The organism is Aeromonas piscicola (genome assembly GCF_000820005.1).
GTDB lineage: Bacteria > Pseudomonadota > Gammaproteobacteria > Enterobacterales > Aeromonadaceae > Aeromonas > Aeromonas piscicola.
On sequence record NZ_CDBL01000007.1, the window covers coordinates 1 to 113,759 of the forward strand.

Below are 113,759 nucleotides of genomic sequence, written 5' to 3' on the forward strand. Positions count from 1 at the left end.
GGCCAGCGCCAGTGCGGGGGCAAAGTGCTGGCGATAGAAGCTCACCAGCAGATCCTTGGCCGCCGGGGGCAGGCCGCCGGACAGCGACACCGGGCCGAACAGATAGCGGTAGTGGGGATAGCGGGCCAGGTAGGCACCTATGCCGAACCAGAGGTAATCCAGCCCCCGCTTGCCCCAGTAGGCAGGCTGGATGAAGCTGCGACCCAGCTCGATGGCTAGCTCCAGCTGGGGCAGCAGCTTCTCCTCGAAACCGAACAGGGTATGGCTGTAGAGGCCAGCCAGTCCCTTGCTCGCTATCAGCTCGGCCACGGGGGCGAAGCGGTAGGCACCTATGATCTCGAGCCGTGCCGGATCCCACAGGATCAGGTGGTGGTAGTCATCGTCGAAGGCGTCGAGATCCCGCCGCTTGCCAGAACCTTCCCCCACGGCGCGAAAGGCGATCTCCCGCAGCCGTCCCAGCTCGCGCAGGATCACCGAGTGGCTCAACTCATGGCGCCGGTAGAGATAGATCCCCTGACCGTCCGGGGTCTGGCCGAGGGCCTCGCAGGCCTCGATGGCCTGTTTGAGCTGACGGCGCTCCTCCGGCAGAGCGATGGGCGCCTCGGTCGCGAGTTTGCCCCGTTTTCCCTTGCCGATCCGGTAGAGATGACTGCGCACCAGTTGCGCCGCCGTCTTGGCGGGGAGTCCGGCCAGGCTGGCCGGCGGAATGCGCGCCCCTATGGTGACCGCAATGCACCCGCCCTGCTGGCGAAACAGCTGCTTGACCAGCAAGAGGCCCGCCCAGGTGTTGTTGAGCCAGGCGGCGAGATAGAAGCCCAGACCGTTGTGCCCGCCCAGGTGAATGGGCACCAGCGGGGTGCGGGTACGCTGTGCCAGTTTGATGAAGCCTCCCTGCCAGGGGCCATCCTTCACCCCCTTGGGGCCGAGGCGCGACACTTCGCCGGCGGGGAAGATAATCAGAGCTCCCTCCTTGGCCAGATGCTCACTCATCGCCAGTATGGCGCGCCTCTCCGTCTTGCCCCCCAGGTTGTCCACCGGCAGCAGCAAGGGACGCAGCGGCGTCAGCTGGGCCAGCAACTGGTTGGCCACTATTTTGACGTCCGGCCGGATGCGACCGAGCAGGCGCAGCAGGGCCAGCCCGTCCAGCGAGCCTATGGGGTGATTGGCGACGATAATGACCCGGCCCGAGGTTGGTATGTGCTCCAGCTGTGTCTCGCTCACCCGGTAGTCAAAATCGAGCTGTTGCAGCGCCTGTTCGACAAAGTCGAGTCCGCGCAGATGGGGGTAGCGGCCGGCAAAGTGCTGGAAGGCCTCTTCGTGCAGCAGCCAGCGCAGGCCCTTGCCGAGCAGGGTGCGCAGCGGCGTCTTGTCCGAGAGGTGGGGCAGGTGTCGTAGCAGCAGGGTATCGACGCTGAACATGGGCAAAGCTCCGGTGAACCTTTGCCCCAGCATGTGCGGTTTCTGTTCCCGCCGTGTGGCAGCGGTATGACGGTTTGATGGCAGGGGCAGGGAATGGCCGTGTTCTGTTCCCTTCCTTGATGTCAGCGGGATGATTGCATGCCAGGATGTCAGCGGGATGATTGCATGCCAGCAAAGGGGGGAGCCAGCTAGCCGGCTCCCCCCTTTGTGGTCATGGTCGAGATGGCTACCCGCTTAACCGCGCCAGGCAGAGGTCAGCCGCACCAGCTCCACCAGGGTGGCGACCGCTTTCTCCATGGATTGCAGCGGGATGAACTCGTGCTTGCCGTGGAAGTTGTGGCCACCGGTAAAGAGGTTGGGGCAGGGCAGGCCCATGAAGGAGAGGCGGGCGCCATCCGTGCCACCGCGGATCGGTTTGATCTTGGGCACCACGTCGGCGGCCAGCATGGCGGCCCTGGCCAGCTCGACTATGTGCATGTGCGGCTCTATCTGGCTGCGCATGTTGCGATAGCTGTCGGTCAGGGTGAGCTCGATGCGTGCCTTGGGGGCATCCAGTTGCAAAGAGGCGACCCGCTCCTTGAGCTGGGCCTTGCGGGCGGCGAAGGCGTCATCATCAAAGTCGCGGATGATGTAGTGCAGGGTGCTCTCCTCCACTGTGCCGCTCATCTGGGCCAGGTGGAAGAAGCCCTCGTAGCCGTCAGTCGCCTCCGGGGTCTGCTCGGGGGGCATGGCGGCATGGAAGCGGGCGGCCAGGGTCTGGCTGTTGATCATGCTGCCCTTGGCGGTGCCTGGGTGCACGTTGTTGCCGACAAACCGCACGGTGGCGCTGGCGGCGTTGAAGTTTTCATACTCCAGCTCGCCCAGTTCACCGCCATCGACGGTATAAGCCCATTTGGCAGGGAATCTGTCCAGGGGGAACAGATCGGCGCCGCGGCCTATCTCCTCGTCCTGGGTGAGGCCTACCCAGACGTCGCCACGGGGGATCTCGGGGTGGGCCTGCAGGTGGGCGATGGCGCTGAGGATCTCGGCGATGCCCGCCTTGTCGTCGGCGCCCAGCAGCGTGGTGCCATCCGTGGTGATGAGATCCTGGCCCAGGTAGTTTTTCAGGCAGCGATACTGGCGAATGGCCAGCACCTCGTCCCCCTTGCCCAGACAGATGTCCCCTCCCTGATAGTTCTCGATGATCTGGGGCACCACCTGCTCGGCCTCGTAGTCGGCGGTATCCATGTGGGCGATAAGGCCGATGGCGGGGGCATCCGGCTGGTTGCCCGGCAGGCAGGCGGTGAGGTAGCCGTGCTCGTCCAGGATGACCTGGGTCAGCCCCATCTGCTGCATCTCACCTTGCAGGGCGCGGGCGAAGATCAGCTGCCCCTCGCTGCTGGGACAGACGGAATTGGTCGCATCGGAGCGGGTATGAAAAGTCACGTAACGCAGAAAACGCTCAAGCAGGGTATCCATTGGCAAGCCTCAAACCTGTGGTGAAGGGCCATTGTGGCCAATCTTGCCGGGGCGCTTATTGCGTCAGCGCAGTTTTTGTCACATTTTTTGGCGAAGATGTGGCGTTAAGGGTGTAAGGTAGAGCATGCGGTGGCTACTGATATTCTACGCAGAATAAAATAACGCAGAATAGGCATTTTTAAGCGTGTTGTTATGATGCCCTATCAGGTGTGCGGCGTTGTGCCACAAGGGTTCTGCCCGAGGGGGCCAATCCCGCGCTATTTTCAGGGGAAAAAATGGCCTGCGGACGAGCCTCTGCATCCCAGAGCCAGCCTCGTCGGCAGCAAGATTTGATCGCCTTATTAAAAGCAGTTTTTGAACACTATTTTTTATTGTCACCGCTGGCGGTAAGTGTGTAAACTCCGCGCCGATCCAAGGGTAACCCTGAAGCAGGCAGAGGCCGCCAGAAACCTGAAAGATCATACGCCTATAGGGCGAGGCACGCAGAAACGACAGACACTGCTGGGGTATGGTTTCTTTAATACCGGTTAGGCTCCGGTATCAGGGAGAACAACGGACACTCATTATCCATCTGACCGAGTGAGCCAATGGCTCATCATCTTCCCTTGTCATGGGCGGTCACTGGTGTTGGGTTGGGCTGTGGTCGTGGTCGTCTATCAACACGCTTGCGTGCTGGCGCCTTCGCTTTCTTCTTTGAAACCTCCCCTGTCATCGTGATGCGGCCGAATGATGAACTGACGGCGTGGCTGATGTCGTCTGTCATCAAAGTACCGCGGCGCTGTTTGCACAGCACCGCATACCGTTGAGCTTGATGTAAAGCCACCAGCCCCACATCAAGACTCGTTACTTCCCAAAATCCACCAGGCAGCCACAGGCTTGCCGCGATGTGCAAAGAGATGGTCTGGATGTGACAGAGAGTCACGGTCGAGGTCAAGCGGCCCTGCGCCGCAGGCTCAGACAGATGACTTTCCAGACTCCAGCAGGCAGTTTTGGCTCGCCATGCTTTGCACTAGATGGTCTGGATGTGATTGAGGGTAACGAAGGCGGCCACCGGCCGCTCATTTGCGAGGCATAGCCCATGACTAACTGGTCCAGCAAGGACTCCTTGAAGGTCTACAACGTTCCCTACTGGGGTGCGGGTTTTTTCAATATCAATGACGCCGGTCATGTGACCGTCGCCCCCGACAAGTCACGCCCTGACGCACACATCGTCATCTCTGATGCCATCGAACAGTTGCGTCAGTCCGGGCTGACCACCCCCGTGTTGCTGCGCTTCCCCGAGATCCTCAAGAGTCGGGTCGATGCGCTGTTCAACGCCTTTGGTCAGGCCATCGAGAAGTCAGGCTATGAAGGGGACTACCTGTGCGTTTACCCGATCAAGGTAAACCAGCAGCGTCGTGTCATCGAGACCATCAGCCAGTCCTACAGCGACAAGCCCCGGCTTGGCCTGGAAGCTGGTTCCAAACCGGAACTGCTGGCCGTGCTGTCCCATCACCATGAGCAAGGCTCGGTGATCGTCTGCAACGGTTACAAAGACCGCGAATATATCCGCCACGCCCTGTTGGGCAACCTGATGGGCCACAAGGTCTATATCGTGGTGGAAAAACCCTCCGAGCTGGAAATGGTGCTGGACGAGTCAGCTCGCCTCAACATCAAGCCCAACATAGGGGTGCGTGCCAAGCTTGCCTCCACCGGTTCCGGCATGTGGGAATCGAGCGGCGGATCCATGTCCAAATTCGGCCTCTCAGCCTCCCAGATCCTGGCGCTGGTCGAGCGTCTGCGCAGCGTCGGCAAGCTGGATTGCCTGCAACTTCTGCACTTCCATCTGGGCTCCCAGATCGCCAACATCCGTGACATTCAGGGCGGTATTCGCGAGTGCGGCCGCTTCTATTCCGAGTTGCGTCGTCTGGGTGTGCCCATCGACGTGGTCGACGTCGGCGGCGGTTTGGGTGTGGATTATGAGGGCACCCGTTCTCAGAGCCACTGTTCCGCCAACTACAGCCTCTCCGAGTACGCCAACAACGTGGTGTGGGGCATCGGCGATGTGTGCCGCGAGTTTAATCTGCCGCACCCGACCATCATCAGCGAGTCTGGCCGTGCCCTGACCGCTCACCACGCCGTGCTGGTCACCAATCTGATTGGTGCCGAAGGGGTGGAGATGAGCGACATCAGCGCGCCGGACGAAGATGCCCCCACCATTTTGCAGAACATGTGGAAAGGCTGGCTGGATCTGCGCAGCGAAGATCCCTCCCTGCTGGAGATCTTCCACGACTCGGTGGCGGATCTGGGCGACGTGAACACCCAGTACACCATGGGTCTGCTCAACCTGGAGCAACGCGCCTGGGCCGAGATGCTGCACCAGAACACCTGTCTGGCGCTCAAGGAGCTGCTCAACCCGGTCAACCGCAACCACCGTGCGCTGGCTGACGAGCTCTCCGAGAAACTGGCCGACAAGTGCTTTGCCAACTTCTCCCTGTTCCAGTCCCTGCCGGATGCCTGGGGTATCGGCCAGGTGTTCCCCGTGATGCCGCTGACCGGGCTCGATCGTCCGCTCAGCCGTCGCGGCATCCTGATGGACATCACCTGCGACTCGGACGGTCAGGTGGAGCACTACGTCGACGGTCTGGGTGTCGAGAGCACGCTGCCGATGCCGGAGTACGCCGAGAACGAAGTGTGCCACGTCGGCTTCTTCCTGGTCGGTGCCTATCAGGAGATCCTGGGGGATCTGCACAACCTGTTCGGTGACACCCACTGCGCGGAAGTGTGGCTCGATGACGAAGGCAAGATGGACATTCGCAACGTGGTGCGCGGCGATACCGTCGATCAGCTGCTGCGTTACGTCAACATAGACCCCTCCGTCATTCGCGAGAACTATCAGCGCATCGTCTCCCACCCGGCGCTGGACGACGCAACCCGCAAGGCCCTGCTCGACGAGCTGGAGCTGGGTCTGCAAGGCTACGCCTATCTGGAAGACGAATAAGCCTCTGGCTTGTTCGCCCCGTCGGTGGAAACAAAAAGACGGGAATGAAAAAACGGCGCCTTCGGGCGCCGTTTTTGTTGATGGCCTTGCCATCCTCGTGCGGCGCGCGCAGAGGCGGGGCTGCCATCGTCATTTGAGTAGTGGATGTTTTCAGGGCGTGGCTTGAGGCCCGGATCCGGCAGATATCGGCCTTAGTCCGCCTCTTCTCTTGATCTGCATCAAGCCTGCCGCAGGCGGGTTATTTTACGGTCAGGAGTGATGTTGGTGGTATGTAACAAAAGGATGTGAATATGGAACTTGAAAGGGACCCGAGATGCTATACCGACGTCTGTATCGACGGTAAGTGGTATCACTATGACCACTGCAGCACGCAAGTTTACATGCTGATGGGGGGCGCGGCACCGAGACTGGAGCTGGCCTATGAGCCCAGCAGCGAGGAGGAGCTGATCGCCATGCTCCAGCAACTGGCCCGCTTCTGAGCCGGGCTGTCTGATGGCCATCGGGCAATGCGCCGCGATGGCCACCTTCTGTTTCTTTCCCGTCAGCCGTTCGTCTTGCGGCCAAACAGTTTCTTGCCCATCTCCATCAGGGCGCTCGCCGCGGCGTAGCTGCTGTCTGACTTGCCAACCTCATCGGCCACGTAGAGGAAGTTGGATCTGTACTTCTCCACCGCCTCTTCCCGGCTGTGCGCATCGATAAAATCCTCTTCCACCTCGAATCCCTGCGCCAGCAGCGCCTCTCTCTCAATCAGAAAGGTGGGGGAGGCCATGTCGACAAAGGTGTACTGCTGCCGGTTGGATGCCGGGACGGTAAAAAACTGGTATCTGGCCATTGGTAAATCCTTGCCTGAACGGGTGATAAATGATGCGACCTTCTGCTTGCCGAACGGTTCTTATGGCCATCTCATCAAGGCACGAAAAAGTAACGTTCGAGTCTTTTTTGTCGTTCGAGCTTATCCGGTCCCACTGGGGGACACAACGGGCACATACGCCCTTTTTACCAGACAATGTCATGGCGCTGCATGGGCAGCACCGCAAAAAAACCAGCCTCATCAGGAGGCTGGCGGCAGGGGCATCGAACGAGCCATTAACCGGCGTCAGAGCGCGAAGCTCTGCACCATGGTGCGCATCTGCTCGGTGAGCCGGTGGATCTGGCGGGCGGCATCGCGGGCGGCGTTGGCCACCTGCAGCGCCTCGTCGCTGCCATCCGAGATGCGCACCACGTTGCGCTCTATCTCGTTGACCACTGCCCCCTGCTGCTCGATGGCGCTGGCGATGACGGAGTTGGTATCGACCATGCGATCCACCTTCTCGGTGATGGCGCCAAAGGCCTGTTTCGCCTCCCGGGCCAGACCGACCCCTTCCTGCGCCTCATGGCTGGCCGATGACATGGCGCTGACCGAGGCGCGGGCGCCGGACTGCAGCTGCTCTATCATCTGCTGGATCTCGACGGTCGCCCCCTGGGTGCGGTTGGCAAGGGAGCGCACCTCGTCGGCCACCACCGCAAAGCCGCGTCCCTGCTCGCCGGCGCGCGCTGCCTCGATGGCGGCGTTGAGGGCCAGCAGGTTGGTCTGCTCGGCGATGCCGCGGATCACGCTGATGACGCCACCGATCTGGCTGCACCTTTGTTCCAGCTGGCCGATGGCGTCGGCGGTACGCAGCACCTCGCGGTTGATGTGGTCGATGGCCGCTATGGTGCGCTCGACCACGGCCTCGCCCTGGCCGACCACGGTTTGCGCCTCCTGGGTCATGCGGGCGGCCTGCAGGGCGTTGCCCGCCATGTCGTGGGAGGTGGCGGCCAGCTCCTTGATGGCGGTGGCGACCTGGTGGGTCTCCCCTTGCTGATCGGAAATCACCTCCTGGGAGCGGCAGGTACGCGCCTCTATGTCGGTGGCGCTCTCCACCACGGTGACGCCATTGTCCCGCACCCGCAGCATCAGGGTGCGCAGCGTCGCCAGCGTCACGTTGTAATCGCGACTGATGTCAGCCAACTCATCCTGGCCGACGATCTCGATCTGCTGGCTGAGATCCTGGGCATTGACCCGGGCAGCTATCTCCCGCACCCGGCCCACGGTGCCGCGCAGGGAGAGGTAGGCGCCGATCATCAGATAGAGATAGAGCAGCAGTATGGCGGTCAGCGGCGCCGTCACCCACCAGAAGTGGCGCTGGTTGGCGGCCAGCCGCTGATGCAGATCCGCCTCCAGCCGCTTGCGCACCTGGCCAGCCAGTGCCGTGATGGCGGTGTCCATGCCATCCCCTAGCGCCAGCACCTCTTTGGTCGAGAGCTGTACCAGCTGATCCTTCATCATCTTGTTTTCCAGGGTATTGACTCCCTGGCGCACCTGCTGCAACAGGGCGTCGGTCTGCTGGCCCAGCTCGGTGCGGTAGACGGGAGCTATCTGGTAGAGCAGGGTCAGGTCGGCCTCCAGCTCCTGCAGAGTGGCGCTGATGAGATCGAGGCGAAAGCGCAGGCCGCTGTAGCCTTCGGCCTGAAACAGGCCAAAGTCGGCTATGGTGGCGGCCCTGTCCCGCACCTGAGCCAGCAGATCGCGCAATTGGGGCAGCCGCTCGCTGGCCAGGATCACCATGTAGTAGGTGCCGAGCGCCGGATCCTGGATCAGGCTGCTGGCGGCCGTGGTGCTCTTGTAGAGGTGGCGCACCTCGGTCAGCAGCTTGTCGTGGCGCAGGTTGCTCTGCTCTACCTCCAGGGTGAGCGCCTCGTGCTGCAGGCTTGACCAGCCTTGCGCCAGGGCGTCGAAGGCGGGGTTGCTCTGTTTGGTGTCGACGAAGGCGGCAAGGCTCGCCTCCACCGCCCGGGCCGCCGCCTTGACCTCCTCCTCGGTGGCCGGGGCCTGCTCATAGGCGTGGCGGGTGACCAGATTGCGATGGGTCAGCAGCGCCTGCTCGATGGCAGGGACCGGGGCCAGCTTGACCACGCCCGCCAGCTCCTTGCGGGCCAGATTGTTGTCATCCTGCAATCGCCCCAGCAGGTTGGTCATGCTGTAGGCCAGCGGCAACAGCATCAGGCAGGACCAGAGCAGGAATTTGTATTTGAAGGAGAGCTGATTGCCCAGCCGGATGGCCGGGGTGAAAATCCATTTCATGTGAAGCCTCGATACCCGAAGTGGCGGGTGTGCACCGCGATGGCAGGATATTACCCCTAGCCGGCGAGGTCCGGTGAGACTGGGGTGCAAGTTGTGATCCCCTTGGCTTTTTCGGGGCAGGGTGGGGCTGTATGAGTCAGACAAACGGGCCACCCAGAGGGTGGCCCGTTATTGGTTGAACAGAAGGCCACGCGGCCCGGTTGGCAGCGGGTCAGTTGAACGCCAGGAAGGGCGAGACGCAGAGCAGCAGGCCGGTGACGATGATGATGTAGAGGGAGGCGCCCTTGTACTTGTGCAGCGCCGGCACCTGATAGACCAGATAGGCCGGGATCAGGCAACCCACCATGCCGAAGATGGGACTGCAGATGGAGGTGAAACTCAGCACGGGGGCGTTGAGCACGATGGCCCCCCAGGAGAGCAGCACGGTGAACAGCATGATGCCGCGACCCACCAGCCCCTTGTTGATGCGATCTTCCGGCATCATCCGGCGCAGCAGGTTCATCGCCAGCCCCTGGCAGGCTTCACGAAAGCCCAGGTAGACGCCGAAGTAGGCGGTCATCACGGCGAAGATGTTGAGGGTCAGGCTCAAGAGCTTGAGGGTCTGGCCCGGCATGCCTTGTGCCACCATGGCCAGCGCCGAGATGTTCTCTTCGGAGGCCTTGACCGCCTGCTCGTGGCCCATGGCCAGGGTGAAGGAGACGGCGTAGAAGAAGACCACCACGAACAGGATGCCGAAGGCGATGTTCATGGCGCGCATCGCCTTGAAGCGGGCCACTTCCAGCGACTTCTCTCGCGAGCGGTAGGAGATCACCATGGGGCTCAGGCTCTGGATGAAGAGGATGGAGGTGAGGGTGAAGGGCAGCATGATGATGGCGTCTTTCATCCAGTCGCCGGCCGCCGGCATGGCGGTGATGTTGGCCGCGTCCCACTTGTCGACCATCATGAGGCCGAGCACGGCCACCACGCTGATTTTGGTCAGCACCATGAAGGTGGAGATCTTGAACAGCAGGTTCTCGCCGCGCGACGCCAGCGCCACCAGGCCGCAGATCAGCACCAGGCCGTAGAAGGGGTTCTCGGAGAGCAGTTGCTGGGTTACCCCGAAGCTTTGCAGGAAGGAGGCGCTGTCATTGGTGATGGCGGTGGAGTAGACGAACACCCAGATCACCAGCATCACGAAGTAGAGAGCGCCGAGCAGCATGCCCCAGTTCTTGCCAAGGTAGCCGGTGATGACGCTGGGGTAATCCTTGCATTCGGGCGAGGTGGCCAGGGTATTGATGAAGAGGCGCTGGAACATGTACATGGCCGGGTAGCCGATCACCGCCGACAGCAGGAAGACCCACAAGCCCATCAGCCCCACCTGCACCGGCAAAAAGACGATCCCCGCGCCTATGGCCATGCCGATGCTCATGATGATCCAGCCCCAGTCGGTGCTGTCAAAACGAACTGCTTCTTTCCATTCCAGCGTGCCCATGGCGGGCCGGGTGAGTGTCGTGCTGTGAGCGTCCATGGTTGACCTTGTTGTTATGTGAGTGATTGTTGGCGCAAATATAGTTGAATAAAAAACCCTAAACAATGGCAGGTTTCTCTCATCGGCTCAAATCGGAATGGCGCTCACAGTTTGTGTTAATGCGGCGTTATCGCGCTAATCTGGTTTTAAATGTATAAAATAGTTGAACGAATGGCTTTAAAAGCAAATAATGTTGCATGAAACAAATTGCAAAAATGCAATATTATTTGAATAAAAGTGGAGGCCATATGAAAACCATCATCACATCAGCCGCAGCACCCGATGCCATCGGTCCCTACAGCCATGGCACCGCCTATGGCGACCTCATCTTTACCTCTGGCCAGTTGCCGGTGTGCAAGCAGCAGGGCGGCGTGGTGGAGGGGGGGATCGCAGCCCAGACCCGCCAATCGCTGGAAAACCTGAGATCCGTGCTGGAAGCGGCCGGTGGCAGCCTGGATACCGTGCTCAAGACCACCTGTTATCTGGCGGAGATCAGCGATTTTGCCCAGTTCAATGCCGTCTACAAAGATTATTTCCAGAAAGATTGCCCGGCTCGCAGCTGCTTTGCAGTGAAGGATCTGCCGATGGGCGTCAAGGTTGAAATCGAAGCGATCGCCCACATCGCCCGTTAATGCTGATAAAAAGGTCCCCGCAATGAAGCAAGCATGGCAGCAGTATCTGCAGATTATTCAACAGGTTGTCAAACCGGCGCTGGGCTGTACCGAGCCCATCGCCGCCGCTTATGCCGCCGCCGTCGCCGCTCGGCAGCTGGGCTGTGAAGTCCGGCGTATCGACGTGTTGGTATCGGATAATCTCTACAAGAACTCCATGGGGGTCTATGTGCCCGGCACCGGCAAGATAGGGCTGGCCATCGCCGCGGCAGCCGGCGCCATCGGCGGCAAGGCCGATGCCGGACTGGAGGTGCTGGCCGCCATCACCCCGGCGCAGGTTGCCCGTGCCCAGACCCTGATCGATGCCGGTGGCGTCCAGGTCAGCCGCACCGAGGCGCCCGAGTTTATCTACTGCCGCGTGAGTGTGTTCGGCGCTGATGAGAAGGGGGAGGAGCACAGCGCCGACGTGACCCTGTGCGGCGGCCATACCCGCATCGTCGAGCAGCGCCGCGACGGCGAGGTGACCTTCGCCGCCGATCAGAGCCAGCTCGGGGCCACAGGCGCCATCTGTGACGGCGTCGACATCAGCATCGCCGCCATCCATGAGTTCGCTACCCAGGTGGAATTTGAGCAGATCCGCTTCATCCTCCAGGCCTCCGAGCTCAACGGCAAGCTCTCCGACGAAGGGATGAATCACCCCTATGGCCTGGAGATAGGTCGCACCATGCAAAAGAGCATCAGCGCCGGCTTCATCGGTGAGGACGTGATGAATCGCATAGTGATGCGCACCGCCGCCGCCTCCGACGCCCGCATGGGGGGCGCCAGCCTGCCGGCCATGAGCAACTTTGGCAGCGGCAACCAGGGCATAGCCGCCACCATCCCCGTGGTGGTGATCGCCGAGCGTTACGGCGCCAGCGAGGAGCAGCTGGCGCGGGCCCTCATCATGAGCCACCTGGGGGCCATCTACATCAAGTCTCACTATCCGCCCTTGTCGGCGTTCTGTGGCAACACGGTCACCAGCGCGGCGGCCGCCATGGCCATGGTCTATCTGGCGGGCGGCAGCCTGGCGCAATCTTGTCACGCCATCCAGAACGTGCTGAGCGATAGCGCCGGCATGGTATGTGACGGGGCGAAAGCCTCCTGCGCCATGAAGGTGAGCACCTCCTCCGGCGCGGCCGTGCGCGGCTTCCTGATGGCCATCAACAGCCATTCGGTGTCGGGGCAGGGGATCGTCTCGCACGATGTCGAGCAAACTATCAAAAATATCGGGCAGATGGTAAAAGACGGCATGTCTGCCACAGACACCACCATTATCGACATCATGTCTGCTTGATCACGCGACCTGGCTGCTGCCGGTGACGGGCAGCAGCACTACCATGAAGGCCCCCATGAAACTGCAAGAGTTGACCCCGACTGACTTCGAGATCCTCAAGGCGATGGAGATCATAGTGGACGGCATCGCCGCCATGTATGGCCAGCACACAGAGGTGCTGCTGCACAGTCTGGATGTGCGCAATCCGGCCATCATCAAGATTGCCAACGGCCATATCACGGGCCGCAGTGTCGGGGCCCCCATCACCAACCTGGCGATGATGAAGCTCAAGAGCGGGCAGGATATCTCCAGCCCCTACATGACCAAGTGCGCCACCGGCAAGACGTTGCGCTCCCTCACCACCGTCATTCGCAATGGCGAGGGACAGGCCATAGGGCTGCTCTGCATCAACACCGACATGGATGCTCCGCTGCAATCCGTGCTGCGCACCATGATGCCCGAGTGCATGCAGCACCATGAAGCGAGCGGCACGCCGGAAGTGTTCGCCCGCAACATAGACGAGGCCCTCAACAGCACCATAGACACAGTCAGTGCCGAGGTGCGTGGCAACGATGCCGTGCCGCCGTCCCAGAAGACCCGGGTCATCGTCAACCAGCTGCATGATCTGGGGATCTTCGAGCTCAAAGACAGTGCCCAGATAGCCGCCCGCCAGCTCGATATCTCGGTGCACTCCATCTACCGCTATCTGCGGGAAATCAAGAAAGGCTGAGCCCGCCCAGCCTGAACGTCGTGGCAGGAACCGGGTCAGCCCTGACCCGTTTGCCTGCCCCTTGCTGCCAGCTGAGTCTCCATCGCCCCGCTCATCTGTTATCATCTGCCCTTTCGTCTATCTCAACTTGCTGGAGAAATCATGCCTCGCACCCTCTATCTGCTGCGCCACGGCCAAACCCGCTACAACGCCGAGCTGAGGCTGCAGGGGCGCTGCAACTCGGACTTGACCGCCAAGGGGGAGGCGCAAGCCGCCGCCATGGGCGCTCGCTTGCGTGACCTGCTGGATGACGCCGCACGCTGGACACTCTATGCCAGCCCGCTCGGTCGTGCCCGGCAGACGGCGTACGTGGTGTGTCAGCAGTTGGGGCTCGATGGCGAGGGCATCGTCTGGGACGAGCGGCTGGTGGAGCTGGACATGGGGAAGTGGGAGAGCCATCGGGTGTCCGAGCTGCTGGCGGCCCACCCCGAGCTCGACCTCGAGCAGCCCGACTGGTATCTGCAGGCCCCTGGCGGTGAAGATTTTCAAGGCATACAGCGCCGGGCCCAGGCGTGGCTGCAGGATGAGCGCATTGCCGAGCGTGCCATCGTGGTCTCCCACGGCCTGTTCGGCGCCATGCTGCGCGGTGTCTATGCCGATCTGGACTACACCACCACCTGGTCACAAGAGCTGCCGCAGGATGCTTTCTTCAAACTCAGCGGCGGCCGCATCGAGCGGGTCCCCTGCTGACCCCGACCAAAACGGCTCGCCATTGGCGAGCCGTTTTTTTTAACAGGAGTTAGCCAACCGCCAACTTTGCTGCTTCTTTCCACATGAAGGGGGGCATCGGAGTAGTCAACCGCCATTTGATGTTCATCGGTTGGCTGCCGCTATAGGAGATGTACTCCACCTCACCAAAGTTCACAAAGCCAAGGGTACGGCCAAATTCATCTTTGCTCTGCTCACGGACGAACAAAAACAAACGCTTACCTTCTGCTCTGTGCTGAATGTAACTCAGACCCTTGCCCCGCTCAGGACGAGCGCTGTTTTGGCTCTGCCAATGGAACAGTGACTCGTTAATGGCGTAGTCGTGATAACGGGTGGTGGGGGAGAAGTGCTGCTCCGTTTTATTCAAAGTTACGAACAGCAACTCGATATTTTGCTCTGCAATGACATACACCCCCTCGCGAGCCGTGGGTTGTTGCGCGAAGGTGGTTGCGCCAAAGCCAACCAGCACCTGCTCTCTGGCATAGCGAGCATGCAGTTGCAGCGGATTGCCGGGAAGGTCTGGCATAGCTAGTTGTTCGTGTTGCACCCGGTTGATCAGCATGGGCAACAGATCTGCCAGCTCGGCCCTTAACTCTGGTTGATTGAGTTGTTTCAGGCTGTGCGCCAAGGAGTTAAAGCCTGCGTTGGGGCCGCTCTGTTGCCAGAAGTCGTAGTGGCACATCAACGCCATCCGTTCATCGTGCTCGGCCGTTAAGGTAAAGGCGTTTTCCACCAAGGTTTGTAAGAAGTTCAAGTAATGAAGCGCATCGCAGCCCAATAGCCGGGTTTTGATGGCCCGTGTGTAGAGGGTAGATAACTTCTCATCGCTCATTTCAGAAACGGTATGGTTGCGGGCCTGTTTGACCAAGGAGCTCCAATTGCCGCGCTTGTAGATCTCCTCAAGGCTGATGTGAGGGTAAAACTTCAAAAAGTTCGCCAGCGTCAGCGGTAAATCACAGTCCTGTGAGAAACGGCGGATCAGGCCCATGAGTCGCGAGGTATTGAGGGTCGCCTTTTTGATATTGCTCAGAATTAACTCTTGGGTCTGTTTTGAAAGCTCGATGCGACAGCCCAAGGGAGCATGAGGGAAGCCCTGTTTGATTTCGTGGCTGATCGCCTTATTGGTTTTACCCACCAGTGCCTGGAATTTCTGGGCAAAGTCATACTCAGCGCGAGCATTGCCAACAAAATCCAACACGGTACAGCACTCTTTATCGCTCGCCAGCCGCAGGCCCCGCCCTAATTGTTGCAAGAAGATGGTGAGGCTTTCCGTCGGTCGTAAAAACAGCAAGGTATCGACTTCTGGGATATCGACCCCTTCGTTGAAGATATCCACCACGCAGAGAATACTGATAACGCCGGTACGCAAATCTTGTTGTTTGCTATGCCGCTCGTCTCGGTTATCGCTGGTGAGGATGTCAGCCTTGATGCCCTTCAATAAAAATGCCTTGCACATAAAATCAGCATGTTCACGGCTCACACAAAATGCCAACGCTTTGATCTTGGTAATATCGGTGACGATCTCATAGAGGCTCTGGACTATTTTCTGTACCCGCTGCTGATTGTGGGTGTAGATATTGGTGAGTTCACTAATGTCATAGCGGCCATTTTTCCACGCGACTTGGCGTAAGTCCGTATCATCATCGATGCCAAAATATTGGAATGGACAGAGATGGCGACGATTGATGGCCTCTGGCAAGCGGATTTCTGCTGCGATGACACCACAAAAGTCAGCGAGAATATCACCGCCATCATGGCGCTCTGGCGTTGCGGTCAATCCCAATAGAATGTGAGGATCAAAGGCGGCGAGCAGACCACGATAACTGGCCGCCGCAATATGATGAACCTCATCAATGACGATGTAATCGAAATAGTCTGGGCTAAGACGCAACGTAGCCAGTTGGTTATTCAAGGATTGTACTGAGGCAAACAGTTGATGGTAGTGGGTTGGCACGGCGCCACCGACCAAGAGTTCACCAAAATTGGATTGCTTTAGTACGCCGCGGTAAGAGGCCAAGGCTTGGCGCAAGATCTCCTCTTTATGGGCGACAAACAGAAACTTGGCGTTGGGTTTGGTTTTCAGAAAACGAGCAAAATCAAAGGCGGAGATGAGGGTTTTTCCCGTGCCGGTGGCCGCAACCACCAAGTTACGAAAGCGCTGGTGCAAGGAGCGCTCCATGGCCAATTGCTCAAGGATCTCCTGTTGATGGGGAAACGGCGTGATATCAAAGAAATAGGCAGGACTATTTTTGTCGCCATCACCACGAGCCTCTTGCAGCGCATGCTGTAATTTTGTACGGCTTTCGAGCTTGCCATCAAACAGCTCAAAATCATCGGACTCCCAATAGGTTTCAAAGGTACTCAGGGATTTCTCGATAATATGAGGGATCTCTTGCGAGGTGATTTTTAGGTTCCACTCCAAGCCATTGGTGAGGGCAGAATGAGAGAGGTTGGATGAACCTATATAGCCGGTATGAAAGCCGGTATTTCGACAAAAGAGATAGCTCTTTGCATGCAACCGTTCGCGCTGGGTGTTATAGCTGAGTTTGACTTCGGTATTGGGCAGGCTGGCTAAAAATTCGACCGCTTTGGCATCGGTTGCCCCCATATAAGAGGTTGTAATTACTTTTAATTGGCGGCCGCTGCGGGTGAACTCCTCCAGCTCATGACGGAAAATACGGATACCTGCCCATTTGATAAATGAGACCAGCCAGCAGATGCTATCTGCCGATAATATTTCTCGTTTAATCTCTGACTCCATCGACAAACCCGCATTGCTGCCGCAGAACAGTTCACTTTGCGTTAGACCTGTCAGAGGAAAAATATCTTCGGCATATTGCTTTAAATTGGCGGAGATGGGGTTATCCAACTGGTAGAGCGCCGTCAGGATTTTCCCCTGACTATCGATGAGGTTCTCGCCAATAAAGTCTGGGTCTTGCGTGCGATCTTTTAGCCAAAGCAATAACTGGTTGGCCAGTTCAATTTGCCGTTGCAGCTGATCCTCTCCAGTGACCGAACCCACCGCATATTCCAAAACACGACTCAGAAATCTGGATAACCAGACAGCTGCTTCGGCAGGTTCAAGCTGGCGTTCCCCTACGTAAAAGTGCTCGCGGTCGAGTCGAGATGTCAGCAGTTGAGTAATGAGTTGTTCATAAATACCGCATTGTTGCATCGCACACTGGCCTTGAACGTTGTACATGAGGGTGGCGAGAAGAGTATCATTTTTTCCAACCAAATCAGTAAGCTGTTGTCGCCTGTTACTCGTTTGAAAATCGCTCCGGTTTTCCGTGATACAGCTCGGCAGTGGCAACCACAGGGAGGTGGTGATGGATCCGGTTTCTTATCTTTTTTCGGCCTATCTCAATCTGGTGCAGCAGCAGGTATCGGATATTTATGGCACCGAGCCCAAGTCGCTGGTGGTGGAGTATGAGGGGGATCAGATCCCCTTTGTCTTCCAGTTCTGGCAGCTTCAGCCGAAAAGCGTCTGCCGCAGCTACGAGCAGGATGCGCGACGCTTTAGCCAGTGCACCGTCAAGGCGGCTGCCCTGTTTGGCAGGCTGTGTGACGAGTAATTGGCAGCAACCTCAGTATCGCGCTATGTACTGTGCGGCGGATTTATCTGACAACATACTCACTTGGCCTGTCTGTGCGTGCCACGACACACATCTGCTCCTCCTTGCCGGGTTGCCCACGGTTGTGGAAAGCGTCGGGCATTCATGGGCATATGCCGGTCACATCAGCCACATCCACAACCAGGAGATAACCATGATCAGCCACATCGACCATCTGGTATTGACGGTGAGCGACATAGAGCGGGCCGTCGCGTTTTACAGTTCGGTGCTCAATATGGAGGCCATCACCTTTGGTGCGGGGCGCCGGGCGCTGCGTTTTGGCAACCAGAAGATCAATCTGCAATTGCCGGGGCAGGAGCCGCGCAACCGGGCGCAGGTGGGGGCGGGGGATCTTTGCCTCATCACCCGTTGGCCGCTGACACAGGTCATCGCCCAGCTTGCCAGCCACGGGGTGGCGATAGTCGAAGGGCCCGTCACCAAGAGCGGCGCCTGCGGGCCCATCGAGTCGGTCTACTGTCTGGATCCGGATCAGAACCTAGTCGAGATCAGCCGCTATCCCTGATGGCGTGGCCTGAAATCTTCCGGGGAAATGATGAGGGCCCTGCCATGGCTTGGACCCGTCAGACCCTATCGTAATCAGCCGCCTCTGGAGGAGTGATGACGCCCCTCGGCTGACGACTCGCGCTTTACTGCCTGCCGACCGCCCTAAAAGGGCGAGTCCGGCGTATCCGCTTCATCCAAAAACGCGTCTATGTCGGCCCGATAGTCGGCATCGCTGCGATCGTTGCCGACCTGTGCCGGCTGCCCCATGGCCGCCGACGGGGGCTGGGTTGGCGCCACCAGCGTCTCCATCACCCGCGCCTGCAGATAGGGATAGAAGGGGTTGGAAGAGGTGCGGGTGAGGGATCCGGGATTGACGATCAGCACCCCGCGCTCCCCGCGCAGAGCCAGGCCGCCCAGGTTGATGCCGTACTGGTTGATCTGCTCGGGGCGGGGCGCCATGCCATAGAGGGGATCGTCCATGGGGAAGGGCAGGGCCACGTGGGAGAGGGAGTAGATCTCCTTGGGATAGTCGATGCCAAGGGGCAGGATCTGCTGTGGCCCGCCGCCCGCGGCCAGGGTGCTGGCCTGGGTCTGTGGACGAGATGTCGCCTCGTTGCCCACCACCGTCAGCCGATAGGGCTGGGGCTGGCTCGGCAGCAGGTGACTCAGGGCCAGCTCGGAGGCGCTGTTCATCAGAGGGCCGAAGACAGAGCCGCGATTGATGTCGAACAGCACCAGCTCACTGCCGTTGGCCGGCAGGAAGTGGTAGAGATCGGCGATGATGGAGCGGGTGCTGACCGTGTAGTCCATCACCGACTGGAAGGTGAGGGCCGGGGGGAATACCGCCAGCTCGCCACTGGCCGCCAGCTGGCGCACCTGCTGCTGGATGGCGTGGGTCAGCCGGTAGGATTGGCGTGCCCCGTTAACCGGGAAGGAGTTGTATTTGAACGGATTGAACTCCGGCATGATGCCGAGCCAGGCCGCGTTGGCAAAGGCGGGCAGCAGGGCGGGCACCGCCTTCAGGCCGGCGAAGCGGGCAAAGCGGGTCACCCCTATCATGGGGGAGATGAGCACCAGCCGATCCGGCCTCGCCAATGTGCCCGTCTTGTCTTCCAGCGCATCCAGCGCGTATTTCACCGCCAGCGCGCCGCCGTTGGAAAAGCCCACCAGATGCAGCGGCAACTTGCCCGGGGCCAGCACTCTGGCCTCGCGCACCGCCAGTCGGGTAGCCGCCAGCCAGGTTTCCCACTCCATCTTGACCAGCCCGGCGGGCACTGTGCCGTGGCCGGGAATACGCAGGCCCAGGGCGATGAAGCCCTGCTCGCGATAGCGCTGGGCCAGGTGACGAAGGCTGTAGGGGGAGTCGGTCAGGCCGTGCAGGAACACGGCCACCCCCTTCACCTCGCCATCCGGGCGCAGCAGGTAGGATCGGTTCCAGTTATCGCGAAAATGGGCGGGATTGATGGGGGCATCCTGAAAGTAACGATTGCCCGCCAGCTGTTGCTCCGGCGGCGTCTTGGCAACCACCTCCCGCTCCACCAGACTGAACAACTGCTGCTCGCGGGTCAGATAGGCTTGCCAGTCACTGCTATCGAGCTCCTCGGCACTGAGTTCGGGTGGTACAAAGGTATGCCACAGTTGCAGCGGTGCCGCCTGCCAGGCGAGGTAGGCGATCACCCCCCAGCCGAGCAGCAGCGCCAGCAACAGGGTCAGCAGAGAGCGGCGAAGGAGGCGACGGGTACGAGCCAGCATGAAACTGTCCTTGGCGATTGAAGAGGGGGCCGGCCCCGGTAGGGCTGCCGGGATGAGCGCTGCGATTTGAATGCCGAAATATGGCCTAAAGCCTAATAGAAACAAGGTGATAAGTACAGGTTGAGGAAGGGGGGGAGACTATGAAAAACGCGGCAGCCCCTGGGCTGCCGCGTGGTGTGTTGAGCCTGGTCGCAGAATCTTGCTAGCAGACCCCCTGCGCCAGCATGGCATCGGCCACCTTGACGAAGCCGGCGATGTTGGCGCCGCTCTCGTAGTTCACATGGCCCTGCTCCTCTTCACCGTAACGCACACAGGTAGCGTGGATGCTGGTCATGATCTCCTTGAGGCGGGCATCCACCTCCTCCCGTGTCCAGGAGAGGCGCTGGGCATTTTGGCTCATCTCCAGCCCAGAAGTGGCGACGCCCCCTGCATTGGCCGCCTTGCCTGGGGCAAACAGCACCCGGGCCTCGTGGAATACCTTGATGGCGGCGGCGCAGCTCGGCATGTTGGCGCCCTCGGCCACCAGCTGTACGCCGTTGGCCACCAGTTGTCTGGCGTCCTCTTCCCCTAATTCGTTCTGGGTGGCGCAGGGCAGGGCAATCTGGGTGGGCAGGTGCCAGGGCGTGCGGCCACTGAAAAACTCCAGCCCCAGTTCGTGGGCATAATCAGCAACCCGCTTGCGCTGCTCGTTCTTGAGCGCCATCAGCCTGGCCAGCTTGTCGGGGGTGAAGCCATCCGGATCATGGACTGTGCCACCCGAGTCGGAGGCAGTGATCACCTTGGCACCCAGCGCCATCGCCTTCTCGATGGCGTATTGGGCCACGTTGCCCGAGCCCGATACCGACACCGTCATGCCCGCCAGCGACTGATCGCGATGGGCCAGCATGGCCTGGGCGAAATAGAGCAGGCCGTAGCCGGTGGCCTCGGGGCGAATGAGGCTGCCCCCAAACGAGAGCCCCTTGCCGGTGAAGACGCACTCGGCGCTGTTGGTGAGCTTCTTCATCATGCCTGCCATATAGCTCACCTCGCGCCCGCCCACCCCGATATCGCCGGCGGGCACATCGGTGTTGGCCCCCAGATGACGGTAGAGCTCCAGCATCAGCGCCTGACAGAAGCGCATCACCTCCCCCTCGCTCTTGCCCTTGGGATCAAAATCGCTGCCGCCCTTGCCGCCGCCCATGGGCAGGGTAGTGAGGGCGTTCTTGAAGGTCTGCTCGAAGGCGAGGAATTTGAGCACAGAGAGATCCACAGAGGGATGAAAACGCATGCCCCCCTTGAAGGGGCCGATAGCCGAGCTGTGCTGGATGCGATAGCCGCGATTGACCTGCACCCGGCCCTGGTCATCGACCCAGCTTATCCGAAACTGGATCAGTCGCTCCGGCTCCACCAGCCGCTCCAGCAGGCCGTGCTGCAAGTAGCGGGGGTGACGTTCCACATAGGGCCAGATGGAGGCGACCACCTCGCTCACCGCCTGAATAAACTCCGGTTGATGGGGGTTGCGGCTGGCCACCTGGGCCAGAAAATCCGCCTGGGATAGGGAATGACTCATCTGTAACTCCTGTAGTGAATGATGAAATTGGCCTCTTGCCAGAGAAAAGCGCATGCCGTGCATCCAAATTTATGATTTGTATTGGGGATGAATGCGGACAAAAATTCTATTTTGTACCGAGTTTGCCAACGATTGTTGGCTTAACCGCCGAAAACGACAGAATGCCGACAGGACCATGGCAAGATAATTTGCGCAGATTTGAATCTTTTTATGCGTTTTTATTTAATAAATAGCAAGGTGCTTCTTTATTGGATGTGGCGTGATGGCAAGCGGGTTGCATATTGTGTGAATGTTCCATGCCCGTGACGAGCGCCGTTTTTCTGTCCGGCCTGCGACCGTATTTTGTGTTTTTTTCTCAGCCCTCTGGATCCTGACCCCATCGTCTGGTCTGCGTTATCAGGAAATGGGCTTGTGATATGAGGTGGTGAGAGTGGGATCCAGGCACACAGGACCGGAGTGGGTGACAAGTATCCGGCGTGCTGGACGGGGCAATATGCTACTGTATCGGCGTTTTTTGATGGTTAAGCTGGCCTTGGCCTTTTTGAAGATGGAATGGTATGCAGAACTTTGACGTAGTGAACCGGCTGATGCAGCAGACAGCCTCCCCGGCGATGCCGGCACCGGCAACCGTGCAACTGGATGGGGCTATCAGCCTGTGGCAGGTGACCCATGCTGGCTAATGAATCCATGCGCCTGAACAAGTACATCAGCGAGAGCGGCATCTGCTCGCGCCGCGAGGCCGACCGCTTCATCGAGCAGGGCCAGGTCTTTATCAACGGCAAGCGGGCCGGGATCGGCGATCAGGTGTTTGCCGGGGATCTGGTCAAGGTCAATGGTCAGGTGATCGAGGCGCGGGAAGCCGACAGCCTGGTCTTTATCGTGCTCAACAAGCCGGTGGGCATAGTCTCCACCACGGAGGCGGGCGAGAAAGACAATATCGTCGATTTCGTCAACCACAGTACCCGCGTCTTCCCCATAGGGCGGCTCGACAAGGACTCCCAGGGGCTCATCTTCCTGACCAACCACGGCGATCTGGTCAACAAGATACTGCGGGCGGGCAACGATCACGAGAAAGAGTACCTGGTGACCGTCGACAAGCCGGTGACCGACGAGTTTGTGCGCGGGATGGCGGCTGGTGTGCCTATCCTCGGCGCCGTCACCAAGAAGTGCAAGGTGAAGAAAGAAGCGCCCTTCGTGTTTCGCATCACCCTGGTGCAGGGGCTGAATCGCCAGATCCGCCGTATGTGTGAGCACTTCGGTTTTGAAGTGACCAAGCTCGAGCGCATTCGCATCATGAACGTCAGCCTCAAGGGGTTGCCGGTGGGCGAGTGGCGCGATCTGACCGACGATGAGCTTATCGAGCTGTTCAAGCTGATTGAGGACTCCTCCTCCGAAGTGAAACCGGCCAAAGGCGACAAGCCGAAGGTGGCCAAAGCTGCAGTTGCCCAAACCGGCAAAGCGGCGCAAGGCAAGAAGCCGCGCCGGGATGATGACCACGAGATTGGCGGTCGCCCCAATGTGCCGGGCCCGGAGGCCTTCGAGAAGAAGAGCCCGGTGGGCAAGGGGGCTGTTGGCAAAGGTGGCGCAGGAAAAGCCGCCGCAGGCAAAGGCAGTGCTGGTAAAGGGGCGCCCAACAAGGGCGGCAAGCCGGCTGCAGCCAAACCGCGCGCCGGTCAGTCCGGCCGCCAGAAGAAGGGGCGCTGAGGCGCAACCCTGAGCTGCGTCAGCCTCCCCTTGTTATCCCCAAAAACACCGGCCTCAGGCCGGTGTTTTTGTATCTGCATACAGGGATTACAGCTCGTCGCGGGGTGTGGTGACGTAATCAGGCAGTGTGCTGATTGCGCGTTCTTCCTGTGACACAGTGGCAGGATCAAGGTTTCCACCCACGTTGCGCGGATCCGTCGGTATGGTGGAGGGGATCACCACCGCCTGCTCCGCCAGGCGCCACCCCAATATGGTTTCGAGGCGTCCACCTTCTTCTTCCGGCCCTGTGATGGCGTTCAGTTGCAGCGGCAAGGGGTGCCCAATCAGGCGACTGACCTCATCAACGGCATCAGGAGACGCCAGTGTCAATGGAGTGGCATAGAGACGGGGCAGGGCGGTACGGGGAACATAGACCCGTAACAGGACGCCATTGCGGATCCGTCCCCGCGCATCTGCGTCCTGATCCTGGGCGTAGCCATAGGCGAGGGCAGGATCCCCAGCGACATAGAAGCCTTGCCAGGGGGCTATCGAGGCTTGATCGCGCTCGTGAACACCTTCAAACACTATGCTGTGGGCCGCTTCGATAAAGGTGCCGTGATAGCCGACAAAGGCATAGCCACTGTCAATCAACTGTTGATGGGCCTGGCTCAGACGCGCCATCGACCAATGTTGAGTGCCGGCTGTTGTAAAGCGGACGCTCTCTCCCTCACCCAGGAAGCTGGCACCATTCGGATAATCTCGCTCTTGCAGGGCATTGGCACTGTCGGCTGGTGCAATGCAATTGAGGTCTGCGGCCGGGCAGGTGAGATTGACCACATCGGCGCTTGCTGCTTGCTCCGGGGTATTGTCAGCACCCTGTCGGGTAAAGGCATCACTCTGGGCGGCGGCCATGCTCAAGGCCAGTCGAGCTTGGGCCGGGTTTTCACGAATGGCTTGTGCCAGCTGCCCTTGGGGTGTTGAACCCTCCTCGGGAGTGGTGCGGCTCAGCGCCTGGGCAATCACGGAATCAATCTGGGACCATGGCAAGCGTGTCAGAAGATAGAGGGTGATCAGATTGTGGACCGGGTAGCCACATTGGCTCAGTTCTTCCCAGCCTCTGGGTTGACGACTACGCGCCAACGTTTCGAGCGGAATGGCACACACCTGATGGGTGGTCAGGGCAGCCAGGCTGTCCGCCTTGGCAAAATGGAGGCGATGGCTGATGGCGGTAGGAACAATATGGGTGTCGTGAGAGGCGGGCGCACCGGCCAATACCCGATAAACCTTGCCTTCCCAGGTATCACCCAGATTACAGCTGCGCTGAGATAGATAGTTGTAAACGGCATCCAGCGGGTCCAGCAGGCACAGCACCTTGCCGGTATGCCACTCGCTCCAGCGCTTTTGGCGACTGTGATGGGTCGGCGCGGCCACGAAGCCGACTCCCGCAGCGCTGAGGGTGAGCGTCCGATTGATCTCGTTGTTTTCAACATGTTTGACATAGAGTGTCGAGTTTTTTGCCATGTTGCGCAGCAGAGCGTCACTGACTTCGATGCTGTAGATGGGGGAGATGTGGCTGATGTCGGAACCTGCATCCAGCTCATGGAAGAAGACCTTGATGCTGGCGGGCGCTTCATCCCCGACGGGCACCAGCCAGTGTAGAGACCAGTTGCCTTTCCCTTGTCTGTGGTAGCTGTAACTGCGTGGTTCCTTGCCTGCGGTGGCGCTGGTTAGCGTGATGTTCGAGCCATTGCTGCGCAGGGTCAGGGCATTGTCGATGGCGAGCTTGAGGCTGTTGCTCCCTTCACCCAGCACCATGGAGTAGTGCAATACGCCCTGTTCTGCTTGTTCATCAAGCAAGGTGGAGAGATCGAGTTGGCTGGATCTGACACCTTGACCAAGGTCCAGGTTGCAGCGGGTTGCACACTCCTGCCACAGATTGAATGACTCTTCAGCCATGGCCGGTGAGATGACACCGCCTAACATGGCCAAGCCACTGAGTAGAGAAGCCCATTTTGCATTTTTCCGCATGTTTTTACCTTCTGGTGATATCAGGGCCACTGGTATGTGGCGTTGTCTTCCTTGATAAATACGACATCATCCCTGCCAGACGAAATGAGAGTTATGCTCGCCTGAGCCTCTCACCATAACGGACCATAAGGCCGGGGCAACCCTCCATATGGAGTCACTTAATGTGTTTAAAATCAATGTGATATGAAATCATCTATTGATGATTCACACAGCTGGCAGTGGTGAAGGGCATGATGGGCAACTGCTTTGCCAATGAAGAAACGGGCAGGCTGGGCACATCCTCGGTCGGGGTGAGGATGTGCTGACGCAGGAGGATCAATTGACGGTGACGGGTTTGGGTACCGGCTTGGCCAGCCGCATCACCCGGGGGTAGTGGCGCGGATCCAGGCGCAGTACCAGCAGGCTCATCAGCACCAGGCCTCCCAGCTGCCACTGCCAGGCGGTGGCGAAGTCGCCGCTCAGGTGATGGAGGCGGGCGGCCACCCAGGGGCCGGTCGCCGCCAGCATAAAGCCGAACCCCTGCATCAGGGCGCTGAGGGTGCCGGCGCGGCGCGGGTCAGGCAGGTGATCCAGCGCTATCACCATGATGAGGGAGAAGCTGCCGCCAAGCCCGGCGCCGCACAGCATGCACCAGAGGATGGGGGCGGCTTGTGGGGCGAGCCAGAGGCCGCCAAAACCCGCCAGCTGCATGACAATCGCCAACCCCATCCAGGGGCGACGATCTGTGTTGCGTGCCGCCAGCAGGGGCAGGCCGAGGCCGCTGGCGGTCTGGGCCAGTGCCAGCCAGGCCACCAGCTCGCCTCCCTGCTGGGCGCTCCACCCTTGCGCCATGTAGGCGGGTGCCAGCCATGCGACGACTATGCCGTAGCCGCTGTTGATGATGCCAAAGCAGCCGATCAGCAGCCAGCTGCGGGGCAGGGCGATCAGCCGCTGCTCGCCGTGGGGAATAGCCACCACGGCGGCGCTTGGCAGGCGGACTTTCCACGCCAGCCAGACCATGGCCAGCAGCACCGGCAGGCTCCACAGGGCGAGCGCCCGCGACCAGTCGAGGCTTGCCGCCACTCGCGGGGTGAGGCTGGCCCCCAGCGCTCCGCCCCCCATCATGCAGGCCGAGAAGATCCCCATCACCAGTGGCACCTTGTGGGCGAAGCGCTGCTTGATAAGGCCGGGTAGCACCCCTTGCACCAGCGCCGAGCCGAGGCCACAAAGCGCCGCGCTGGCGATCAGCAGGGCGCCGCTCTGGGCATCGAAGCGCATGGCGTTTCCCATCCCCAGCAGCAAGAGGGCCGCCCCCAGCAGTTGGCTTGGGCCCGTGAGACGGCGCAGGCCAGGGGTGATCAGCACGCCGACGCCGATAAGCCAGAGCGGCAGCAGGGTGAGCCAGGCCAGGGTATCCATGTCCAGCGCCAGCGCGTCGGCAATGTCGCGGCTCAAGGGGCCTATGGCGGTGAGAAAGGGGCGCAGGTTGAGGCCAATCAGGATCACCAGCACCAGCAGGGCCAGCGCCTGCTTGCCATCGGCGTGCAGGCCCTTACTCATGAGTCGGCTCCGACTGCGGCTTGGGAACCTCATCGCCATAGAGGCAGGCGGCGCTGATGGGGCTTGGCAGCTTGATGAGGGGCAGGGGCGGCGGGTTGAGGGGCAGTCGCAGCTTGTCATAGCTCGATGTGCTGTCAAAGCCGAAGGGGGCCGCATCATGGTTATCAAAGGCGTAATAGACGGCGCGAATGCCGTTCATCACCAGCGCGCTCAGGCACATGGGGCAGGGGTGACCGCTGGCGTAGACGATGGCCCCCGCCAGCGGCCCAGATTGGCTGGCCTGGCGCAGGGCTTCCAGCTCCGCATGGCGGGTGGGGTCACCCTCCAGATGCATGGCATTGACGGCGCTTGCCACCAGTCGGTCATTTTGCACCAACAGGGCCGCGAAGGGGCGACCTCCTCGCTGCCGATTCTGCAGGGCCAGTTGCAGCGCCTGCTCCAGCCACTCCTGATGGCTGGGGTTAACGGTCAGCGACTGGATCAGGCGAGAGCCAGCGGGGTCGACAAGGGGATGGGACATGAGAGGGACCTTGAGCCAATGAGGGGAGCAGACCAGCCTAGTGGTGCCATCAATCATTTGGAAATTAAATGATAGAATGACATCAAGTGGTTTTGTAAATGGAGTGCCCCATGCTGGATCCCCTGTTGCTGCGCAGCTTCGTCGCCATCATAGACACCGGCAGCTTCACCCGTGCCGGTGAGCGGGTGCACCTGACCCAGTCCACCATCAGCCAGCAGATACGGCGCCTCGAGCAGCAGCTCGGCTGCCCGCTGCTGGACAGAAGTGGCCGTCAGGTGGTGACCACGGCGGAGGGGGAAAAGCTGTTGGGGCTGGCCCGCCGCATTCTGGCGCTGCTGGCAGAAGCCGAGGCACAGGTGACAGAAGCGAGCCTGCAATTGAGCCTGGGGGTGCCGGAGGATTTCGCCGCCGGCGCCATTGCCCCAGTGCTGGCCGCATTTGCCCGCCAATATCCACAGGTGCGGCTGGAGGTACAAAGTGGCCTCAGCCACGGGATCTGGCAGCGCTTCGAGGCCGGTGAGCTGGATCTGGCGCTGGTCAAGCAGGGCCGGGGGCGAGGAGCACCACTCGCCAGCTGGCGTGAACCTCTGGCCTGGGTCGACAGCCGCGACTGGCCTGCCTGTGATCGCGATCCCCTGCCGCTGGTGGTGTTCCCAAGTGAAGGGCTCTATCGACGGCAGATCACCGAGGCGCTCGATGGGCTGGGGCGGCGTTGGCGCATCGCCTATGTCAGTGCCAGCCTCGCCAGCTTGCAGGGGGCGGTGAGCGCCGGGATCGGGGTCAGTCTGCTGCCAACACGCCTGCTGCAGCCGGATCAGGTGGTCCTTTCGCACTGGCCCAGGATCAATCCGGTCGAGCTGGCCCTGCACCTGGGGGCGGAGCGGGGCGAACCCCTGGCCCGCCTCAGCGAGGCCCTGATCGCCCTGTGCGACCAGGTGATGGGGCCTGCCTGAATGGGTCTGGCGCGTTGTTGAGAGGGCCGCCTCAGGCCATGGCCTGGCGCGGCACAACGGCGAGCCAGAGTTCCACTTCGCCGCTGCCGGTGTGGGGGTCATATTCGGCGCCATAGCGCTCGAAGTCGGGCTGGTGGGCAGACTGGTAACCCGATTGCGCCAGCCAGTCCAGTGCCTGCTGCCAAGTGTACGGCATGGTCGAGACATGACCCTGATGCAGGAAGACGGCATAGGTCTGGGGCTGGATGCGCATCCGCCCCAGCGTCTTGGGCAGCACCTCCAGCGCGGCGACTTCCACCGCACACATATATTCGCATTGCGTGGCGGTCACGCCGCAAATGACGCCATAGGCATGCTCCCCCAGCTGGCCCGGCAGCGGACCTAGGGCGCTGAAGTCACGCCATTGGCCACCGAAGTCGGCGTGCGCGAAGGCATGGTGGCGGCGCAGGCCGCCAAACAGCATGGGGCGGCCGGTTTCGAAACGGATAGGGCCTGTCATGGCACCTCCTGTGCAGGGTGGGGCGGCAGCGCTGCCGCGTTCAGTGATCCTTGCCTTCTTTGAGCTTGCGTTGATAGTCCTCGGATACGATGGCCAGCGCCGCCAGGGCCAGCGCCGGGTCGATCCGGTTGGTTTCCAGCAGCTCGATGAGATCCACCGCCAGCTTGACCTCGGGCGGGGCAGTTTCCAGTGACATGACAGACTCCGTAATGGGGAAAACGCCATTATACAGAGCCGCACCCGGATAGGGATCGGCCCTGTGTAACGGGCGATGCCCGGCTCAGAGGTGCTGACGCATCTCCTTGTCTATCTCCTCGCGCAGGGCCATCAGCTTCTTGGCGTATTGTTGCAACTGCCGATCGGCGGCCGAGACAGGTTGCCACTGGGGCACCGGGGTCGGTGTGCCCGTCTCGTCCATGGCCACGAAGATGATGATGCAATGGGTGGTCTTGTGGCGCTCCCGGCTGGCCGGGTGACGGCTGTAGACATCCACCGCCAGGTGCATGCTGGTGGTGCCTGTGTGGATCACCTGGGCGTGCACCTCCACCAGCTGGCCTATCTGGATGGGGCGCAGGAAGCGGATCCCCCCCACGTAGACGGTGACCGCATAGCCGCTGCACCAGCCGGCGGCGCAGGCGTAACCCGCCTGATCGATCCACTTCATCACCATGCCGCCGTGCACCTTGCCGCCGAAGTTCACGTCGGCGGGTTCGGCCAGAAACTGCAGGGTCAGCTCGCGAGGTGGGGTCATGTTTTCTCCTGGGGCCGGGTTCATTGGCGGTAGCTCTTGCGATAGGCGTCGGCCTGCAGACCGGGGGCATCCAGTTTGGCCTGCTGGGCTTCCCTGTCTTCTACCGCGGCCAGCAGGCTGGCCGAGAGGCTGCAACCGGGCAGCCGTATGGCAATTTTCATGGTTTGTCTCCTGAAGGGGGGCGTCCCGCTATGACCAGGGCTATGCCCCCAGAATGCCCAGTGATGACAATAACAACCGCAGTGACCAGGACTCATCCAACCAGATGAGACCGGCCAGCGCCGCGAGCAGGGGTACCAGCAATTGCACGCTGGCGGCCAGGGTGCGCCCCAGTCTCCCTGGCGAGGCGACGGGTGACGTGCCCGGCACAGCAGGAACAACACCAGGGTGCCACTGGTCAGCCGCAGCAAGGTGAACAGGGCCGGATCCATCCGCTCTTCAAACAGGGCCAGACGGCAGAGCACGGAGTTGGCGGCGAACGCCGTCAGGGTCAGCAGCAACAGGCGCGGCAGTGGCATCCATTCACCTTGAGTTCAGTGGGCGCGGCCCAGCATGGAAAATCACGCAAAGAGGAGGTCTTATGAAACAGATGCTGGAGCAATTAATGGGCGCTGGCAAGGGCTGGCTCAACGACGGTGGTGACAGCCGCAAGTCGCAGATGAAGGGCATGGCGCAGGGCGGTCTGGCTGCCGGTGCCATGGCCTTGCTGCTGGGCAACAAGAAGGTGCGCAAGTATGGCGGCAAGGTGGCAGCGGTAGGCGGGGCGGCGGCCCTCGGTGGCCTCGCCTACAAGCTCTATCAGGATTGGCAGGCCCAGCAGAGCGGGGCCGCGCAACCCACCCAGCCCCTCGATACCCTGCAGGGTCAGGCGCTGGATGCCCGCGCCACCCTGCTGGTGCGCGCCATGGTGGCGGCGGCGCGGGCTGACGGCCATATCGATGATGCCGAGCGCCAGAAGATCCAGCAGTACCTGACCGAGCAGGGCCAAAGCGATGCGGCGCGCTGGATTGACGCCGAGCTGGCACGTCCCCTCGATCCGCAGGCGTTGGCCTGGGATGTGACCGACATGGAGCAGGCCACCGAGGTCTACCTTGCCTCTCTGCTCGCCATCGACGTGGATCACTTCATGGAGCGCGGCTATCTGGATGAGCTGGCACGGGCCTTGAAACTCGATGACAACCTCAAGGGGAGTATCGAGCGGCAGGTGGCCCAGTTGGGATCCCCGAGCTGACGCCTGGGTAGCAGGAATGACCATAACGCCCCGTCACGGGGCGTTGTTGTTGCCAGCTGCGAGGCTCACACTCGGCCATCACTGGATACGATTGACCCTTTTTTTTGCCGCTGACTCCCACTATGATGGCCCCTTCGCTCATCCCAAAGAGGATGGACGTGTCCACCTGTTAGCCAACGCCAGAGCAAGGAGCACATGTTGGAGATACGCAAGGCAACCGAGCAGGACATCGACGCCATCCTCGAGCTGAACCGGCAGATAGGAGAGATCCACTATGAGCACTATCCCGAGGTGTTCTGCCCGCCTTCGCCAGAGGAGCGGGCATTCTTGCTCACTGCCATCGCCGCCGAAGGGCGACTGTTTTGCGTTGCCGAGCTGGATGGCGCTGTGGTGGGGTTTCTGACCGCGCGCATCGACATCAACGAGAGCATCCCGTTTCTCAGCAAGCAACCCATCTGCCGCATCGGCTCAGTGGTGGTCGATGAGGGGCACCGCTCGCAAGGTATCGGCAGGGCGCTGATTGCTCACTGCGACCACTGGGCCAAGGCTCACGATGCCCACCAGATCCGGCTGGAGGTGATGGCCTTCAACGAGCACGCCAAGGCGCTTTATGAAACATTAGGGTTCAAGGTGCAGTCACAGATCATGGCCAGGTAAGTCGCGTTATCTCCCACACAAAGGCCCATTACGGGCCTTTGTTGTTTGCTTTTTCTGGTGAGTCATTTTCTGCCAGGCTCTGGTTATACGTTGCCGATATTGAGTGGCAGAATAATATCTAACTGTGCTGGTTTTAATGAACAAATGAAATTGTAATACAGGGTTGGAACATTTCGTAACAATTTATGTAGTTGTAAAGGAGTGTAATTCGACTCTTTACTTGTGGCAGGTGTGATCATGCGTTTAAAATGCACTGCGCATATCGTAGGCGCTGCTAACTAAAATCAACCACTGTGCAAGATAATATTGGCTAGTTACCTTTATGCTTTTCTTGTCAGAAACCGGATTGGTTTTACTTCTGTATTGTTTGTTCTTTTATTGGGAGATTGAGATGAAGATTTCTATTATCGCGACAGCATTGGTACTGGCTGGTTCAGGTTTCGCTGCAAACGCCTCAACGGTTGGGGACATCGCCGTATATGCAACAGAAAAATCGCAAGGCTCAATATCGATAGGAACCAAAGATGCTTACACAAAAACCTTTGAAATTGCTTTGGCAAAGCTATCTGGCAATGACATCGACTTATCAAAAACTTGCTTGAAAGCATACGCCAAGAATAATCAGGAGTTCAAGTTAGACACCGTTGATGAAGCCCTGGTTTCAGGTGTTCTGAAAAAGGGTGATATGGTAAAAGGGATTGCAGTATTTGCTGATAATAATGATGCTGTCCTTAACGCTGCACTGGTAAAAATATCTGATAACTGTCATTAAACTTCACCCTCAACTTATGATGTTGGAATGCCAGTCGCATACGCGACTGGTTGGGAAGATTAAATCGTGATTAAGGTTTATGCCGTTTTTTATACGCATACGTTAAGCGCATTTTCCAAATATTTCATATGCCACGGAAAATGACGCTTATTCATACGAAGAGCTTTGCTTAAGTGTTGCGTCGATAAGCCCGGCCAGTTTGATCAGGGCGGCCTCCAGCTGCGGACTCCAGGGATGTGAGCTGTTGAGGCGCAGGCAGTGGTTGTGCATCCCCTGGCTGGAGAAGAGCGCGCCCGGTGCCAGCGAGAAGCCGCAGGTGAGCGCCCGGGCGTGCAGGGCCCGGCTGTCGAGGCGGGCGTCAAACTCCAGCCAGAGGAAGTGACCGCCATCGGGGGCGCTGATACGCACCTCGTCCGGGAAGAGGCGCAGCAGGGCCGCCCGCATCTGCTGCTGGCGCTGGGCCAGGGTGTGGCGCAGGCGACGAAAATGGGCATCTACCCCGCCCTGGCGCAACATCTCGGCCAGTGCCAGCTGGCTTGGCACATTGGTCGACAGGGTCGACATCAGTTGCAGCCGCTGGATGCGCTCGGCATGGGGCCCCGCCACCACCCAGCCGACCCGAAAACCTGGCGCCAGGCACTTTGAAAACGAGCTGCAGAGCAGGCTTTGCCCCCGCGTATCCCAATACTTGATGGGCTTGGGGCGTTCGCGGCCAAAGTAAACCTCCGCATAGACGTCGTCCTCCACCAGCGCGACGTCGTGTGTATTGAGCAACAGCATCAGCTCGCGCTTGTGCTCATCTGGCATGGTGTGGCCGAGCGGGTGCTGCACATTGCCCATCAGCCAGCACGCCTTGATGGGGCGCTCGGCCAGCGCCTCGGCCAGCAGCGCCAGATCGATACCCACCCCGGGGATCACCGGGATCTCCACCGCTTTCAATTTCAGCCGCTCTATGGCCTGCAGGGCGCCGTAGAAGGTGGGCGTTTCCACTACCACCCAGTCCCCCGGCTCGGTCAGCACCTGCAGGCTGAGGGAGAGCGCCTCCATGGCCCCTGTGGTGATGATGATCTCCTGCGGGTCGACCGCCAGCCCGTCGCTGGCGTAACGCTGGGCGATGGCGCGGCGCAGCGCCTCGTTGCCGGGGGGAAGGTCCGCCACCGTACTGAAGGGATCGAGTTTGCGCATGCAGCTGGCCAGTGCCCGCCCGAGCTGGGGATGAGGGAACAGGGTCGGATCGGCCACCGACATGCCAAGGGGCACCAATTCCCGCGACTTGCTCGCCTGCAGTACCTCGAACACCAGGTCGTTGATGTCCACCGAGCCGCTGTAGTGGGTCTGTTGCGGCGCATAGTGCTGCAGGTGGGAAGGGGCGGCCTTGACGTAGTAGCCGGACTGGGGGCGGGCGAGGATCCGCCCCTGGCTCTCCAGCAGCTGATAGGCCTGCAGCACCGTCATGGGGCTGAGCCCGTGGGTCTTGCAGCTCTGGCGAATGGAGGGGATGCGCTCCCCCGGTTGCCAGATACCGGTATCTATCTGGTGTTGCAGGCGGTCGGCCAGCTGGCGGTAGAGGGACATGGGATAACACAACTGTTATAGGTGTAATTCACTATAACTGCATCTGTTATAGGTGTCATGCTCCGTGGTGTACTTGTCTCGCACAAAACGTGCAAGACAAATACAACAAAAGAGAGTGACGCATGATCAATCCGGATGACGTGGTCAGCCTGTCGCGCCTGCAATTTGGCGCCACGGCCATGTTCCACTTCCTGTTTGTGCCCCTCACGCTGGGGCTGTCCTGGATCCTGGTGATCGCAGAGTCGGCCTATGTGATGACCGGCAAGGTGATCTATCAGGACATCACCCGCTTCTGGGGCAAGCTGTTTGGCATCAACTTCGTCATGGGGGTGACCACAGGCATTACCCTGGAGTTCCAGTTCGGTACCAACTGGGCCTATTACTCCCAGTATGTGGGGGACATCTTCGGTACCCCGCTGGCGGTGGAGGGGCTGATGGCCTTCTTCCTCGAGTCGACCCTGGTCGGGCTCTTCTTCTTCGGCTGGGACAAGCTCTCCCGCGGTCAGCACCTGCTGGTGACCATGCTGGTGGCGCTCGGCTCCAACCTCTCCGCGCTCTGGATCCTGATCGGCAACGGCTGGATGCAGAACCCGGTCGGCGCCGAGTTCAATCTGGTGACCCAGCGCATGGAGCTGGTGGATATCGCCGCCGTGCTGCTCAACCCGGTGGCCCAGGTCAAGTTCGTCCACACTGTGGCGGCGGGCTATGTGGCCGCCTCCCTGTTCGTGATGGGGGTGAGCAGCTGGTATCTGCTGCGCCGCATGGAGGTGCGCTTCGCCCTGCGATCCTTCGCCATCGCCTCCGGCTTCGGACTGGCCGCCATTCTCTCGGTCATCGTGCTGGGGGACGAGTCGGGCTACCGCACCGGCGAGGTGCAGAAGGTCAAGCTCGCCGCCATCGAGGCGGAGTGGGAGACGGAACCCGCGCCTGCGTCATTCACCCTGTTCGGCTTCCCGGATCAGGGCGCCGAGACCACCCATGCCGCGGTCAAGATCCCGTATCTGATGGGGATCATCGCCACCCGTTCTCTCGATGAGGCGGTGACCGGCATCAAGGATCTCAAGGTGCAGCACGAGGCGCGCATCCGTAGCGGCATGGTGGCGGCCGGGGCGCTCGAGCAGATCCGCGCGGGCAACGACTCGGCCGAAAACCGCGCGCTGTTCGATCGGCACGGCCAGGATCTCGGCTACGGGCTGCTGCTCACCCCCTATGCCAGCGACATCGCCAAGGCCGGTGAGGCCGAGATAGCAAAAGCGGTGGAGGACTCGGTGCCGCAGGTAGCGCCGCTGTTCTGGGGCTTTCGCATCATGGTCGGGCTGGGGATGCTGATGCTGGGGCTGTTCGTGGCAGGCTTCGTCCAGCTCTGTCGTAACCGGCTGCTCGGGTCACCCAGGCTGTTGAAGGCGCTGTTGTGGAGCATTCCGCTGCCCTGGATAGCCATCGAAGCGGGCTGGTTCGTGGCCGAGTTCGGTCGTCAGCCCTGGACCATCAGCGACGTGCTGCCGGTATCGGCCTCGGTCTCTTTGCTGCAGCCGGGCCAGCTCTGGTTCAGCCTCATCGCCATCTGCCTCATCTACTCCTGCCTGCTGGTGGTGGAGCTGTTCCTGCTGCGCCACGTGATCCGCCAGGGGCCCGCCATTCTTCATACTGGCCGCTACCGCGGTGAACAACCCGAACTTGCGAGGATCGCCTGATGGACTACGCAACCCTGAAACTCATCTGGTGGGGGCTGGTGCTCTTCATGATGGTCGGCTTTATCGTGATGGATGGCTTCGATCTGGGCATCGCCATGCTGCTGCCGGTGGTCTCGAAAGATGATGAAGACCGGCGACTGGTGATCAACAGTGTGGGGCCGGTATGGGAGGGCAATCAGGTGTGGCTGATTGCCGGGGCTGGTGCCCTGTTCGCCGCCTGGCCGCTGGTCTATGCCGCCGCCTTCTCTGCGCTCTATGTGCCCTTCATGTTCCTGCTGTTTGGCCTCTTCTTGCGTCCGGTCGGCTTTGACTATCGCAGCAAGCTGGCCGACCCGGTGTGGCGCCGCTGGTGGGACAGAGCCCTGGTGGCCGGTGGCCTGGTGCCGACCCTGGTGCTCGCCGCCGCCATCGCGCTGGTGATGCAGGGGCTGCCGTTTCGCTTCGACAGTGCACTGCGCCTGCACTATGGCCCGTTTGACTGGCATTGGGGTTGGTTCGCCAGCGTGGTGGCGACCGGGGTGAGCCTGCTGTTGCTGCATGGTGCCAGCTTCCTGCAAGCCAAGGTGGAGGGGACTCCTGCGCTGCGTGCCCGTGGTCTCGCCATCCTGCTGGCCCCCCTGGTGACCCTCTGCTACCTGCTGGCCGGCTGGCATCTGCTGGACTTGCCCGGCTATCAGCTGACCGGCCTGGCAGGTCAGCCCTTTGATCCCAATGCGGCCATCAGTCCGCTGATGAAGGGGGTGATCCCCCAGTCCAGCGGTTGGCTTGGCAACTACTTCGACTACCCGCTGCTGTGGCTGGTGCCACTTGTCGGGGCACTGGCGCCGCTGGCAAGCGGCATCGCCGCCTGGCTGGAGAAGGGGCGGCTGGCGCTGCTGGCGAGCGGCCTGGCCTGCGCCGCCATGCTCTGCTCGGTGGCCATCGCCCTGTTCCCCTTCGTGCTGCCCTCGTCGCTGGATGCAGGCAGCAGCCTGACCCTGTGGGATGGCACCTCCAGCTACAAGACCCTGGCGATCATGTTCGGCATCGTGCTGGTGCTGATGCCCATCAACCTCGGCTACACCGGCTGGGTCTACCGGGTGGTACGCGGCAAGCTCGACCGCGCCCGCATCAAGCGCGACAGCCATCAACTCTACTGACTTCAAGGGAGCCGCTATGTGGTACTTCACCTGGATTTTGGGCCTGGGTTTCGCCCTGCTGCTCGGCCTGTGCAACCTGCTCTGGCTGGAAGCGCGCTGGGAAGCCGATGAACGGGACGACAATCCGCCCCACCTCTGACCCGTCGGCTGGGGGATGCACCCAGGTGCAGCGCCCCGGCCAACCTCTCTTGTCATACAACCGACAGGTAATCCGTTATGAAACAGACATTTAAAGCGGTGGCGCTGGCCATCGGCTGCGCGCTCGCCGCCGCCCAGGCGAATGCCGAACCGGTACAACTGACCCCGCTGGACAAAGCCTTCACCCTGCAGGTGCTCGGCAGTGGCGGCCCCATCTCCGACGATCTGCGCGCCTCCTCCAGCGAGGTGATCTGGTGGAAGGGTAAATCCCGCATCCTGATCGATGCCGGTGGCGGCGTCTACCTGCGCTTCGGCCAGGCGGGCGCCAAGCTCGAAGAGGTCGATTTTATCGGCATCACCCACTTTCACACCGACCATGTGACCGACTTGCCCGCCCTGCTCAAGGGGGCCTATTTCTTCGAGCGCAGCGATCCGCTGGATCTGGCGGGGCCGCAAGCCGGCTCGGCCTTCCCCAGCATGAGCGGCTACTTTGATGCCCTCTTCAACAAGGACAAGGGCGCCTATGCCTACCTGAGCGGCTTCAAGGATGGCACCGATGGCCTCTTCCCCATCACCTTGCACGATGTGCCCTACCAGACACCCAAGCCCCACACTGTCTATCAGCAGGATGGGCTGACCATCACCGCGCTCGGCATCCCCCACGGTGACGTGCCCTGTCTGGCCTATCGCATCGAGAGTGCCGAGGGGACCATCGTCATCTCGGCGGATCAGAACGGCAGCAACCCGGCCTTTGTACCGTTTGCCAAGGGGGCCGACATTCTGGTGATGCCGCTCGCCATCCACGAAGCGGCCGACCCTGTCTCCGCCTCGCTCCATGCCAAGCCCTCTGTAGTGGCCAAGATTGCCGCCGAGGTGAACCCCAAGCTGCTGGTGCTGAACCACTGGATGGGGGTCGGCCTCAATCACAAGAAAGAGGCGATGGCCATCGTCAAGCAGCAGTTCCACGGCCAGATTGTGGCCGCCCGCGATCTCTCCAGCTACCCCGTTTCATCCGTCAAGGAGTCCGCTCATGAGTAACTCAAATAGCAACAAAACCACCGGCAAACTGACCCTTTCCATTGCCATGACCAGCCTGATTTCCCTGACCCCGGGACTGGCGCTGGCGGCCACCCCGAGCGATGCACCGGTGAAAGCCGCCCCCAGCGAACAGCACGGCGGCAAGTGTGCGGCGGGCAAGTGCGGCACCGAGAAACGCTTCGAAAAGCAGGCTTTAGACAGCGATCCGCAAGGTCGGCTGGTACGCGCCCGCGATGGGAAGTGTGGCGTGGCGGGAGAGGGGATTGATGGCGACACATCCAGTGCCAGCAAGGGCAGCAAGATGACGGAGGGGGTATGCGGCCAATAAGCTCCCGCAGTCGGGGCATAGGGCTGCGTCAGGAGCATCTGGATGCGCTCTGCTCCGGCCCCATCCGCCCCGGCATCGACTTTCTCGAGCTGGCGCCGGAGAACTGGATGGCCATCGGCGGCGCCAAGCGGGCGCAGCTGCATCAGCTGGCCGAGCGTTACCCGCTGGTGGCCCATGGGCTCAGCCTCTCGCTCGGCGATTGTCAGCCCCTCAATCGCACTTTGCTTGGCCAGATCCGCACCTTTCTGGATGAGTTCGGCATCGAGATCTATAGCGAGCATCTGAGCTTTTCCCGCGACCAGCAGGGCTATCTCTACGAGCTCTTACCGGTGCCGCGCCAGTGGGAGAACATTCCTTATCTGGCCGCGCGGATCGAGCAGGTGCAGGAGGCGCTGGCCCGCCCGCTGGTGCTGGAGAATATCTCCTACTACCACGGCTATGAGCACGAGATGCCGGAGGAGGATTTTCTCGCCGAGCTGGTGGCACGCAGCGGTTGCGAGCTGCTGCTCGATATCAACAACGTTTTTGTGAACAGCCGCAATCATGGCTACTGCCCCAAGCGGATGATCGCCGGATTGCCGGGCAGTGCGATCCGCTACTTCCATATCGCCGGTCATCTGGAAGAGGCGGACGGCACCTTGCTGGATACCCACGGCAAACCGGTCTGCGAGGAGGTGGTGGCGCTGGCCCGTTATACGGTGCAGACCCACGGCCTGCGCCCCCTGCTGCTGGAGCGGGATCACCATCTGCCACCGCTGGCAGAGCTGGAGGCCGAGCTGGCGCGGGTGCACGGCGCCTGTTGCGAGGCGAGCGACAGTCAGGTGCGGGAGGTGCGTTATGGATAGGCGGTTATCACTGATCACGATGCCCAAAGTGGCCCCACAGCGGATGCAGCAGCAGACCGCCTGGCTGGCGAGCCGGGTGCGGTTGCCGCAGGATGGTATCGCCAGCCAGTATGCCCGCAGCGTGCGCGTCAATGTGGAGTCTGTGCTGGAGAGCGCGTTTCCGCTCACCCACGGCCACTGGGCGCCGGTGGACAGATGGCAGCTGGTGGAGGGCTTTGTCGCCCACCACGGCGCTTGCGCCCCCGAGTTTCACCATATTGCCACCGAGTTTGTCCGCTATGTGCAGCATCGCCACGGCGAGGGCTCCCTCAACTGGCCAAAGCAGCGGCTGGCGCTGCTGGAGTATGAGTGGGCCTGCCTGTGTGTCGAGATTGACGAAGGGGTGGTGCCGCAAGTTGTGTGGGGGGAGGAGGTGACGGCGGAGAGTTCGTTTGTGCTCAATCCCACCCTGCAATTACTTGCACTCCCCTTTGCCATCAGCCGCAGCGGCGTGGTGCCGACCCGGCAGGGCAACCACTTCTATGCCCTGTTTCGCAGCCCGGATCATCAGGTGGTGACCCAGCGGTTGCGCGAATGGGATGTGGCCCTGATCCAGCTGTTGCAACAGCAGCCGGGGATCGCCCGAGCAGCGTTCCAGCAACAGGTGCAACAGGTTCGCAGCGACTTTGATCTGACCGAGTGGGCGCGCCATTTTCACCGGCTGGGTCTGCTGACGCTGCCCGTCGGCGAGCGCCAGCCCGGTGCCCCCTTGCCCTCATTTAGCAAACACCAAGGAGAATTCCCATGAACAACACCCTGATCCAGTGGTACGAGCGGGCGGTAGCCCAGTGCAAGCGGCTCGATTTTCTGGCCCTGCTGGCCATTCGCCTCTATCTCATTCCGGTCATCTATGTGGGGGCCCACTCCAAGGTGGTGGGCTTTGCCGGCACCGCCGCCTGGTTTGGCGCACCGGTCTCGGAAGGGGGGCTCAACCTGCCATTCCCGACCCTGCTCGCCTTTCTGGCGGCGGGCACCGAGGTGCTGGGCTGCATCTGCATCGCCCTTGGCCTTTTTACCCGCATTATGGCCATTCCCACTATCTTTCTGATGAGCGTGGCGAGTGCCATGGTGCACTGGAAGCACGGCTGGGACGCCATCGCCACCGGCAGCATGGAGGCCACCTTGCGCCTCAACGGCTTTATCGAGTGGCTGGCTGCCAACTTCCCCGGTCGCTACAACTACATCACCGAGCTGGGAGACCCCGTGATGCTCAATAACGGGATGGAGTTTGCCGCCACCTACTTCGTGATGTTGCTGGTGCTGCTGGTGTACGGCGGCGGTCGCTACGTCAGCCTCGACTACTGGCTCACGCGGGCGGTGAACCGAGGGGCGGTTCGCCCGCAGGCGGCATAACGACAAGCAAAAATAACAGAGCGTGAAAAAAACGAGCGGCATGGGCCGCTCGTTTTTATTGGGCGAAGAGAAGGGGCCGGTGGCTGATCTGTGCCCTCAATACTGGGGGCAGGCCAGCGCCAGTCTGGCTTCGCGCCGCTCGCTGACATGGGTCAGCCCATAGGCCAGCAGCACGATAAGGGCGCCAATCCAGGGGGTGTGCATCAGGCCGAGGTGCTCCACCACCAAGCCACCCACCACGGATCCCAGTGCTATGCCGACGTTGAAGGCGGCGATGTTGAGGCCCGATGCCACATCCACCGCATTGGGGGTATGGCGCTCGGCCTGTTGCACCACCAGCACCTGCAAGCCTGGCACGTTGCCAAAGGCAAAGGCGCCCCACACCAGCACGGTCAGCACCGCCAGCACAGGGTGTGGCGCAGTGAAGGTCAGCACCAGCAACACCAGCGCCAGACCACCGAACAGCAGTTTCAGGGCGGGCAGGGGGCCGAGTCGGTCTGCCAGCTTGCCACCCCAGATATTGCCAAAGGCCACAGAGACACCGTACACCAGCAGGATCAGGCTCACGGCACCGGCACCAAAGCCGCTCACCTGCTGCAGGATGGGGGCGAGGAAAGTAAAGGCGGTGAAGGCGCCGCCGTAACCCAGGGCTGTCTTGGCATACACCAGCAGCAGCGGTTTCTTGGTCAGCACGGCGAGCTGTTCGCGGATGGTCGAGGCCGCCCCCTTGGGCAGGTTACTCGGGATCAGCAGCAGGCTGCCCACCATGGCGATCACACCGAGCAGGCTCACTACCAGAAAGGTTTCACGCCAGCCAAACACCTGACCAATCCAGGTGCCGAGTGGCACGCCGGTTACCAGCGCCACTGTCAGACCGCTGAACATGATGGCGATGGCGCTCGCCGCCTTCTCTTTGGCCACAAGACCCGTGGCTATGGTGCTCCCCACCGAGAAGAAGACCCCGTGGGCCAGACCGGTCAGCACGCGGGCAACGATCAGGCTCTCGTAGCCGGGGGCCTGCCAGGCCAGCAGGTTGCCGGCGGTAAAGAGCGCCATCAGCCCCACCAGCAGCCACTTGCGCGGCACCTTGCCGGTGAGCGCCGTCAGCAGCGGCGCGCCTATGGCCACCCCCATGGCATAGAGGCTGACCAAGAGGCCCGCCGAGGGCAGCGACACCTTAAGCTGTTCTGCAATGGTGGGAATAAGCCCCACGATCACGAATTCGGTGGTGCCGATCGCAAAGGCACTCAGGGTGAGGGCAAATAATGCCAGTGGCATACAAACTCCTTGGATATGGGCTCCCTATGGGAGAAGGGGGCCAGTATGCGGCAGCGATTTGTTGGCAAAAATGACGGTGACATCAAATTACTTTTGCCAAATCAGCATCAATAGGCGGCGTGACTGCACCACAATCGACCCGCGTGCTCGCAGGTCGCGAGCGGGAGGCCGGCATGACCAAGGAGTAAGAGCAGCAGGGCGAAACCTGGCTGACAAGTGAGGGTGGCAGCAGACAGCAGACAGCAGAAGGCGGGATAACCAGTGACCGGGATTGGCGGACGCCGCAGCAAGGGGTGGCAAGAGCGGCAATAGAAAGCGGGAGGCACTGTGCCTCCCGCTGGTTTTTTTGCTGATTCTCTCAGACCCTTCTTTGCGCCCTGCTTCCCGAATGGGAGAAGGACCGAGGATGAGTGAATGGCACAGGCAATGACAAGACGTCGCTTTGCCCTCACGCGCTCTCACAGGGCGAGGACAAAGCCTGTTTAGTCCCAGGCCGGTGCAAAGTCCGGGTCGGCGCAGCGTTCACCCCGCTCCAAGGTGGCGATCTGGGCCATCTCTTCACTGCTCAGGGAAACCTCGAGGGCAGCCAGATTGGCGGCCTGATTCTCCCGCTTGGTGGAGCTCGGGATCACCGTCATGCCCTGGGCCAGCAGCCAGGCCAGCGACACCTGGGCTGCCGACACCTTGTGGTACTTGCCTATCTCCATCAAGAGCGGCTCACTCAGCACCTTGCCGTAAGCCAGCGGCATATAGGCAGTGATGGCGATGCCCTGCGCCTGGCAGAATTCCACCACCTTGCGGTTTTGCAGCAAGGGGTGGATCTCTACCTGCTGATGGGCGATGGCGCCGGGACCCAGGATCTCGATGGCTTCTTTAAGCTGGGCGACCGTGAAGTTGGAGACCCCAATTTCCCGGGTCAAGCCCAGGGATTTGGCTTCGGCCAGCTGCTCCAGATAGACCGCCATCGGCACCTCGTCGTTGGGGGAGGGCCAATGGATCAGCGCCAGATCCAGATAGTCGGTGCCCAGCTTTTCAAGGCTGGTTTTCAGGCTAGGGATCAGCTTGCCTTCGGCAAACTCGCTGGTCCACACCTTGGTGGTGAGGTAGATCTCGTTGCGGGGCACAGCGGTTGTCGCCAGCACCTCGCCCACTTCGCTTTCGTTGTCGTAAATCTGGGCGGTATCGATATGGCGATAGCCGAGCGCCAGGCCAGTGTTCAGGGTTGCAAGCAGGGGCTCACCTTTCAGGCGAAAGGTGCCCAGACCCATGGCGGGCATTTTCATCATCTATTTCCTCAAATGGGGTGGTTTGCCCTTGCCCAGAGCAAAGGCGCTGGCTCGGTGCAAAAGCCGTGGCGGCGGTGCAAGTTGGCAGCGCCATCGTCAACGAGTCTCGGGATACTCAGGCCGGCAGTTGGCGGTAATTGCGAATATTACTGCTGGCAAACCAGGGCTCGGCCCTGGCGATAAAGTCGAGGAAGTGAGCTTGCTGCTGGTGGGCCTTGAGCGCGGCTTCGCTCTCCCACTCTTCGTGCAGCATCCAGCTATGGGGATTGTCCCTATCCTGATGCAGCTGGTAGCGCTGGCAGCCAGATTCCTGCAGAGTGGCCGCCATCAGCGGCTCAAGGGCGGCCCGGAACTGGGCGGAAAATTCGGGTTTGGCTTCAAGTTGGGCAATCACAATCACGGGTGATGACATCTGAACCTCCTTGCTAAAACGAAGGTCAGTATGCCTGCTGCAAGGGGAGGGGAATAGGGCAACAGTCGCAAAACACTATTGAGGAAAGAGCAGCAATGAAAGAGCAGACGCTGCATCAGAGGCCGATATGGGTGAAGGGTTAATAAGGGGAAATAGAGAAGGGGACGGCTGGCGCGCCCCCTTGCCATCAGGCATTGGCTGGCTCGGACCAGACCGCAAATTCATTGCCACTGGGTTCGACAAAGTGAAAACGGCGGCCACCGGGGAAATCAAACAGGGGGCGGTTGATGGTGCCGCCATGCTGGCTCACCTTGGCCTGGGTTGCCTCTATATCGGAGCTGTAGAACACCAAGAGCGCGCCGCCCTGAGCCGTGTGGCTGCACAGATCTGCGCGATAAAAACCGCCGTCCAGCCCCTCATCGGCAAAGGCGCAGTAGTCGGGGCCGTAGTCGGCGAACTGCCAGCCAAAGACGGTGGCGAAGAAGGCCTTGGTGGCGGTAAGATCCCTGGCGGCAAACTCCACATAGTTCAGTTTTTCATGGGCCTTGGTCATAAGGGTCTCCTTGTCGATGTCGGTGGTTATTTCGGTTGCCAGCGTTGCTAGGTGCGGCTCGTGGAGTGCGGCAAGGCGTCCCAGAGGGTCAGCTTGAGCTGCTTGCGGCGCACCAGCAAGAAGATCGCCATCAGCAGACCGACCCCTATGCCGAACAGCAGGCTCTGGCGCAGGGCGAATGCCGGGCTCACCTCATCCTGCCAGCCGAAGCACCACATCAACAACCCCCAGAAGGCGCCTATGGGGAATCCCATCGCGAGCACGTTGACCAGAAAGCGCTCATGGTGGGGCGGTCTGAGTCGCAGGCCCAGTTTGCGCAACACTCTGAACAGTGGCGGGTTGTAGTTGAGCTCCTGTACGCCCTTCTCGGCCAGCGCCCTATGGGCGGCGGCCAGCCTGTTTTCGAATGTCATGGGGTCGTCCCTGTGATGTATGGCGCCATACGATGCCATTTTTCGGCATTGTAACGACAAGGCCGGGAACAAAACAGGCGGCTGCTCACGTTATGCGGACGGCGAGGCCTGCCTCTTGTGACGCCTGCCTTGCCAACCCAGGGCCATTGCGCCTATAAAGGCCCATTACTCTTGTCCGGATAACAGCAATGAAGACCCATTCTGATGAACTGACCCTGTTTGTGGCCGTGGTGGAGGCGGGCAGTTTTCGCCAGGCGGCGGAGAACCTCGGCATGGACAACTCCGTAGTGAGTCGCGGCATCAAGCGGCTGGAAGAGAAGCTCGCCACCGTGCTGCTCAACCGCACCACTCGCCGAGTCAGCCTGACCGAGGAGGGGAGCTGGTTCTATCAGCGGGCGGTGAAAATTTTGACCGAGATGAGCGAGGCGGAGGGGCACCTGCTCAGCCGCAAGGAGCAGCCGGAGGGGATTCTGCGGGTCGATGCGGCTACCCCCTTTATCCTGCACCGGCTGGTGCCCATCATAGGCGAGTTTCGCCGCCGTTATCCCGGCATCGAGCTGCAACTGCACAGCTCGGAGGGTTTCATCAATCTGATGGAGCGGCGGGTGGACATGGCCATCCGGATCGGCGAGCTGACCGACTCTTCCCTGCGGGCCTTGCCGCTCGGCCACTCGCGGCTGCGGTTGCTGGCATCGCCCGCTTACCTGAGCGAGCGCGGCACCCCGCGCCAGCCGGCGGATCTGCTGGCTGGCCACGAGCTGCTGGGCTTTTTGCACCCCGATCACCTCAACCACTGGCCGCTGCTCAGTGCCGAGCAGGGGGATCGCTTCGCCATCACCCCCAGCCTGCGGGCCAGCAGTGGCGAGACCTTGCGTCAGCTGGCGCTGGCGGGGCAGGGGATCGTCTGCCTGTCGGACTTCATGACAGGGCCGGATCGGGCCAGCGGGGCCCTGGTGGAAGTGCTGGCCCGCAGCAACAGCGGCGCCTCGCGCCCCATCAATGCGGTGTTTTACTCCGATGCCCAGCGCGACATCCGGCTGCGGGTCTGGCTTGACTTTATCAAGGAGCAGCTCGGTAGCCATACCCTGTGATGGCGGCATGTTAAGGGCTGACACTCTTCCGGCGGCAGGGCGGGGGGTAAACTACTGGCGACTATCCATGACAAAAGGGTAGAGCCGACCGGCGTCCGCCAGAGGTGGTGAATGACCACTGTGGATGCCTGGTTGAATAAAGAAGAGGCCGACATCGCTGTCGGCCTCTTTGTATTTTCATCTCGGAAAGATGTCGGTTGTCCGATTAATCCTCTTCGGCCCAGCGGCGTGAACGCTCAACCGCTTTCTGCCAGCCGTGATAGAGCTTGTTGCGTTCTTCGTGGCTCATCTGCGGGATGAATTCACGATCCACGCTGAACTTGTCTTCCAGCTCGTCAGAGCTCTTCCAGAAGCCGACGGCCAGACCGGCCAGGAAGGCGGCGCCCATGGCGGTGGTCTCGATGCGGGTTGGACGCACCACAGGGGTGTGCATCATGTCGGACTGGAACTGCATCAGGAAGTCGTTGGCAACCGCGCCGCCGTCTACCTTGAGGGCTGCCAGCTTGATGCCGGAGTCCTGCTGCATGGCATCCAGCACATCACGGCTCTGGTAGGCGATGGATTCCAGTGCGGCACGAATGATGTGGTTGCGGTTGGCGCCACGGGTCAGGCCGACCATGGTGCCGCGAGCATAGGGATCCCAGTAGGGAGCGCCCAGACCGACGAAGGCCGGTACCAGATAGACGCCGTTGGTGTCACCCACCTTGGAGGCGAAGTAGTCGGTATCGCGGGCATCGTGGATGAGTTTCAGCTCGTCACGCAGCCACTGCACGGTAGCGCCGCCCATAAAGACAGCCCCTTCCAGCGCGTAGTTCACTTCCCCTTTCGGGCCGATGGCGACGGTAGTCAGCAGGCCGTTGTTGGAGCGAACCGGCTCTGTGCCCGTGTTCATCAGCAAGAAGCAGCCGGTACCGTAGGTGTTCTTGGCCATCCCTTTTTCGAAGCAGAGCTGGCCGAACAGGGCAGACTGCTGGTCACCGGCAATACCGGCGATGGGGATGCGGGAGCCGCCGCCACGGGTGGTGTAACCGTAGACTTCGGACGAGGGTTTGACCTCTGGCAGCATGGACATGGGGATACCCAGCTCGTCCAGCATCTTCTCGTCCCACTTCAGGTCGCGGATGTTGTAGAGCATGGTACGGGAGGCGTTGGTCGGGTCTGTGACGTGCACTTCGCCGTTGGTCATCTTCCACACCAGCCAGGTGTCTATGGTGCCGAACAGCAGTTCGCCGTTCATCGCCTTCTCGCGGGCTCCTTCGACGTTGTCGAGGATCCACTTCACCTTGGTGCCGGAGAAGTAGGCATCCAGCACCAGGCCGGTGTTCTCGCGCACATACTCTTCCAGGCCGCGGGCCTTGAGCTCTTCGCAGATGGCCGCGGTACGGCGGCACTGCCAGACAATGGCGTTGTAGATGGGTTTGCCGGTGGCCTTTTCCCATACCACTGTGGTTTCACGCTGGTTGGTGATGCCGATGGCGGCAATTTCTTCGCTGCGCAGGCCGGTCTTGGCCAGCACTTCGGTGAAGACGGAAGACTGGGTCGCCCAGATCTCCATGGGGTCGTGCTCTACCCAGCCCGCTTTCGGGTAGTGCTGGGTGAATTCGCGCTGGGAGGTGCCGACGATGTTGGCATCCTGGTCAAACACGATGGCGCGGGAAGAGGTAGTACCCTGGTCCAGAGCGACGACATATTTTTTTTCAGCAGACATGATGTTCTCCACGTTTTTATTTTCCACGTTGTTACACGTTGGGGAGGGCCGCTCTTATGCGGCGGCCTCTTCTTTGGCGGTTTGGGCAGCTTGCTCGGTGGCGGCAACACGGTTGCCAGGCACACAGGGAGCCAACACTTTCACATACAGGGCGGTACCAAGCTGGGCACCGACGATGGGGCCAAGGATGGGCACCCAGAAGTAGGGGTTGTCACGACCACCTGTCATGGCCACGTCACCCCAGCCTGCCAGGAAGGCAAACAGTTTGGGGCCGAAATCACGGGCCGGGTTCATGGCAAAACCGGTTAACGGGCCGAGGGAGGCGCCGATCACGGCGATCAGGATACCGATCAGCAGGGCGGCGGCGAAGCCTTTGGGGGCGCCGTTGTTGTTGTCACCCAGCGCCATGATGCCCAGCATCAGGACGGCGGTGATCACCAGCTCGACCGCGAAGGCTTGCATGTTGTTCAGCAGGGCGTTCGGGTAGGTGGAGAAGATGCCGGCGGTGCCGAGGCTCTCGACGCTGCCGCGCACCACGTTGTGGGTCACTTCCCACTGGGTGAACAGGCCGCCGTAGAGGAAGTAGACAAGGGCGGCGAAGCAGAAGGCGCCTGCGACCTGCGCGATGATGTAGGGCACCACTTTACGCTTGTCGAACCCGCAGAAGGTCATCAGCGCCAGGGTCACGGCCGGGTTCAGGTGGGCACCTGAAATACCGCCGGTCACGTAGATGGCGATGGCGACACCCAGACCCCAGGTAATGGATATTTCCCATTGTCCGAAGTTGGCACCGGCCAGCACCAGGGCGGCCACACAACCGACGCCGAAAAATATCAGCAGGCCGGTTCCGATAAACTCGGCGATGCACTCGCCAAGCAGGGTATTGGGTCTTTGTATGCTCATACTTTTATTCCTTATATCCACCCAGAGTAGGTTTGATGTTCCGTTTTGTTGTTTTTTCAGTCCCATTATTGCGTCCGAAAACGTTTTTTCTTGTTTTTTGAGCTGACGCAAACGTTATGCTCGTTTGCGCTCGTTATCGGACGAGAGAGAAAATAAACCTAAATCGAACATTCACCACGCCCTCCCCGCAGGAAATGTGGACAAGATCCCACTCATTGCTAAGAAAATGTGACGGAAAGCAAGTTGCAACAGTGGTTATACCACTTAGTGGGTAGCTGAAAGCCTTGCTATACAAGGGATTGCGGCTGATGAGTGACTACTCACTTGGTACTTTCTTTTGTAATAAAACTGCAATATTTGAGCCTCCATCACAGATTAAATGTTCACATGTGAGCACAATAGGCTCGCTTTCGAATCAGGACTCCTCTGGTTGGTCAGCATGGACAGGGCACCCTCAACCGCCCACAACAACAATAAGGAAGCAGAACATGCTTAGTCTCTTCAGGCCTGCACCACACATAGACAGGCTCCCGGCCGACAAGGTCGATCCCTTCTACAAACGCATGCGTTGGCAGGTGTTTTTCGGGATCTTCTTCGGTTATGCCGGTTACTACCTGGTACGGAAAAACTTCAGTCTGGCGATGCCTTACCTGATCGAACAGGGATTCTCCCGCGGTGACCTGGGCCTGGCCCTGTCCGGGGTTTCCATTGCGTATGGTCTGTCCAAGTTCCTGATGGGGAACGTGTCTGACCGATCCAACGCCCGCTACTTCCTCTCTGCCGGTCTGCTGTTGTCGGCCGGCATCATGTTCATGATGGGGACTGTGCACTGGGCTACTTCCAGCATCGCCATCATGTTCGTGCTCTTGTTCCTGAACGGTTGGGTACAAGGCATGGGCTGGCCACCCTGCGGTCGCACCATGGTGCACTGGTGGTCACAGAAAGAGCGTGGCGAAGTGGTCGCGGTCTGGAACGTGGCGCACAACGTCGGCGGCGGCATGATAGGTCCGCTGTTCATCCTCGGGATGGGCTGGTTCAATGACTGGCGCAGTGCCTTCTATGTGCCGGCTGCTGCTGCTGCCGCCATTGCGGTGATCGCCTTCTTCGTGATGCGTGATACCCCGCAATCCGTGGGTCTGCCGCCCATCGAGGAGTACAAGGACGACTATCCGAAGGACTATGACGCCAGCCACGAGAAGGAGTTTTCCGCCAAGGAGATCTTCGTCAAGTACGTGCTGCACAACAAGCTGCTGTGGTACATCGCCATTGCCAACGCCTTCGTTTACCTCATTCGTTATGGTGTGCTGGACTGGGCTCCGACCTACCTGAAAGAGGCCAAGGATTTCAGCGTCGACAACTCCTCCTGGGCCTATTTCCTGTACGAGTGGGCCGGTATTCCGGGCACCCTGCTGTGCGGCTGGATCTCGGACAAGATGTTCCAGGGCCGCCGTGCCCCGGCCGGTATCCTGTTCATGGTGCTGGTGACAGTCGCTGTGCTGGTTTATTGGTTCAACCCGGCTGGCAACCCCACCATCGACATGATGGCGCTGGTGGCCATCGGCTTCCTGATCTACGGCCCTGTCATGCTGATCGGTCTGTATGCGCTGGAGCTGGCACCCAAGAAGGCAGCCGGTACCGCGGCAGGCTTCACCGGGCTGTTCGGTTATCTGGGTGGTGCCGTGGCGGCCAACGCCATGCTGGGCTATACCGTTGACCACTTCGGCTGGGATGGTGGCTTCATGGTGCTGACCGCGTCTTGCGTGATCTCCATCATACTGCTGGCCATGACCCTCAAGCATGAGAACATCGCCGTCGCTGCCAAGAAGGCGGCTGCCGATAAGGCATAAAACGTGATCCTGCCCTTATCGATCCGAAAAGGGATCAGGTAAACTGCCAAAGGCCCCGCATCTGCCGGGGCCTTTTTTCGTCTCATCATCGGAGTTCAAGCGTGAAGCAAACCCAACGACATCTGGAGATACTGGACGTCCTGACGCGGCAGGGCTTTGTCTCGACGGAGGATCTGGTGACCCACTTTGACGTCAGTCCCCAGACCATTCGCCGTGATCTGAACGATCTCGCCGAACAGAACAAGATCCGGCGCCATCATGGCGGTGCCTCCCTGCATTCGAGTACCGTCAATACCGCCTACAGCGCCCGCAAAGTGATGCAACTCAAGGAGAAAGAGCGCATCGCCCGCGAAGTGGCGGCCAACATTCCCGACGGCTCATCGCTCTTTATCGACATTGGCACCACCACAGAAGCCATCGCCCGCGCCCTGCTCGATCACCGCGAGCTTCGGGTGGTCACCAACAACCTCAACGTGGCCAGCATTCTCACCGCCAAGGATGACTTCACCGTCATCATCGCCGGTGGCGAGATCCGCAACCGGGATGGCGGCATAGTGGGGGAGGCGACCCGCGACTTCATCGGCCAGTTCCGCATGGACTACGGTGTAATCGGCATCTCGGGCATCGACAACGACGGCTCTCTGCTCGATTTTGACTACCACGAGGTGAAGATTGCCCAAGCCATCATAGCCCACTCCCGTCAGGTGTTTCTGGCCGCCGACCACACCAAGTTTGGCCGCAATGCCATGGTCAATCTGGGCAACCTCAACCAGATCCACGCCCTGTTCACCGATCAGGAGCCGCCCGAGAAGCTGATGCGGCTGATGTCCCAGCATCAGATCGAGTGCCACATCTGCTGAGTCGCCGTTAGCCCCTATCTGGCATCAGGCCGCCGCACAGGCGGCCGCTTCTTTGCCGCTTTATCCCCTCTGCTTACACCCCCTTCGCTTGTTCCTTAATGCCCCTGGGCATGAGCGCGATCTCGCGCACGCTTTTTTGCCCGCCCCCTTGCTGACGTCCTGATCACCGACTGGCAGCATTTTTAGCATTGCCAAAACAATCGCGATCACATTTTCTCCATAAAATGTTCGTTTATCATTTTTTCATGCTCTAATATGAGCGAAATCAAACATTGCTGTCATGGCAACACAAAATAAGAAAGAGTAGGTGAACATGAGCGAACATTATGATCTGGTCGTCGTTGGCGGCGGCATCAATGGGGTGGGCATTGCGGCTGATGCAGCGGGTCGGGGTCTGAAGGTTGCCCTGTTCGAGGCACAGGATCTCGCCTCTGCCACCTCCTCCAATTCCAGCAAGCTGATCCACGGTGGCTTGCGTTACCTCGAACATTACGAATTCCGGCTGGTGAAAGAGGCGCTGGCGGAGCGGGAAGTGCTGCTCGGCATGGCTCCCCACATCGCCCGTCCCATGCGCTTTCGGCTGCCCCATCGCCCGCATCTGCGCCCGGCCTGGATGATCCGCGCCGGTCTCTTCCTGTATGACAACCTGGCCAAGCGCGACAAGCTCAAGGGCAGCTGCGGCGTGCGCTTCCTGCCGCAAGACGGTCTCAAGAGCGGCATCAACAAGGGCTTCGAATACTCGGATGCCTGGGTCGATGACGCCCGCCTGGTGGTGCTCAACGCCATGATGGCTCGTGATAAAGGGGCCGAGGTGCAGACTCGCACCCGCTGCATCAAGGCGGTGCGCGGCTCCAAGCACTGGACCCTGACCCTGGAGCGGGAAGGGGGCGAGCAGTTCACCGTCACCTGCCGTGGTCTGGTCAATGCGGCCGGCCCCTGGGTCAAGACCTTCTATGACGAGAGCCTGCACGAGAAATCTCCCCGTGGCATCCGCCTCATCAAGGGCAGCCACATCATAGTGCCGCGCATCCATGAGCGCGAAGAGGCCTATATCCTGCAAAACGAGGACAACCGCATCGTCTTCGTCATCCCCTATCAGCAGGACTACTCCCTCATCGGCACCACGGATGTGGAGCATCACGGCAGCCCGCGCGAAGCCAAGATCAGCGACGCCGAGATCAACTACCTGTGCAAGGTGGTCAACGCCCACTTCACCCGCCAGATAGCGCCCAAAGAGGTCATCTGGACCTATGCCGGCGTGCGCCCGCTGTGTGATGACGAATCCGATTCACCGCAGGCGGTGACCCGCGACTACACGTTGGAGCTCTCCGGCGAATCCGACGGTGCGCCGCTCCTGTCCGTGTTTGGCGGCAAGCTCACCACTTATCGCAAGCTGGCCCAGGCCGCCTGCAACAAGCTCAAGCCCTGGTTCAGCCAGATGGGCGAGGATTGGACCGCCACCAGCCGTCTGCCCGGTGGCGAATTTGATTGCTCCACTACCGAGCTGGCGCGCGCTTATATGCTCGAATTCGACTGGCTGGATGAGCGCAATGCCCGTCGCATCGCCGAGGCCTATGGCAGCCACGCCCGCCTCTGGTTGCACGAGGAGCGCGGCCAGCACTTTGGGGCCGGTCTGTACGAGTCGGAAGTGCGTTATCTGATGAGCCGCGAGTGGGCCCATTCGATGGAAGATATATTGTGGCGCCGCAGCAAGCTGGGGTTGCGCCTGTCTCAGCCTGAGCAGCAGCAACTGCACGCCTGGCTGGAGCAACACCAGCACGCCCTGCCCAAGGCCAGCTGATGAAGAAGCGGGCGGCCCCTTGGCCGCCCGTCGTCAAAATGCAATAAACCTCTGCTATAACAAACACCTACACCAAATAAACAATAACAAAGAGCACCTCGCATGAAAAAAATCTCTCTCTCCCTGATTGCCCTTGGCCTGGGGGCCGCCCTCGCATTGCCCGCTCTTGCTGCCGACGAAGGCAAGATAGTGATCGCCCACCGTGGCGCTTCTGGCTATCTGCCCGAGCACACCCTGGAATCCAAGGCGCTGGCCTATGGCATGGGGGCCGACTATCTGGAGCAGGATCTGGTGATGACCAAGGATGACCAGCTGGTGGTGATGCACGATCACTTCCTCGATGGCATTACGGACGTGGCCGAGCGCTTCCCCGGCCGTGCTCGCCCGGACGGTCGTTACTATGTGGTGGACTTCACCCTGGACGAGGTGCGCTCCCTGCGCATGACGGAGCCGTTCCAGCTGGTGAATGGCAAGCAGGTACCGGTCTATCCGGCCCGCTTCCCGCTGTGGAAGTCCAGCTTCAAGATCCACACCTTCCAGGAAGAGATAGAGATGATCCAGGGGCTCAACAAGAGCACCGGCAAGAACATAGGTATCTATCCGGAGATCAAGGCCCCCTGGCTATTCCGCCATGAAGGCAAGGACATCTCCAAGGCGGTGCTCACTGTGCTCAAGGAGTACGGCTACACAGGGAAGGATGACAAGGTCTACCTGCAGTGCTTCGATGCCGACGAGCTCAAGCGCATCAACAGCGAGCTGATGCCTGCCTTAGGGATGGACTTGAAACTGGTGCAGCTGATGGCCGAGACCGACTGGAACGAGACCATGGTCTATGACGCCAAGGGCAAGGCAACCCCTTACAACTATGACTGGATGTTCAAGCCGGGCGCCATGAAGACCATAGCCGGCTACGCGGAAGGGATAGGCCCCTGGAAGCCGATGATAGTCACGGAGCCGGGTACCTTGGGCAAACCTGTGTTTACCAATATGGTGAAAGAGGCCCACGCCGCCGGTCTCAAGGTGCATCCTTATACCTTCCGTCAGGATGAGGGGCAGATCCCGGCCTATGCCAAGGACTTCAGCGATCTGCTCAACATCTTCCTCTATCAGGCCGATGTGGACGGGGTGTTCAGCGACTTCCCGGACAAGGCGGTTGACGCCATCAAGGCACACGGCAAATCATAAAAGAAGAGCAACACGGGAACGCAAGCGGGGCCAGGTGCCCCGCTTTTTTTATAAAATGGAGGCAAGCACTGGGGTGGGATTGTGGTCGAGCAGCGCTGACGGCAGTATTGGGGTGTAACTATATGTTTACGTTTTTGTCGGGTCAGGGACTCTTTACCCGCTACTTTCTGGCTGTTCAGGTCGCCAACCTGGTCGTTTATCCACCTATCAGACAGTTAATCCGCTAGTTTCACTTGATTGTTTGTTTTTCCTTGGTAAGGTGAGGGCGGTTGCGTAACAAAGTGCTGACTTGTGTAAATAAAATAATACACTCAGTGCAATTGGCTTAAATACTGTAGAGAGAATGAGAAAATGCAAAGAGACCCCCTGAACAACATCCATATCCAGTCCGAACAAGTGATGATCACGCCTGCCCAGCTCAAGGAGAAGCTACCCATCTCCGACCAGGCGCTGGCATTCGTGCAAGGGGCCCGTACCACCATCGCCGACATCATCCACCGTCGTGATCACCGCCTGCTGGTGATCTGTGGACCCTGTTCCATCCACGACATGGACGCCGCCAAAGAGTACGCAACCAGACTCAAAGCGCTGCATGATGCCTACCAGGATTCTCTCTACATTGTCATGCGGGTCTACTTTGAGAAGCCGCGCACCACGGTCGGCTGGAAAGGCTTTATCAACGACCCGAATCTGGATGGCACCTTCGATGTGGAGCTGGGGCTGCACCGCGCCCGCGAGCTGCTCTGCTGGCTGGCGGAGCTGGAGTTGCCGCTGGCGACCGAGGCGCTCGATCCCATCAGCCCGCAATATCTGGCGGAGCTCTTTTCCTGGTCGGCCATCGGCGCCCGTACCACAGAATCCCAGACCCACAGGGAGATGGCGTCCGGCCTCTCCATGCCGGTGGGCTTCAAGAACGGCACAGACGGCAACCTGGGTACCGCCATCAATGCACTGCAGGCGGCCTCCAGCCCCCATGCCTTCATGGGGATCAACCAGCAGGGCCAGGTTGCCTTGTTGCAGACCCAGGGCAACCCGGATGGCCACGTGATCCTGCGCGGCGGCAAGCACCCGAACTACGACTCGGTCAATGTGTCGCTGGCGGAAGAGGCGCTGGAAAAGGCGGGCCTGCTGCCCGGTCTGGTGGTGGATTGCAGTCACGGCAACTCCAGCAAGGATCACCGCTTGCAGCCCAAGGTGGCCGACAACGTCATCCACCAGATCCAGGAGGGCAACCGCTCCATCATAGGGGTGATGCTCGAATCCAACCTATTCGAGGGCAACCAGTCCAGCGAGCAGCCCAAGGAGCAGATGCGCTACGGCGTCTCCATCACCGATGCTTGCATCGATTGGGATAGCACAGCCGCTCTGCTGGAGCGATGCCATCGCGAGCTGGCGGTGCCGCTCAAGGGCAGAACTGCACGGTAAGCCGTGGTATCTTGTCGTAACTGATTGAACCATATAGGTATCACTGCCCACGCAGTGATACCTTGTTGCCTCTTGAATAACAGGGCGCCGCCGCCAGCGGCGCCAGCAGGGACTGGATATGGCTGAAGAGTTGAATGCCCTCAGGGACAAGATTGATGCGGTGGACAGACAGCTGATCGATCTGCTGGCCGCACGACTGGCTCTGGTGGGGGAAGTGGGTGAGGTGAAGAGCCGCCACGGCCTGCCCATCTATGCACCGGACAGGGAGGCAAGCATGCTGGCCCGCCGCCGGACCGAGGCCGAACTGCTGGGAGTGCCCGGCGATCTCATCGAGGATGTGCTGCGCCGGGTGATGCGCGAATCCTACATCCTCGAATCGGCCAGCGAAAAAGATAACCACTTCAAATGCATGAAGCCGGATCTTGGCAAAGTGGTCATCATAGGCGGACTGGGTCAACTTGGCCGCTTGTTCGGCCACATGTTCGGCCTATCCGGCTACCGGGTCGAGACCCTAGAACAAGCAGACTGGCCAAGGGCTGAAGCCATCCTGGCCGATGCGGGTCTGGTGATGGTGGCGGTGCCTATCGATATCACCTGCCAGATCATCGATCGCCTCGGCAACTTGCCCGCCGATTGCCTGCTGGTGGACGTCACCAGCGTCAAGAGCGAGCCGCTTGCCCATATGTTGGCGGTACACCCGGGGCCCGTGCTGGGGCTGCACCCCATGTTCGGCCCGGATGTGGCGAGCCTCGCCAAGCAGGTGATCGTTTGCTGTCAGGGCCGTGATGCGGCCGCCAGTCAGTGGCTGCTGGATCAGATGACCATCTGGGGCGCCCGTTTGCAGCAGGTGGAAGCCAAGGCTCACGACGAGGCCATGACCCTCATCCAGGCGCTGCGCCACTTCGCTACCTTCGCCTACGGCTGGCACCTGTCGCGGGAGCAGGCCAACATCGACCGCTTGCTCACCCTGAGCTCTCCCATCTACCGGCTGGAGCTGGCCATGGTGGGGCGGCTGTTTGCCCAGGATCCTGAGCTCTATGCCGACATCATATTGTCGTCACCGCAGAATCTGGCGATGATCCGTCGCTACTACCAGAACTTTGGTGAGGTGCTGGGGCTGCTGGAGCAGGGGGACAGGGCCGGCTTTATCGATGCCTTCTCGCAGGTATCTGGCTTCTTTGGCGAGCATGCCGACGAGTTCCTGCGCGAGAGCCGCACGCTGCTGGCCCAGGCCAACGACCGCCGCCAGCACGGCTGATGCGATTGCACATAAGCATCATAAAAAAGGGGCCTGTTCGGCCCCTTTTCTGTCTGTGCTATCCGGCCCGAGGTTACTCGGGCTGCGGCAGGCGCAGATCGGCTCCATCCCAACCGAGCGGCAAGGTCAGCAGCTGATCGATCAGCTCCCGGCGATCGGATTTCTCCAGATAGGCGAGGTAGAGCGGACGACTGAGCGGCTGGCCTCCCTCCACCAGATGCAGCTGTCCCTGCTCCAGGAAAGGGCTCACCATGCGCCGTGGCAGATAGGCGGCGCCACCATTGGCCAGCACGAACTGCAGCGCCATGTTGGCGGAGCTCGAGTGCAGCACAGGGGTCTTTTGCAGGCTTTGCAAGCGGCTGGGCTGCGGCTCGAAGCTGGTGCCCCAGTCGAGGTGAATGTGGGGCATTTGCATCAGGCTGTCGGCGTTGGCGGCAGCATCCCGGCTCACCAGCTCGAACACCAGCTCACCGATGGGGTGCAGGGCTATCTCGTCGATCTTGGTCGGCTCGGAGAGCAGCGCGAGATCGAGAGAGCGCTCCAGCAACTGGCGGCACAGGTGCTCGCGGGAAGCGGTTTCGAGCCGCACCGCGAGGCCGGGGGCCAGCGCATAGACATGGTTGAGCCAGTCGTTGAAATCGAGCTCCCAAAACACGGCGGGCGCACCTATGGCGAGTTGCTGGCTGAAACCGGGGGAGAGGGCCACATCCTGCCTGGCGCGGCCCAGGGTATGCAAGATGGCGTCTGCATAGGGCAGCAGACGCTCACCGGAGGCGGTCAGGCGAATGTTGTTGCGATGGCGGGCAAACAGACTGACCCCGAGTTGCTGCTCGAGCTGGCGGATCCGAAAGCTCACCGCCGACTGGGTCAGGTAGAGATTCTCAGCCGCCCGGCCAAAGTGCCGGGTCTTGCTGACCTCGATAAAGGTCCGAAGCAGTTCGGTATCCATTAATCGATGGACTCGTCGCTGCCGCCGCCACTGCCACCTTCAAACCCGCCACCACCGGTTTCCTCGTTGGCGCCACCCGCGACAGTGCACAGACGATGCACGCGCTTGGGACCTATCACCTTCAGATACTTGAACCACACCTTGGCGTGGGGGTTGCTGCCGGCGGCGCCGGATTTGATCTGTTCGAGAAAGGCGCTTTCTATGTCATCGCGCGGCGTCAGGTTGCCCTGATAGAGCGCCAGCATGGCGGTGCCGTATTTTTCCAGACTGTCCGCTTCGGCCACAGTGAATTCGCCACTGCGACGCAGGCCACGGGGAAAATGTTTGAAGTCGTTGAAACGCTTGTCGGATTCGAAGCTCATAGTGCTCTTTTTCTGGTTAGTTTGACCTTTGCGGGCAAGTATCATCAGGCCGTCGCAGAGTGCAAAATCAATTTTTTCACTATATGGATAAATCTCTTTCATCGAAAGTGATTTCGCCATGATCCAGTGGGTATTCAGGGGAGGCAGGAGCAAAAAAGCGAGAAAAAAAGCGGAGTTATGTCAGGTTCTGTAAAGGTTTGGCACGCGGCGCAGACGATTTCTGGCCAAAAATAAAGCGCCATTCGGCGCTCTATTTTACATCAATCATGAACCAAAGCGGGAGGTTTGGTCTCGATGGAGACTTACTCTATCATGGCCGGCTGGGCCAGGTTGTCGGCACGCCACAGACGGTAGCGCACTTCATATTCCTGCGGGACGTAGAGCACGAACGGCAGCTTGGAGTTGTAGTTCACGAAGAAGCCCTGACCGTAGATCTGGACGAAGGTCTCTTTCTTCTGGCCATCCGGGCAGGCCATCAGGGTGCTGATGGGATCGGACACCTTGCCGAGCATCAGGTAGTTGTAGCCCCAGCCCTTGAGGCTGTGCTGTTCCAGATTGCCGGCGAAGCGCGGCACATTGCAATCGACCATCATTTTCTTGCCGACCTGCAGCTCGACCATCATGTCGGCTTCGTTCTCGACTTCCGGCAGGCGGATCACGACACGTTCCTGGTTTACTTCGGCAGCCGGGAACATGCTGATATCAAATTTTTTCGGTTCGGCGGCGAAGGCATTGCCGCCCAGCAACAAGGCGCCCAGCAGGCTAAAACGCAATACGGTTTTCATCTGTACCTCATGGGGTTGGTCCAACGCCGCTAGACTAACCGCTCTGCCCGTTTCATGCCAGCGATCTGCTATGTAAAAACTGCGTAAAATGATGCAGATCCGGCACACCATGACGTGTTCTGGCTATTTTCTGACAGGGTGCAGATCTGCCGAACGACAGGCCGGGCGGCAAACTCGGGTGGCCAGTGGAGAGCCGGTGTTCATCGGGATCCCCTGGCCACCCGGCTCAATCAGCGCACCAGTAGCACCTGCTTGGCCCAGGCACCGGGCGCCCGCATGCCAACGGAGCCACTGGTGATATCCAGATAGGCGACTCTCTTGCTGGCCGGCACCGAGGTCGAGGACCAGAGATAGACGTAACCGTCGTTCACCTCTTTCCCTTCACCCGCCATGGCGCGGGGGAATAGGGTCTCGTTCAGCGCAGGTTTGTAGCAGGCGGACTCCAGCACGCTGGTCAGCTCCTTGATGGTGGGCAGGCGCCAATCCCGGTAGCCGCCAAAGCCGTACAGGGCATGGCTCGGTTCGGTGCGGATCCGCTCTGCCGTCAGCAGGGCCTGCTGCCAGTAAAGCCGGGTTGGCTCGCCGCTGCAGCTCTGGTCGCGCCAGGTCTGGCCGAGCTGGCAGCGCATCCAGGTCAGGCCCGTGCTCCTGTCCGTGACTGTGCCGTTGCCGCGATCGATGAAGCGGGCGGTGGGGCTGGTTCTGGGCATGGTGTCGTCGCAGATGGCGGTGGCCAGGGCGAGAGGGCTGCCGAGGGTCAGCAGCAGGGTCAGCATCAATCGGTTCATCGGGTTACCTCCGCCACCAGTCGCAGTTGCAGACCGTTGGCATCATCGCTGTTTTGAACTGTGGTGGCGTAGTCGGTACCGGCGTCATCGCCGAGGAAGATATGGGCGATGGCGCTCAGGGGGGCGCTCTCCAGCCGACGGGACGGGGTCAGGGTCTGGCTCCAGTAGTAGCCGCTGAAATCCTTGGTGGTGGTGCCGACATCGGGGAAGTAGCGCACATCCATGGTGACCAGCTGGCCATACTGGCGGGCGAGCGAGCCGTAATGTTGCAGGCTCATCAGCTCGCGCGAGTGGGGCATGCGCCAGCTGGTGATACCGCACAGTTGCTGGGCGTTGAGCCACTGGCGATATTGCTCTGTGGTGCAGATGGCCTCGCCTTGCGGGCAGGCGTAGTCAAGCTCCTGCTGGGTGGGGTGATAGTCGCCAAGCTCCCAGGCGAAGGTGCGATGCAGATCGCGTGGGCTCTTTGCATCATTCAGCTTCCTCTCCCAGATGAGGCCTGTGTTGAGGTCTTCCACACACTCCCAGGCGGGGGCGTCATCCGGCAGGGGCTGGCCCTTGCCATCCAGCTTGCGATAGCGCAGGGGGGCCTTGTTCAGGCTGGCTTCCTGGCCCGGGTGGTCGGCGGGCTCCTCGGTGAGCAGGTAGTCGACGCCATCCGTGTAGGTAGTGACGCCGCTGCCGGTGATCAGGGGATGGGAATATTGCTGTTGCAGCAGGCGGGAGACGCTTTCCTGCAGGCTGGTCAGCTCGCCGTGCTGGGCGAAGTGGCTGGCCAGCTCGGGCAGCAGGCTGCCGAGGGCCGGCCACACCACGGCTTGCAGGAGGACGGGCGAAATGCCCTGTATCCCCGGCTCGGCATCGATCACCGCTAGCAGCAGTTGCCCCAGCGCCAGGTTGAAGTCGGCCAGTTGCGACAGGGCAGCCAGCCCCTGGCCTGGTTGCAGCGGCACCAGCGCGGTTAGCATCTCGTCGAGTGCCTGTTTGGGCGGATGTCCCTCGGCGATGCGGCTTTGCAGCAAGGTGCTGAGCAGGCCGGGGGTCAGGGTCTGGCCATCCACTCGGGCGGCCGGGTGCAGCAGCGCAGGCGCTGCCGGGTTGGTTGGCAGGAACAGCAGCGGACTGGTCAGCAGGGCGGGGGAGGTGCCGCTCAGCTGACGGGCACCGGCTACGCCGCTGACGCTGGGCTCCCCCTCGTCACAGCGGGTGTTCTGGTTGAGATTGACGCACAGGGTGCCACTCTCGGGCAGATTGACGTTCAGGGTATAGGCAGGTGCCGCCAGCGGCGCCTCATCCGAGCCGCCGCCACCGCAGGCGGTGAGCAGGGGGGCCAGCAGGCAGGCCAGGCGGGAATAGGTTGGATTCATCTCTTGTCCTTGGGAAGGGGCCAGGGCCCCTTCTTCTTATATATGGGGGGTTACTCAGCAGCGCTGGCGAAGGCGGCGCCAGATCGCCAGCGGCAGCAGCCAGAGCAGGTTGGCCGCACCGCCGCCACTGCTGTCGTCCACCTGGAAGTGGATGATGCCGTCATCCGGCGGGGCTATGGGTTCACCACACTGGGCGCCGGTGCGCTGGCTGATGCTCCAGCCATTGATGCGGCCCTGATGCCCGGGTTTGCTGTCCACCACTTCCAGTGTCCATCTGCCGGCCAGCGGCTCTCCCAGCAAGGGAGTGAAGGGTTGCAGGGGCTGCAGCTCGGTAGGGAAGACACCTTTCAACCGTGGCAGTGGGCTGTAGCCCTTGTCCCAGATCTGGATGCGGGTGCCGGAGGGGGAGTTGAGCCAGATCTCCAGCTCATCCAGGGCGTCGTGTTGCAGATCCAGGGTCAGTTGCAACTGCTCGCTCACTTTGGCGTGGGTCTTCTCCAACTGCAGGCTGGCTTGGCTCAAACCGCGTACTTCCTCGCTCTGGGCATCGCTGAGGAGCAGCGGCTGGCCAGTGGCGCGGCTGATGATGGGCGTGCCTATGGGCAGGCTCAGTGGCTGCTGCCACTGGCGCTCGGTCGGACTGGTCCCCGTCATGACGAGGCTTATCGGCAGGCTCACCTCATCGCCGCAGGCCAGCGGGCTCTTGGCCAGCAGTCGCAGCGTGGTAGTGGTGCTGGCACCTGCCGCCAGTGTGGTGGCTTGCCATTGGTAGGGATCGGCCTGCAGCCCGGCGGGCAGGGTCAGGGTCAGCGCATTGAGGGTCACCGGCGCCGAGCCCTGATTGGTGAGTGTCACCTGTACGGATTGACGCTGTCCCAGCTCGATGGCGCTGCCCTCGGCCAGCGCGATATTGACCGGCGCCAGCAAGAGGCCGTGCTGACGGAAGGCTTGCTCCAGATGGCTGGCGTAGTGACGGGCCGGGTAGAGCCGCGCCGCCGTGTCCACAGTGATGCGGGCCAGCTGTGGCATGCGAATGGCCGGGCCCAGCCCGAAGTGGGATTCGATGATGACGCGGTCAAACTCGTCCCGGGCCCCTTCGCCATGCTCGGTCACCGACGCCAGCAGGGCCTGGAACAGCGGTGTGCCCCACAACTGATCGCCGTTGCTGCCGTTGATGGTGCGGTGGGCCGGATAGCTGTAGTCCGGGTGGTAGCGGGCCCGCAGATCATCCAGCTGGCGCGGGGTACGATCGGTGAAGCGTGCATCCCAGTTGAACACCATGGCCGGTTCGAATTGGCGACCCGCTTCGCTGCGCTGGCGGTGGCTGGCGGCCAGGTAGTCGCTGAAGCCCTCGCCGATGGCGCCCCAGTCTGCCTCTTCCCCGAGATCCGGCACTATGTGGTGCTGTACCGCATGGCCGAACTCGTGCCAGATCACCATGGGATCCTCGGCATCGGGCACGCCGCTGCGGCCCAGCTCCAGCCTGCGCTCGAACGGATCATAGAGGGAGTTGTCCTGATAGCCAGCCTCGGTGTCGATGTCGAGGGCCCCGGGGATGAGCCCGCTAAAGCCCAGCTTCTTGATGTGGCGCTGGGCCAAGTCAAGGTGGTAATAGGCGTTGATGTCGGCAAAGCCCCGATCGTCCCGGGTCAACCGGAATACTTGCGGGTCATCACTGCTGAAAGGTGCTGTATCGGGCTCCATGGCATCCACCACCCGGGCGTGAGGGCCGCTCAGCAGATAGCGTCCCCCTTGCAGTGTGACCGGCAGGGGAACTCTGTCCTGATAGGCTGCATCCGCCAGTACCAGTTCGTCGTGCCAGACCAGGCTGGCGTCTTGCAGCTGGGTGCGGGGATCCGGGTCGAATACTCGTGCTTCCACTTGGGTGTCGCCGGCGTCGGCTGTGCGGCTGGCCTGGGTGCTGGCCGCATCCATCCAGCGGCCCAGCTCCCGGCTGCCGTCGCAACTGGCGAACAGCTGTACATAGGTAGCCTTGGCGTTGCCTGCCTGGTGTTCGCGCACCCGCTGGCGCAGGGCGGGTACCAGGGTGTCGCCGTCGCGCCAGTACCAGACTTCGACTGCTCCCAGCGGGTCGATCTCGCTGCCCGCTGCCCGCAACTCTTCGATCAGAGGGGCCAGGTTGCCACCGGCATCACAGCCTGGCTCACTGGTCTGCAGGGGGCGGCTGTTGTGATAGAGGCGCCAGGGCTTGCCGGTCTTGTCGACGCTGACGGCGGCCTGGATGGTGGCCACCGGCAGGCCGTTGACCAGTTGGCGGAAGCTGTAGTGATGGCCGAGCAGGCTGGCCCTGTCGTAGTCGGAGGCGAGCGTCACGCCGAGGCGCTGTTCGAGCCACTGCTGCGGCGTCGTGGTAATGGGTTTTTCATCGACAAACTGCAACTCGGCCGCCAGCAGGGGCTGTGAGAGCAAGGTTGCCGCCAGCCAGAGGGCCAGGGAAGAGGGTTTCATGGTTTACTCCAACACAAAAATGAGAAAAGGATGCGCCATCAGCGGGTAACGCCAGCCAGGGTGAGCAGGAAGGCATATTCTCGCGCTGCCTGCTGCTGGGCCTTGCCGATACTGGCCTGGTGGCCGCTGTCGAGAGCCGTACTCAGCAGATAGGGGCCCGTGCCCGTGCTGTGCTCCCGCAGCCGGGCGACCCATTTGAGCGGCTCCCAGTAAGGCACCTGGCTGTCGTGCAGCCCGGCCGTCACATAAACCGGGGGATAGGGCTGCCGTTGCAGGCTGTCATAGGGGCTCAGGCGACGCATGGCAGCATAGTCGGCGGGAATGGCCGGATTGCCCCACTCGGCGTACTCCTGGCGGGTGAGCGGCAGTTCGGGATCGCTCATGGTGCCGAGCAGATCGACGAAGGGAACCTGCAACACGGCGCCGGCAAAGCGGGTTGGCGCCTGATTGAGTGCCGCCGCCACCAGCAGACCGCCGGCACTGCCGCCCATGGCGAACAGCCGGGCCGGATCGATGGCCGGATCCCGGGCCAGCGCCTCGGCCACGGTCAGGAAGTCGTCCACGCTGTGCTGTTTTTGCTGGCCGCGCCCAGCCAGATACCAGTCGTCTCCCAGCATGCCGCCGCCGCGCACGTGAGCGATGGCGTAGACAAAACCGCGATCCAGCAGGCTCAGCACCTGAGGCTGGTAGTAGGGGCGCATGGGGGTGCCATAGGCGCCGTAGCCGTAGAGCAGCAGCGCCTTGGGCTTGGTGATGTCGGTGCGCCACACCAGAGAGACGGGCACCTTGACCCCGTCCTTGCCCACCACCCAGCGTCGCTCGCTTCGGTAGGGGGAGGGGGTCTGCGCCTGGGCGCCAGCTTGCCACTGGCCGCTGGCCAGATTGAGCCAGCGCTGGTGCGGCGGCTCGGCCATCCCTTGCCGGCGGATCAGGATCTGCTGGCTGGCCGGGTCATGAGCGCCCTGGATCCAGGCCGTGCCAGCTCCCTCGGTGAGATGCACCCGCTGGCTGAGCTGGCCGCTTGAATCCAGCACATCGAGCCAGTCGTCCCCTGCCTTGCGGTATTGCAGGACCGTATGGTCGGCAAACAGGCGCCACTTCTCTAGGCTCCTGTCCTCGCCGGACCAGAGGGGTTGCCAGTGCCCCTCGGCCACCTGTGTCAGACTGGTCACCTGATAAAGGCCGAGGGCACCATCTTTGTTGCTCTTGATGAGCACTCGCTCCCCCTGGGTATCCAGGTAGTACTCGACACCGGCCTGACGGGCCTTGAGCAGAGAGGGGGTCCCCTCGTCCAGCAGATATTGCTCCGAGCTGTCGTGGTTGTTGCTCTGCAGCAGCAGGTGGCGTTTGTCCGTGGTGCCATAGAGGCTGAGCAGCCAGGCCGGGTCGGCCTCTTGATGTACTAGCCGCTCCTTGCCATCCTGCCAGGTCCACAGCTGCCATGGGCGCAGGGTGCGGCGCTCGTTGGCAAGGGTGTAGAGGGTCTTGCCGTCCAGGCTCCAGAGCAGATCGGCGGCCCTGTGCGCCAGAGTGGTCAGGGTCTTGCCGCTATCCAGATCCAGCAGGGTGATGTGGTAGTCCAGATCGCCACGCAGATCTTCGGCCAGGGCCAGCCAGCGTCCGTTCGGGTGCAGTGCCCAGCCGGCGAGCTCGTAATAGCCGCTCGCCGGTTGACGCGGCGCCAGTCGCTGACGGGGCTGCGCCTTGTCATCAGCCCGTTGCCACAGGCTGCCGTCTGCCTCCATCCTCCACTGGCTGCCCGCTTCAGTGTGCCACTCGGCGGGCATGGGCTCGCCGCGCGGCTGTGTCTGCCACTCGGCTTGCAGCGTCTGCTCCAGCGGCCGCTGGGCGGCGAGCTGCTGCTCGGTCCAGCGGTTCTGCTCGGCCAGCATGGCCAGCAGGGCGGGATCCTGGCGGCTGTCGTCACGCCAGCCGCCATAGGGATCCCACCGCGCTACCTTGCCCTTCATCAGCAGGGGACGCTTGGCAATGGCTGGCGCGCTCTGTGGCGCCGTGGTGGTTGCCGTCATGCCCGCGGCCTCGGTGGGGGAGGCCGCCACCGGATTTGCCAGCAGAGCCGTCATTATCAATAGCGCGTGCATCAGATCCCCACGAAGGTGTAGCGCAGGCTGGCGCTCAGGTAGCGGCCCGTCTGGGTGTAGAGTCCCGCATCGCTGCCCGCTTCCTGCCCGGCTACATCCTGATAGCGGGTGTAACGGGTATCGAGCAGGTTATCGAGCTTGAGGTTGGCCTTGAGGGCGTCTGTGATCTGCCAGTCGGCGGTCAGGGCGAAGCTGAGCCAGCCGGCACTCTTCATGCACTCGCTCTGCTGCTGGGTCAGGCTGTTGCCGCAAGTGGGCACCCGGCTCATGGCGGCGGCATAATCGGCTTGCAGCCCCAGGCTCCAGTCGTTGGCCTGATAGCTGAGGCGGGTATTGCCCTCCAGCGGGGTCAGGTTGCGCGGTGACTCGCCCTGGCTGTCCTTGCCATCCACCCAGCCGAACTTGGTGGCCAGTTCCCACTGCTGGGTCAGCCAGTAGCTGGCGGCGATCTCGGCGCCCCAGGTCTCGGACTTGGCCACGTTGCGGTATTGACGCAGCATGACGCCGTCCCGCAGACGGAAGCCCACCTGGCGCCAGTCGACGAAGTTGTAGTAGCGGTTGTAGAAGAGGGCCGGCTTGATGCTCCACTCATCCCCTTCACCGCTCACACCCCACTCGAAGCTGTGGCTGGTCTCCTCCTTGAGGTCCGGGTTGGCGATGATCTCGAACGGTGGCAGGGCAAAGTAGTGGGGAATATTGCCGTACACCTTGTCGTAGGAGGGGGCACGAAAACCGTTGGCATAGCTGAGCCAGCTGCGCCACTGATCGTTGAAACGGTAGCTGGTGGCCAGACTCGGGGAGAGGTGCCAGCTGTGGTTGCTGGCACCCTTGCCATCTTGCGGGCTCAGCCACTGGTGATCCATGCGCAGTGTGGGGGTGAATTGCCACTGGCCAAGGCTCGCCACATCCCCCAGCCAGATGCCGGCGCGGTCCGTGCGGGCACTGCTGAAGGGGGCGGATTGGCCGGGCTGGGGAATGCCCGCCTCCAGCGTCAGCTTGTTGACCGGCCGCTCGTGGCTTGCGCGCTCCAGTTCGACACCATAGCTCAGCTGGTGTTCGATGGCGCCGGTTGTCAGATCGCGGCGAATGTCCAGCTCGCTGCCGATCAGATCCTCAGTGAAGGTGGCCAGCTCCCGTTCGCTGCGATAGCGGGGATAGCCGCTCAGCAGGTCATTTTGCAGCAGGCTGCGTTTGTTGGCGCTGTTCTTGGCATGATTGCCGTGCAGGCTCAAGGTGAACTGATCCGCCAGCAGATGGTCGAGGCTGCGCGCCTCCCAGCTCAGCTTGGCGCCCTGGGAGCGCTGGGTACTGTCCTCGCGATACTGGCGAACCTGCCATTTGCCATCGGGCTGGGGCATTTCGCGCGGCCCCTGATCCCGCTTGGCGTTGTCCTCGAAGTAGTCGAGTTCGAGGCGCAGCAGGTGGTGCTCGTTCAGGGCGAAGCGAGAACTGGTGGAGGCACTCAGGCCATCCAGATCCGCCGGGATGCGGCTCTCGTCATAGTTGGCGGTCTCGTGCCCCTGCCAGCCGGAGAGGCGCAGCAGGTGTTCTGTCTCTGCCCAGCGGGCGGCACCGGTGGCGCTCAACTTCTGCTTGCCGCTGCTGCCATCATGCAGGATCTTGCTGCTGAGGTAGGCATCCTGCCCCTGCAGATAATCCTCCGGCTGCTTGGTGGTGATGACCACTGTGCCGCCGATGGCGTCCGAGCCGTGCAGGGCGGAGCCAGCCCCCTTGGCCACCTCTATCTGCTTGACGTCATCCAGATCGAAGCTGAAACGGCCCACCTTGTCGTTGAGATCGTCGGCGCCGAAGCCATCGCTGACCCTGACCCCGTCCTTGATGATCAACACCCGGTTGCCGCCAATGCCGCGGATGCTGATGTTTTGCGGCCGCCCTGCCGAGCCGGTCACCGAGACGCCGGGTTCGTTCTTGAACACGTCGGTGAGTTCGGTGGCGACCTGGCGATCCAGGTCCTCTTCGGTGATGACTGTGATGGCGCCCGAGATATCGGACAGCTTCTGTTCGACCCGCTGGCCCTTGACCACTATGGTCTCGCGCGCCTTGAGGTGAGGAGGTATGCCAGTCCCATCGAGTTGGGTCTGATCGCTGGCGGCCAGGGCTGTGCCGGACAGCAGCATGGGCCAGTAGTGAAGCAGTGTTTTCATGTTGAGAATAATTATTATTTAAGCCTGAAGGCCGCGGATTATTGCAGAGTGGTCCAGCCAGATCAATAATTGATAATAGTTATCATTTGATTTTTATGATCTTGATCAGGCTGGTGTTTTTGATAGAAAAATCAGCAATGGCAGGGTGAACGTTTGCGCTTGCCGGGGAGGCGATCTGGCGGGTCACTGGGGATGAAAGGCGCCGACTGGCTATGAGTGTCGAGGTGCTCTCTCCAGGCTGTACTGGCGGAGACGCAATAAAAAGCCCGCTGCGAGAGCGGGCTGTTCATTGCGCGTGAGCTTGACCTCAGGGGGCGCGATAGAAGCGGTTCAGCTCGTTCATCACCTGGATCATGACACCCATGTCGGGGGTGCCGTGCTTGATGGGACGGTAGCTGTTGCGCTCCAGCAATTCGAAGTCACCCTGCTTGTTGAAGTGGGTGATGGTGTTGCCCTGATAGATGGCAAAGTCGCGCTGATCTCCCGCCAGCAGCCAGTTGCGCGGGCTGGTGTCGAACAGGTTGCGGCCTATGCTGTAGTCCCGCGCCGGATTGCGTACCCCCAGCATGCTCTGCATCAGGGTCGGCACCAGATCCAGGTGACTGCTCACCTGACTCTGCGGCAGGTTGTCGTTGCCCGGCCAGGCCAGCACGAAGGGCACCTGCACCTGATAGGGCGAGTAGTTGGTGCCATAGCCCCAGCTGTTGTTCTGGGTTTCGTTGAACTCCTGACCGTGGTTGGAGGTAACCACGACTATGGTCTGCTCACTGAGCCCCTGCTGTTGCAGCTGGGTCAGCATCTGCTCCAACAACTGATCGGTATAGAAGACGGTGTTCTTGTAGCGATTCTCCAGCTTTTGCAGGTTCTCGGCCTGATAGGCGGTGGCCGGATTGAACTTGGTCAGCTCGGGCTGGAAGGGCCCCTTGATGTTGGCTGGCAGCTGGTAATCACCCGGGCTCGACAGATAGACCAGCGAGAACCAGGGTCTGTCCGGTGAACGCTTGGCGAGCCACTGCTGCCAGTCGCCGATCAGCTGGTTGTCATCTGTCTGCTCTGAGACGAACACCTGCTTGCGCAGGCCGGAGAGTATGCTCTGGCGATACTTCTGGGCATCTTCCAGCGCGCCGAACAGGCCGAACTGATAGTCCTGGCGCAGCATCTCGTCGAACAGTACCGGCGGCGTCTTGTCGTTGCGAATGTCGTCGTAATAGTGGCCGGGCAGGCCATAGAAGAGGCTGAACATCCCCATCACGTCATCGTTGCCGCCACTCATGTGGTTGCGGAAATTGAGATGGCTGTCTGCATAACGCTGCAGATTGGGCATGTTGATGTTGTTGAGCATGTCGGCCCGCAGCGAGTCCACCACCACGATCAGCAGATTTTTGTGCTCGACGGGAGCATTGACGCTGAGCGGGCGCAGCGGGTAGCGCAAGCGGCTCGCGCTGTCGCCGTCCTGGGACTCGGCCTTCTTCTCGTACTGATCCAGATCCAGCCAACCGTGTTTGGCCAGGAAGCTCTTGGCGGTCATGGGGTAGGAGAGCGGGAAGTTGGCGCGCTGCATGGTGATGGGCTGATACAGGGTGGCATCGGCCCAGCTGTTGACCACGTGGGTCAGAATGAAGCAGACCAGCAGGGACAGCCCCACCTGATTGCCATACTGGCGGCGTTTGCGCTTGTTGATCTTGCGCCACACATAGGCTGACAGCAGCAGTTGCAGCAGGAAGATGGTCGGCACCGCCACGAAGATGATGCTCCAGATCGAGCCTTCCTCGGTCTGGGCCTGATCCAGCAGCAGCTGCCATACCTGGCCGTTCAAGTGGAACTTGAACAGCTGGAATACCTGGGTGTCGATGAGCAGCAGCACCAGCGCCAGGGTGGCTATGATGGCCGAAATGAAGCGCAGCGCCTTCTCTTTGGGCAGCACGAAGCTCAGCGGAAACACAGTCAACAGGTAGGTGACAAAGCTCAGAAACGAGAAGTGACCTATCCAGCTGATGATGAGATAGGTCACGCCGAGCGTGGTCGACGGCCAGCTGATCGCCCCCAGATAGCGGGTGGCAATCAGCATGGCCAGTATGATGTTGAAGAAGGAGAACCAATGCCCCCAGGTGATCAGGCGAGAGACATTATCACGATAGGGGTTGCCGGTTTCGACCATAGTGATCCATCTGCTTTGAGAAACGTCAAAAAAAAGCGGCGATTCAGTGTGCGTCGTGGCGATTGTCGACCGAGGAAGTCAGTGCCTGGACATATTTTTCAGTGATCGCCTGGCGTTGTGCCGGGGCCATGCTGTTGATGATATTGGTTGTCACGTTACCCAGCACCATCAGGCTGAGGTCGACTGGCGCTTTGTGCTTCTCCAGTACTGTGATCAGGTCATTCATCAGGTCATCAAATTGCTGGTTTGTGTACTTTGATACGATGGGCATAATCTTGGGTTCATCTCGGTTCAAAGCGCCTTATAATACTTCACCCTTTCGGCTAACACTATGGCTTTGTGACATGAGTCTCGATATCGACAAGATCATTCTTCACTCCCTGCGCCAGGGCGGCGATGGTCAACCTCACGCCGACACCCGCAGCCAGACCCTGCCTGCCGATGAGGCGGTACAGGGGCTGATGGCGGAGCTGCATCGCATTTACAACGGCAAAGGTGGCAAGGGCTTCGGCTTCTTTGCCGACCCCGAAGCCGCCGTCGCCGAGCTGGCCGACGGTGAGGACGCCCCCAAGCAGCCTTCTCCCGCCTTTCGCATCGCCCTCGAGCAACTGCTCGGCGAGCAGACCGAATTCGTGCCCTTTTCGGTCAACATGACCCAGCTGCTGGTGAAAAACCTGGTGGATCACGCCCTCGATGAGCAGGGGGTGCTGCTGTTTGCCAAATACAACTACGTCGGGGTCGATTACCTGATGCTTGCTCTGCTGGAAGGCAAGGAGAGCGTCACCGTCAGCGAGGCGCTGGACTTGCGTCATATCCATTATCTGGATATCGGTAAACTCAATCTGGTGGCCCGCATCGATTTGACCGAATGGAAAACCCAGCCAGACTCCCGCCGTTATATCACCTTCAGCAAGGGGCGGGTCGGTCGGAAACTGGGCGACTTCTTCATGGATCTGCTGGGTGCCCGCGAGGGGATGGATGCCAAGGTGCAAAATAAGGGGTTGCTGCAGGCGGTGGACGATTATTGCGACAGCCGTCAGCTGGAGCCGGCCGAGCGCAACGACTACAAGAAGCAGGTCTTCAAATATTGCACCGAGCAGGCCAGCGCCGGTGAAGAGATCGAAATCAAGGAGCTCTCCGCAGAATTGCCCGGTGACGGCGACCTCGATTTTTACAGCTTCATCGGCCAGGAGTATGAGTTGGAGGATCGCTTCCCCGCCGATCGCTCCACCCTGCGGGGTCTGACCAAGTTCGTCGGATCCGGCGGTGGTCTGACCCTGAGCTTCGAGCAGAAGTTGCTGAACAGCCGGGTGTTTTACGATCCCCAGACCGACACCCTGACCATTCGCGGTGTGCCGCCCAATCTCAAGGATCAGCTGCTGCGCCAGTCGTAATGTGATCTGCTTTCCATTTTTGGCAAAAAGACACCGCACTCCACTGCGGTGTCTTTTTATTTAAGGGGGTAAGTCGCGTCGAAACCAACTCGGTGCTTTGTTAACAAATTAAACAGAATAACCACCATGAAAGGGTTTTCAATGAGGTGAAAACCCTTTCATTCGTGTTTTTTTATTTCCATTTGGTAATTTAATTTCTATTTTTGGCGAGGAATATACCAATAAATGGCGATAACCCCCTGAAATAAGAAAATGTTTTCAAAACTTTCTGGAAGAAAATACGTAATTGCATTTCAAAAATGCGAGTTACGTCATGTGAGGCGGTGACGGCTTGGGATAATATTCATCTCGCACACAATGCTCTTACAGCGCGGAACTAATACAAGGAAAGGCTCATGAAAAAGAAATTGCTGTCATCCCTGATCGGTCTGGCTACTCTGGGCGTGGCTTGCTCTGCCACCGCCGCCATTGACGAAGGTCAACTGACCATCTGGATTAACGGTGACAAGGGATACAATGGTCTGGCTGAAGTCGGCAAGAAGTTTGAAGCCGAAACCGGCATCAAGGTGACGGTTGCTCACCCTGATCAGGTGGAAGTGAAATTCCAGCAAGCCGCTGCAACCGGCAACGGCCCGGACATCTTCTTCTGGGCTCACGACCGTTACGGTGAGTGGGTCAAGGCCGGTCTGCTGGTACCCGTCACCCCGAACGCAGCCACCAAAGCCAAGTTTGAACAGTTCGCCTGGGATGCCATGGCTGTCGATGGCAAGACCTACGGTTACCCGGTTGCGGTGGAAGCCGTCAGCCTGATTTACAACAAGGATCTGCTGCCTGAGCCGCCGAAGACCTTCGAAGAGATCGCCAAGATTGACGAGACGCTGAAGAAGAACGGCAAGCGTGCCATCATGTGGGCCTATGACACCCCCTATTTCAGCTATCCGCTGGTGGCTGCCAACGGTGGCTACGCCTTCAAGAAAACCGCTACCGGTTATGACGTGAAAGATACCGGCGTGGCCAACGCAGGCGCCAAAGCCGGTGTGGGCTACATCTCCGAGATGATCAAATCCGGTCACCTGGAAAAAGGCATCGACTACGGTGTGATGGACGCCAAGTTCAACAAGGGCGAAGTGGCCATGATGATCAACGGTCCCTGGGCCTGGAGCAACCTGGACAAGAGCGGCATCAAGTACGGTGTAGCGCCGCTGCCGACCCTGAACGGCAAGCCGGCCAAAGCCTTCGTTGGCGTATTGGGTGCCACCATCAACGCCGCCAGCCCGAACAAGGATCTGGCCATCGAGTTCCTGGAAAACTACCTGCTGACCGACGCCGGTCTGGCACCGGTGAACGCCGACAAACCGCTGGGCGCCGTGGCACTGAAGTCCTTCCAGAAGACTCTGGAATCCGATCCGCACATCAAGGCGACCATGCAAAACGCCCAGAATGGCGAGCCTATGCCGTCCGTGCCTGAGATGAGCCGTTTCTGGTCTTCCTTCGAAACTGCCCTCAAGAACGTAACTTCCGGCCGTCAGAGCGTTGACGAAGCCCTGGATACCGCTGCCAAGCGTATCGTTCAGTAAGCATGCACTACCCGGGAGGCCGCAATGGCCTCCCACTCTCTCAAATCTCTCTTGGCGTTATAAAGGTTAATTGGCATGGAAGTAGTACCTTCTATTGAATCCTATGCCGGTCCGAAGGATAAGCATACCTGGCTTAAGTGGACCATCGCTGCTCTGGTAGCCATCCTCAACGGTTATGCGGCCGTGATGATGTACGCCAGCGGTGAGTGGGTATTCGCTCTGCTCGATCTGGTGGTGGTCTCCGTCGGTCTGTATGTCTTCATGAACAAGAAGACCTATGCCCACCGCTATATCTTCCCCGGTGTGGCTGGCATGGTTGTGTTTATCATCTTCCCTCTTGCCTACACGATCGGCATCGCCTTCACCAACTATTCGGGATCCAACTTGCTCTCCCTCGAGCAGGCACGGGATTACCATCTGAAAAAAAGCTACAAGGTGGCGGGCGGTGAGTTCGATTTCACCCTTTTGGGTGGTGAGAACAATCAGTTTCAGCTGCTGCTGAAACAGGACGACCAATCCTTTATCAGTCAACCTGTTTCCCTGATGAACAACAAGGCGCGTGAGCTGGCGGCCCGTGAGGGCAGAGTACAAAGCACCCAGCAAGTGGTCGAACTGCAGCCCTTCACTGGCGAAGCGGCCAGCAAGGCCGCCCCGATCCGTGCCATCGTTGAGCATCGCACTCATCTGAGTGACCTGGATCTGGTCCTGCCGGATGGCGGCACCCACCTGACCCTGAGCAGCCTGCGCAAGTTTGCCGCCCAGAAACAGCAGTACACCCGTCTGATGGATGGCGCCGTGCTCAAGTCCGGCGTGGTGATCAAGGACAGCAACCTGCTGCGTGACACCCAGACCGGCGAGCTGATGCTGCCCAACGGCGACACCGGCTTCTATCAATACATCGACGAGCAGGGACAGTTTGTCGGCAAGGGCATGGCCCCCGGTTTCGTGGTGAGCGTGGGCTGGAAAAACTTCGTGCGCATCATGACAGACCCGGGTATCCAGGGTCCCTTCATGCAGATCTTCGTCTGGACCGTGATATTCTCCGCCGGTTCAGTGGCCTTCACCCTGGCCATCGGCATGGTGATGGCGTGTCTGGTGCAGTGGGAGCAGCTCAGAGGTCGCGGCTTCTACCGGGTCATGCTGATCCTGCCCTACGCGATACCGGCCTTCATCTCCATCTTGGTGTTCAAGGGCTTGTTCAACCAGAACTTCGGTGAGATCAACCTGTTCCTGGAAGCGGCGTTCGGCATCAAGCCGGACTGGTACACCACCCCCTTCCTGGCCAAGGTGATGATCCTCATCGTCAACACCTGGCTCGGCTATCCCTACATGATGATCCTCTGCATGGGCCTGCTCAAAGCCATCCCGGAAGATCTCTATGAGGCGTCCGCCATGGACGGTGCGGGTCCGGTGCAGAACTTCTTCAAGATCACGGTTCCGCTCTTGATGAAGCCACTCACTCCGCTGCTGATCGCATCCTTTGCCTTCAACTTCAACAACTTCGTACTCATACAGTTGTTGACCAACGGGGCACCGGACATCATAGGCGCCAGTACCCCGGCCGGGACCACGGATCTGTTGGTGAACTACACCTACCGGATCGCGTTCCAGGGCTCGGGTGGTCAGGACTACGGTCTGGCCAGTGCCATCGCCACCGCCATCTTCCTGATCGTCGGCGCGCTTGCACTGCTCAACCTGAAATTGTCCAAAGCCGACAAGCAACAGTAAGGAGGCTTCTCAATGGCTATCGTACAACCCAAATCAGTCAAATACCGGGTGTGGGCAACCCACCTGGTCATGTGGGCCTTCCTGGCGCTGATCATCTTCCCGGTGATCATGGTTATCGCCATCTCGTTTCGTAACGGCAACTTCTCGGTCGGGGAGGTCATCCCCTCCAATCCGACCCTGGATCACTGGAAGCTGGCGCTGGGCATGTCCATCACCAACGCCGATGGCAGCATAACGCCGCCGCCGTTCCCCGTGCTGACCTGGCTGTGGAACTCCATCAAGATTGCGGGTATCACTGCCCTGATGATAGTGACGCTGTCGACCACCTGTGCCTATGCGTTTGCCCGCCTGCGTTTTCGTGGCAAGCAGACCATATTGCAGGGCATGCTGATCTTCCAGATGTTCCCGGCCGTGCTGGCGCTGGTGGCCATCTATGCGCTGTTTAACAAGATAGGTGACTACATCCCCTGGCTGGGTCTCAACACCCACGGTGGCCTGATCCTGGCCTACATGGGCGGCATCGCGCTGCACGTCTGGACCATCAAGGGCTACTTCGAGACCATAGACTCTTCGCTTGAAGAAGCGGCGGCCATCGACGGTGCCACTCCCTGGCAGGCGTTCCGCCTGATCCTGTTGCCCCTGTCGGTGCCCATCCTGGCGGTGGTGTTCATTCTGGCCTTTATCGGCACCATCACAGAGGTGCCCGTGGCCTCCATCCTGCTGCAGGATGTGAACAACCTGACCCTGGCGGTCGGTGCCCAGCAATACCTCTATCCGCAGAACTATCTGTGGGGTGACTTCGCCGCGGCCGCCGTGCTGTCGGGCCTGCCCATCACAGTGGTGTTCCTGATGGCGCAGCGCTGGCTGGTTGGCGGACTGACCGCTGGCGGCGTGAAGGGTTGAGTGTGTTGTCGCATGCGCTACACAGCCAACACCAAGGTGTTCCTGCTGGTCTATCGCAGGGCTGGCTGGTTGGCGGACTGACCGCTGGTGGCGTGAAAGGTTGAGTGTGTTGTCGCATGCACTACACCGCCAGCACCAAGGTGTTCCTGCTGGTCTATCGCAGGGCTGGCTGGTCGGCGGACTGACCGCTGGCGGCGTGAAAGGTTGAGTGTGTTGTCGCATGCGCTACACAGCCAGCACCAAGGTGTTCCTGCTGGTCTATCGCAGGGCTGGCTGGTCGGCGGCCTCACTGCTGGTGGTGTGAAAGGTTAAGGTTTTAATGGCCGGGGGAGCTGACTCCCCCCGCCGTCACGATTTGCACAGATTCAAGAGCGGAGCTCGTCATGGCTGAAGTAGTACTCAACAACGTTCGCAAGAACTACGATCCGGCGGTCCACAAGGACACGCTGCGCAACATCAACCTGGCCATCAAGGAAGGGGAGTTCATCGTTTTCGTCGGCCCGTCCGGCTGCGGCAAGTCCACCCTGCTGCGGATGATCGCAGGCCTGGAGGACATCACCAGCGGTGAGCTGACCATAGGCGGTCGTTACATGAACGACGTGCCGCCGGTGGAGCGCAACGTGGGCATGGTGTTCCAGTCCTACGCCCTCTACCCGCACATGAACATCTACGAGAACATGGCCTTTGGCCTTAAGCTCAAGAAGATGGACAAGGAGAACATCCACAAGCGAGTGATGCGCGCCGCTGAGATCCTGGGGCTTGAGCCCCTGCTGGACAGAAAGCCCAAGGCTCTCTCCGGTGGTCAGCGCCAGCGGGTGGCCATAGGTCGCTCCATAGTGCAGCAGCCCCAGGTGTTCCTGTTCGATGAACCCCTGTCGAACCTGGATGCCGCCCTGCGGGTCAAGATGCGCATCGAGATCGCCAAGCTGCACAAGGAGCTCAACTCCACCATCATTTACGTGACCCACGATCAGGTGGAAGCCATGACCCTGGCCAACCGCATCGTGGTGCTGAGCCCGCTCAAGGGCGATGCCGAGACCAACCTGGAGCAGTTCGGCACACCGCTCGATCTCTACCACAATCCGGACAACAAGTTCGTGGCGGGCTTCATCGGCTCACCCAAGATGAACTTCCTGGCGGGTGAATTGCTGGAAATCGGCGAGCAGGAGTGCGTGGTCAAGCTCACTTCTGGCGATACGGTGCGGGCGCGGGTGGATGCCCGTCGCGGCGCAGTCGGTGACAAGGTGGAGCTGGGCATTCGCCCCGAGCACCTGGTGACCCTGGATCACCCCCATGCGCACAGCAAGGTGACCGGCGTCGTGCAGGTGGCCGAGCATCTGGGCGCCGAGTCTTTCGTCTATATGGATGTGGATGGCCACGACTTCACCGTCAAGGCGCACTCAGATATCGACGTGGCCACGGGTCAGGCGTACAGCGTCGGCATTCCGGCCGAAGCCTGCTACCTGTTCGATGCCAATGAACAAGCCTTCCCGCGCATGGCTCGCTATGTAAGAGCCTGATGGCGCCGAGGTTTTCCACTAAATTCAGTGCCTTTTTGCCGGTCGCAAGACCGGCTTTTTATTGCCTGCCGTTCGGGGCTCGTCCGGCAGGCCTGACTCCCTGGCCTCTGCTCAGGTCTCCAGTGCGGCCGTGATGTCGGGCACGAAGGTCTGGCTGGTCAGGGGCGGGCGCTCATAGCCCTCGGTCTTGATGGGGGGGAGTGTGATGGGCTCGTAGTGGATCGCCTCGTAGGGTACCTTGCTGAGCAGGTGGGCGATGCAGTTGAGGCGGGCCCGGCGCTTGTCGTCCGCCTCCACCACGAACCAAGGACTGTCTTGCGTGTCCGTGTAGGTGAACATGTCATCCTTGGCGCGGGAGTACTCCACCCAGCGCGAACGGGATTGCAGATCCATGGGGCTGAACTTCCAGCGTTTGATGGGGGTATTGATGCGCTCCTTGAAGCGTTTCTCCTGCTCCTCGTCCGACACCGAGAACCAGTACTTGATGAGGGTGATACCCGCGCGGATCAGCATGCGTTCGAACTCGGGGCAGGCGCGCAGGAACTCGCGGTATTCGGCATCGCTACAAAAGCCCATCACCCGCTCGACCCCGGCCCGGTTGTACCAGGAGCGGTCGAACAGCACCATCTCGCCGGCGGCGGGCAGGTGGGCGGCATAGCGCTGAAAATACCACTGGGAGCGCTCCCGATCCGAGGGGGCGGGCAGTGCCGTGACCCGGCAGACCCGGGGGTTGAGCGGTTCGGTGATCGCCTTGATGACGCCCCCTTTACCGGCGGCGTCCCGTCCCTCGAACAGCACCACCACCTTCAGTCCTTCCTGCTTGACCCACTCCTGTAGCTTGACCAGCTCCTCCTGCAGGTGGGCGAGGTGGTGCTCGTAGCATTTCTTGTCCAGGCGCGAGCGTTTCTTGCTCTTTTCCTTTGGCATGACTTTCTCCTTTTTGTGTCCTTTCAGGGCGTCACCCCAGCTTGCACCAGGGAGGCGCCACTGCCAAGGAGTGCGTGTTACACTGCCGCCCCGTCGCTGGCAGCAACACAGAAGAAAACATGAGGCGATTTATGGCGATTTACATTGCCACCTCATCAGCCGCTGGCAATAGAAAACACATGAAGCCATTTATGGCGATTTGCACTGTCGTCTCATCATCAGTAGTTGGCAACAGGAGAAAACATGAAGCAATTTATGGAGATAGCGGGCCGCCAAATGGCCTATCTGGACGAGGGGCAGGGCCCGGTTCTGTTGTTTGGGCACAGCTACCTGTGGGACAGCGCAATGTGGGCACCGCAAGTCGCCGCGCTCAAGAGCCAGTACCGCTGCATAGTGCCCGAGCTGTGGGGCCACGGCGATTCCGACCGGTTGCCGGAAGGCCCTTGCACCCTGGCGACCTTGGCGCGGGATCACCTGGCCCTGCTCGATGCCCTCGGCATCGACGAGTGCGTGCTGGTGGGCCTCTCCATCGGCGGCATGTGGGGGGTAGAGCTGGCCAGAATGGCGCCGGCCCGTCTCAAGGGGCTGGTGCTGATGGACAGCTTCGTTGGCCTGGAGCCGCAGATCACCTGCGAACGTTACCTCGGCATGCTGGGCATGATTGGGCAGCTCGGCACCATACCGGCTCCCATCGTCGAGCAGGTGGCGCCTCTGTTCTTTGCCAACCAGCCGGATGCGGCCCTGATGGCCGACTTCAAGGGGCGTCTCGCCACTTGGCCTGGGGAGAAGATCGCCGCCATGGTGGCGGTGGGGCGCAGCTTCGTGACCCGGGAAGATCGCATCGACTGGCTGGAAGAGATGGCCGTGCCAGCGCTGGTGATGACGGGGTGCGAGGACAAGGCGCGTCCCGTGCTGGAAGGCTACCTGATGGCCGAGGTGCTGGGCTGCCCGTTCAAGGAGATCCCGGCTGCGGGTCATATCTCGTCGCTGGAAAACCCCGCCTTCGTCAATCAGGCCCTGGCGGCGTTTCTGGCCGACCTCTGATACAGATACGGCCGCTTTGCCAGACCAAGAAGGGAGCCATGGGCTCCCTTCTTGCTTGTGATGGCGTGGCGGCGCGGTTTACCAGATATAGCCGATCCCGAAGCCGGCGTAGAGCTCTCCCTGGTGCTGGACCAGGGGGCTGTTGGCAACCTCCTCGTCATAGCGTTCGTAGTTGGCGGCAAACATACCGATCCAGTTGGGGGTGAAGCGGTAGCTGGTGACAATGGCCATCATGGGTGAAAGGGTTGCTCCCGTGTCCCATGCCGGTCGCTGCGCCGTGGCCTCGCTCTCGGAAACGCCGCCGAAGTAGTAGTTCGCCAGCTTGCTGCTGCGGATCATCATCCCCATGCCGGGCATGATGAGCAGCCGATCGCGGATGATGGGAAAGTCGGCCCACAGCAGCAGCTCCTGGCCCTGGCTGCGGCCGGTCACATCCGTGCTGAGACGGGTGCTGAGCAGGGCGTAGGGGGTGATCAGGCTGGCTCCCATGCCCCCTTCCAGCTCCCACTTGCGCGGTTCCATGCCGTTGAACTGCACATATTCGTCGGGATCCAGGTTGCCAAAGCGCAGCCGGCCATAGCCGTAGGCGGCCAGGGTCTCATCCTTGTAGAAGTAGTAGCGGGCCCGATCGCCCAGGTACATGAACTGGTCACCAAAGTAGAGAAAGCCGGGAATGACGTAGCCTGCGGCATCTTGCGCCTGATAGCGCGCATCGCCGCCGATGACCGCCGTCCCCAGCACCAGCCCCTTGGGGACAGGGCTCGTGGGGCTGTCGTGGGCGAACACGTCGAGGGAGCCCAGATCGATTTCGGCATGGGCCGCGGTACTGAGCAGGGTGAGGGCTGTGAGTGCGCTGGCAAGCCGGCGCGCGCTAGGTAGGATCATTGTCGCTCGGGCTCCATGAACGTGAGGCGTCCATCCTGGTCGGTTGGCACTGTGAGGCTGGATATTAGCGCACTTTATCAGGGCGCTGACAGCGCCAGTTAGCAGATGTTCAAGATGACACAGGGCATGTCCGAAGAGATGCCCTGTGGGGATGAAGCGGGAGTGCGAGAAGGCGCCTCGTCAGGCTCCAGGCTGGGGGGCGTCATCGCGCTTGGGCCAGGCGTTGAGCACTGCCTTGACCAGGGTGGCGAGGGGAATGGCGAAGAAGACACCCCAGAATCCCCAGAGCCCGCCAAACACCAGCACGGCTATGATGATGGCCACCGGATGGAGGTTGAGCGCCTCGGAGAAGAGCACGGGCTCCAGCACGTTGCCGGTGAGCACCTGGATCACCGTATGCACCACTATCAGCCAGGTGAATTCAGGGGTCAGCCCCCACTGGAACAGGGCTACCATGGCGACCGGTACCGTCACGGCGGCGGCCCCTATGTAGGGAATGAGCACGGAGAAGCCGACCGCCACCGCCAGCAGCACAGAATAGCGCAGCCCCAGCATGGCAAAGGCGCCGTAGCTGATGACTCCGACGATGAGGATCTCGATCACCTTGCCGCGGATGTAGTTGAGGATCTGCTCGTTCATCTCCACCCAGACTCGGTTGACCAGGGTGCGGTTGCGCGGCAGGAAGCGGCGCAGGCTGCCCATCAGCACCTTTTTGTCCTTGAGCATGAAGAACGCCATCAAGGGGACCAGTATGAGGTAGATGAGGATGGCCACCACGTTGACCAGCGAGTTCAGGGAGGCGCTCACCAGCTGCTCGCCACCGGTCAGAATACGCTGGCGAATGTTGTCTATGATGGTCTCGACCAGAGTCACGTTGATAAGCTCTGGATACTGCTCCGGCAGGGTGCGCACATAGTCCTGGGCATGGGCCAGCATGGAGGGGGACTCCTTGGCCAGGTTGATGCCCTGGCTCACCAGCGTCGGGATAAGGCCCAGGAATGCCATGACCGTCAGGGCGATGAACAGCAGCAGGATCAGGCTGGTGGCCAGGGTTCGGGAGAGGCCGAGGCGCTGCAGCCGGCTCACCGGCCACTCCAGCAGGTAGGCCATCACCAGCGCCACCAGCAGTGGTGCCAGCAGATCGCCAAACAGCCAGAGCACGGCAAAGCAGGCCACCAGCAACAGGAAGAGGGTGACCGCATCGGGGTCGGAGAAGCGGGTCTGATACCAGCGTTTGAGCACATCTAACATGACAGCATCCTTTCGTTACCGAGGCTCATGATGATGCTGTGCCCCGACGACCAACTGCAAAGAGAGCGTATTGTCCTGCGCCTGCTGCACCGTGAAGGGATGACCCTGACGTTGCAGATAGGCCGGAATGTCCTGCCGGGAGCCGGCATCGGCCAGCCGAATGGTCACGGTTTGACCGCTTTTGGCCTCCCTTAGCCAGAGCTTGAGCCGGATCAGCGGCTCGGGGCAGCGCCAGGGGGTCAGATCGAGGTGTTCCATGAGGGCTCCAGCAGGCGTGAGGCGGCTATTATGGCCGTGATGAGAGCACGAAACAACGCTTGTAGCCCTTGAGGGGCAAGGGTATTCTGCCGAGGCCCCTTCTGATGGAGATAGAGATAACGTGGCACGCTTTTCCCCCCTGATGGCATCGCTTCCCCTGCTGGCTTCCCTGATGGGTGCCACCTTCCATGCCCAGGCGAACAACCAGCTTCCCGACATAGGCACCGCCGGGGTAGCCGCCCTGCCCATCGAGCAGGAGGTGCGCTATGGCAACGCCTTCATGCGTTTCGCCCGGGCCGGCCTGCCGATCATAGATGATCCCGTGCTGAGCCAGTACATAGACGATCTCGGTCAGCGGCTGCTCTCCAACGCCGATGGGGTACGTTTCCCGTTTACCTTCTTCCTCATCAACGATCCCAGCATCAACGCGGCCGCCTTCCTCGGCGGACGGGTCAAGGTGCACACGGGCCTCTTCCTCTATGCCGACAGCGAGAGCGAGCTGGCCTCGGTGCTGGCGCACGAAATCACCCACGTGACCCAGCGCCACATAGCCCGCTATATGGAGGCGCAGGCCAGCAGCTCCGCCATGACCCTGGCCGGGCTGGTGGGCTCCATCGCGCTGGCGGTGATCAACCCCACCGCCGGTATCGCCGCTCTGCAGACCACGCTCGGCCTCTCCATGCAGTCGGCCATCAACTACACCCGCGAGAACGAGTACGAAGCGGACCGGATCGGCATGAAAACCCTGTATGACGCAGGCTTCGATCCCATGGGCATGGCCAACTTTTTCCAGAAACTGGCGGCCGAGTATCGCTACGCCAGCAAGCCGCCCGAGATGCTGCTGACTCACCCGCTGCCCGAGACCCGGATCTCCGAGGCCCGTGGCCGCGCCTCCAGCTATGCTCGCCGCAACCTGCCCCCCAGCCTCGACTTCTGGCTGGCCAAGGTGCGCATCCAGGTGCGCTATGGCACCGAGAGCCCGCAGGCGCTGCTCAGCTATTTTGACAACCGCCTGCAGAAAGGGGATTACCCGCTCAAGGATGCAGCCACCTACGGCAAGGCGCTGGCGCTGCTGCAGCTCAAGCGCACCGACGAGGCCGATACCCTGATGCAGGAGCTGGCGAGCCGCCACCCGGAAGATCTGTTCGTGGTGGATGCTCTTACCGACATCGATCTCGCCAAGGGGCGCAGCGCCCAGGCCATCGCCCGGCTGGAGAAGTTCCGCACCCGGATGCCGGACAACGAAGTGGTGGTGGTCAACCTTGGCAACGCCTATCTGGAAGGGGGCAACTACAAGAAATCCATCGCCATCCTGGACCCTTACGCCCGCGAGCACGAAGAGAACAACCTGGCCTGGAGCCTGCTCTCCGATGCCTATCGCAAGGCGGGACGGATGACGGACTTGCACATGGCGCGGGCCGAGATGCTCTCCCTGCGCGGGGATTATCAGGCCGCCATCGACGAGCTGATCGTGGCCCGTGGCACCACCAGCGACAAGCTGACCCTGGCCCGACTGGAGGCGCGCATCACTGAGCTGGAGCGGGCGAAGAAGGATCTCGACAGTCTGAAGGGGTGATGCATCAGAGGTGTGGTGAAACGGGGTGTGCCAGCAATGGGACACCCCGTTTCCTTTTCCACCGGTGTCATAGTGTCGTGCAGGTCAATCCCGTCGTCATGGGTGGGTGTGATGGGTCCCTTACTTGCCAAGGAGAGGGGACGCCCTAGCGAACCGCCGCCTGCTCCTTGAGGACGGCAATCTGCTGCGCATCGAGTTCGCCAACGATCGTCTGTTGCAGCTTGCCCTCTGCGTCGAGCAGATAACTGGTGGGCAGCCCGGTGGGGTGGGGGAAGGGCAGGCTTGCCGCGTCATTGGCGATCAGCAGCGGCAGGCTGACCCGGTAGCGGCTCGCCAGTGCCGCCAGCTCGGCCGGGGTGGCCGGATCATAGTGGATAGCCACCACGGTGAGGGAGCCCTCCTGCGCCAGCGCCTCCAGCAGCGGCAACTCCCGCAGGCAGGGGGCGCACCAGGGGGCGAAGTAGTTGACCAAGAGCGGCTTGCCGGCAAATTGGGCCAGTGCCACCGGCTGGCCCTGGCCGTTGGTGAACTCGGGCGCCGGGGAGCAGGCGCTCAGCAGAGTGGCCACAATCAGCCAACAAATTCGTTTCATTTCCTTTGCCCTGCCGCTTACCCTGACCATCCGTTTCCCCTACAATAGCGCCGTTTCTTGTCCCATCTTGCGATCAATCAGGGAGTTACCATGAGCGAGACCCAAATTTACCACAATCCGCGCTGCTCAAAGAGCCGTGAAACCCTGGCCCTGCTGGAGCAGCACGGGATCGCCCCTGATGTGGTGCTCTATCTGGAGCAGGCGCCGAGCGAGGAGCAAATCCGCACCCTGCTGAGCCAGCTTGGTTTCACCGATCCGCGCCAGCTGATGCGCACCAAGGAAGAGATCTACAAGGAGTTGGGGCTGGGCGAGGTGAAGGGCGATGCCCTGATTCACGCCATGCATCAGCACCCCAAGCTGATCGAACGCCCCATCGTCATCAGGAATGGTCAGGCCCGCATCGGCCGTCCGCCCGAGCAGGTGCTGGAGATCCTCAAGTGAGCACCCGCTTCGCCCGTCTGCTGACCCTGGTCGGCTTCTTTGGCCTGCTGGGCTGGGTCATTCTCTGGCACCTGTGGCTCTCGCCCCACCCGGATCTCAACCCCTGGCTGCTGCCGGTGATCTGGACTGTGCCGCTGCTGTTCCCGCTCAAGGGAATCGCGCAGGGCAACCCCTACACCCACGCCTGGGGCAACTTCGTGCTGATGCCCTATTTCCTGCACGCCCTGACCCTGATCACCACGGACGAGGGAGAGCGCTGGTTGGCTGCGGTGGAGTTGGGGTTCACCATACTCGCCTTCGTCGGCACCATCTATTACGCCCGTCTGCGTGGCCGTGAGCTGGGGCTAAGCATTCGCAAGAAAAAGGGTGAGCCTGCACAGCAAGAGAAATAAGGCCTGCGTCAGCGCACCTTTATCTGCAAACCGGATCCTGGGTCCGGTTTTTTTATGGCCGCAAGCCAGCGTGGCCGCCAGTCTCGCGATAGTGGGCGAGCTGCTGCTCGCTAAAGCGCATCAACTGGGGATAGAAGCGCAGAAATCCCTGCTCGCCATTGTGCCAGCTGGCGTCGTCCAGGGTGGCGAGGGCATCGCCCAGCAAGATGGGGCGGCGCAGCCGGTGGCCTATCCCGTTGAGGGCACGGCCCAGCCCTTCCCTGTGACGATAGGAGGCGATCCAGTTCTGCTCCGCCATCCGTTTGAGCGCAACGGGCAAGCCATCCGGCAGGTGCTGGTGATCCGCCAGCAGCTGTCCATAACTCTGTTGCAGAAAGCGAGGCAGGGGTTCTTCGCCAAATCGCGGCCAGTGCAGGCTGAGCCAGTGGTCGTAGAGCATGTCCACCAGGATGCCGCCGAAGCGGCGCCAGGGCGCCTCGAAGCAGGCCACCGCCGCCCTGTGCTCGGGGTGGGCATCGGTGAAGGCATCGATTTTGCGATGCAGCCAGATCCCCTCATCGAAGGCGGAACCGAGCGTGCTTGGCAAAGGGCCCTTGACGAAATCCCCCAGCAGGTTGCCGGTGAGGGAGCTTCGGGTATAGGCGGCCAGATGCAGGTGAGCCAGATAGTTCATGACGGAGGATGTCGACCAGCAAACGGGAATTGCTGGTGAGCCTAGCCGATCCCCTCTCCCTTGCCTATGCCGATCATGGCAAACTGGTCAGCAGAAACTGCCGTTACCGAGAGGCAAATGGTGGGTAAATAGCGATATCTCTCTTTTCCCCGTTGGGGATAGCTTGCAAGGAGTAGCCATGATGTTGACCCTGATCGAGGGCGCCGAACTCTTCAGTCCCACCCACCTTGGCCAGCAGGATCTGCTGGTGGCCGATGGCCGTATCGCCTGGATTGGCAAGGGGTTGACGGTCCCCGCCGATTGGCCTTTGACGCGGGTCGATGGTCGCGGCCGCTATCTGGTTCCCGGGCTGGTGGATCCGCTGGCCCATATCACCGGGGGCGGCGGCGAGGGGGGCTTTGCTTTTCGCACGCCCGAACTCGCCGCGAGCGAGGCCCTCAAGGCGGGGGTGACCACGCTGGTGGCGGCGCTCGGTACCGACAGCCTGACTCGCACGCCGGCACAGGTGCTTGGCAAGGTGCGTGAATTTCGCGCCGCCGGGGTGAGTGCCTTCATGTATACCGGCTCCTACCATCTGCCCGTCAAGAGCATCACCGGCACGGTGGAGTCCGACATCGTGCTCATTCCCGAAGTGCTGGGGGTGGGGGAGCTGGCCATCAGCGATCACAGATCCAGCGCCCCCACCCATGACGAGCTGGCCCGGCTGGTGAGCGAGGCGCGTGTGGCCGGTCTGCTCGCTGGCAAGAGCGGCGTCAGCTTCTTCCATCTGGGGGATGGCCGCGGGGCGCTGGCACCGCTACGGGCCCTGCGCGATGAAACCGACATTCCGCTACGCCAGCTCTATCCTACCCACTGCAACCGCAACCCCTGGCTGTTTGCCGAGGCGATCGCCTGGGGCAAGGCGGGAGGCTGGGTCGATCTCACCACTTCCAGCTTTCCCGATCTGGTGGAGGATGGCGAGCGGCTTGCCGCCGATGGATTGATCGAGTTGCTGGCAGCCGGCGTGCCTGCCGATCGCATCACGTTCAGCTCCGATGCCAACGCCAGCCTGCCGCGCTTTGATGGTGAGGGACGCCTTATCGAGATGCGCTGCGGCCAGATTGCCAGTCTGTGGCAGGAGTGCGTGCGCGCCTGCCAGCTCGGGGTGTCGCTCGAGGTGGCGCTGGCTGTGGTAAGTACCCATCCGGCACAAGTGTTGGGATTGGCCGCAAAGGGGAGGATCGGAGTGGGGCAGGATGCGGATCTGCTGCTGGTCCATCCTCACTCTTTCGCCATCGAGCGGGTGATGAGCGGCGGCCAGTGGCGCGGATAGCGCGAAAGTGCGGCATATCCAGCTAAAAGAAGCCCGACAGCAATGTCGGGCTTCTTGGATTCTGCGGGCGACAAGTGTGGCCTAGATCGCCAGAAAGCCGAGGATCAGGATGGGGCCGAGCAGGCTCAGGATAAAGCCGGAGACGATGGCCACAGGTACCATCTGGATGCCACCGGATTTTTGAATGACCGGCAGGGTGAAGTCCAGCGCGGTGGCGCCGCCGTAGCCGATGGCGGCGGAAGGGTGGCGCCGCATCAGCATGGGAATGATGAGGATGGCGATAAGCTCGCGGCCCAGATCGTTGATAAAGGCGGCTGAGCCGAGCACGGGCCCCAGCTTGTCGGCCACCAGAATGCCCGATAGCGAATACCAGCCGAAGCTGGAGCTGAGTGCCAGGGCGTGGCTCAGCGGCATGCCCAGCAGCTGGGCCGCCAGCACGCTGCCCAGCCAGCTGCTGATGATGACGGTGAAGGCGATCTTCATGCCCCAGGGGTTGAGCAGGATCTGGCGCAGCCGCATGCCGGAGTTGCGCATCTGTATCCCGATGAGCAACAGCAGCAGCATCAGGGCCCACTCGCTCAATTTGTCGATGGGCAGGGCCTGCAGATCGACCAGCAACCCCAGCAGCACGCCCCCCAGCACCACGAAGCAGAGCTGGAGGGATTCCCACAGCAGGTGCAGCTTGCTCGGCATCTTGGCGTCGCTGGCCTCGTGGGTCGGCGGGCTGCGCCTGTCCAGCCACCAGAGTGCCAGCAGGTTGCAGAGGGTAATGGCGGCCAGCATCACACCGGCCACCTTGAAAATCACCGCCAGATTGCTGCCGAGGTTTTCCACATAGGCCAGTCCCAGCCCCATCAGAAACAGGATGAGGTAGACCATCTTGCCAAGGGACTGATTGACCAGCTTGATGAGCCGTGCGGAGGAGAGAGGGATCAGATAGCCGACGCCTAACGGCAGCAGGATCAGCAATACATTGAGCAACATCGGGGCCTCGATCACAAAAACTGATAAAAATAACACCTTATCACTACTTATTGGCTCTGTGTCACATTTCTATGAGTTTGGATGGCTCATCCGGGGCTTTTTATCAGGTTGTTATGTTTTTGGTGCAAGCAACTGCACTCATTTGGCTCAAAGGTCCACCTTGGTGCGGCAAGCGTGCCGCAATGAAATCAAGCTCATCGCCCATTTTTCAACAAGATGCAAACATAGATGAGGTGAATAAAGTCGCTTTCTCCATCTTCCTGTCATGATGTCTGAATTTTCTTGCCACCCTTGCGATCAGGGTATAAAAAGGCGATGTTGCTCGACTGGTTCAAACCGGGTTTTATGCAGACAAAGTGCTGAAAAATACCAGTGAGACCAATAAAAATACAGACAAAACACCAAAGACCTCGGTTCTGTATTGTTTTTTAACTATTCGAGTGATATTTTCGCTGAAGGTTGCCATCGGTTAACTTTTTGTTAAATCCATGATGGTGTGAGTCACGCCCCACGGCGTCTAGGGACAGACAAGGTTGTAATGGATGAGTGACGTTGCCGCACTGGAAGTTCGTGAACTGCACAAGTATTTCGGCACCCACGAAGTGCTCAAGGGCATCGATATGACAGCCCACAAGGGAGATGTGATCTCCCTGATCGGCTCCTCCGGCTCGGGGAAGTCGACCTTTCTTCGTTGTATCAATCTGCTGGAAACACCCTCTTCCGGCACAGTTTCACTCCATGGCGAGCTTATTCGCATGAAATCCAACCGGGCCGGTGAGCGGCTGCCGGAGGACATGCGTCAGGTGGAGCGTATGCGCAGCCGACTGGCCATGGTGTTTCAAAGTTTCAACCTCTGGTCGCACATGACCATCATGCAGAACATCATAGAGGTGCCTATCCAGGTGCTGAAGGTGCCCCGTGCCGAGGCCATCGCCAAGGCAGAACACCTGCTCAACCGGGTGGGACTGTGGGAGCGGCGCGATTACTATCCCGGTCACCTCTCCGGCGGCCAGCAGCAGCGGGCGGCTATCGCCCGTGCGCTGGCGGTGGAGCCCGAGGTGATGCTGTTTGACGAGCCTACCTCGGCGCTGGATCCCGAGCTGGTGGGGGAGGTGCTCGGCCTGATGCGCGAGCTGGCCGAAGAGGGGCGCACCATGCTGGTGGTGACCCACGAGATGTCGTTTGCCCGTGATGTGTCGAACAAGGTAATGTTTCTGCATCAGGGGCGTGTGGAAGAGGAGGGCAATCCCAAGGAGATCTTCGCCCATCCCAAGTCTGAACGGTTCAAGCAATTCATCTCTTCCATCTATTGATGGGCGGGATCTGTTTTCAACAAGCTGCAACTTCAACAGTCGACGATTTTATCAAGGAGAGATACATGAACAAGCTGATGCTGGCGACTGCCATAGTCACTGCCCTGTCTTCCGGCAGCCTGATGGCCAAGGAGTGGAAAGAGGTACGGATCGGGGTCGAAGGTGCTTACCCTCCCTTCTCCTGGACCGAGCCCAGTGGTGAGGTGAAAGGTTTCGATATCGACATCGCCAACGCCCTGTGCGAAGAGATGAAGGTGAAGTGTACCCTGGTCAAGCAGGACTGGGACGGCATCATTCCGGCGCTGCTGTCGCGCAAATATGACGCCATCATCGCCACCATGGACATTACTGAAGAGCGCAAGAAGAAGGTGGACTTCACCCAGAAGTACCAGCACATTCCGGCCCGCTTCGCCGCCAAGAAGGGCACAGAGGTCAAGCTCGACAAGGCCTTCATGGACGGTAAAACCGTGGCGGTGCAACGCGCCACCTCCATGGATACCTACATCACCGACAACTTCCCCAACGCCACCATCAAGCGTTATGGCACCGCAGATGAAGCCTATCTCGATCTGAAATCCGGTCGGGTTGACTATGTGATGGCCGACTCCGCCGCGATCAGCGACGGCCTGCTGAAGAAGGAAGGGGGCGATGCCTACGAGTTCGTCGGCCCGAAACTGACCGATCCCAAGTGGTTTGGCGAGGGTGCCGGCATAGCGGTACGCAAGGCTGACAAGGATCTGAAAGAGAAATTCAACACCGCCATCCTGGCCCTGCGCGCCAACGGCAAGTACAAGGAAATCAACGACAAGTACTTCGACTTCGACGTCTACGGCGAGTAACCTCCAGGCGCGCTACACAGGGTAGCAGCCGAAGGGATTGCGGCGAATCATCACGACAGGTTGACCCTTGTCTGTAGTCATCGGGCCCGTTGTCTCTCGCAAGGGAGCGATGGGCCCGCTTAGTTGCAATGGAGCTGCATGTGTTTGGTTTGAAAGGATATTGGGACGGGCTGGCCCGCTCAATGCGTTGCAATGGAGCCGCATATGTTTGATTTGAAAGGATACGAGGCCTCTCTGCTGGAGGGCGCCTGGATCACGCTGGAGGTGGCGCTGGCCTCGCTGCTGCTGGCGCTGCTGCTGGGTATGCTGGGGGCACTCGCCAAGCTCTCCCCCTACAAGTGGGCACGTGGCATCGCCACCGTCTACACCACCGTCATTCGCGGTATTCCCGATCTGGTGCTGATGATGCTGCTGTTCTTCGGCGGCCAGGTGCTGATCAACAGCCTCTGCAGCTGGGTCAACGAGAGCTACAACAACTACCTGCTGGCGAGCAATCCCAACCAGGAGTGGGTCTCCCTGCTGCCTGACTACATCGACATCAGCCCGTTTGCGGCCGGGGTGGCCACCATAGGCTTCATCTTTGGCGCCTACATGACAGAGACCTTCCGCGGCGCCATTCTGGCGGTGGACAAGGGAGAGCTGGAAGCCGCTCGCGCCTTTGGCATGCGGGCGACCCAGGTGTTTGTGCGGATCCTCTTCCCCCAGATGATGCGCCACGCCCTGCCGGGCTTTGGCAACAACTGGCTGGTGCTGCTGAAAACCACGGCGTTGGTCTCCATCATCGGGCTCGATGACATGGTGCGCAAAGCATCCCTGGCGGCGGGGTCGACCCAGCAGCCATTCACCTTCTACATGGCGGTGGCCCTGATCTTCCTGATCTTCACTGCGGTCTCGACCTCGGCGCTCAAGTGGGCCGAACGTCACTATGCGATAAAGACGAGGTAAGCCATGGATTTCTCAATCATTCTCAAAGAGTGGCCCACCTACTGGGAGGGGCTCTACACCACAGTGCTGCTGGTGGTGGCATCCCTGGTGCTCGGCCTGGCCCTGGCGGTGCCCATGGGGATACTGCGCAACAGCCGCAACTGGCTGATCAAGGGGCCGATCTGGGCCTACATCTACTTCTTCCGTGGCACCCCGCTGCTGGTGCAGCTGTTCATCATCTACTACGGCGCCGCCCAGTGGGAGTGGCTGAAAAACAGCGCCGCCTGGGAGCTGTTCGCCCAGGCCTGGTTCTGCGCTCTGCTGGCGTTCACCCTCAATACGGGGGCTTATACCGCCGAGATAGTGCGCGGCGCCGTGCTCAACATGCCAAAGGGGCAGATTGAAGCGGCCAACGCCTTTGGCATGACCCGCTGGCAGACCCTGACCCGCATCATATTGCCCAACTCGTTTCGCCGTGCGCTGCCCGCCTACAGCAACGAGGTGATCTTCATGCTGCAGGGCTCGGCGGTGGCCGGCATCATCACCATAGTCGACCTGACCGGTGCGGCGCGGATCATCAACTCCCGCTACTACAGCCCGTTCGAGGCGTTTTTGACCGCAGGCCTGCTCTACATGCTGCTGACCTTCGTCATCGTCTGGCTGTTCAAGAAGTGGGAAGCCCGCTGGCATGCCCACCTGCGCCCCCGCACGGTGTAATCCCCATAAAAAAGGCGCTGTCCCAATTATGTGTTGAAAGGCTGATCTTGAAGTAGGTCATCACCTGAGGGCCTCCATCATGGATACACAAGCCTTTCAACACCTATTGCCTATCTTCCCATTACTTACCTTACGCCAGCCTTACGCCAGCGTGTGTGGCTCAGCGTGAGCTCACGGCACCACGCCCCATGACCTCCCTGGCTACTTAGTTACCCGCTTCCAGCTGCTGCCCCCACTGTCAAGCCAAGTTGGTCCACTTAACCCCCTGGGGTTGGATCCGAGGACTGCGTCGCTACCGCTGCAAATAGTGTTTGCGCACCAGTTCTGTCCTCACCAACACCCCCTTGGCCAGATTGCGCAAGGCCGAGTGCAGGGAAGACCATGCCCAGACTCTCATTGATGGGCTCACCGTCCGTCAGGCGCCATTCGCTGCGGAGTCTGCAAGAACACCGCCTTCTTGTGGCGCCACCGCTTCTTGAAGTCCATGGCCACTTATCAGGCGACACGAGAGAAGGGGATTGTGGAAGTAGATGAAACCTTCTTCCTCGAATCGTTCAAGGGACAGCGGGGTTTACCCCGCCCGGCAGGGCATCGTGGTGGTAAAGGACGAGCCCGTAGAACCGGCCCCGATTACATCCCGGTGATGGTGGTGCAAGACCAGGCGGGCCACCTGGCGGACTTCCAACTGGATAAGATGGATGCCCAAGCGGTCAGGGCGGTATTAGCACCCCCTCATCGCCCCAGATGCGGTGATCTGTAGTGATGGCGCTGGGGTATATGCCAGTTTCAGCACATTACAGGGTGTAACTCACCAGATAGTGCGTAATCGTCAAGGTGAACGCGTAATTGGGGCATAGCACATCCAGCACGTGAACGGATATCACAGTCGGCTGAAAGAGTGGATGGAGCGGTTCCATGGCGTGGCGACCCATTACCTGAGGAATTACCTGGGTTGGCGCAGGATGCTGGAGCGCTACGGTAAGAGAGTGGGAATCAGGGATTGTTTGCATGAGGCGCTGGGGCGCCCCATGCAACACGTAATTGGGACATAGCCTAAAAACAGCCCGCAATCGCGGGCTGTTTTATGTTTCAAGCGGTTCAGCGCCCCAGGTATTGCCGATCGAAGAAGGTGTTGACCCAGTGGGGACGATAGATGGCGAGCAGCGTCATTGTCATGCCGTTGAGCAGGGCTTCGGGGAAGAGCAGCAGAGGCCAGATGGAGAGGTAGTCGGCGCTGATGGTGTGCCACGGATAGGTGCCACTCATGCCCATCAGCAGGGCGCTGGCGATCACCTTGACCGAGATGCTCAGCGCCCCGCCACCGAAGGCGACCACGAACAGGTAGACGAACAGGTGGCGGGGCATCCAGGCCCAGCTGGCCAGAAACAGCAACCAGCTGGTTGCCACGGGCAGAGCGACGCCGATCAGCGCCTGCCAGCCGATGTCGGCGAGTTCGATGACATCGAAGTAGCCGAGCACCAGCAGTGTCAGGCAGGGGGCGAGCAGGGCGAGGCGCCACCCCAGCAGCAGGGTCAGGCTGGTGAGGCCGAGAAAGTGCACCTCCAGCCCCTCGTGCAGGCCGGCACGCAAGACCCAGAGTGGTATCAGCGCGATGGCGCCGCCAAGGCAGAGGTGCTGATAGAGTGGCTGGGCAAGCAGGGTTCGCAGCAGGGTGCCGCGCAGGCTGAATATAAGCAGCAATAGCCAGAGCAGGAGGGCTGCGGCTTGTCCTTCACTCATGGCATGTCCTTGTCATGTGATGGCGTACTGAGCGAGCAGGGGTGACGGATAACAATAACAAGGGCTGGCGTCTTCCCTGCCAGCCCTGCTTTAAAAATCAGTATTTGACGAGTTTGTGATACTTGCTGAGGATGCCCTGGACGCGGTCCATGGTCTCCTTGCTGGGGGGCTTGATCCCGGTCAGATCGTAGTTTTCACCCAGTACGTCCCACTTGTGCTTGCCCAGTTCGTGGTAGGGCAGCAGCTCCACCTTCTCGACGCAATCACCCAGCTCGGCGATGAACTGACCCAGCCCTTCGGCGCTCTCGTCATCGTCTGACCAGGTTGGCACCACCACGTAGCGGATCCACATGGTCTTGCCCTTGGCGGCCAGATAGCGGGCGAACTCCAAGGTGTACTTGTTGCTGACGTGGGTGAGCGGTATGTGCTTCTCGTCATTGATCTGCTTGATGTCGAGCAGCACCAGATCCGTGTTGTCGAGCACCTTGTCGAGCTGTTCGTCGTAGTGACGCACGAAGCCGTTGGTATCGAGACAGGTGTGTATGCCTTTCTCTTTGCAGGCGGCGAACAGTTCGGCGATGAAGTTTTGTTGCAACATGGCTTCGCCACCCGAGGCAGTCACACCACCGCCGGAGGCATTCATGAAGTGGCGATAGCTGGTGATGTCGCTCATCAACTCCGGCACCGTCACTTCGCGGCCACCCTGGGTGTCCCAGGTGTCCCGGTTGTGACAGTACTTGCAGCGCATCAGGCAGCCTTGCATGAACACGATAAACCGTATCCCGGGGCCATCGACAGTGCCGCAGGTTTCAACGGAATGGATCCGGCCAATGATCCCGGACGCGCTGGTTTCAGCGACCGCACCGCTGGTTTCGACAGCAGGGATCCGATTAATGACAGACATAGACAACTCCAACGATTCGAGCAGGTCGTTATTTTATTACATAAAGCCCTATAAATCCTACATGTTTAGCCCGGTTGGGGCGAACCCAGCAGGCTCTCCAGGGCCCTGACAGTGAGTGGTCGACTGGTCAGGAAGCCTTGATAATGCTGGCATCCCAGCGCTTTGAGGATGGCGAGCTGCTCTTCATCCTCCACCCCTTCGGCGGTGACGGTAAAGCGGAAAACCTTGGCCAGATCCAGGATCGCCTTGACGATGGCCTTGTCCTGTTCGCTGTGCACCAGGGTCTGAATGAAACTTCTGTCGAGCTTCACTTCGTCCGCCGGCAGATCCCGCAGGTAGGCGAGCGACGAGTAGCCGGTGCCGAAGTCATCGATGGAGAGCAAGATGCCGAGATCCTTGAGTTGCCGCATGCGGGCTATGCTCTCCAGCCGGTTCTCCAGCACCACGGATTCGGTCACCTCCAGCAGCAGGCGGGAGGGGGGCACGCCTGTGTCGCGCAATATGTACTCCACCTGCTGCACGAACCCCGCGGTGTGGAACTGGCGGGCGCTGACGTTGACCGACAGGTGGGGAATGGCAAAGCCGCGGTTGAGCCAGAAGCTGTACTGGGCGCAGGCGGTCTTCATCACCCAGTAGCCTATGTCCTGGATGAGGCTGGTCTCCTCGGCGATGGGGATGAAGTCTCCCGGCGGCACCATGGTGCCGTCGCTGCGCTGCCAGCGCAGCAGCGCCTCTATCCCTGACAAACTGCCGTTGTCGACCCTGTATTGCGGCTGGTAGTAAAGTTGCAGCTCGTGGTTGCGCAGGGCATCGCGCAGCTGGTTGTTGAGGGCCAGCTTGTTCTTCTCCTTATCCGCCATGGCCTCGCTGAAGAACACATAGTTGCCCTGACCGGCGCGCTTGGCCATGTGCGTGGCGGTATCGGCCTGCTGCATCAGCACCAGATGATCCTGATCCTCGTTGGAGAAGAGGCTGATCCCCACAGAGGCGCTGCAATGCAGCTTGTGATCCTCGATGTCAAACGGGGTGCGAAACAGTCCCATCAGCTCGCGGGCGAAGTGCTCGGCCAGGATCTTGGCGGTGACATAGCCTTGACCCAGGGCGGTGAACAGCAGGGCGAACTCGTCCCCCGAGATGCGGGCCAGCACCAGGTTGTCCTGGGGCAGTCCCTTGAGCCGCTCCACCACGGCTTGCAGCAGCAGATCGCCGCAGGCGTGGCCGAGGGAGTCGTTGATCGACTTGAAGTTGTCCAGATCCACCAGCAACAGGGCGCCCCACTGGCCACTGGGCGCCTGCAGGGTGCGCTGCATGATGTCGTTGAGGCTGCGCCTGTTGTAGAGGCCGCACAGATCGTCGTAATAAGCGAGCTGCTCTATGTGGCGGGCGGCGTCTTTCTCTCGGGTGATATCGTAAAAGCTGCAGACGTAATGGCTGAGTTCGCCGTGTTCATCCTTGACGCCGCTCACCATGAGACGCACCGGGAACAGATGACCATCCTGGTGCAGGCAACGCTCCTCGCCCATCCAGAACTCCTGCTCATCGACCGCCCGTCTGACATCCTCTTTCAGGTGATCGCCGTAATAGGTGGGCCGCAGCTTGACGATATGCTGGCCGATCATCTCATCATCGCCAAAGCCGGTGATGCGGCCAAAGGAGCGGTTGACCTTGAGGATGATCCCCTGGTGATCCATGACCAGCAGGCCATCGTGGGTGTTGAAGGCCACCTCTGCCAGGCGCAGGGCATCGTCGGCGGCGAGTCGCTGCAGCTCGATGGCAGCCCGCTCATGCTGGCTGCTGAGGGCATCGAGCAGCGGCATGGGGTCGGCCAGCGGCTCGTCGAGCAGCAGGGTGAGCTGGCCCATGGGGGCGCCGCTCGGCCCGTGCAGCGGTATGCCGACATAGGCCCTGGCGTTGAGGGCCAGCAGCTGGGCCGCCTGGGGGTAGCGCAGGGGCAGGTCTTCCACATAGACAGCCTGACCGTGCTGGAACAGCTCCTGGCCGGGGCCTGGATCCATCTGTATGGGCTTGAGGACGGAGAAGGTCTCCCCCTCCAGCACGCAGCGCGGAATGATCCAGAGATCCTGGCCGCGCGGCTGGTACTCACCGACCCAGCCGATGCGGGCGCCACAGGCTGTCATGGCCCAGTGCACCAGGGCGCGGCAATAGGCGATGCCGGTCAGCAGGGTCAGCTCGGTCGGCAGGGTCAGCCCGGGGCTGAGCAGGGGTTCGGGTTCCGGCTGCCAGTGGCCGAGCAACTGGGCGCTGTGGCGCACCAGCTGGAGCATCTCCTCGCTGAGCGGAGTGGCGTTGAGGTATTCGAGGCTCAGCACGCCGATGAGTTTTTCCTGCTCCAGCAGCGCGCCGTCGAGGCGCGAGCTTATCCCCGCGCTGGCCAGGTAGTAGTGCTGGCTCAGCATGGGTTGGTGGGCGGCTTCGGAAAAACTCAAGGATTTGCGGGTGCGCAGGGCGCGTATGTAGCGGCTGTCACCCCGGATGGCCGAGAGCCCCTCGGCGCCGAGGGCAAAGACAGGGGTCAGCTGCTCGCTGCCGAGCGAGCCGTTGGCCTGATAGTGCCAAAGAATGAGGCGATCAGCCCCCAGGCTCTCCTTGAGGGCTTCCAGCATGGCGGCAAACTGCTGCTGGCTGGCCATCTGGCTCAGCCGTGGCAGCTGCAACGCCAGATCGGCGATGGGCTCCTGGCGCAGGGTCTGCAGGCAGATGAGCCAGAAGGCATCCTGCTCGTGAGAGAGGGCTATGTGCCACTGCTGGCCGGCGAAGCGCAGTACCAGCTTGCCTCCCAGACCGCTGGCAAGGGCTTGCTCTATGGGCAGGCGCAGGGCATCGGGCAACTGGGCGGGCCAGGCGCTTCTCGGTTCATCCAGCCAGTAGAGCGGGGTTTGCATCACATCGGTCAGGGCGACCAGCCGTTGGCTGCGCACATCCAGACGAAAGAACAGGGGGGTCTGGCTGGCAGGGGGAAGGTGACTGAGCGCGGTAGACGACATGAACTGATAACATCCTGTTGAACAACTGTCGGGTGGCAAGAATACTGCAAAATCGATGCAAACAAAATTTCATTGAAATCTAAATTAGAAGTTACTAATGTAATGGCAATCTGTAGTTAACCGGAGTCTTGCTGATGAAACGGATCCTGATTGTAGGCGGTGTGGCAGGTGGTGCCTCTGCGGCGGCCAGAGCCCGCCGCCTGAGCGAAACGGCCGAGATAGTGATGTTCGAGCGGGGCGAGTTTGTCAGCTTCGCCAACTGTGGCCTGCCTTATCATATCGGCGGCGATATTCAGGACCGTTCGGCCCTGCTGCTGCAGACGCCGCAAAGCTTCAAGCGCCGTTTCAACGTTGATGTGCGGGTCTTTCACGATGTGATCGACATCGACAAAGCTGGCAAGACGCTCCTGGTGCGCAACCTGCTCACCGGTGAAGAGCGGTGCGAATCTTATGATCAGCTGTTGCTGAGCCCGGGGGCGGCCCCCATTCGCCCGCCTTTCCCCGGCATCGACAGCCCGGGCGTGCATACCCTGCGCAACATTCCGGACATGGACCGCATACTGGCGGCCCTGCAGCGCGATGATCCGCGCCATGTCACCGTGGTGGGGGGCGGCTTCATCGGGCTGGAGATGATGGAGGCACTGCACCAGCGCAAGCTGGATGTCACCCTGCTGGAGCTCTCCGATCAGGTGATGGCACCGGTGGACAGAGAGATGGCCAACATGCTCCATGCCCGCATCCGCGAAGAGGGGATCGACCTGCGGCTGCGCACCGGCCTCTCGGCCATCGAGCGCCAGGACGGGCAGCCGGCGCAAGCGGCCAGCACCGGCTTGCGGCTGACCCTGAGCGACGGCACCCGGCTCGACACCGACCTGCTGATCCTGGCCATCGGCGTCAAGCCCGAGACCCTGCTCGCCGCCAAGGCGGGGCTTGAGCTGGGGCCGCGCGGCGGCATCAAGGTGGATGCCGGCATGCGTACCTCGGATCCCTTCATCTATGCGGTGGGGGATGCGGTGGAAGAGACCGACTTCGTCACCGGCGAGTCCGTGCTGATCCCGCTGGCGGGGCCTGCCAACCGGCAGGGGCGGATCGCCGCTGACAACATGCTGGGCCGAGCTGAAACCTACAAGAAGACCCAGGGTACCGCCATCTGCAAGCTGTTCGACCTGGCGGTGGCCAGCACGGGCCTCAACGAGAAACGGCTGCTGCAACTGGGCCTGCCGTTCGAGAAGGCCTATGTGCATCCGGGCAGTCATGCCGGTTACTACCCGGGCGCCCACCCGGTCAGCCTCAAGCTGCTGTTTGCCCCCGATGGCAAGATCTACGGCGCCCAGGCCATCGGCAAGGACGGGGTCGACAAGCGTATCGACGTGCTGGCGGTGGCCCAGCGCGCCGGGCTGACGGTGTTTGACTTGCAGGATCTGGAGCTCACCTATGCGCCGCCGTTCGGCTCGGCCAAGGATGTGATCAACATGGCGGGTTTCGTGGCGAGCAACCACTTGAAAGGGGATACCCTGATCTGTCACGCCGCCGAGGTGCAGGCCCGTCATCCCCATCAACAGGTGCTGGATGTACGCAATGGCCCCGAGCTCGACAAGCTGGGTCGCATCCCGGATGCCCTGCACATCCCCCTCGATGAGCTGCGTGGCCGGCTGGATGAACTGCCCAGGGATAAAGAGCTGCTCATCAGCTGTCAGGTGGGCTTGCGCGGCCACGTGGCTTGCCGCTTGCTTAGCCAACACGGCTTCAAGGTGAAGAACCTCTCCGGCGGTTTCAAAACCTGGCAGATGGCGGTGATGGAATAAGGGCCTCACCGACACACCAAACGCCGACCTCAGGGTCGGCTTTTTGTTATCTGTCTGGTGGCAATCTGTGCTCGACATTTTGCAATGAGTTTTGTGTCAAGCGAGTCGGATGTCTTATCCTGTTGCCTATCGCGCTGCTGTGGCAGCGATCCAATCCGGGATGGAACCTATGCGCCCTTTTGACCCTTGCCCTGCTGCCCACCACTTTGCTCCCCTGCGGCTTGCGCCGTGCCGCCATCGCTGGTCTGCCTTGTTGTTGACCGGGCTGGCCTGTCTGCTCTTGGCCGGTTGTGGTCAGGACAAGCCGGCAACCGCCGATCAGGCGCCAGCGGCCCAGCAAGAGGCTGGTGTCCCCACGGCCGTGGTGCAGGCCAATGCCCGCCAATATAGAGACGCGCCGGCGCTGGCGCTGGTCTTCTCCGGCCCGCTGGCGCCCAGAGCGAACTGGCAGAGCTGGCTGGCGGTGAGCCAGGGGGGCAAGCAGGTGCAGGGGGAGTGGATCCTGGCCGAGGATGGCCGCACCCTCTACTTCCCGCAGGTCGCACCCGACAAAAGCTATGAGGTGATCCTCAAATCGGGGCTGGGCCCTGAGCCCCAGCGCTGGACCCTCAAGACCCGGCCGCTGGAGGCAGGGGCGTCGTTTACTGCCAGCGGCATGGTGTTGCCGCTGCGCCAGGAGCTGCGCTTGCCCATCAGCGCGGTCAACGTGGATGAGGTCAATATCGACTTCTTCCGGGTCGATGCCGAGTATCTGCCGCGCTTTTTGGCCGAGTACAGACCCGGCGCCGGCATGGGCAACTGGGAGCTGGAGCAGATCACCAGCCGCGCCAAACGGGTGTTCAGCGGCCGCTACGCCCTGGCGCTGGATGCCAACCGCCGCGAAACCCGCCTTATCAACGTCAAGGAGCCGCAGCTGGCCGAGGCCGGTGTCTACTTCGCCGTCATGTCACCCCTTGGCAACTACGACTGGCGCAAGGAGACCACCTATTTCGCGGTGAGCGACATGGGGCTCAGTGCCCGCCGTTATCGGGATCAGCTAGAGGTGTTTGTCAGCTCGCTGGCGAGTGCGGATCCCCTCAAGGAGGTACAGCTCTCCCTGCTCGACGAGAAGGGCAACCGGCTGCAGGTGCAGACCAGTGACAATCAGGGTCACCGCCGCTTCGACCAGGTGCAGGGCGCACGCCTGCTGCTGGCCGAGCAGGGCAAGCATCTGGCTGTGCTGCGCCTCGATGGCGCCGCGCTGGATCTCGCTGCCTTCGATCTCGGCACCCAGCCTTGGCAGGCCCAGCAGCTTTATCTGTTCAGCGGGCGGGATCTTTACCGCCCCGGCGAGCGGCTCGACAGCGAGATCCTGCTCAAGGGGCAGGATGGCCAGCTGCTGCCGGGAATGGCGGTGGAGCTGGAGGTGAAACAGCCGGACGGTCAGCTGCTCGAACAGAAACGGCTGCTGCCGGACAGCCTGGGGGCCGCCCACTACGGTCTGCGCCTGCCGGATGACGCGCCGCTCGGGCGCTGGACCATCAACCTGAAAACCGCCGCCGGCAGCCGCTTCGAGTGGCCCTTCCTGGTGGAGGAGTTCCTGCCGGAGCGGCTCAAGCTGCAACTCGGCAAGGGGCCTGATGGCGAATTGCTGACCCCGCAACAGGCGCTCACCCTGCCGTTGCAGGGGGATTATCTCTACGGCGCTCCCGCCAGCAACACCAAGGCGAAGGCTGACGTGAAAATAAGCCGCGCGGCCATGCCCTTCACCCAGTGGCAGGCGTTCACCTTGGGGGACGTGTTGCTGACCGAGCAGGCCAAGGAGCTTGAGCCCCTCAACCTCACCCTGAATCAGCAGGGGCAGGGGATATTTTCGCTGGCAGATGAGCTGGATGGCGTGAGTGCCCTCGGGCCGCTGGAGGTAGCCTATCGGGTGTCGCTCTCCGAGCCCGGCGGTCGCGCCGTCAATCGCAGTCGCACCCAGTACGGCTGGCCGGTGGGCAGCCAGTGGCCGGCGCTGAGGGCCGATTTCGTCGCGGACAGGGTGGAAGGGGGCAAGCCGCTACCCTTCCAGATCCTCAACCTGGATGACAAGGGCCAGCCGGTGGCGGGCGAGGTGAAGGTGCGGCTGGTCAACGAATACCGCGACTACTACTGGCACTACGCCGATGGCGAGGGGTGGAAGTACGAGTTCAACAGCCAGCCCTATCTTGAGCTGGAGCAGAGCTTGCAACTCGATGGCAAGGGGCCGACCGCCCTCAGTTTGCAACTGGCGGCGGGCTGGTACCGATTGGAGGTGGAGAACAGCCAGGGCCATCAATCCAGCCTGCGGGTCGAGATCGGCAGTTACGCCTGGGGTGGCGGTGGTGAGCAGGCGCGGCCTGACAAGATTGCCATCAGCCTCGACAAGCGCGCCTATCAGGCTGGCGACAAGGCGAAGGTGACCCTGGTTGCCCCCCGTGCTGGCAAGGGGCTGCTGCTGGTGGAAGATGGCGACAGCCTGCGCTGGTGGCAGCGTATCGAGCTGCGAGCCGAAGGTGGTGGCTCAGCAGAGGCCCGCGGCGAGTTCGAGATCCCCGTCAGCCCGGAGTGGCAGCGTCACGATCTGCATATTTCGGCGCAGATCGCCGCCCCCGACAGCGAGTCAAAGCCGGTGAGCCAAAAGAGTGTGCAGAGTCTGCGCTCGGTCGGTCTGGTGCCGCTCACCCTGGACAGAGAAGCTCGCCGTCTGCCGCTCAGCTTGAGTGCGCCGGACAAGGCGGTGCCGCTCACCCGGCTCGAGGTCACCGCCACCTCCACCCCCAACAGTCAGGGGCGAGTGGTACTGGCGGCGGTGGATCGGGGCGTGCTCAATATCAGCGATTACCAGCCCCTCTCACCGTTCGAGATCTTCTTTGGTCGCAAGCGCTTCGCACAAGACTTGTTCGACAACTACGGTCAGGTGATTCCGCCGCAGGATGGCAAGCTGGCCCGCCTCAACTACGGCGGCGATGCCCCGGCGCTGAAGAAGGGCGGTGCGCTGGAGAGCCGGGTCGAGATCGCCGCGCTCTGGAGCGGTGAGGTGAGTTTTGACGAGAGTGGCAAGGCGGTGATACCGCTTGATCTGCCCAACTTCAACGGCGAGCTGGCGCTGATGGCGTTGGCCTGGAACGAGCAGCAGGTGGGAGAGGCCGAGCGCGCCGTCAAAGTCGTTGCGCCGCTGGTGGCCGAGATTGGCTGGCCGCGCTTTGGGGCCAGAGGGGATCAGACCCGCGCCCTGGTGCAACTGCGCAATATGAGCGGCGAGGATCAAAATCTTTCGCTTGAATGGACCCTGGCCGGCGGCTTGCAGGCGGGCGGCGAACTACCCGAGACGCTGACGCTTAAAAATGGCGAGGAGCGCTGGCTGACCCTGCCGCTCACAGTGACCGGGGCGAGCGGGGTGGCAAGCCTGCAACTGGCGGCGAGCGGCAAGGGCTTTGCGATAAGTCGCGACTGGTATCTGCCGCTGCGCTCCCCCTGGCCTGCCCAGACGCGCCAGCGCTACCAGATGCTGACCCCAGGTCAGCAGATGAGCTTTGCCCAGAGCGAACTGGCCGGGCTGGATCCCGCCAATCTACAGGGGCTGCTCAGCCTCTCAGGCACGCCCCCCTGGGATCCGGCCGCCCAGTGGCAGGCGCTGGCCGATTACCCCTACGCCTGTCTGGAGCAGACCTTGTCCCGCGCCTGGCCTTACTTGCTGACCACGGCGGATGAGCGTGCGGCCTGGTCCAAACCTGCGCTGGGAAGCAAGCCGGTGAGCGAGGCGGATCTGCAGCGCGCCCTGCTGCAGCGGCTGCAACGGTTGCAACTGCCGAGCGGCGGTTTTGGCCTCTGGGATGGTCGCTCCGATGAGGAGCAGTGGCTCACTGCCTATGCGGCCGACTACCTGCTGACCCGCAAGGAGGTCGGCGACGCCGTGCCCGAGGCCATGTTGAGTCAGGCCCTCAATCGCTTGCAGAGCTATCTCACCGACAGTCAGTACGGCGAGCGCTGGAGCAGTGCCCCCGAGCACAGTCGGCTGGCCTATCAGGCCTACAGCGCCTATGTGCTGGCGCGGGTGGGCAAGGCGCCGCTCGCCACCCTGCGTCTCATCTGGGAGCAGCAGGCGGATCATGCCCGCTCTGGTTTGCCGCTCTTGCACCTCTCGCTGGCGCTTTCCGCCATGGGGGATGAGCAGACTGCCGCCAAGGCTCTTGCCCGGACGCTGGCAACCCCGCGCGGCGAGGATTATCTGGCCGATTACGGTTCGCCCCTGCGCGATGGGGCGTTGGAGCTCGCTCTGCTGCGCCAGCACAAGCTGGCCGAGGATCGCTGGTCTGAGCTCAGCGCCAAGGTGGCCGATACTCTGGCCCATCGCCAGTGGCTAAGCACCCAGGAGCGCCTCGCCCTGTTGCGGTTGGCACAGGTCGATCCTGCTGCTGACTGGCAGGCAAGGCTAGTGTCAATCAATGGCGATCATCCCGTTGCCGGTAAAAACAGTGCGCAGATCGGTGTTCCCGAGGCCCTGGCGGCGACTGGCGTGACCAACGAGGGCAAGGGATCCCTCTATGTGCAGCGCACCTTGATCGGCTATCCCGAGCAGGCCCCCGTACGTATCAGCCAGGGCATGAGCGTGACCCGCAGCTGGTTCAATGCCGATGGTAAGCCGCTCGATCCCGCCAAGGTCAAGGTGGGCGATTTGGTGGTGGTGCGGCTCAATGTGAGCAGCGAGCAGACGGTGCCCGATGCCTTGCTGGTGGAGATGCTGCCGGCGGGATTTGAGCTGGAAAACCCGGCCCTTGGCACCAGCATCAAGCTCGAGGAGCTCAGCATAGAGGGCAAACCGGCGTGGCAGAGCGAGTGGAACGACTACCTCAAGCATCAGGAGTTTCGTGACGATCGCTACACAGCGGCGCTGGATCTGAGCGAAGGAGGCAACCAGCAGCTGGTCTACCTGATGCGGGCCGTGACCCCGGGTCGTTATCAGGTGCCGCCGACCCAGGTGGAGGATATGTACCGGCCCGAGCTGCGGGCAGTGGGGCAGGATATTCACGAGGTGATGATCTCTGAGTAACGCCCCCTTGCTGGAGACGCTTCTCCCGGCCACGTTCTGGCAACGTGGCCGTTTGTGGTTGCGCCAGGCTTGGCTTGCGCTGCGGCATCTACCTCGCTGGCTGCGTCTGACGGCGCTGCTATTGGCTGGCGTGATCCTGTTGTTGCTGGTGCTGGATCGCACCTTCCCGCCGCCACCGCTGGATCCCGCCTTCGCGCGGGTTGTACTCGACATCAAGGGGCGGCCGCTGCGGGCCTTCGCCGATACCAGCGGGGTGTGGCGTTATCCCGTGACGCTGGAGCAGGTCTCCCCCCGCTATATAGAGGCGTTGCTGGGCTACGAGGATCGCTATTTCTGGCGCCATCCTGGGGTCAACCCGGTGGCCATGGTGCGCGGGGTCTGGCAATGGCTGCGTTACGGGCGGGCCGTCTCGGGCGGCTCGACCCTCACCATGCAGGTGGCCCGCCTCATCGAGCCCTATCACAGGAGCGTGCCCGGCAAGCTGCGCCAGATGGTGCGGGCGCTGCAGCTGGAGTGGCACTACGACAAGCGTACCCTGCTCACCGTCTATCTCAATCGGGCACCGTTTGGCGGCAACCTTGAAGGGGTACAGGCGGCCAGCTTTGCCTATCTGGGCAAGAGTGCGGCCAAACTCACACATGCCGAGGCCGCCCTGCTGGCGGTGCTGCCGCAGGCACCCAGCCGTTATCGGCCGGACAGGCACCCGGATCGCGCCCGCGCCGCCCGTGACAAGGTGATGCAGCGGCTGGTCAGGCAGGGGGCTTGGTCGGAGGCAGTCTGGACGGAGGGGCGCATCGAGCCGGTACTGGCCCGCGGTCACTTCACACCGATGGAGGCGCCGCTGTTTGCCCGTTTGGCCGCCGACAGTCAGCCGGGCGCACTGGTGCATACCACCATAGACGGGGATCTGCAGCGCTGGCTGGAGGCGCGGGTGGAGAGCTATATCCGCCGTTTCCCGGAGCAGACCTCCGCCGCCCTGCTGCTGGTGGACAACCAGACCATGGCGGTGCGCGCCTACGTGGGCAGCGCCGAGTACGGCAACTTGAGGCGCCACGGCTACCTCGACATGGTGCAGGCGATCCGCTCCCCCGGCTCCACCCTCAAGCCGTTTATCTACGGTCTGGCGCTCGATGCCGGGTTGGTTCACTCCGCCTCCCTGCTCTCCGATGCACCCAGATTGGGATCGGACTATCGACCCGCCAACTTTACCGGTGCCTTTCAGGGGCCCGTGACCATGACCCGGGCGCTGCAGCAATCCCTCAACGTGCCGGCCGTACAGGTACTGGAGGCACTCGGGCCCGATACCCTGGTCAATCGACTGGACAACGCCGGGGTCAGACTGGCGCTCTCCGACAAGCCCAACCCCGCCATCGCGCTCGGGGCGGCGGGCATTCGGCTGGAACAGCTGGTGGCGCTCTATAGCTCCCTCACCCGGCAGGGACAGGTGGCGATGCCGGTCTGGCTGGCGGGACAAAAGGCGGTCTCGCGCCCCTTGCTGAGCCCTGGAGCCGCCTGGATCATCTGGCAGATTTTGAGTTCGCAGGGGCGGGCGGATCAGCCCTTTGCCAGCGAGGCGACCGGCCGGGTCAACCGGCTGGCCTGGAAGACGGGCACCAGCTACGGCTACCGGGACAGCTGGGCGCTGGGGGTTTCGGGCCGCTGGACCCTGGGTGTCTGGCTGGGGCGGCCCGACGGCACCCCCTTGCCCGGTTTTTACGGTCAGAGCGCGGCTGTGCCACTGCTGCTCTCCGTCTATTCGCGGCTGGGTGACAACAGCCCCCTGCCGGCGCAGCCCAATACGGTGAGCGAGAGCGACATCTGCTGGCCGCTGGGGCGGCGGGTGGGTGCCACCCTGCCAGAAGCCTGCCTGCAACAACAGAGCGCCTGGCTGCTGGATGAACGGGATCCCCCCACCTTGCCCGATCCCATGGACTGGCCCTCACCGCTGCGTCAGGTTGCGCTGACCGAGCAGGGAACCCCCACCCTGGCGCGCTGCAGTGATGCGACCCACTCAAGCTGGCGAGCACTCTGGCCGCTCTCGCTGGAACCCTGGCGGGCGCCGGGGGAACGGCGCACGGCGCTGCTGGCAAGCCATTGCGCGGGGGAAGCGAAGCGCGCCGATCTGCAGGCGCCCATTCGCATCGTCGCGCTGGGGGAGGGCAACCTTATTCGCAGCCAGCGCTATCGCCTGCAACCCAGGGTGCTGGGTGGCGTGGGCAAGCCGTTCTGGTTTCTCAACGGCCAGCGGTTACGCTGGGACGGGGATCAGGTATTGAGCGAGGCGGGGCGCTACCAGCTGGTGGTGGTGGATGAGGCGGGCAACAGCGACAGAGTCGAATTTCGGCTGGAAAACCCCTCCTGAGGGGCTCCTGGTTTGCACTGACCGGGCGCCAGAATATTGACGGCGCGTCATGTCACCAAGACGGGATCAGGCTGTGAGCTGATCCCGTTGGACCATATTGGCGGCCGGCTGGCTCAGGGTTTGACTTGCCCCAGCCGGGTGAAGAAGTGCTGGCTCTTGCGCTGGTGGAAATGACTCTTCTTGATGGGATGGAAGATGAGGCGGCTCTTTGGGTGGCTCGCCTTGAGCTGATGGATCATCGTCATGGCGGGCAGGCCTGTGCTGACCAGTGTGGTGAGCGGCAGGCTGCGGGTCTCTGGCCCCAGCAGCTGATTGAGCCCTTGCTGCGCCAGCTCGAAACGGGTCAGGGCCGTTGGCTCGGCATAGCCACTGCCGAGCATGGCCAGCAGGGCATCGAGGGCCTGATGAAACTCGGCCAATTGCTGGCGAAAGCCGCTGCGGGCGCGCAGGGCAATCAGCTCGGCAAACGGGATCTCGCTCAGGTGAGTGGGGACTTGCAATGGTATCTCGAGGTGGAAGCAATCCTGGCCGCCCCGGTTGTGGTAGCGGGATTCGAGCAGGTGCAGCAGCCGGTCCAGATAGTCGTGATCCGTGATGAGGGCACCCTCATTAGCGAGTGCCCACTCACGGGCGAGGCGCATGGAGAGCAGATTGGCAAAGCGCCGCGCCATCCTGATCCCCCCCTCATCTTGCGTAGCAAAGCCGTGAGTCAGGCAAAAACCGTGCAGCCGCTCGAGACCGGCCTGGGTCGGGCAGAAGCAGTCGTGGTTGGCGCCTTGGCGCCAGCGAGTGATCAGCTCCTTGTTGCCGAACACCTTGTGGCGAGTGAAGTCAGGGGCGATAAGGCCGCCGAGCTGGCTCTCCAGCTGCGGGGTGATGTCTGCAAAGAAGCCAGGCTCAGGACGCTCTGCCAGCAGATCAGTCTGCTCTTCCAGGGTATGGAGCAGGGCGGTGAGGCCGCTCTTTTCACTGACGGTAAAGACGAAGGCGAGTCGCTCCAGATAGAGCAGGGCAAACTTGAGCCAGAGCTCGTCGCGTACCTCCATGCCGGGGTAGTAGATATAGGTCTTCATCGGATCAGTCTGTTGTCAAGGGATTGCTAGGGCGCAGGCTTGGGAATATACGCAAGATTGCCGTCGCGTCGCAAACGTTGCGTGGGGGAATGTGAGCAAACGCGCATCCAGTAGGCGCCGGCCAGAAAGTTCTGATATAATTCGCGCCCTTAAATCAAGGCCACCCGAGTCAAAACCATGAAGTTCATTATCAAGCTGTTCCCGGAAATCACCATCAAGAGCAAGTCAGTTCGTCAGCGCTTCACCAAGATGTTGCAGGGCAACATTCGCAACGTGTTGCGCCGCTTCGACGAAGACGCCCGCGTACGGATGGATTGGGACAAGCTGGTAGTGAGCTCCCGCAACGATCAGTTCCACGCCCAGTATCTGGAGACGCTGGCCTGCATCCCGGGCATCCAGTATTTCCTCGAAGTGAAGCTGAGCAATTTTACCGACCTGCACGACATCTTCGAGCAGACCCGCGCCGTCTGGGGCGATCGCCTGAAATGCAAGACCTTCTGCGTGCGTGCCCGCCGCGTCGGCAAGCACGATTTTAGCTCGCTGGAGCTGGAGCGCTATGTGGGCGGTGGCCTCAATCAGCATTGCGAAACCGCCGGCGTGCGTCTGAAGAAGCCCGATATCCAGGTCAATCTGGAAGTGGAAAATGACGAGCTCTACATCATCAGCGCTGTTCACCATGGCATGGGCGGCTTCCCCATGGCGACCCAGGAAGATGTGCTGAGCCTGCTCTCCGGCGGGTTTGACTCGGGCGTTGCCTCCTACCAGTTCATCAAGCGCGGCTGCCGCGTGCACTATTGCTTCTTCAATCTCGGCGGCGCAGCCCACGAGATCGGGGTCAAGCAGGTTGCCTATTATCTGTGGAGCAAGTTTGGCGCCTCCCACAAGGTGCGTTTCACTGCCATAGACTTTGAACCCGTGGTGGCCGAGATCCTCGAGAAGATCGACAACGGCCAGATGGGTGTGGTGCTCAAGCGGATGATGATGCGTGCCGCCGGTCAGGTGGCCGACTACTTCCAGATCCCGGCGCTGGTGACAGGGGAGTGCGTGGGCCAGGTCTCCAGCCAGACCCTCACCAACCTGAATGTCATCGATCGGGTGACCGACAAGGTGATCCTGCGCCCGCTCATCACCTGGGACAAGCCGGACATCATCAGCGAAGCCCGCCGCATCGGCACTCTGGAGTTTGCCGAGACCATGCCGGAGTATTGCGGCGTCATCTCCAAGAAGCCGACCATCAAGGCTGTGCTGTCCAACATCGAGGCGGAGGAGGCCAACTTCGACTTCGCCATCCTGGACAAGGTAGTCTCCGAGGCCCGTTACCTCGACATCCGCCGCATCGGTGAAGAGACCGCCGCCGAGGTACAGGAGGTGGAGACTACGCAAGTGCTGGCCGCCGATGAGGTGATCCTGGATATCCGCTCCAGTGATGAGCGCGACGAGAAGCCGCTGGTGGTGGAAGGACGTGAGGTGCTGCACCTTCCCTTCTTCAAGCTGGCCACCGCCTTTGGCGATCTGCCCAAGGAGAAGACCTATCTGCTCTACTGCGATCGCGGTGTGATGAGCAAGCTGCAGGCGCTCTATCTGAAAGAGAAGGGCTTTGACAACGTCAAGGTGTACCGCCCGTAACGGCATGCGCTTCCCATAAAAAATCCGGCCAATGTGCCGGATTTTTTATTTCACTCTGATTGCATCCTGATGTCGCGCGCGGCTCAGGGGCAGGGGACGGGTGTAAAGGTCGATTGCCCCTGACAGCGCCAGCCCATTTCGGCTTGCCGCATCTGCCACAGGTTGTTGCTGCGAAACAGGGTCAGGATGTAGATCATGTCGCTCTTGTTGCCATCGAGGGCCACCGAGAGTACCAGATCGTTGTCCAGCTGTTGTGCCTGGATACGACTGGGTATGTCGCTGTGGCCGACAAAACGCAACGCCACTTCACGATAATCATTGACCCAGGTTTGCTGGGCAGTGCTTGCCTGGCGGATCTGCTGGTTGAATTGCTGTACCGGGGTAGAAGCCAGTCGTCCGAACAGTACCTGTGCATCGGCTTGCGCCGTTGCCACATTCATCAGTAACAGGGAAGTGATGAGCCCAAGTTTTTGCATGAGGGATTCCGGCTTACAACGACTGGATTCTATGACAACAGAAAAGCCTGCTTGGTTCAATGTAACGAGGCCGGGAGTGCGACATGGCGCTCCCGGCCTGGATATCAATGGCGTTGCAACGAGAAGGTGGGCAGTGACAGGTGCCAGTAGATAGCGGCAACCCGCAAACCGAACACGGCCGTCATGCAGATAAGCATGGCGGTAACCCTGTCCATATTGACCTCAAGCGCCAGGGTATAGAGGATGCCGCCCAGGATGCAGGCGGTGGCATAGATCTCCTTTTGCAGCACCATGGGCACTTCCCGGGCCAAGACATCCCGGATCATGCCGCCAGCCACCCCTGTCATGGTCCCCATGATCACGGCAATCAGGCCGGGGGAACCAAAGTTGAGGGCTTTCTGGGTACCGATCACGGTAAAGAGGGCCAGTCCGAAGGCATCAGCCACCGGCAGCACATACCAGGGCATGCGACGGGGCAGCTTGACCATCCACATGCCGATCAACGCCGTGGCGATGACGACCCAGATATAGAGAGGGTCGCGCACCCAGAACACAGGGGTGGCCCCCAGGATCATGTCACGTATGGTGCCGCCACCAATGGCGGTGACGGCTGCCAGCACCATGACGCCGAAGCCATCCATCCTGAGCCGCCCCGCAACCAGCACGCCCGAAAACGCGAATACCGCAGTACCAAACATGTCGCTGATGTAAACAATCTGCTCAACCAGTGTCTGCATGGAGAACAACTCACGTCCAATTGTTGATGGGGCCGCGATTTTAGGGGCTGGGCCTGCATCTGACCAATGGCTGCCTGCAAAAGTGGGAGCCAGACCAAGTTTTTGCAGGCGGGATGCGGGCTGAGCAGAGGGGAAGTGGCCGCTGGCTTGAGGTGGGAGCCGAAGCTGGCAAGGGGGCGGGGCTTCTCATGGTCCCTCCGTCTGTGCTTGCATCCCGCTGATAAGGGGCACTTTTTGAATTTTTTCTCTTAAGTCCTGCGAGAATGTGCCGATAAATAGGGTAAGCGGCGTTAATGCGATGAAGCGTTAAAAATAATGCTAAAGACATCGAAAAAGAGGCCGTTAAATAAGACGCATCGAACATGAAAGACAATAAAGTTCGAGCAAATTAGATAGTAAATTTAATAGCTTAGGAGAATGGTCATGGGTCTTTATATCAATACGAACGTTTCATCACTCAACGCTCAGCGTAACCTGATGAACACCAACAAATCTCTGGATACTTCCTACACCCGCCTGGCATCTGGTCTGCGCATCAACAGCGCAAAAGATGATGCCGCCGGTCTGCAAATATCCAACCGTTTGACCTCCCAGATCAATGGTCTGGATCAAGGTAACCGCAATGCCAACGATGGTATTTCCGTTGCCCAGACCGCTGAAGGCGCCATGGATGAAGTGACCTCCATGCTGCAACGGATGCGTACCCTGGCTCAGCAATCCGCCAACGGCTCAAACAACACGGATGACCGTACCGCGTTGCAGCAAGAGTACTCTCAGCTGATGACTGAAATCGACCGTGTGGCCAAAGATACCACCTTCGGTGGCCAGAACCTGCTCAAGGGCGGTTATGTGGGCTCCTTCCAGGTCGGTGCCGATGCCAGTCAGACCATTACGTTCCGAATGACCACTGCCTTTACCATCTCGGGCATGGCTTCAGCGACCAGCGGCAGTGCGACTGTGGCGACCACCACCTCAGGTGAGCCTTATAAAATTACCAAGACGACGGGAACCCCGGTCAGCTCCACCAGCATGTCGACCATTACTGCGGCAAGCTCCGCCCAGTCGGCCATGGCCAACCTGGATTACATGATCAAGGTGGTGGACAGCAAGCGTGCCGAGTTGGGTGCGGTACAAAACCGGTTCGACTCGACCATTCGCAACCAGGCGAACGTCTCTGAAAACGTCAGTGCCGCCCGCTCACGGATCCGTGATGCAGATTTCGCGACAGAAACCGCTAACATGACCAAGCAGAACATTCTGCAACAGGCTGCATCGACCATACTGTCACAGGCAAACCAGCGTCCTCAGTCTGCACTCTCGCTGCTGAAAGGCTAACAAAAGAAAACAGGGCGGTTGTTCAGGCCGCCCTGGTCAAGAGATGGAACAAAGGGGTGTTCGGGTTTGCACTCTGTTCTATCGGGAGAGAATCAATTCTCTATTAGTAATGCCAAGTGTTGTCCAGCTGTTCAGTTCTGTCACCCTTGGTCGTATTCTCCTGAGCATATGCTCATTTTAGGCCGGTTTTCCGGCCTCTTTTTTTGTGCCGTCAAATTGACGCCACTCGATCATAGCAAAGCACAAACCGTGCCAAAACCAACCTTTCCTATGTCCCCCTTGTCATGGTGCCTGAGGTCACATGGCGAGTCTTCTGATGCCTGCGATTTGCCGCTTGCCGGATAAAACTTGCCGCCTTCGGCAATTATTTTCCTAAAGCTTGTGTCCATGCGGCCGTTAAATAAAGTGAAGCAATCGAGGGGTGTTCGGAATCCAACGTTTGCACTACTGCGGGTGGCCTGTTCGTTCAAACAGACACCCGCCAGAAGACACAGGATTGTTCAACCTGTTCTTCTAACGGTGGGACGTCGCTTTGGCGGCGCAACCCGCAGTCGCATGTTCTTCGGGAGAATATTTTATGGCCATGTACATCAACACGAATACTTCATCACTGAACGCCCAGCGTAACCTGATGAACACCAACAAGTCCCTGGATACGTCATATACCAGATTGGCCTCCGGTCTGCGTATCAACACCGCCAAGGATGACGCCGCCGGTCTGCAGATCTCCAACCGTTTGACTTCACAAGTTAATGGCCTGGATCAAGGTAACCGCAACGCCAACGATGGCATCTCTGTTGCTCAGACTGCGGAAGGCGCCATGGATGAAGTCACCTCCATGCTGCAGCGTATGCGTACCCTGGCCCAGCAATCGGCCAACGGTTCCAACAACACTGACGACCGTACTGCGTTGCAGCAGGAGTTCGATCAGCTGACCACAGAGATCGACCGTATCTCCACCGATACTTCCTTTGGTGGTCAAAAACTGCTGGATGGCAAGTACAAAGGCTCCTTCCAGGTCGGTGCCGATGCTGGCCAGACCATCACCTTCAAGATGACATCCGCCTTCACGATCAGCGGTATTGCGTCATCGACCAAGGGCAGTGCTACCGTTGCGACCAGTGCTTCCGGGGAACCCTACACCGTGACCAAGGGAACCACTGCGGTGACTTCCACCAGTGTCAGCAGTATCAAAACTGCGAGTTCCGCCCAACTTGCCATGGCCAACCTTGATTTCATGATCAAGGCCGTTGACAGCAAACGGGCAGAGCTGGGTGCGGTACAGAACCGCTTTGACTCGACCATTCGCAACCAGTCCAACGTTTCCGAGAACCTGAGTGCAGCCCGCTCTCGTATTCGTGACGCAGACTTTGCGACTGAAACGGCCAACATGACCAAGCAAAACATCCTGCAACAGGCTGCCTCCAGTATCCTGGCGCAAGCCAACCAGAGACCGCAATCAGCTCTGTCCCTGTTGGGCAGATAATGACTGAAATGAAAGAGGAGCGACGATATGGCCAATGAAATTGGGATCCCGTCATCGGTCACTCCTTCTTCTCTTCAGCAAAGTAGCAAGAGCGGCCAATCGGCCGCTCAAGTGCTATCTGGTACGGCGGAAGAGCAGCGGGTGACATCACAGGGACCGATAGTCAGTCAGGGAACTAATCCTGCTGAAAAATCAAGCAAGCAGAAACCTAATGCGGCTGAAATTGAAAAAGAGGTCCAAAACTTGCAGAAATTTAGTGAGTTGCAAGGTTGGACGGTCAACTTCAGCGTTGAAAAAGATTCTGATCAGGTAGTCATCAAAGTGATGGACGCTCAGAGTAAATCCGTGATTCGTCAAATTCCTTCTGAAGAATTTCTTGCAATCAGCAAGAGGATAAAGGAATGGCAAGATGGTGATTTAGCTGGTGGGTCTCGTACAGGATTGCTATTTGATAACGAAATCTGATGGGAAAAACTTAAGAGGAGAGTGAGTATGTCTACCATTACGTCTGCCTGTGCCGGCTCGCGCGTCGGGCTGTTACTCGATAAAGAGATTTAATACGCAAGCATTACGAGGAGAGTGAGAATGGTCAATATTACGAATGCTGGTGCGGGCTCTGGATTGGATTTGGAGTCTGTCATTGCTGCGAGCGTCAATGCCAAGAAGGCACAGCTGATGCAGCCTATCACCACCAAAAAGACCAATGCCCAGATCACTCTCTCAGGGGTTGGACAGTTGAAATCGGCCATTGCCTCTTTTGTGACGACACTCCAGGCCATGTCCAAGGATGATGCGTTCAACAAACGATCGATCAACATTACCCAGGACAAGGACAAACCCGTTCTCAAGGTGGAGAGCAAGGCGGGTGCTTCCAATGGGCAATATGATATCAGCGTCGAACAATTGGCGAAGACCAGCAAATTTGACGGTACCTTCGACTCATCGACGACTCCGCTCATCACTCAGGACGGGAAACTGACCTTCAAGGCTGGCGACAAGACCTTTGATGTCGATGTTAAGGCGGGGGATTCGCTACAGTCCATTCGTAAACGCATCAACAATGACGCAGACAATTTCGGTCTGAGCGTCAACATCGTCAATACCTCCGATGGTAAATCCAAGCTGATGATCGATTCCGGGGTCAGCGGCAGCGGCAAGGATCTGCAGATCACCGGCAGCACGACGGACCTGACCGATAACCTGGTGTCCAAGCTTACCAAGCGCCAAGATGCTCAAGATGCCAAGATCACTGTTGATGGAAATACTCTTACCAGTTCGTCCAATACTTTCGACGGCACTATTGTCGGACTCAAACTGACTGTGTTACGGGAGTCGGATAGCACAACCTCTACCGATACCAGTGGTAATCCAGTCAAGACCTACAGCTCGAACAAGGTTGATGTGACCACCGATAAAGCCGGCATCAAGGACATGGTCAAAAGCTTTGTCGACGGCTACAACACGCTGGTGAAGAAAAGCAATGAGCTCGGCAAGCGCAACTCGATCGTGGCAGGGAAGAGCCAGAATGATGGCGGTGCTCTGGCGGGCGATGCAACGACCCGTGCCGTGGTCAATATGATGAATGGCATCATTACCGAGCCCTCGCAAAAGTCCTCCACTTACTCAACGATTTTCCAGATGGGTATAAAGATGGATAACAAGGGGGTATTGTCT

At 60.7% G+C, this 113,759-nt stretch carries 97 protein-coding genes and 3 pseudogenes (1 of these 100 running past the window's edge); 52 read left to right on the forward strand and 48 right to left on the reverse strand.

Annotated elements, in window-relative coordinates:
* The 3 genes from olsF to BN1128_RS24240 form a co-directional block, all read right to left on the reverse strand.
* On the reverse strand, positions 1-1,419 hold a 1,419-nt coding region (olsF, locus tag BN1128_RS00975), incomplete at its 3' end, for a bifunctional ornithine lipid synthase OlsF (protein WP_042865721.1).
* 234 nt (positions 1,420-1,653) lie between these two features.
* On the reverse strand, positions 1,654-2,877 hold the full coding sequence (gene pepT / locus BN1128_RS00980) for a peptidase T (RefSeq protein ID WP_042865722.1): 1,224 nt from the start codon (positions 2,875-2,877) through the stop codon (positions 1,654-1,656).
* Between the two features lie 595 nt (positions 2,878-3,472).
* Positions 3,473-3,811, reverse strand: a complete 339-nt coding sequence (locus BN1128_RS24240) for a hypothetical protein (RefSeq protein WP_156140053.1) — start codon at positions 3,809-3,811, stop codon at positions 3,473-3,475.
* Between the two features lie 144 nt (positions 3,812-3,955).
* Here BN1128_RS24240 and speA point away from each other — a divergent pair, with 144 nt between their 5' ends.
* Together speA and BN1128_RS00990 are read left to right on the forward strand one after the other, a co-directional pair.
* Positions 3,956-5,857, forward strand: coding sequence for a biosynthetic arginine decarboxylase (gene speA / locus BN1128_RS00985; protein WP_042865723.1), 1,902 nt, complete (start codon positions 3,956-3,958; stop codon positions 5,855-5,857).
* A gap of 290 nt (positions 5,858-6,147) precedes the next feature.
* Positions 6,148-6,336 carry a hypothetical protein gene (locus BN1128_RS00990; RefSeq protein WP_042865725.1) on the forward strand — a complete coding sequence of 63 codons (189 nt, stop codon included), beginning with the start codon at positions 6,148-6,150 and terminating at the stop codon, positions 6,334-6,336.
* Positions 6,337-6,398: 62 nt separating this feature from the next.
* Here BN1128_RS00990 and BN1128_RS00995 read toward each other — a convergent pair whose 3' ends face one another.
* The 3 genes from BN1128_RS00995 to BN1128_RS01005 form a co-directional block, all read right to left on the reverse strand.
* Positions 6,399-6,689 carry a hypothetical protein gene (locus BN1128_RS00995; RefSeq protein WP_042865726.1) on the reverse strand — a complete coding sequence of 97 codons (291 nt, stop codon included), beginning with the start codon at positions 6,687-6,689 and terminating at the stop codon, positions 6,399-6,401.
* A 264-nt stretch (positions 6,690-6,953) separates the two neighbouring features.
* Positions 6,954-8,960, reverse strand: coding sequence for a methyl-accepting chemotaxis protein (locus BN1128_RS01000; protein WP_042865727.1), 2,007 nt, complete (start codon positions 8,958-8,960; stop codon positions 6,954-6,956).
* Between the two features lie 211 nt (positions 8,961-9,171).
* On the reverse strand, positions 9,172-10,467 hold the full coding sequence (locus BN1128_RS01005) for an SLC5/6 family protein (RefSeq protein WP_042865728.1): 1,296 nt from the start codon (positions 10,465-10,467) through the stop codon (positions 9,172-9,174).
* 248 nt (positions 10,468-10,715) lie between these two features.
* Between BN1128_RS01005 and BN1128_RS01010 the strand changes: the two genes are divergently transcribed.
* From BN1128_RS01010 to BN1128_RS01025, 4 genes are all read left to right on the forward strand, one after another.
* Positions 10,716-11,099 carry a RidA family protein gene (locus BN1128_RS01010; RefSeq protein WP_042865729.1) on the forward strand — a complete coding sequence of 128 codons (384 nt, stop codon included), beginning with the start codon at positions 10,716-10,718 and terminating at the stop codon, positions 11,097-11,099.
* Between the two features lie 22 nt (positions 11,100-11,121).
* A complete protein-coding gene (locus BN1128_RS01015; protein WP_042865730.1) occupies positions 11,122-12,411 on the forward strand; it encodes an L-cysteine desulfidase family protein in 1,290 nt (429 codons plus the stop codon).
* A gap of 55 nt (positions 12,412-12,466) precedes the next feature.
* A complete protein-coding gene (locus tag BN1128_RS01020) occupies positions 12,467-13,120 on the forward strand; it encodes a helix-turn-helix transcriptional regulator (protein WP_042865897.1) in 654 nt (217 codons plus the stop codon).
* A gap of 141 nt (positions 13,121-13,261) precedes the next feature.
* Complete coding sequence (locus tag BN1128_RS01025) at positions 13,262-13,849, forward strand: histidine phosphatase family protein (RefSeq protein ID WP_042865731.1); 588 nt, start codon at positions 13,262-13,264, stop codon at positions 13,847-13,849.
* 49 nt (positions 13,850-13,898) lie between these two features.
* Here BN1128_RS01025 and BN1128_RS01030 read toward each other — a convergent pair whose 3' ends face one another.
* Positions 13,899-17,042, reverse strand: coding sequence for a DEAD/DEAH box helicase (locus tag BN1128_RS01030; RefSeq protein WP_042865898.1), 3,144 nt, complete (start codon positions 17,040-17,042; stop codon positions 13,899-13,901).
* A 154-nt stretch (positions 17,043-17,196) separates the two neighbouring features.
* Here BN1128_RS01030 and BN1128_RS01035 point away from each other — a divergent pair.
* Positions 17,197-17,491, forward strand: a pseudogene (locus BN1128_RS01035) (hypothetical protein); the annotation flags it as partial.
* A 144-nt stretch (positions 17,492-17,635) separates the two neighbouring features.
* Entirely contained in the window at positions 17,636-18,004 is a 369-nt protein-coding gene (locus BN1128_RS01040; RefSeq protein ID WP_042865900.1) for a VOC family protein, read from the forward strand.
* A 143-nt stretch (positions 18,005-18,147) separates the two neighbouring features.
* On the opposite strand, the gene BN1128_RS01045 is transcribed toward BN1128_RS01040, so the two are convergent.
* Positions 18,148-19,737, reverse strand: coding sequence for an alpha/beta fold hydrolase (locus BN1128_RS01045; RefSeq protein ID WP_042865732.1), 1,590 nt, complete (start codon positions 19,735-19,737; stop codon positions 18,148-18,150).
* Positions 19,738-19,939: 202 nt separating this feature from the next.
* Positions 19,940-21,286, reverse strand: a complete 1,347-nt coding sequence (gene gdhA / locus BN1128_RS01050; RefSeq protein WP_042865733.1) for an NADP-specific glutamate dehydrogenase — start codon at positions 21,284-21,286, stop codon at positions 19,940-19,942.
* 557 nt (positions 21,287-21,843) lie between these two features.
* Between gdhA and BN1128_RS26415 the strand changes: the two genes are divergently transcribed.
* Both BN1128_RS26415 and rluF read left to right on the forward strand, forming a co-directional pair.
* Positions 21,844-21,966, forward strand: a complete 123-nt coding sequence (locus BN1128_RS26415) for a hypothetical protein (RefSeq protein WP_257981443.1) — start codon at positions 21,844-21,846, stop codon at positions 21,964-21,966.
* Entirely contained in the window at positions 21,956-22,990 is a 1,035-nt protein-coding gene (rluF, locus tag BN1128_RS01055) for a 23S rRNA pseudouridine(2604) synthase RluF (RefSeq protein ID WP_042865734.1), read from the forward strand. Before BN1128_RS26415 ends, rluF begins: the two co-directional genes overlap by 11 nt.
* A gap of 87 nt (positions 22,991-23,077) precedes the next feature.
* Here the strand turns inward: rluF and BN1128_RS01060 are convergent, their stop codons facing one another.
* The 3 genes from BN1128_RS01060 to BN1128_RS01070 form a co-directional block, all read right to left on the reverse strand.
* Positions 23,078-24,958, reverse strand: a complete 1,881-nt coding sequence (locus tag BN1128_RS01060; protein ID WP_082030310.1) for an exotoxin A binding domain-containing protein — start codon at positions 24,956-24,958, stop codon at positions 23,078-23,080.
* A 354-nt stretch (positions 24,959-25,312) separates the two neighbouring features.
* Positions 25,313-26,536 (reverse strand): cyanate transporter, encoded by a 1,224-nt coding sequence (locus tag BN1128_RS01065; RefSeq protein WP_042865736.1) that lies wholly within the window; start codon positions 26,534-26,536, stop codon positions 25,313-25,315.
* Entirely contained in the window at positions 26,529-27,056 is a 528-nt protein-coding gene (locus tag BN1128_RS01070) for a nucleoside deaminase (protein WP_042865737.1), read from the reverse strand. Before BN1128_RS01070 ends, BN1128_RS01065 begins: the two co-directional genes overlap by 8 nt.
* 110 nt (positions 27,057-27,166) lie before the next feature.
* Between BN1128_RS01070 and BN1128_RS01075 the strand changes: the two genes are divergently transcribed.
* Positions 27,167-28,009 (forward strand): LysR family transcriptional regulator, encoded by an 843-nt coding sequence (locus tag BN1128_RS01075; RefSeq protein WP_042865738.1) that lies wholly within the window; start codon positions 27,167-27,169, stop codon positions 28,007-28,009.
* A gap of 31 nt (positions 28,010-28,040) precedes the next feature.
* Here BN1128_RS01075 and BN1128_RS01080 read toward each other — a convergent pair whose 3' ends face one another.
* From BN1128_RS01080 to BN1128_RS24250, 5 genes and pseudogenes are all read right to left on the reverse strand, one after another.
* Entirely contained in the window at positions 28,041-28,508 is a 468-nt protein-coding gene (locus BN1128_RS01080) for a GyrI-like domain-containing protein (protein ID WP_042865739.1), read from the reverse strand.
* Between the two features lie 40 nt (positions 28,509-28,548).
* Positions 28,549-28,704, reverse strand: a complete 156-nt coding sequence (gene rsmS / locus BN1128_RS24245; protein WP_082030311.1) for a pleiotropic regulatory protein RsmS — start codon at positions 28,702-28,704, stop codon at positions 28,549-28,551.
* Positions 28,705-28,788: 84 nt separating this feature from the next.
* A complete protein-coding gene (locus tag BN1128_RS01085) occupies positions 28,789-29,259 on the reverse strand; it encodes an acyl-CoA thioesterase (RefSeq protein WP_042865740.1) in 471 nt (156 codons plus the stop codon).
* Positions 29,260-29,279: 20 nt separating this feature from the next.
* Positions 29,280-29,420 carry a hypothetical protein gene (locus BN1128_RS26480; RefSeq protein ID WP_156140055.1) on the reverse strand — a complete coding sequence of 47 codons (141 nt, stop codon included), beginning with the start codon at positions 29,418-29,420 and terminating at the stop codon, positions 29,280-29,282.
* Positions 29,417-29,777 (reverse strand): annotated as a pseudogene (locus tag BN1128_RS24250) (hypothetical protein). The gene BN1128_RS26480 and the pseudogene BN1128_RS24250 overlap by 4 nt, the downstream one beginning before the upstream one ends.
* A gap of 62 nt (positions 29,778-29,839) precedes the next feature.
* On the opposite strand from BN1128_RS24250, the gene BN1128_RS01090 reads away from it, so the two are divergent.
* The 3 genes from BN1128_RS01090 (at position 29,840) to BN1128_RS01100 (ending at position 31,919) form a co-directional block, all read left to right on the forward strand.
* Complete coding sequence (locus BN1128_RS01090) at positions 29,840-30,490, forward strand: tellurite resistance TerB family protein (RefSeq protein ID WP_042865741.1); 651 nt, start codon at positions 29,840-29,842, stop codon at positions 30,488-30,490.
* A 198-nt stretch (positions 30,491-30,688) separates the two neighbouring features.
* Positions 30,689-31,147: a GNAT family N-acetyltransferase gene (locus BN1128_RS01095; RefSeq protein ID WP_042865901.1), complete on the forward strand. Its 459-nt coding sequence runs from the start codon at positions 30,689-30,691 to the stop codon at positions 31,145-31,147.
* 391 nt (positions 31,148-31,538) lie between these two features.
* Positions 31,539-31,919, forward strand: a complete 381-nt coding sequence (locus BN1128_RS01100) for a DUF4354 family protein (RefSeq protein WP_042865902.1) — start codon at positions 31,539-31,541, stop codon at positions 31,917-31,919.
* 147 nt (positions 31,920-32,066) lie between these two features.
* Here BN1128_RS01100 and BN1128_RS01105 read toward each other — a convergent pair whose 3' ends face one another.
* Positions 32,067-33,494: an aminotransferase-like domain-containing protein gene (locus BN1128_RS01105; protein WP_042865742.1), complete on the reverse strand. Its 1,428-nt coding sequence runs from the start codon at positions 33,492-33,494 to the stop codon at positions 32,067-32,069.
* A 122-nt stretch (positions 33,495-33,616) separates the two neighbouring features.
* Here BN1128_RS01105 and BN1128_RS01110 point away from each other — a divergent pair, with 122 nt between their 5' ends.
* From BN1128_RS01110 to BN1128_RS01145, 8 genes are all read left to right on the forward strand, one after another.
* The gene (locus BN1128_RS01110) at positions 33,617-35,188 is read left to right on the forward strand and encodes a cytochrome ubiquinol oxidase subunit I (RefSeq protein ID WP_042865743.1); all 1,572 of its coding nucleotides are present in this window, start codon (positions 33,617-33,619) and stop codon (positions 35,186-35,188) included.
* Positions 35,188-36,327 carry a cytochrome d ubiquinol oxidase subunit II gene (gene cydB, locus BN1128_RS01115; RefSeq protein WP_042865744.1) on the forward strand — a complete coding sequence of 380 codons (1,140 nt, stop codon included), beginning with the start codon at positions 35,188-35,190 and terminating at the stop codon, positions 36,325-36,327. The genes BN1128_RS01110 and cydB overlap by 1 nt, the downstream gene beginning before the upstream one ends.
* Before the next feature lie 16 nt (positions 36,328-36,343).
* Positions 36,344-36,466 carry a cytochrome bd-I oxidase subunit CydX gene (cydX, locus tag BN1128_RS01120; RefSeq protein ID WP_042865745.1) on the forward strand — a complete coding sequence of 41 codons (123 nt, stop codon included), beginning with the start codon at positions 36,344-36,346 and terminating at the stop codon, positions 36,464-36,466.
* Between the two features lie 77 nt (positions 36,467-36,543).
* A complete protein-coding gene (locus BN1128_RS01125; protein WP_042865746.1) occupies positions 36,544-37,503 on the forward strand; it encodes an MBL fold metallo-hydrolase in 960 nt (319 codons plus the stop codon).
* Positions 37,496-37,831, forward strand: a complete 336-nt coding sequence (locus BN1128_RS01130) for a hypothetical protein (protein WP_042865747.1) — start codon at positions 37,496-37,498, stop codon at positions 37,829-37,831. Before BN1128_RS01125 ends, BN1128_RS01130 begins: the two co-directional genes overlap by 8 nt.
* Positions 37,819-38,676, forward strand: coding sequence for an MbnB/TglH/ChrH family RiPP precursor modification enzyme (locus tag BN1128_RS01135; protein WP_042865748.1), 858 nt, complete (start codon positions 37,819-37,821; stop codon positions 38,674-38,676). The genes BN1128_RS01130 and BN1128_RS01135 overlap by 13 nt, the downstream gene beginning before the upstream one ends.
* A complete protein-coding gene (locus BN1128_RS01140) occupies positions 38,669-39,463 on the forward strand; it encodes an HvfC family peptide modification chaperone (protein WP_042865749.1) in 795 nt (264 codons plus the stop codon). The genes BN1128_RS01135 and BN1128_RS01140 overlap by 8 nt, the downstream gene beginning before the upstream one ends.
* Positions 39,460-40,068 carry an HvfX family Cu-binding RiPP maturation protein gene (locus tag BN1128_RS01145; RefSeq protein ID WP_042865750.1) on the forward strand — a complete coding sequence of 203 codons (609 nt, stop codon included), beginning with the start codon at positions 39,460-39,462 and terminating at the stop codon, positions 40,066-40,068. Before BN1128_RS01140 ends, BN1128_RS01145 begins: the two co-directional genes overlap by 4 nt.
* Before the next feature lie 96 nt (positions 40,069-40,164).
* Here BN1128_RS01145 and BN1128_RS01150 read toward each other — a convergent pair whose 3' ends face one another.
* From BN1128_RS01150 to BN1128_RS01170, 5 genes are all read right to left on the reverse strand, one after another.
* Positions 40,165-41,346 carry an MFS transporter gene (locus BN1128_RS01150; RefSeq protein ID WP_042865752.1) on the reverse strand — a complete coding sequence of 394 codons (1,182 nt, stop codon included), beginning with the start codon at positions 41,344-41,346 and terminating at the stop codon, positions 40,165-40,167.
* 482 nt (positions 41,347-41,828) lie between these two features.
* Positions 41,829-42,632, reverse strand: a complete 804-nt coding sequence (gene dkgB, locus BN1128_RS01155) for a 2,5-didehydrogluconate reductase DkgB (protein ID WP_042865754.1) — start codon at positions 42,630-42,632, stop codon at positions 41,829-41,831.
* A gap of 115 nt (positions 42,633-42,747) precedes the next feature.
* Positions 42,748-43,044, reverse strand: a complete 297-nt coding sequence (locus BN1128_RS01160) for a putative quinol monooxygenase (protein WP_042865756.1) — start codon at positions 43,042-43,044, stop codon at positions 42,748-42,750.
* Positions 43,045-43,231: 187 nt separating this feature from the next.
* On the reverse strand, positions 43,232-43,597 hold the full coding sequence (locus BN1128_RS01165) for a VOC family protein (RefSeq protein ID WP_042865757.1): 366 nt from the start codon (positions 43,595-43,597) through the stop codon (positions 43,232-43,234).
* Between the two features lie 47 nt (positions 43,598-43,644).
* Complete coding sequence (locus BN1128_RS01170) at positions 43,645-44,010, reverse strand: DUF6404 family protein (protein ID WP_042865758.1); 366 nt, start codon at positions 44,008-44,010, stop codon at positions 43,645-43,647.
* Positions 44,011-44,198: 188 nt separating this feature from the next.
* On the opposite strand from BN1128_RS01170, the gene BN1128_RS01175 reads away from it, so the two are divergent.
* Positions 44,199-45,101, forward strand: a complete 903-nt coding sequence (locus BN1128_RS01175) for a LysR substrate-binding domain-containing protein (RefSeq protein WP_042865759.1) — start codon at positions 44,199-44,201, stop codon at positions 45,099-45,101.
* Between the two features lie 205 nt (positions 45,102-45,306).
* Here the strand turns inward: BN1128_RS01175 and glpK are convergent, their stop codons facing one another.
* Together glpK and BN1128_RS01185 are read right to left on the reverse strand one after the other, a co-directional pair.
* Positions 45,307-46,809: a glycerol kinase GlpK gene (glpK, locus tag BN1128_RS01180; protein WP_042865760.1), complete on the reverse strand. Its 1,503-nt coding sequence runs from the start codon at positions 46,807-46,809 to the stop codon at positions 45,307-45,309.
* Between the two features lie 54 nt (positions 46,810-46,863).
* Positions 46,864-47,712, reverse strand: coding sequence for an MIP/aquaporin family protein (locus BN1128_RS01185; RefSeq protein ID WP_042865762.1), 849 nt, complete (start codon positions 47,710-47,712; stop codon positions 46,864-46,866).
* A 488-nt stretch (positions 47,713-48,200) separates the two neighbouring features.
* Here BN1128_RS01185 and glpT point away from each other — a divergent pair, with 488 nt between their 5' ends.
* The 6 genes from glpT to tyrA all read left to right on the forward strand — a co-directional run bounded on the left by glpT (position 48,201) and on the right by tyrA (position 56,088).
* Entirely contained in the window at positions 48,201-49,559 is a 1,359-nt protein-coding gene (glpT, locus tag BN1128_RS01190; RefSeq protein ID WP_042865763.1) for a glycerol-3-phosphate transporter, read from the forward strand.
* Positions 49,560-49,660: 101 nt separating this feature from the next.
* Complete coding sequence (locus tag BN1128_RS01195) at positions 49,661-50,419, forward strand: DeoR/GlpR family transcriptional regulator (protein ID WP_005310067.1); 759 nt, start codon at positions 49,661-49,663, stop codon at positions 50,417-50,419.
* Between the two features lie 313 nt (positions 50,420-50,732).
* Positions 50,733-52,220 carry a glycerol-3-phosphate dehydrogenase gene (gene glpD / locus BN1128_RS01200; RefSeq protein WP_042865764.1) on the forward strand — a complete coding sequence of 496 codons (1,488 nt, stop codon included), beginning with the start codon at positions 50,733-50,735 and terminating at the stop codon, positions 52,218-52,220.
* A gap of 102 nt (positions 52,221-52,322) precedes the next feature.
* Complete coding sequence (gene glpQ / locus BN1128_RS01205; protein ID WP_042865765.1) at positions 52,323-53,405, forward strand: glycerophosphodiester phosphodiesterase; 1,083 nt, start codon at positions 52,323-52,325, stop codon at positions 53,403-53,405.
* 351 nt (positions 53,406-53,756) lie between these two features.
* A complete protein-coding gene (locus BN1128_RS01210) occupies positions 53,757-54,830 on the forward strand; it encodes a 3-deoxy-7-phosphoheptulonate synthase (RefSeq protein WP_042865766.1) in 1,074 nt (357 codons plus the stop codon).
* Positions 54,831-54,948: 118 nt separating this feature from the next.
* Entirely contained in the window at positions 54,949-56,088 is a 1,140-nt protein-coding gene (gene tyrA / locus BN1128_RS01215) for a bifunctional chorismate mutase/prephenate dehydrogenase (RefSeq protein WP_042865767.1), read from the forward strand.
* A 73-nt stretch (positions 56,089-56,161) separates the two neighbouring features.
* On the opposite strand, the gene hdfR is transcribed toward tyrA, so the two are convergent.
* The 10 genes from hdfR to BN1128_RS01265 form a co-directional block, all read right to left on the reverse strand.
* Complete coding sequence (gene hdfR, locus BN1128_RS01220; protein ID WP_042865768.1) at positions 56,162-57,037, reverse strand: HTH-type transcriptional regulator HdfR; 876 nt, start codon at positions 57,035-57,037, stop codon at positions 56,162-56,164.
* Positions 57,037-57,399: a MaoP family protein gene (locus BN1128_RS01225; RefSeq protein ID WP_042865769.1), complete on the reverse strand. Its 363-nt coding sequence runs from the start codon at positions 57,397-57,399 to the stop codon at positions 57,037-57,039. The genes hdfR and BN1128_RS01225 overlap by 1 nt, the downstream gene beginning before the upstream one ends.
* 302 nt (positions 57,400-57,701) lie before the next feature.
* Entirely contained in the window at positions 57,702-58,184 is a 483-nt protein-coding gene (gene eco / locus BN1128_RS01230) for a serine protease inhibitor ecotin (protein WP_042865770.1), read from the reverse strand.
* Positions 58,185-58,414: 230 nt separating this feature from the next.
* A complete protein-coding gene (locus tag BN1128_RS01235; RefSeq protein WP_042865771.1) occupies positions 58,415-58,972 on the reverse strand; it encodes an Lcl C-terminal domain-containing protein in 558 nt (185 codons plus the stop codon).
* Positions 58,969-60,339, reverse strand: coding sequence for an Lcl C-terminal domain-containing protein (locus BN1128_RS01240; RefSeq protein ID WP_042865772.1), 1,371 nt, complete (start codon positions 60,337-60,339; stop codon positions 58,969-58,971). The genes BN1128_RS01235 and BN1128_RS01240 overlap by 4 nt, the downstream gene beginning before the upstream one ends.
* A gap of 54 nt (positions 60,340-60,393) precedes the next feature.
* Entirely contained in the window at positions 60,394-62,808 is a 2,415-nt protein-coding gene (locus tag BN1128_RS01245) for a proprotein convertase P-domain-containing protein (RefSeq protein ID WP_042865773.1), read from the reverse strand.
* Positions 62,809-62,846: 38 nt separating this feature from the next.
* On the reverse strand, positions 62,847-64,910 hold the full coding sequence (locus tag BN1128_RS01250) for a prolyl oligopeptidase family serine peptidase (protein WP_042865775.1): 2,064 nt from the start codon (positions 64,908-64,910) through the stop codon (positions 62,847-62,849).
* Positions 64,910-67,075, reverse strand: a complete 2,166-nt coding sequence (locus BN1128_RS01255) for a TonB-dependent hemoglobin/transferrin/lactoferrin family receptor (RefSeq protein WP_042865776.1) — start codon at positions 67,073-67,075, stop codon at positions 64,910-64,912. The genes BN1128_RS01250 and BN1128_RS01255 overlap by 1 nt, the downstream gene beginning before the upstream one ends.
* Positions 67,076-67,382: 307 nt before the next feature.
* Positions 67,383-69,233, reverse strand: coding sequence for a DUF3413 domain-containing protein (locus BN1128_RS01260; RefSeq protein WP_042865777.1), 1,851 nt, complete (start codon positions 69,231-69,233; stop codon positions 67,383-67,385).
* A gap of 43 nt (positions 69,234-69,276) precedes the next feature.
* Positions 69,277-69,504 carry a YejL family protein gene (locus BN1128_RS01265; protein WP_042865778.1) on the reverse strand — a complete coding sequence of 76 codons (228 nt, stop codon included), beginning with the start codon at positions 69,502-69,504 and terminating at the stop codon, positions 69,277-69,279.
* 73 nt (positions 69,505-69,577) lie between these two features.
* On the opposite strand from BN1128_RS01265, the gene yejK reads away from it, so the two are divergent.
* The 5 genes from yejK to BN1128_RS01290 all read left to right on the forward strand — a co-directional run bounded on the left by yejK (position 69,578) and on the right by BN1128_RS01290 (position 76,355).
* Positions 69,578-70,627: a nucleoid-associated protein YejK gene (yejK, locus tag BN1128_RS01270; protein WP_042865780.1), complete on the forward strand. Its 1,050-nt coding sequence runs from the start codon at positions 69,578-69,580 to the stop codon at positions 70,625-70,627.
* Between the two features lie 395 nt (positions 70,628-71,022).
* Entirely contained in the window at positions 71,023-72,204 is a 1,182-nt protein-coding gene (malE, locus tag BN1128_RS01275; protein ID WP_042865781.1) for a maltose/maltodextrin ABC transporter substrate-binding protein MalE, read from the forward strand.
* A 75-nt stretch (positions 72,205-72,279) separates the two neighbouring features.
* Positions 72,280-73,932 (forward strand): maltose ABC transporter permease MalF, encoded by a 1,653-nt coding sequence (malF, locus tag BN1128_RS01280; RefSeq protein ID WP_042865782.1) that lies wholly within the window; start codon positions 72,280-72,282, stop codon positions 73,930-73,932.
* 12 nt (positions 73,933-73,944) lie between these two features.
* Entirely contained in the window at positions 73,945-74,835 is an 891-nt protein-coding gene (gene malG / locus BN1128_RS01285; protein ID WP_042865783.1) for a maltose ABC transporter permease MalG, read from the forward strand.
* A 383-nt stretch (positions 74,836-75,218) separates the two neighbouring features.
* A complete protein-coding gene (locus BN1128_RS01290; protein ID WP_042865784.1) occupies positions 75,219-76,355 on the forward strand; it encodes an ABC transporter ATP-binding protein in 1,137 nt (378 codons plus the stop codon).
* A 111-nt stretch (positions 76,356-76,466) separates the two neighbouring features.
* On the opposite strand, the gene ppk2 is transcribed toward BN1128_RS01290, so the two are convergent.
* A complete protein-coding gene (ppk2, locus tag BN1128_RS01295; protein WP_042865785.1) occupies positions 76,467-77,282 on the reverse strand; it encodes a polyphosphate kinase 2 in 816 nt (271 codons plus the stop codon).
* Positions 77,283-77,525: 243 nt separating this feature from the next.
* Between ppk2 and BN1128_RS01300 the strand changes: the two genes are divergently transcribed.
* The gene (locus BN1128_RS01300) at positions 77,526-78,326 is read left to right on the forward strand and encodes an alpha/beta fold hydrolase (RefSeq protein ID WP_042865786.1); all 801 of its coding nucleotides are present in this window, start codon (positions 77,526-77,528) and stop codon (positions 78,324-78,326) included.
* Positions 78,327-78,404: 78 nt separating this feature from the next.
* Here BN1128_RS01300 and BN1128_RS01305 read toward each other — a convergent pair whose 3' ends face one another.
* The 3 genes from BN1128_RS01305 to BN1128_RS01315 form a co-directional block, all read right to left on the reverse strand.
* A complete protein-coding gene (locus BN1128_RS01305) occupies positions 78,405-79,211 on the reverse strand; it encodes a MipA/OmpV family protein (RefSeq protein ID WP_042865787.1) in 807 nt (268 codons plus the stop codon).
* Positions 79,212-79,391: 180 nt separating this feature from the next.
* Positions 79,392-80,462: an AI-2E family transporter gene (locus tag BN1128_RS01310; protein ID WP_042865788.1), complete on the reverse strand. Its 1,071-nt coding sequence runs from the start codon at positions 80,460-80,462 to the stop codon at positions 79,392-79,394.
* A 15-nt stretch (positions 80,463-80,477) separates the two neighbouring features.
* Positions 80,478-80,720 (reverse strand): sulfurtransferase TusA family protein, encoded by a 243-nt coding sequence (locus tag BN1128_RS01315; RefSeq protein WP_042865789.1) that lies wholly within the window; start codon positions 80,718-80,720, stop codon positions 80,478-80,480.
* Positions 80,721-80,841: 121 nt separating this feature from the next.
* Here BN1128_RS01315 and bepA point away from each other — a divergent pair, with 121 nt between their 5' ends.
* Entirely contained in the window at positions 80,842-82,296 is a 1,455-nt protein-coding gene (gene bepA, locus BN1128_RS01320; protein WP_353851039.1) for a beta-barrel assembly-enhancing protease, read from the forward strand.
* A 145-nt stretch (positions 82,297-82,441) separates the two neighbouring features.
* On the opposite strand, the gene BN1128_RS01325 is transcribed toward bepA, so the two are convergent.
* Positions 82,442-82,918 carry a TlpA family protein disulfide reductase gene (locus BN1128_RS01325; protein WP_042865791.1) on the reverse strand — a complete coding sequence of 159 codons (477 nt, stop codon included), beginning with the start codon at positions 82,916-82,918 and terminating at the stop codon, positions 82,442-82,444.
* A gap of 60 nt (positions 82,919-82,978) precedes the next feature.
* Here BN1128_RS01325 and arsC point away from each other — a divergent pair, with 60 nt between their 5' ends.
* Positions 82,979-83,329 (forward strand): arsenate reductase (glutaredoxin), encoded by a 351-nt coding sequence (arsC, locus tag BN1128_RS01330; protein ID WP_042865792.1) that lies wholly within the window; start codon positions 82,979-82,981, stop codon positions 83,327-83,329.
* Entirely contained in the window at positions 83,326-83,721 is a 396-nt protein-coding gene (locus BN1128_RS01335; RefSeq protein ID WP_042865793.1) for a DUF2069 domain-containing protein, read from the forward strand. The genes arsC and BN1128_RS01335 overlap by 4 nt, the downstream gene beginning before the upstream one ends.
* A 52-nt stretch (positions 83,722-83,773) precedes the next feature.
* Here BN1128_RS01335 and BN1128_RS01340 read toward each other — a convergent pair whose 3' ends face one another.
* Positions 83,774-84,394: an acyl carrier protein phosphodiesterase gene (locus BN1128_RS01340; protein ID WP_042865794.1), complete on the reverse strand. Its 621-nt coding sequence runs from the start codon at positions 84,392-84,394 to the stop codon at positions 83,774-83,776.
* 181 nt (positions 84,395-84,575) lie between these two features.
* Between BN1128_RS01340 and iadA the strand changes: the two genes are divergently transcribed.
* Positions 84,576-85,706: a beta-aspartyl-peptidase gene (gene iadA / locus BN1128_RS01345; RefSeq protein ID WP_042865903.1), complete on the forward strand. Its 1,131-nt coding sequence runs from the start codon at positions 84,576-84,578 to the stop codon at positions 85,704-85,706.
* 81 nt (positions 85,707-85,787) lie between these two features.
* On the opposite strand, the gene BN1128_RS01350 is transcribed toward iadA, so the two are convergent.
* Positions 85,788-86,690, reverse strand: a complete 903-nt coding sequence (locus BN1128_RS01350; RefSeq protein WP_042865796.1) for a LysO family transporter — start codon at positions 86,688-86,690, stop codon at positions 85,788-85,790.
* A gap of 542 nt (positions 86,691-87,232) precedes the next feature.
* Between BN1128_RS01350 and BN1128_RS01355 the strand changes: the two genes are divergently transcribed.
* The 5 genes and pseudogenes from BN1128_RS01355 (at position 87,233) to BN1128_RS01375 (ending at position 91,535) form a co-directional block, all read left to right on the forward strand.
* A complete protein-coding gene (locus tag BN1128_RS01355) occupies positions 87,233-88,003 on the forward strand; it encodes an ABC transporter ATP-binding protein (protein ID WP_042865797.1) in 771 nt (256 codons plus the stop codon).
* Positions 88,004-88,068: 65 nt separating this feature from the next.
* Positions 88,069-88,842, forward strand: a complete 774-nt coding sequence (locus BN1128_RS01360) for an ABC transporter substrate-binding protein (protein ID WP_042865798.1) — start codon at positions 88,069-88,071, stop codon at positions 88,840-88,842.
* 204 nt (positions 88,843-89,046) lie between these two features.
* Positions 89,047-89,787: an ABC transporter permease gene (locus tag BN1128_RS01365; RefSeq protein WP_042865799.1), complete on the forward strand. Its 741-nt coding sequence runs from the start codon at positions 89,047-89,049 to the stop codon at positions 89,785-89,787.
* 3 nt (positions 89,788-89,790) lie between these two features.
* Positions 89,791-90,483: an ABC transporter permease gene (locus BN1128_RS01370; RefSeq protein WP_042865800.1), complete on the forward strand. Its 693-nt coding sequence runs from the start codon at positions 89,791-89,793 to the stop codon at positions 90,481-90,483.
* Positions 90,484-90,562: 79 nt separating this feature from the next.
* Positions 90,563-91,535 (forward strand): annotated as a pseudogene (locus BN1128_RS01375) (IS1595 family transposase).
* Between the two features lie 46 nt (positions 91,536-91,581).
* On the opposite strand, the gene BN1128_RS01380 reads toward BN1128_RS01375, so the two are convergent.
* The 3 genes from BN1128_RS01380 to BN1128_RS01390 form a co-directional block, all read right to left on the reverse strand.
* Positions 91,582-92,223, reverse strand: coding sequence for an energy-coupling factor ABC transporter permease (locus BN1128_RS01380; protein WP_042865802.1), 642 nt, complete (start codon positions 92,221-92,223; stop codon positions 91,582-91,584).
* A gap of 97 nt (positions 92,224-92,320) precedes the next feature.
* Positions 92,321-93,127: a pyruvate formate lyase 1-activating protein gene (pflA, locus tag BN1128_RS01385; protein WP_082030312.1), complete on the reverse strand. Its 807-nt coding sequence runs from the start codon at positions 93,125-93,127 to the stop codon at positions 92,321-92,323.
* Between the two features lie 65 nt (positions 93,128-93,192).
* The gene (locus tag BN1128_RS01390) at positions 93,193-96,132 is read right to left on the reverse strand and encodes a sensor domain-containing phosphodiesterase (protein WP_042865803.1); all 2,940 of its coding nucleotides are present in this window, start codon (positions 96,130-96,132) and stop codon (positions 93,193-93,195) included.
* A 134-nt stretch (positions 96,133-96,266) separates the two neighbouring features.
* Here BN1128_RS01390 and BN1128_RS01395 point away from each other — a divergent pair, with 134 nt between their 5' ends.
* From BN1128_RS01395 to pbpC, 3 genes are all read left to right on the forward strand, one after another.
* On the forward strand, positions 96,267-97,937 hold the full coding sequence (locus tag BN1128_RS01395) for an FAD-dependent oxidoreductase (protein ID WP_042865804.1): 1,671 nt from the start codon (positions 96,267-96,269) through the stop codon (positions 97,935-97,937).
* 169 nt (positions 97,938-98,106) lie between these two features.
* Entirely contained in the window at positions 98,107-102,990 is a 4,884-nt protein-coding gene (locus BN1128_RS01400) for an alpha-2-macroglobulin family protein (RefSeq protein ID WP_082030313.1), read from the forward strand.
* Positions 102,991-103,042: 52 nt separating this feature from the next.
* Entirely contained in the window at positions 103,043-105,352 is a 2,310-nt protein-coding gene (gene pbpC / locus BN1128_RS01405) for a penicillin-binding protein 1C (protein WP_244464537.1), read from the forward strand.
* Between the two features lie 113 nt (positions 105,353-105,465).
* On the opposite strand, the gene BN1128_RS01410 is transcribed toward pbpC, so the two are convergent.
* Positions 105,466-106,425, reverse strand: a complete 960-nt coding sequence (locus BN1128_RS01410) for a hypothetical protein (RefSeq protein ID WP_042865807.1) — start codon at positions 106,423-106,425, stop codon at positions 105,466-105,468.
* Positions 106,426-106,602: 177 nt separating this feature from the next.
* Here BN1128_RS01410 and thiI point away from each other — a divergent pair, with 177 nt between their 5' ends.
* Positions 106,603-108,051, forward strand: coding sequence for a tRNA uracil 4-sulfurtransferase ThiI (gene thiI, locus BN1128_RS01415; protein WP_042865808.1), 1,449 nt, complete (start codon positions 106,603-106,605; stop codon positions 108,049-108,051).
* A gap of 83 nt (positions 108,052-108,134) precedes the next feature.
* Here thiI and BN1128_RS01420 read toward each other — a convergent pair whose 3' ends face one another.
* Entirely contained in the window at positions 108,135-108,527 is a 393-nt protein-coding gene (locus tag BN1128_RS01420; protein ID WP_042865809.1) for a hypothetical protein, read from the reverse strand.
* Positions 108,528-108,631: 104 nt separating this feature from the next.
* A complete protein-coding gene (locus BN1128_RS01425) occupies positions 108,632-109,264 on the reverse strand; it encodes a trimeric intracellular cation channel family protein (RefSeq protein ID WP_042865810.1) in 633 nt (210 codons plus the stop codon).
* 423 nt (positions 109,265-109,687) lie between these two features.
* Here BN1128_RS01425 and flaA point away from each other — a divergent pair, with 423 nt between their 5' ends.
* From flaA to fliD, 4 genes are all read left to right on the forward strand, one after another.
* On the forward strand, positions 109,688-110,599 hold the full coding sequence (gene flaA, locus BN1128_RS01430) for a flagellin A (protein WP_042865811.1): 912 nt from the start codon (positions 109,688-109,690) through the stop codon (positions 110,597-110,599).
* Between the two features lie 577 nt (positions 110,600-111,176).
* Positions 111,177-112,085, forward strand: coding sequence for a flagellin B (flaB, locus tag BN1128_RS01435; RefSeq protein WP_042865812.1), 909 nt, complete (start codon positions 111,177-111,179; stop codon positions 112,083-112,085).
* Positions 112,086-112,112: 27 nt separating this feature from the next.
* Positions 112,113-112,550, forward strand: a complete 438-nt coding sequence (locus tag BN1128_RS01440; RefSeq protein WP_039214970.1) for a flagellar protein FlaG — start codon at positions 112,113-112,115, stop codon at positions 112,548-112,550.
* Positions 112,551-112,670: 120 nt separating this feature from the next.
* Positions 112,671-113,759: the 5' portion of a flagellar filament capping protein FliD gene (fliD, locus tag BN1128_RS01445; protein WP_042865813.1), read on the forward strand. Its footprint extends 321 nt past the window's final position; the window shows 1,089 of its 1,410 coding nt (coding positions 1-1,089); the start codon lies at positions 112,671-112,673; its stop codon lies off the right edge, out of view.

What these genes read in the sequence shown, in the direction of transcription:
- pepT (WP_042865722.1), bottom strand. Translation starts at nt 2,877, where the DNA reads ATGGATACCCTGCTTGAGCGTTTTCTGCGTTACGTGACTTTTCATACC.
- speA (WP_042865723.1), top strand. Translation starts at nt 3,956, where the DNA reads ATGACTAACTGGTCCAGCAAGGACTCCTTGAAGGTCTACAACGTTCCC.
- BN1128_RS00990 (WP_042865725.1), top strand. Translation starts at nt 6,148, where the DNA reads ATGGAACTTGAAAGGGACCCGAGATGCTATACCGACGTCTGTATCGAC.
- BN1128_RS00995 (WP_042865726.1), bottom strand. Translation starts at nt 6,689, where the DNA reads ATGGCCAGATACCAGTTTTTTACCGTCCCGGCATCCAACCGGCAGCAG.
- BN1128_RS01000 (WP_042865727.1), bottom strand. Translation starts at nt 8,960, where the DNA reads ATGAAATGGATTTTCACCCCGGCCATCCGGCTGGGCAATCAGCTCTCC.
- BN1128_RS01005 (WP_042865728.1), bottom strand. Translation starts at nt 10,467, where the DNA reads ATGGACGCTCACAGCACGACACTCACCCGGCCCGCCATGGGCACGCTG.
- BN1128_RS01010 (WP_042865729.1), top strand. Translation starts at nt 10,716, where the DNA reads ATGAAAACCATCATCACATCAGCCGCAGCACCCGATGCCATCGGTCCC.
- BN1128_RS01015 (WP_042865730.1), top strand. Translation starts at nt 11,122, where the DNA reads ATGAAGCAAGCATGGCAGCAGTATCTGCAGATTATTCAACAGGTTGTC.
- BN1128_RS01020 (WP_042865897.1), top strand. Translation starts at nt 12,467, where the DNA reads ATGAAACTGCAAGAGTTGACCCCGACTGACTTCGAGATCCTCAAGGCG.
- BN1128_RS01025 (WP_042865731.1), top strand. Translation starts at nt 13,262, where the DNA reads ATGCCTCGCACCCTCTATCTGCTGCGCCACGGCCAAACCCGCTACAAC.
- BN1128_RS01030 (WP_042865898.1), bottom strand. Translation starts at nt 17,042, where the DNA reads ATGCAACAATGCGGTATTTATGAACAACTCATTACTCAACTGCTGACA.
- BN1128_RS01040 (WP_042865900.1), top strand. Translation starts at nt 17,636, where the DNA reads ATGATCAGCCACATCGACCATCTGGTATTGACGGTGAGCGACATAGAG.
- BN1128_RS01045 (WP_042865732.1), bottom strand. Translation starts at nt 19,737, where the DNA reads ATGCTGGCTCGTACCCGTCGCCTCCTTCGCCGCTCTCTGCTGACCCTG.
- gdhA (WP_042865733.1), bottom strand. Translation starts at nt 21,286, where the DNA reads ATGAGTCATTCCCTATCCCAGGCGGATTTTCTGGCCCAGGTGGCCAGC.
- BN1128_RS26415 (WP_257981443.1), top strand. Translation starts at nt 21,844, where the DNA reads ATGCAGAACTTTGACGTAGTGAACCGGCTGATGCAGCAGACAGCCTCC.
- rluF (WP_042865734.1), top strand. Translation starts at nt 21,956, where the DNA reads ATGCTGGCTAATGAATCCATGCGCCTGAACAAGTACATCAGCGAGAGC.
- BN1128_RS01065 (WP_042865736.1), bottom strand. Translation starts at nt 26,536, where the DNA reads ATGAGTAAGGGCCTGCACGCCGATGGCAAGCAGGCGCTGGCCCTGCTG.
- BN1128_RS01070 (WP_042865737.1), bottom strand. Translation starts at nt 27,056, where the DNA reads ATGTCCCATCCCCTTGTCGACCCCGCTGGCTCTCGCCTGATCCAGTCG.
- BN1128_RS01075 (WP_042865738.1), top strand. Translation starts at nt 27,167, where the DNA reads ATGCTGGATCCCCTGTTGCTGCGCAGCTTCGTCGCCATCATAGACACC.
- BN1128_RS01080 (WP_042865739.1), bottom strand. Translation starts at nt 28,508, where the DNA reads ATGACAGGCCCTATCCGTTTCGAAACCGGCCGCCCCATGCTGTTTGGC.
- rsmS (WP_082030311.1), bottom strand. Translation starts at nt 28,704, where the DNA reads ATGTCACTGGAAACTGCCCCGCCCGAGGTCAAGCTGGCGGTGGATCTC.
- BN1128_RS01085 (WP_042865740.1), bottom strand. Translation starts at nt 29,259, where the DNA reads ATGACCCCACCTCGCGAGCTGACCCTGCAGTTTCTGGCCGAACCCGCC.
- BN1128_RS26480 (WP_156140055.1), bottom strand. Translation starts at nt 29,420, where the DNA reads ATGAAAATTGCCATACGGCTGCCCGGTTGCAGCCTCTCGGCCAGCCTG.
- BN1128_RS01090 (WP_042865741.1), top strand. Translation starts at nt 29,840, where the DNA reads ATGAAACAGATGCTGGAGCAATTAATGGGCGCTGGCAAGGGCTGGCTC.
- BN1128_RS01100 (WP_042865902.1), top strand. Translation starts at nt 31,539, where the DNA reads ATGAAGATTTCTATTATCGCGACAGCATTGGTACTGGCTGGTTCAGGT.
- BN1128_RS01105 (WP_042865742.1), bottom strand. Translation starts at nt 33,494, where the DNA reads ATGTCCCTCTACCGCCAGCTGGCCGACCGCCTGCAACACCAGATAGAT.
- BN1128_RS01110 (WP_042865743.1), top strand. Translation starts at nt 33,617, where the DNA reads ATGATCAATCCGGATGACGTGGTCAGCCTGTCGCGCCTGCAATTTGGC.
- cydB (WP_042865744.1), top strand. Translation starts at nt 35,188, where the DNA reads ATGGACTACGCAACCCTGAAACTCATCTGGTGGGGGCTGGTGCTCTTC.
- cydX (WP_042865745.1), top strand. Translation starts at nt 36,344, where the DNA reads ATGTGGTACTTCACCTGGATTTTGGGCCTGGGTTTCGCCCTGCTGCTC.
- BN1128_RS01125 (WP_042865746.1), top strand. Translation starts at nt 36,544, where the DNA reads ATGAAACAGACATTTAAAGCGGTGGCGCTGGCCATCGGCTGCGCGCTC.
- BN1128_RS01130 (WP_042865747.1), top strand. Translation starts at nt 37,496, where the DNA reads ATGAGTAACTCAAATAGCAACAAAACCACCGGCAAACTGACCCTTTCC.
- BN1128_RS01135 (WP_042865748.1), top strand. Translation starts at nt 37,819, where the DNA reads ATGCGGCCAATAAGCTCCCGCAGTCGGGGCATAGGGCTGCGTCAGGAG.
- BN1128_RS01140 (WP_042865749.1), top strand. Translation starts at nt 38,669, where the DNA reads ATGGATAGGCGGTTATCACTGATCACGATGCCCAAAGTGGCCCCACAG.
- BN1128_RS01145 (WP_042865750.1), top strand. Translation starts at nt 39,460, where the DNA reads ATGAACAACACCCTGATCCAGTGGTACGAGCGGGCGGTAGCCCAGTGC.
- BN1128_RS01150 (WP_042865752.1), bottom strand. Translation starts at nt 41,346, where the DNA reads ATGCCACTGGCATTATTTGCCCTCACCCTGAGTGCCTTTGCGATCGGC.
- dkgB (WP_042865754.1), bottom strand. Translation starts at nt 42,632, where the DNA reads ATGATGAAAATGCCCGCCATGGGTCTGGGCACCTTTCGCCTGAAAGGT.
- BN1128_RS01160 (WP_042865756.1), bottom strand. Translation starts at nt 43,044, where the DNA reads ATGTCATCACCCGTGATTGTGATTGCCCAACTTGAAGCCAAACCCGAA.
- BN1128_RS01165 (WP_042865757.1), bottom strand. Translation starts at nt 43,597, where the DNA reads ATGACCAAGGCCCATGAAAAACTGAACTATGTGGAGTTTGCCGCCAGG.
- BN1128_RS01170 (WP_042865758.1), bottom strand. Translation starts at nt 44,010, where the DNA reads ATGACATTCGAAAACAGGCTGGCCGCCGCCCATAGGGCGCTGGCCGAG.
- BN1128_RS01175 (WP_042865759.1), top strand. Translation starts at nt 44,199, where the DNA reads ATGAAGACCCATTCTGATGAACTGACCCTGTTTGTGGCCGTGGTGGAG.
- glpK (WP_042865760.1), bottom strand. Translation starts at nt 46,809, where the DNA reads ATGTCTGCTGAAAAAAAATATGTCGTCGCTCTGGACCAGGGTACTACC.
- BN1128_RS01185 (WP_042865762.1), bottom strand. Translation starts at nt 47,712, where the DNA reads ATGAGCATACAAAGACCCAATACCCTGCTTGGCGAGTGCATCGCCGAG.
- glpT (WP_042865763.1), top strand. Translation starts at nt 48,201, where the DNA reads ATGCTTAGTCTCTTCAGGCCTGCACCACACATAGACAGGCTCCCGGCC.
- glpD (WP_042865764.1), top strand. Translation starts at nt 50,733, where the DNA reads ATGAGCGAACATTATGATCTGGTCGTCGTTGGCGGCGGCATCAATGGG.
- glpQ (WP_042865765.1), top strand. Translation starts at nt 52,323, where the DNA reads ATGAAAAAAATCTCTCTCTCCCTGATTGCCCTTGGCCTGGGGGCCGCC.
- BN1128_RS01210 (WP_042865766.1), top strand. Translation starts at nt 53,757, where the DNA reads ATGCAAAGAGACCCCCTGAACAACATCCATATCCAGTCCGAACAAGTG.
- tyrA (WP_042865767.1), top strand. Translation starts at nt 54,949, where the DNA reads ATGGCTGAAGAGTTGAATGCCCTCAGGGACAAGATTGATGCGGTGGAC.
- hdfR (WP_042865768.1), bottom strand. Translation starts at nt 57,037, where the DNA reads ATGGATACCGAACTGCTTCGGACCTTTATCGAGGTCAGCAAGACCCGG.
- BN1128_RS01225 (WP_042865769.1), bottom strand. Translation starts at nt 57,399, where the DNA reads ATGAGCTTCGAATCCGACAAGCGTTTCAACGACTTCAAACATTTTCCC.
- eco (WP_042865770.1), bottom strand. Translation starts at nt 58,184, where the DNA reads ATGAAAACCGTATTGCGTTTTAGCCTGCTGGGCGCCTTGTTGCTGGGC.
- BN1128_RS01235 (WP_042865771.1), bottom strand. Translation starts at nt 58,972, where the DNA reads ATGAACCGATTGATGCTGACCCTGCTGCTGACCCTCGGCAGCCCTCTC.
- BN1128_RS01240 (WP_042865772.1), bottom strand. Translation starts at nt 60,339, where the DNA reads ATGAATCCAACCTATTCCCGCCTGGCCTGCCTGCTGGCCCCCCTGCTC.
- BN1128_RS01245 (WP_042865773.1), bottom strand. Translation starts at nt 62,808, where the DNA reads ATGAAACCCTCTTCCCTGGCCCTCTGGCTGGCGGCAACCTTGCTCTCA.
- BN1128_RS01250 (WP_042865775.1), bottom strand. Translation starts at nt 64,910, where the DNA reads ATGCACGCGCTATTGATAATGACGGCTCTGCTGGCAAATCCGGTGGCG.
- BN1128_RS01255 (WP_042865776.1), bottom strand. Translation starts at nt 67,075, where the DNA reads ATGAAAACACTGCTTCACTACTGGCCCATGCTGCTGTCCGGCACAGCC.
- BN1128_RS01260 (WP_042865777.1), bottom strand. Translation starts at nt 69,233, where the DNA reads ATGGTCGAAACCGGCAACCCCTATCGTGATAATGTCTCTCGCCTGATC.
- BN1128_RS01265 (WP_042865778.1), bottom strand. Translation starts at nt 69,504, where the DNA reads ATGCCCATCGTATCAAAGTACACAAACCAGCAATTTGATGACCTGATG.
- yejK (WP_042865780.1), top strand. Translation starts at nt 69,578, where the DNA reads ATGAGTCTCGATATCGACAAGATCATTCTTCACTCCCTGCGCCAGGGC.
- malE (WP_042865781.1), top strand. Translation starts at nt 71,023, where the DNA reads ATGAAAAAGAAATTGCTGTCATCCCTGATCGGTCTGGCTACTCTGGGC.
- malF (WP_042865782.1), top strand. Translation starts at nt 72,280, where the DNA reads ATGGAAGTAGTACCTTCTATTGAATCCTATGCCGGTCCGAAGGATAAG.
- malG (WP_042865783.1), top strand. Translation starts at nt 73,945, where the DNA reads ATGGCTATCGTACAACCCAAATCAGTCAAATACCGGGTGTGGGCAACC.
- BN1128_RS01290 (WP_042865784.1), top strand. Translation starts at nt 75,219, where the DNA reads ATGGCTGAAGTAGTACTCAACAACGTTCGCAAGAACTACGATCCGGCG.
- ppk2 (WP_042865785.1), bottom strand. Translation starts at nt 77,282, where the DNA reads ATGCCAAAGGAAAAGAGCAAGAAACGCTCGCGCCTGGACAAGAAATGC.
- BN1128_RS01300 (WP_042865786.1), top strand. Translation starts at nt 77,526, where the DNA reads ATGAAGCAATTTATGGAGATAGCGGGCCGCCAAATGGCCTATCTGGAC.
- BN1128_RS01305 (WP_042865787.1), bottom strand. Translation starts at nt 79,211, where the DNA reads ATGATCCTACCTAGCGCGCGCCGGCTTGCCAGCGCACTCACAGCCCTC.
- BN1128_RS01310 (WP_042865788.1), bottom strand. Translation starts at nt 80,462, where the DNA reads ATGTTAGATGTGCTCAAACGCTGGTATCAGACCCGCTTCTCCGACCCC.
- BN1128_RS01315 (WP_042865789.1), bottom strand. Translation starts at nt 80,720, where the DNA reads ATGGAACACCTCGATCTGACCCCCTGGCGCTGCCCCGAGCCGCTGATC.
- BN1128_RS01325 (WP_042865791.1), bottom strand. Translation starts at nt 82,918, where the DNA reads ATGGTCAGGGTAAGCGGCAGGGCAAAGGAAATGAAACGAATTTGTTGG.
- arsC (WP_042865792.1), top strand. Translation starts at nt 82,979, where the DNA reads ATGAGCGAGACCCAAATTTACCACAATCCGCGCTGCTCAAAGAGCCGT.
- BN1128_RS01340 (WP_042865794.1), bottom strand. Translation starts at nt 84,394, where the DNA reads ATGAACTATCTGGCTCACCTGCATCTGGCCGCCTATACCCGAAGCTCC.
- iadA (WP_042865903.1), top strand. Translation starts at nt 84,576, where the DNA reads ATGTTGACCCTGATCGAGGGCGCCGAACTCTTCAGTCCCACCCACCTT.
- BN1128_RS01350 (WP_042865796.1), bottom strand. Translation starts at nt 86,690, where the DNA reads ATGTTGCTCAATGTATTGCTGATCCTGCTGCCGTTAGGCGTCGGCTAT.
- BN1128_RS01355 (WP_042865797.1), top strand. Translation starts at nt 87,233, where the DNA reads ATGAGTGACGTTGCCGCACTGGAAGTTCGTGAACTGCACAAGTATTTC.
- BN1128_RS01360 (WP_042865798.1), top strand. Translation starts at nt 88,069, where the DNA reads ATGAACAAGCTGATGCTGGCGACTGCCATAGTCACTGCCCTGTCTTCC.
- BN1128_RS01365 (WP_042865799.1), top strand. Translation starts at nt 89,047, where the DNA reads ATGTTTGATTTGAAAGGATACGAGGCCTCTCTGCTGGAGGGCGCCTGG.
- BN1128_RS01370 (WP_042865800.1), top strand. Translation starts at nt 89,791, where the DNA reads ATGGATTTCTCAATCATTCTCAAAGAGTGGCCCACCTACTGGGAGGGG.
- BN1128_RS01380 (WP_042865802.1), bottom strand. Translation starts at nt 92,223, where the DNA reads ATGAGTGAAGGACAAGCCGCAGCCCTCCTGCTCTGGCTATTGCTGCTT.
- pflA (WP_082030312.1), bottom strand. Translation starts at nt 93,127, where the DNA reads ATGTCTGTCATTAATCGGATCCCTGCTGTCGAAACCAGCGGTGCGGTC.
- BN1128_RS01390 (WP_042865803.1), bottom strand. Translation starts at nt 96,132, where the DNA reads ATGTCGTCTACCGCGCTCAGTCACCTTCCCCCTGCCAGCCAGACCCCC.
- BN1128_RS01395 (WP_042865804.1), top strand. Translation starts at nt 96,267, where the DNA reads ATGAAACGGATCCTGATTGTAGGCGGTGTGGCAGGTGGTGCCTCTGCG.
- BN1128_RS01400 (WP_082030313.1), top strand. Translation starts at nt 98,107, where the DNA reads ATGCGCCCTTTTGACCCTTGCCCTGCTGCCCACCACTTTGCTCCCCTG.
- BN1128_RS01410 (WP_042865807.1), bottom strand. Translation starts at nt 106,425, where the DNA reads ATGAAGACCTATATCTACTACCCCGGCATGGAGGTACGCGACGAGCTC.
- thiI (WP_042865808.1), top strand. Translation starts at nt 106,603, where the DNA reads ATGAAGTTCATTATCAAGCTGTTCCCGGAAATCACCATCAAGAGCAAG.
- BN1128_RS01420 (WP_042865809.1), bottom strand. Translation starts at nt 108,527, where the DNA reads ATGCAAAAACTTGGGCTCATCACTTCCCTGTTACTGATGAATGTGGCA.
- BN1128_RS01425 (WP_042865810.1), bottom strand. Translation starts at nt 109,264, where the DNA reads ATGCAGACACTGGTTGAGCAGATTGTTTACATCAGCGACATGTTTGGT.
- flaA (WP_042865811.1), top strand. Translation starts at nt 109,688, where the DNA reads ATGGGTCTTTATATCAATACGAACGTTTCATCACTCAACGCTCAGCGT.
- flaB (WP_042865812.1), top strand. Translation starts at nt 111,177, where the DNA reads ATGGCCATGTACATCAACACGAATACTTCATCACTGAACGCCCAGCGT.
- BN1128_RS01440 (WP_039214970.1), top strand. Translation starts at nt 112,113, where the DNA reads ATGGCCAATGAAATTGGGATCCCGTCATCGGTCACTCCTTCTTCTCTT.